Genomic DNA, 115,343 nt, shown 5'->3' with positions numbered 1-115,343 from the left:
GCGCTTTAGTAAGTGATCACCAGCGCGCTTTGCGCGATAATCCGGCGGTTTTCTGGATAGTTAGTTGGAATAAACGAGATATGAGCTTAGTGCAGCAATTGATTGATCAGGGCCAGATTACTGACCCGAACAGCGCCAAAGGCCGGTTATTGGTTGCTGCCGCACGCCTGTTTAAAAACAAAGGTTATGAGCGTACGACTGTACGTGACCTGGCGGCTGAGATTGGCATTCAGTCGGGTAGCCTGTTTCACCACTACAAATCAAAAGAAGCCATTCTTCAGGCAGTGATGGAAGAAACCATCACGCTGAACACCGCTTTGATGCAGGAAGCCCTGGCTCAGGCGGATAACCCGCGCGATAAAGTGCTGGCGCTGGTTCGTTGTGAGCTGCAGTCGATTCTGGGTGAAACCGGCGAAGCTATGAGTGTATTGGTGTATGAATGGCGCTCATTAAAACCGGATAGCCAAAAGCATATTCTGGCATTGCGCGATGCCTATGAGCAGCTGTGGCTGGATACCTTAGAAGAGGCTCGCAAAGCAGGTATGGTTCAGATCGACGCCTTTATTCTGCGACGTTTCTTAACCGGCGCATTAAGCTGGACCACCAACTGGTATAAACCGGATGGCGAAATGACGCTGGAGCAGTTGGCGGAATATGCGCTTAGCCTGGCGGTAAAATAGTAAATCTGGTGGTGAAATAGCCTCAGAGTTTTGCGATAACCGACGAAAACTCTTCAAAGTCATTCAGGTGGTTTTTAACAACAGAGACCACAATATCGAGGTTTAATGCCTGATAATCGTGCACCGCGATATTTCTCAGGCCAACCATCCGTTTCAGCTTTTCTGATAGTCCGGCAGAGATAACTCCGGCTTTTTCTATTAATTCAAAACTATCTCGCGCTGATTGTGGAATGCCCAGGCGTTGCTGGCGAATCAGTACATTGCTGATATCAATACTGGCTTCACAAGCGCGCTGCTGGTTGAGAATCACGGAATCCTGCTTGGTGAAGTTGGTACGGAACCCGGACTCATCGCCATCGAATTCTTCATGAATGCGCTGCAGGCAACGTTGAATCGTTGAAAGTTTGTTTAGAACAACGTCATCCATGCTTGGATTCCTGAGTTAATTGTTGTTTGAAGTCGGAGATAATTGCAGCACGGCTCTCCTGAAGATTGCCGTACATGCTGAAGCTTTGCATTTCAAAAGCTGTTGCTGTGTTTTTATCGCCTGAAATCAGTCTGCCCTGATCAATAATCTGCATGCGCAGAACCGGGGATGCTTGCCTAAGGTCGATCAGGTCGACATCTTTACCAAGCTTACCAGCCAGCTGCTGAGCCAACTCCCAGCGCTCGATATTGTTAAGATGTTCAGGAAGTAATACGGCCAGGTCGTAGTCGCTATCCTGCCTTACTTGTCCATTCGCATGAGAGCCAAACAGGTAAATCAGCTCGGCCTTTGGCAGGAGCTGGATGATGTAATCACAGAGCTGTTGTGTATCTGATTGAGGCGCTGTCATATTGAGCCGCGAATATTTAAGAATGATCTTATCTTAGCAATAACCAGGCGCTGGCTGAAATGGATGTTTAATCGTGCCTGGCTATCTATTTCTCTTCATCCCTTAACGTCAGAATCTCAAAACCTTCTTCCGTCACCAGAATGGTGTGCTCCCACTGAGCAGACAGCTTTTTATCTTTGGTGATTACCGTCCAGCCATCTTTTTTAGTTTTGGTCTTAAAGGTGCCCTGATTAATCATTGGCTCGATGGTGAAGGTCATTCCCGGTTTAAGTTCCAACCCTGTTCCCTTTCTGCCGTAATGCATCACCTGAGGTTCTTCGTGCATTTCCCGGCCAATGCCATGGCCGCAATAATCACGCACCACGCTATAGCCTTGTTTCTCTACATGGCTCTGGATGGCAAAACCAATATCACCCAAACGGGCGCCGGGTTTTACCTGCTGGATGCCAGCCATCATGGCTTCATAGGTTGTCTTAACCAGTTTGCGGGCAGCGGGTGAGGCGTCTGGCATCACGTACATTTTGCTGGAATCGGCGATAAAACCGTTCTTCTCCAGAGTTATATCGATATTGACGATATCGCTGCTTTTTAACGGATGAGTGGTGTTGGGCATGCCGTGACACACCACTTCATTTACGGAGCTGTTGAGTGTGTAGGGATAATCGTATTGGCCTTTGCTGGCCGGGCGGGCGTTTAGCTCCTGGGTAATAAAACGATCGACTTCGTCGTTGATCGCCATGGTTGTAATCCCCGGCTTTATAAAGTCATCAAGCATGGCAAAAACCCGAGCTAATAAGCGCCCGGAGTCGCGCATTAATTCGATTTCTTTTGCAGATTTGATCGTTACCTGATTGGCTTGCATGTCATTTTCTCCAAAGAGTCAGGCGAGCTGCCTCAGGTCGAACTTTTCAGTATCGAGGTTCTGGGACTTCAGCTGTTGCTGAATAATCTGCTGGAAGGTCAGATCCGGATTCAGTTCGGCCAGCATGCCCATCTTAATCCAGAACTCCGCCTGGGAATTAATGGAACGCGACATAACGGCGCTCGATTTGCGGACCTCTTCATGCAGTTCGTCAGAGATTTTCAGAATGCCCATAAAACACCAATAACAAGTAAATATACGAAACGTATATGAATCGTATATTTCTCTATCTGGGTTGGCAAGTGTGTCAGAGGCACCTGCTGATGTGGTGCTCTGGAGGTGAGGAAGGCTAGAGTAATAAGTTGTCTTTAATCGGAACGTAGTGACTGGCGGCACTGATTAGCGAATCCGCTGTTAATTGCTCCACGCCATACACTTCCACGTGTGTATCGAACTTGTGTTGCATACGTTGCACCAGAATACCGAAGTCACCGTCGCCGGAAGCTAATACTACAGAGTCAGCTTCTGGTGCGTATTCCATCGCATCTAACGTGATGCCGACATCCCAATCGCCTTTGGAGGTGCCATCAGCACGCTGAATATAGGGTTTGAGCTTTACCTGAAAGCCAATCGCCCGAAGAATATTCTGAAACTGTTTTTGTTTCTCGTCGCCCCGATCGACAGCGTAAGCGATGGCTTTAACCACTTCGCGCTGTGTTCCGTCCGCACTGTGAGTTGCCATTTTCCAAAACTGGTTATAGTCGAAGTTGCGGCCAAAGCCCTGGCGGCAGGTGTAATAAATGTTTTGCACGTCGACCAGAATAACGACTTTTTCGGTGGGCATAGTTTTTCTCTGAATAGGTAGAATGCTATCGGAATTCTTTCAGCCGCCGCGCCGAAGGGCCATCCCTGGCCCTGCCGCGCTACCGCAACATCCTGTTGCTGCTATTGAAAGAACACACGATAGCATTCCATCATCTAAGGGGTTTAACACTTAACTTTCGCGCGATTATTCACATCGCGGCTGGAGCGTATTAATTCATCTCCGGCAAAACTTAAATCCGCTTTGGCTACGCGATCATATAAAACAATATTTACCGTCGCTGCCAGATTCAAACAGCCAACTGTTGGTAGATAAACAACTTCATCAGCCTGATCGATAATGCCCTGACTGATGTTTCCATCTTCCGGGCCAAAAATATAATGGGCGTTTTCCGGGTGTTTGAAATCAGGTAAGCAGGTTGCACCTTCTACCAGTTCGACGCACACAATTCTGGCATCAGGGTCAGCACATTCAATTAGCGATTCCACGCCTTCGAGCAGAATTTTATCGCTCATATTACGGGTGTCAGTGCTGAATTTAGCCGCAATGTCGTAGCGCTTTCCGGTGTAATACACCTCGTCGGCCTGAAAGCAGCCAGCCGCTCGCATCACAGAGCCGACATTGGATGGGCTTTTCGGGTTGGTTAAACCGATGGTGATTTTAGCTTTGCTCATAATTAGCCTGGAAAATCTGATGGCAATAAAAAGCCCCGAAAGTTGAGACCGTCGGGGCTTGGTAATGGCAGGGCTGGAAAATTAACCCAGCTCTAAAATGCCATCCATTTCAACGCCAGCATCTTTCGGCAGTTGAGCAACACCAATAGCTGCGCGTGCCGGATATGGCTGTTCGAAATACTGAGCCATCACCTGGTTAACGGTCGCGAAGTTGCTCAGATCGGTCAGGAAGATATTCAGTTTAGCGATGTCCTGCAGTTTGCCGCCAGCGGCTTCACATACTGCTGTCAGGTTTTTAAATACCTGATGGATCTGCGCTTCAATATCACCATCAACCATTTCCATGGTGGCTGGTACCAGAGGAATCTGGCCAGACAGGTAAACGGTATTATTGACCTTTACTGCCTGTGAGTAAGTACCAATTGCTGCCGGAGCATTTTCGGTAGCGATAATTTCGCGAGCCATACATTAATCCTTATTTTTACTTCGTACGATTTTATTTACGCCATGAATATTGCGCAGGCGGCGAATAACACGAGCGAGGTGACGACGCCCCTGAACGCTGACTTTTAAGTGAGTAACACTCAGTCGTGCGTCGCGTTCTTCGACACTGATCTGTTCAACATTGGCGTCCGCCTGATTGATAGCAGATGCCAGCTCAACCACGATGCCACGACGATTTTCCAGGAACACTTTGAGGTCGACGGTGAATTCACTGTCGATGTCTTTATCCCAGGAAAGAATGACGCATTTTTCCTGATTATCGCGAAACTCTTCGACGTTTTTACAGGCTTCGGTATGCACCACCAGGCCGCGGCCTGAACTCGAATGACCAACAATGGCGTCACCCGGAATCGGGCTACAACACTTGGCAAAACTGACGATCAACCCTTCAGTACCACGAATGGCCAGTGGTGACTGTTCAAATGCATCAAGATCGATGTCGGTATCTTTATTCGCCACCAGTAACCGGCGTGCCAGAATTGGTGCCATGCGATTGCCTGCGCCAATTTCTTCGAGAATATCGTCGAATGTTTCTAATCCGGTTTCTTTCAGCACCAGGTCCACGTGTTGCTGATCGATATCGCTGATGGATTTACCCAGATCATTTAGCGCTTTATTTAATAAGCGCTCGCCCAGAGAAACGGATTCGCTGCGACGCTGGTTCTTCAGATAATTACGGATGTTCGAGCGTGCTTTGCCGGTAACAACAAAATTAAGCCAGGCCGGATTTGGACTGGAATTCGGCCCGGTGACAACCTGCACGGTCTGGCCGTTTTGCAGTTTGGCGCTTAACGGTGCCAGCTGGCGGTTAATACGGCAGGCAATACAGCGATTACCCACGTCGGTATGAACGGCATAAGCAAAATCGACGGCGGTTGCACCGGCCGGTAACTCGAGGATTTTGCCTTTCGGCGTGAATACGTAAATCTCTTCCGGAAACAGGTCGACTTTTACGTGTTCAACAAATTCGATTGGGCTACCGGCATTTTTTTGTAATTCAAGCAGGTTTTGAACCCACTGTCGCGCACGTTGCGTTCCGCTGGTCTGATCACTTTCCGATTTGTACAACCAGTGAGCGGCAATACCATGGTTAGCCATGGCTTCCATCTCTTCGGTGCGGATCTGAATTTCAATCGGTACACCAGCCATACCTATTAAAGTGGTGTGCAGCGATTGGTAGCCGTTGGTTTTCGGGATCGCGATATAGTCTTTAAAGCGGCCCGGAATAGGCTTGTACAGGGCATGCATGGCGCCGAGTATGCGGTAGCAGTCGTCAACTGAATCAGTAATGATGCGGAATCCATACACATCCATGATGTCAGCCAGTGACTTACGTTTTTCGCGCATCTTGTTGTAGATGCTAGACAGGTGTTTTTCCCGGCCAACCACTCGAGCCTGAATATTGGCTTCGGTCAACTTGCTGCGCACCGCTGAGGAAATGTTGTCGACCATTTCTGAACGGTGACCACGCGCGGCTTTTACAGCTTTGGCGATCAGTCCGGAGCGCATTGGGTATACGGCTTCGAAACACAGCTCTTCCATTTCTACACGAATGTCATTCAGGCCCAGGCGATTAGCAATCGGGACATAAATATCGAGACTCTCGCGAGCAATTCTGCGGCGTTTTTCCGGGCGTAATGACCCCAGGGTGCGCAGGTTATGAAGACGGTCAGCCAGTTTTACCAGAATGACGCGAATATCTTTCGCCATGGCCATCGCCATTTTCTGGAAATTTTCGGCTTGTTGCTCTTCTTTGCTTTCGAAATGGATGTTGGTCAGCTTGGAAACGCCATCCACCAGATCCGTTACTACATCACCAAATTGCTTGGCGAGTGCACTTTTTGGGATGCCAGTGTCTTCAATCACATCGTGCAACATGGCGGCCATCAGACTCTGATGGTCGAGGTTCATATCGGCGAGGATGTTAGCCACGGCTAACGGATGGATGATATAGGGTTCGCCACTGCGGCGACGCTGACCTTCGTGGGCTTGTTCTGCGTAGTAATAAGCGCGGCTTACTTGTTTGATCTGGCTGGGGCTCAGATACTGCGCAAGCCGCTCTTCTAAAGAATCAAGGGTGGGCACTGTTTGCCAGTTGCCTCTTAGTATTCTTCAGCGCGTTCAGCAGCTTCCTGAGCCGCCATGCTTTCTGGAGTTACCAGGTCTTCTGCGATTTCGCGCAGAGCCAGTACTGTTGGCTTGTCGTTTTCTTCTTCAACCAGTGGCTCAGCACCCTGAACGGCAATCTGACGAGCGCGTTTGGTTGCCAGCATTACCAGCTCAAAGCGGTTATCAACGTTGTTTAAGCAGTCTTCTACAGTTACGCGTGCCATTTGGATTCCTACAATTATGGATTCTGAAACTTCGAACCGGACATTTTAGTTAATTCCCGCCGTAAGGGAAGAGCCTGAGCGGGAATTTGAATGTTTTTTAAGCGCCAGAGGGCAATTTATGCACGTGGTGCCAGCAATGCTTCAAGCGTCTGCTGGTGATGCGCCTGTTGTGCACTCAGACGATGGCGGCGGGCAATAACAATCGCGCGCAGTTCTTCGAGGGCGTTTTCAAAGTCGTCGTTGACGATCAGGTAATCAAACTCAGCGTAATGACTCATCTCGCTTTGGGCATCGCGCATGCGGCGGGCAATGACTTCGTCGCTGTCCTGGCCGCGATTGCTGAGGCGTTTTTCCAGTTCTTCAATGGAAGGTGGCAGAATAAAGAGAGTAACAGCGTCAGGCATCAGGCGGCGAACCTGTTGCGCACCTTGCCAGTCGATTTCCAGAATAACATCGCGACCGGCTTCCAGCTCCTGTTCAACCCAGCGCTGTGAGGTGCCGTAGAAGTTATCGAAAACCTGAGCGTGTTCGAGAAACGCATTCTGCTCAATCAGCGCTTTAAACTCATCCTGACTGACGAAGTTGTAGTCTTTGCCGTTCTCTTCACCCGGACGTGGAGCGCGAGTGGTGTGGGAAACCGAAACACCAATGTACGAGGTGTTCTCCAGCAGTGCTTTTACCAGGCTGGTTTTACCCGCGCCAGAAGGTGCAGAAAAGATAAACAGAGTACCGGTAAAGCGGGATTGTTTTGCGTCGGTCATGGGAAGTTGCTGTGTCTGAGTTTGCTTCGAAGAACAAAGTATAACTGACAGTCCTTGTTCTGGGGGAGGTTTATACGGATGAGATATTAGCGCGCCATTATCTAGAGCTTTGTTGTGTGGGCGTCTATAACTAATGCTAAGTTCTTAATAACAAAGGAGCACAAGGTGCTCTCATTCACTCGTATTCTGCTAAGCCTGATTGTTGCGTTGTGGCTGCCGCTGGCCGCCGCCAAAGATTGCTCGCGCCTGATTGCCAGTGGCAATTCCGAGTATCCGCCGTATCTGTGGCGCGCCAGTGAAACCACCACTGAGATGCATGGTGCAATTCCCCGACTGATGGATTACGTGGCAAAACAGCTGAATATTGAGATTCAGGTGAAATACCTTGGCCCTTGGGGACGGGTGCAGGAAGAGGTGGCGGAAGGCAATATTGATCTGCTTTCCGGTGCGTTTTATACCGAAGCCAGAAGTTACCGCATGGACTACATTCAACCACCATTTCAGCGCACCCGCACATCGGTCTGGGTGCGTAAAAACCACCCCTTTAAGTTTGAGAACTGGTCAGATCTGGTGGGTAAATCCGGCGTGACTGTGATTAACAACAGCTTTGGTCAGAAGTTTGATGAGTACGCGGCTGCTCATCTGAATATTCATGAAGCCGGGCGTTTGGCGCAGGGGCTGCGAATGCTGCTGGGGGAACGGATCGATTACTTTCTTTATGAGGACCAGCCTGCCCGCGCGTATGCTGCTGAGCTCGGCCTGTTAGAGAGGATTGAGCCGTTAACGAATGCAGTCAGCAGTGAGGACTTATTTCTGACGGTATCCAAACGATCGGAATGTAACACCCCGGAGCTCAGAGCCAGATTGGCAAAAATATTAGAGCAGGCGCAGCAGCAAGGTGTTATGCAGCAGTTTCTGCAGCAAGCGTTGGAGCGCTGGCAGGCCAGAACTCCATACTGAGGGAATACCTGAATGCTGGTCGTTATGGAGGCTCAGGTTTACAGCCGACCTTTGCTGTAGCGCTCGCGGGCTTCCTGTTTCTTTCGCTCACTTTTTCTTAGCAACACGTAAAAGGCGCCAGAGCCGCCGTGATGCTTTTGTGCGGTATGAAACGCCTGAACATCGTCCAGATCTTCCAGCCAGTGCACCAGATAACTTTTAAGAATACCCGGGTCGTTAATGTTGCGGTCGCCTTTGCCGGGTAACACCAGAATGCAGCGGATATCATGATCCATACAATCGTGGATAAAGCGGAATAATTCACTGCGGGCTTGTTCTACTGTACGTCGGTGCAGGTCGAGCCGGGCTTCAATTTCGTATTTTCCCAGCCGCAGTTTGCGGAACACACCATCCTGAATGCCCGGGCGCTTAAAGCCCATGATGTCATGTGGACCAACGCGCTTTACTTCGCTGGTTTGCAGATGGTTTTTATCTTCTTTAGGGGCTTCGGTTTCCGCTGCCAATTTACGTGCAGCGGCGTTGGCCTTGCTGATATCGCCCTTGGCCAGGGCTACTTTTTCTTTCGCCTGTATCGGTTTTACTCCCTGCATTTCCTGCAGGAACAGGTCGTCTTCATTTAACTCGTTGTCGCTCATGCCGACTACTCAACTATCTGGTGCTCGCGATGGGCATTATATCCTGCCTGCCAGAAGGGTGTGACACTTCTTTGCGCTCTCGCACACAACTATAACTCTAGGGTCGTAATATAACTCGGGTCTTTAGTTAACACCTCGTGGAGACACGTGATGAAGAAAATGTTTATTCAGCCTCTGGCAACCTTTGCTGTAGGTGCCCTGATCAGCGTACAGGCGATGGCGTTTGGTGGCCATCAGCGCGGTATTGATTGGGAAGAAGAACTGGATCTGACGGAACAGCAGGAAGAGCAAATCGAAGCGATCGAAGATCGCTACCAGGACCAGTTCCATGAGATGAGGAAGGATAAAGGCCAGCGTCATGAGCGCCACCAGCAGGCCGCAGCGTTAATGAAACAAATGCGCCAGGAAATTCAGCAGGTACTGACCAAAGAGCAGCGTGCCCAGGCGCGTAACCTGATGACTGAGCGACGTCATAAAGCGATGGAAAAACGCCTGAAAAAACTGGCGCGTAAGCTGGATATGACTGACGAACAGAAATCTCAGTTAAAACAGACTCTGACGGCTCAGAAGCAACAATATCAGTGGCCAATGGATCAGGAGCAGCGACAGCAGGCACGTGCCACGTTTGACTCGGCGATGGCGGGTATTCTGACGTCAGAGCAGCAACAGCAGTGGCAGGCGATGAAAGCAAAATTCAAAAAGCGCTGGCACCACGATAAGCACCATCGTTATGACGAGGAATACCATAAAAACAGTTACGACGAGCATGAGCATCGTGGTGGCTTACGCAAGGGTTACCATAGCTGGTAATTCCGCATCCTGATTTCAGCACCCTGAAAATAAAAAATGCCCGGCAGGATCGCCGGGCATTTTTTATTATGATCAGGTTATTGTGATCAGATTATTCTGGTCTGCTTGCCAGAATCAGTTCTGAGAATGCTTCACCATAAAGTCTTTTACTTTCGGAGCGATGGATTCGCGGAATTTACGGCCGTTAAAAATACCGTAATGACCCACGCCTTTCGCTTCATAGTGCAGCTTTTTGCTTTTGGCGATACCACTGCAAAGCTCCTGAGCACAACCTGTCTGGCCTCGGCCGGTGATGTCGTCGAGCTCACCTTCAATCGTCATTAACGCCATATTCTTAATGGCCTTCAGATTGATCTTGTCGCCACGATATTCCATTTCTCCGCGAGGCAACTGATGCTCGAGAAATACCTTGCGAATGGTATCGAGGTAATAGTGAGCAGGCATATCCATCACGGCCAGGTATTCGTTGTAGAACTTCCGGTGCGCTTCTGCGCTATCGCCGTCACCCTTAATTAAATCGTTGAAGAATTTAAAATGTTTGCTGATGTGGTTGTCCATGTTCATCGACATAAACCCGGATAGCTGAATAAAGCCCGGATACACCAGTTGATCCTTACCTTTAAAACCCGGTGGGACCTTACAGATAACATTTTTCTCAAACCACTCAAGATCTTTACCGGAAGCATAATCGTTCACTTCGGTTGGACTGATGCGGGTATCGATCGGGCCACCCATCAGCGTCATCGTGGAAGGTAGATTCGGATTTTTATCGCCAGCCATCACACTGGCCGCTACCATCGCCGGCACACATGGCTGACACACCGCCAAAACATGGGTATCCGGGCCGAGCTTGTTAAGGAACTCGATCAGGTACTCGACGTAATCATCGAAGTGGAATTCCCCTTCGCTGGCGGGCACATCCCGGACATTTCGCCAATCGGTGATATATACCTCATGATCCGGCAGAAACTCCCGCACAGTGCCGCGCAACAATGTGGCAAAGTGGCCGGACATTGGCGCAATCATTAACACTTTTGGCTGTGGTTCCAGCTTACGGGTGCGACGGCGGAAGTGCAGCAGATTGCAGTAAGGCTTCTCCAGCACCACTTTGTATTCGATGCCAACTTCGCGGCCATCAATCTGGGTGGAATCCAGCTCCCACTCCGGTTCTTCGTAATAGTCGGTCAGGCGTTCAAACAGCTCCAGCGAGGCGCGAACGGTTTTATAAAACCAGGTGTAATTCAGAGGATTCCACGGCTGATAAAGGTACTGACGAGTCTGGCGCGCCATAACATGCATTGGCTGCATGGCATGCATGATCTGCGCATTTAAACGATAAAGCATGGCTACTCACCCCAAGGCTGGGTTGGTGTTGTTGTTATTGAGCTTAGCGTAGTGTCGGGTGCTTGCTGGCGTTCGACGCCAAATTACGACAAATGCCGCATTTGGCCCCTGTCCGTGGGGAATGTTGTTGGTTATTTGATCAACAGGCAAAACCTTAGCATGAGCCTGTAGCGGACACGAGGGGAAAAGCGGAACAAAATGTGGAATTCAGCCAAAAGACCCATCGGTCATTTGGCTGAGTTGTTGCGATTACGAACATGGCTGATGCTATGTTCGTATTTTTAGTCAGATTGCGCGCAGGAAGCCAAGCAGCAACGCTTGTTGTTCTGCTGACAGATTGTTGTAGGCGGAACGACTCGACGCCGCTTCGCCGCCATGCCAGCGAATTGCATCAGCAATGGTTTTTGCACGGCCGTCATGCAGAAAGCTCGATTGCCCCCGACCTTCAATAATGCCAATGCCCCACAGTGGTGGTGTCTTCCATTCATTCGCCATGGCATCGCCTTCACGAACGCCGTCACTGAGGTCATCACCCATATCGTGTAATAACAGATCGGTGTAGGCATAGATTGTCTGGTTGCTCAGTTGCGAGAACTTTGGGTGAGCACCAGTGACAAAGGTTGGTCGATGGCATTGGTCGCAACCCACTTGTTCGAACAGGTCTGCGCCCTGGTTAAAACGCTCCTGATTGGTGACCCGGCGCGCCGGAACAGCCAACAGCGTCAGAAACTCATTAATCGCAGTTAACGAAGCTTCGCTGACTTCCGGTGAGCCGCCACTCGGCTGATCGTCGCAGATGCTCTGACTGGCTGTACACGGCTCAGCCGGATTCAGTGGTGTGGTTAACCCCATATCCTGTTGCAGTGCTCCGGCACTTTGACCGCGCATGGTGCAATGCATAGCTTTCCAGCCGAACCGGCCAATGCAGTCTTTGCCTTCGCGGTTGAGGTGGTGAGCTTTGCCGGAGATACCGTTGTTGTCACTGTCTTGCGGGTCTGCACGCTGCAGTATTTGCTCATCTGGAACCAACTCCAGTAAGCCCACACCGGTTAACTGCGGCGACTGACGAGGACCTAAATTGATGCCAGGTGCCAGTGGCTTACCAGCCTGGGTAATCGCAAACCGAGGTTTTCCGGCTGTGTCTTGCCAGGTGACTGTGCCTTCCGGGTTCCCTACTGTCGCGCGGTTTTGCAGCTGACCGCCATAGTGTGGGTCGACGACACCGGCTTCATTGCCGAGCCGGAACAGCAGCCCAGCGCCAATTTCACCGCTGGGTAGCAGTGCTGCCGCGCGTCCAGCGACTAAGTGGCAGTTATCACATGCTCCGGATACAAACAGTGGACCGAGGCCATCGAGAAGTTCCCGAGAGCCCGGCGCCATGGTCCAGTCGGCAACAAACAGCTCACGGCCTTGGGCTACCTGAGGTAATACACTCAGATCAAGTCCGGGAATAAACTGCAGAAACTCCAGATCTTCTTTAAACTCGACCGTCGCTTGCCCGGCAACCGGACTCCATTGCCGGGGTTGAGAGGGGTCTGGTTTTGCGAAGTTGCTGCCAGTTGATTTCTGCTCACCGCCACAGGCGGTGAGCAATACGATTGCAAATATAGTTATTATTTTTTTCATTGTGCTGCTGGCAGGCTTACCAGAGTCGGAACGCGATAGCTCCAGCGGTCAATTGTACTGTCGCCACCGCCAAGAGAGCCTTGGAAACTCCAGCCCCAGGTAAATACATTACCGTCCTGACGCAGGCCAATGGTGTGCAGAGCGCCATTGCCAAGATCCACGACTTTGTCGAAGCCAAATACCGGAGAGCCCGGCTCTTTTACGTCGCCATCCTGTTCCACTCCAAGTGTCCCCAGCATGTTCTGGCCCCATGGATATACTTTGCCGTCCGCTCGTTCAGCAAAACTCTGGTTGCCATTTGCCCATACTGCGTGTGCATTTTTGAACCAGGGTAGTTTTTTCGGTGATGAAATATCTTTCGGCCAGTCAGGGTCTTCGTTATTGCGATCGTATTTACCCACCTGGCTGGAGAAGTTCAGGCCCCAACCATAAACCTCACCGTTGCGTGCTAATGCCAGTGCGTGTCCCTTGCCCAGAGCAACAGATTCAATTTTTACATCAAGCGGAATTTGTACCGGAGATGAATGAGGATCGCTGTCGATCGTACCTAGACCAAGCTGGCCATAGTTGTTTCGACCCCAGGACCACATCTGGCCATCAGCGTCTACAGCGATAGCAAAGGAGCCACCGGAAGCAATTTGTACGATATTTGCCAGGCCAGACAATTTGGTTGGCATATCGCGGTCATCGCTGGTGCCATCGCCCAGCTGGCCGTAACGGTTAGAACCAAATGTCGAAACGGTTCCGTCATTGTGCAGAATCATGGTCAGGTCATAACCACGGGTGACTGCAACTGCATCCGTTACAGATGTGATTTGAGTCGGAGCGTTTTTATCTTCTTCGTTCAGATCACTGGAATCTGCACTGCCAAGGCCAAGTTGACCGTACTTGCCGTAACCCCATGTCCATACCTGACCATTCGCTGTCATTGCTACAGAGGTGTTCTGGTCGTAGGTAACGGATACGAATTGCGTGTCACCCGGAATGAGTTTCGGCGCGGTAGGGTGCTGATCTTTGTTCAGGTCCTTGTATGGGTCTGACACAAAACCAAGACCATTCTGACCAAAGTTATTTCGACCCCAGGTGTAGGTTTTACCATCTTTAATGACGGCAGTGTGCGAATTGCCAGCGGCGACCTGCTTACCAAAATAGGTGATATAGGTTTTTACAGTGGTGTTGCCCGCGGCATCTGTTGCGGTCACTTTATAGCTGTTGCTACCTGGGTTAAGGGTCAGACGGGCAACAAAATTACCATTCTGGTCAAGGGTAGCCTCTACGTTCTCGTCTCCCATTGAAACCTGTACGCTGGCGAGCTTCTCATTGTCTTTGGCCATCCCTTTGATGCTGGCTACGCGCGTTTGAACGGCATGACCACCGGCAGGGAATACAGACGAGATTTCAGGTGGAGTTGTCTCTTTATCAATCGGTTGCGGTGCTGAAGAATTGTTGTTGGAATCTGAGCCACAGCCCACAAGTGCTGCGGCACTGAGTAAGGGAACTATATAAAGTTTCATTGGTGCACCTTAAATTATTGCGATGTTATCCCCGAACGGGGGGCGCGATAATTAACTAAATGATAATCAATAGCAATTGCAAGTAATTATACTTTTGTATGACTTTTGTGATCAGTTCTGATGAAAAAATGGCTCTTGAAGCCAACAAAGCTGTCCTCTCCGGGCAATCTGGCCGCAGGCCACAAAAGGTATGATTTTCAGCGTTAATAACAAAAATGATGAGAGTCCGATGAGCAGTCCTGATCGCAAAACCGCGGAGCTGAGCTTCTGCAATTTCGAAGAATTTTATCCTTACTTCCTGTCGGAGCACCGTAATCCGGTGTGCCGTATTTTCCATTACGCAGGTACGGCGCTTGGGCTATCGGTTCTTGGCTGGGCAATTCTCAGTGGCGGCCTGTTGTGGATTCTTGCGGTACCGCTGGTGAAGGTTGGTATGGATCTGTTGGGGCATATCTTTTTTGAGCGAAACAAGCCCGCCAGTTCGAACTTCCCGTTATGGAGTATTCGTGGTGATTTCACCATGCTGAAAGACTTTCTCAGTGGCCAGCTGGCGGCAAAATTATCCCGCAAGTAAGTTCTCACTCACCGCTGATGGCGTCTGTCTGAATGAATCCTGACTTGGATTATTATGTAGGTAGTTTTACTTAAGTAATTGCGACCTAGGTCGGATTTCCCTTACCGCTCCATGGCTTTCTAATACGCCGCTTATTACTCGGCAGACATAGAAATTCCGGAGCTCTCTTATGCAGCATCACAATATTTTTGAACTGGGTCTGGAAGCCAACCCGGCGAACTACACGCCATTAAGCCCGATCAGCTACCTGCAGCGTGCGGCGTTTGTGTATCCGGATCGGGTGGCACAGATTCATCAGGATACCCGTTATACCTGGGCTGAAACTTATGAGCGCTGTGTGCGCCTGGCGTCTGGCCTGAATGCCATGGGCATCAAATCCGGCGATACCGTGTCTTTTCTGTGTGCCAATGTGCCAGCACTGTTTGAAGCGCATTTTGGCGTGCCTATGTGTGGTGCGGTATTAAACGCGGTAAATACCCGTCTCGATGCCGAAGCCATCGCATTTATTCTGCAACATGCCGAAGCAAAAGTGCTGTTTGTGGATAAAGAGTTTTCTGAAGTGGCCAGCAAGGCCATTAAGATGATGGCGGTGAAGCCGACCATTATTGCTGTTGATGATCCGTATTTTGATCAGGGTGAGCTACTGGGTGAACAAACCTACGAGCAATTGCTGCAGCAGTCGGATGCTTCTTATGACTGGCAGTTGCCGGAAAATGAGTGGCAGGCGATCACTCTGAATTACACGTCCGGCACCACGGGTAATCCAAAAGGTGTGGTTTATCACCATCGCGGTGCTTATCTGAATGCCGCCAACAATATTGTTTCCTGGGATATGGGTACTCACCCGGTTTATTTATGGATTCTGCCGTTGTTCCACTGCAATGGCTGGTGTTTCCCATGGTCAATTGCAGCGGCTGCAGGTGTCAGTGTGTCGCTGCGTCATGTGCGCGCCGATGCGATTTATCATGAAATTAAAGAAAATAAAGTGACCCACTTCTGTGGTGCCCCGATTGTTCTGAATATGCTGAACAATGCCGATGCAGATATGAAGGCCGGCATTGAACATCAGGTTAATGCCATGGTGGCGGGTGCTGCGCCACCGGCCGCGGTGATTGAAGGTATGGAAAACATGGGGGTTAATGTCACCCATGTGTATGGCCTGACGGAAACGTATGGCCCATGTGTGGTTTCTGCCTGGAAAGAAGAGTGGGATGGTAAAGGCATCGCCGAGAAAGCGGCACTAAAAGCCCGCCAGGGTGTGAAGAGCCCAATGCAGGAAGACCTGATGATTGCTGACCCTGAAACCATGCAGCCGGTAGCAAAAGATGGCGAAACCATCGGTGAAATCTTTATTCGCGGCAATATCGTGATGAAAGGTTACCTGAAAAATCCATCTGCAACGGAAGAGTCTTTTACCGGTGACTGGTTCCATACCGGTGATTTAGCGGTGTGGCATGAAGATGGTTATGTCGAAATTAAAGACCGTTCAAAAGACATTATTATTTCTGGCGGTGAGAATATTTCGTCGATCGAAGTGGAAGATGTGCTTTATCGTCATCCTCAGGTTGAAGAAGCTGCGGTTGTTGCAAAGCCTGATGATAAATGGGGCGAGACGCCATGTGCTTTTATTAAATTAAAAGAAGGTGCAAAAACCACCGCGGAAGAAATCACCGCATTCTGTCGCGATAATATGGCGCACTTTAAAGCCCCACGTTATGTCGTCTTTGGTGATTTGCCAAAAACATCGACAGGTAAAATCCAGAAATTTATTCTGCGGGAACAATCAAAAGAGCTTTAATGTCAGGCTTCTTTGATGTTTGAATAATCAGGGAGAAACCTCAACGCGGTTTCTCCCTTTTTCTTTGGCGATATATAACAATTGATCGGCTTTCTTTAATGCCTGGTCAATGTTGTCATGTTGTTCCCAGCTTAATAATCCGCCGCTGAACGAGATGGCAATATCGTGAGGCGGACATTGAATGACCATTTGCTCGGTGTGCTGGCGAATACGTTCCAGCACCTGGCGAGCCTGATCAAGTGCGATATTATTCAGAAATAAAGCGAACTCTTCACCGCCCAGCCGGCCAATCATATCGCCCTCACGCAGATGCAGGCGTACCATGTTTACAAATTCGATCAGTGCCCGATCGCCACAGGCGTGGCCATAGGTATCATTTAGTTTTTTGAAATGGTCGAGGTCGAGCATTGCCAGACAATAGGGTTTATCGCCATTACTTTGTCTTACCTGTTGTGGAATAGCGTAAAAGGCGCGCCGGTTCAGGCAGCCGGTTAACGCATCGGTACTGGCTTGCTGGTGTAAACGTAATTCCTGTTCTTTGCGTGAAGAAATATCAATTAATGCAGCAAAGATACTTTCCTGTTCCTGAGTTTTTATTCGGGTCGCCGAGAACTGTGTCCAGAACGGTGTTCCATCAGTCGTTTGCATCTGGCATTCAACATCAAAAATATGCCCCTGATTATCGAGGACTTTCAGCACTGCTTCGCGGTCGGCTTTGTCCTTGTACAGTAATCCGGCTTTTAATGTTTCAACCTGATTGTCGGCGATGGCAAAACGATCAAGGAACAATTGGTTTGAGCGTAGGATATGACCATCCGGGCGGGTCATTACGTAAGGAATGGGTAGAGCATTTAAGATGGCTTCCAGGTCTTCATTCTTGTCGCGAATTTCTTCGGTACGCTGATTTACCTGCTGCTCCAGATAATGATTGGTTTTCTGCAATTCGTTAAAGTAATAACGGTTTTTCGCGTTGCTGCTGAATTGCAGGCTGAGTAGTTTGATAACCTGAAGCTTTTCTTCGGAAAAGTTAGCCTGTGCGCTACCACTTTCAAGATAAAGAATACCAACCAGCATTTGTTCACAATACACAGGCACTGAGAGAAGGCTGATATGGCTGGCGATCTGTAGCCCGATTTCAATACCGTACTGGCTGCGGTCAACGCTGTTATTAATAACAACCGACTGGCCTGTGTTGGCAACGTAATTAAAAATCTGCTCCGGGTAGCGTTGCGCAAACTTCTGATAAGGCTGAACCATCTGATAGTGGCAATAGACGTTTTCCTGGCAGAGTTCATCACTGAAGGTAACGAGTACGGCAACCTGAGCACCGGTAATTAAGGAACACTGCTGAACAAACTGCTCACTCAGTTGTTTCTGATCCAAAGCACCACTGATGTGTTGTAACGAACTGACCAGCTGCTGCCATTGTGAATGGCTGGATAATTGCGTTGTGTTATTACTGCGGAAATCCGCCAGAGTCGTTTCCAGTTGTCTGGCCTTTGCCAGAGCTCCCCAGCTGCTATAGATGCTTTGTGCCTGCTGAATATAGCTGGCACCGATGTGAGGCTGCTGCTGACGAACCCGAAATAAACCATAACGCTCGTACGCAATTCCCTGCAGTAAGGCAAACCCCGCTTGCTCAGCGTGTTCCAGTGCATCTTCATAATGCAGTATTGCCGCTTTAACGTTGTGCTCCAGAGCAGCCTGCTCAGCCTGAATTAAATAATAACCACAAGCAAAAGTCTGAGGATTAATATCGTGCCACTGCTGGTATTTTTGCCACGCGGTTTGTTGCCATTCTAACCAGTGTGATTCAGGAGTCGCACGAGTATCCAGCTGTATGGCGCTAATGGTTAACAGGTTTAACAGGGTATACATACCCTCATGGAAAATGCCTTCGTCGATATCATCCATTGCCAGGTTTTTATTCAGCGACACCGCCAGCGCCTGATCAAATCGATTAAATAAATACCCCTGCAATAAACGGCCAAGCAGGCGATCGTATTTACCACACATATAATGATGTTCATTAAAGTGCTGCAATGCCTGATCTTCATAACCTGGCTGGTGGTCGAGGTTATTCAGGTTATCTAATTGGCCTTGTAAAATCGCCAGTAAGTTAAGTTGCAACTGTGCTAAATACACTTGTGCAGGTTGTTTAATATCTTGGCAGGTGGCAATGATTGACTGCATATGTTGCTGCAGCTCATGCAGGTTGCGGCAGGTTAAAAACTCTGCGTAAAAACCAAAAATATAGGCGTGCACTCCCCAGTAATAGTCTCCCTGTTCCACGCATTGCTGATACGCACGTTTACGTACTGGATTACTTTCCTCCAGAGCTTGCTGCCAGGGCAGAATAAAGTTGCTGCGCATCATGGCCAGGCGGCCTTCAATCATCGGATTGGGAGGGTATTGGGCTGCAATCTGGTCTGAATGCTGCGCAGCAGAAAAGGCCGTGTCGTAGTCTTTTAAAACCTTGGTGCACAACAAGCCATACATCATAAATACATACGACGAATATTGGCTGTTGCCGTGCTCATGAGTCAGTCGTAACAGTGACAAAATGGTTAATGGAAATATCAGTGAACCTGAGTTGTAACAGCAGGGTTGCATCGCCATCAGGATATCCATAATCAGCAGTATTTTTCCCTGACTGATTTCCGGTAACTCAACCAGCTTTGCAAACGGTACTCGTGCCAGGTCTTGTTGTGCTTGTGCGACTGCGTTACCGACCTGCTCCATATCCGGTTGTGATGGTAGCGAAAACCCCAGCGTGGTTAATGCGTTTAAGCCCACTTCAATCGCGCGATTTAATTCGCCGTAACGGGTGTATTGGGTAATCAGGATATTACTGAAACAGGTCAGAGTATTCAGATCATCCGGACGGCGACGCAGCAAGGTTTCGACAATCGATCGTTGTTCCTCGGCTTCGTTATATTCGCCACTGAGATAGAGACACTCACACAACTCGATCGACGAGTGGAGTATGGTCGACGTCTTTAAGCGGCTGTTATCACAACAGCTGAACCCCTGGCGCAAATAGCTAACTGCCGTTTTATAAGCGGTTGCCTGCTTGGCCTGCTGCGCGGCTTCAAAATTCAGTTCTGCCAGCATCAGGCGTTGTTCGTTTGTCAGCAGAGATAACGCCTGATTGTAATGAGCGACCAATTCAAAAATATCGTCACTGTGTTGGCTGTTGTGATGCTGGTTGCTGTGATGTCGGTTGTTATGATGCAGATTAAGCGCCAGCTGCAGATGGCACTGTTGGCGTTGTTCATCATTCAGCAGACTGTATGCTGCTTGTTGCACTCGATCGTGCAGGAATTTTGCGTGTTGATTGCTCGCCTGATTGCAGTTCTGATTCTGCCATATAGGGCAAATTAATCCGGCATCAATCGCTTGCTGTAACGCGCTTTGTTGTTGTTTCAGTCCTGAAACGGCCTGTAATAAATCGAGTGAAAACGACGCACCAATACAGGATGCCAGTTGCAACAGTTGTTGTACTTCAGGTGCTAAGCGATCGATTTTTTTCAGCATCAAATCAACCACATTATCGCTGTATTGCTGTTGTTCTATATCTGCCAGCTGCCACTGCCATTGCTGTTTTTTGTGATCAAAACGCAGCAGATCGGACTGATATAAATCCTGTAAAAACTGACGAAAGAAGAACGGGTTACCAGCCGTTTTCTGATAGCAAATCTGTGCCAGTGGCTTAACTGCATCCGCAGTTTGTTGCAAGGTATCAATCAGAATGTGTTGCAGCGTTGTTTCAGTCAGTGGCGAGAGCTGCTGATGATAAATATGATCGCTGTTTTTTATATCGTTCAGCACCTGAGCAAAAGGGTGGCTGCTATCCACCTCATTATCCCGATAGGCACCAATTAGCAAACAATGTTTGCTCTGCCGGTCATGCAGAATTAAATCAATCAGTGCCAGGCTGGCGGCGTCTGCCCACTGCAGATCGTCGATAAAAATGGTCAGGGGTTTATTGAATAAACAGATTTCGCGAATAAACGTGAGGAAGGTTTGATTAAAGCGGTTTAACTGTTCATCAGGACCTAGTTGTGTCACTTCCGGTTGTGAACCCAGTAATAACTCCAGGTCGGGTAGCAGGTCGATAATGATCTGAGTATTCGGCGCCAGCGCCTGATTCAGACGCTGATGCCACTGTTGCGATTCAGCTTCGGCCAGCGATAACAAGTAATAGCTGAAACAGCGGAAAGCCTGAACAAAAGCGCTGTAAGGGATAGAGCGTTTGTACTGATCAAACTTGCCCTGAATAAATATGCCATTGGAACAGATGATTGGTGCCTGCAAAGACTGCACTAATGCGGTTTTACCAACCCCGGAGTAGCCCGCAATTAATATTCCCTGTGAGTGACCGGCGAAGCTGTTATCAAACGCCTGCAGCATTTGTTGTTGCTCTGCTTCACGGCCGTAAAGTTGCTGTGGGATTGTTAATTGCTCGGCGAGCTTCTGGTGCTGTGCTTGCTCCGGAATTCGATCGCTCTGACGTAACGCCTGTAAATCCAGTAATAAACCGGCACAGCTCTGGTAGCGATTCTCCGGCTCTTTAGCGGTAAGGGCCGAAATAATCTGGCAAACAGCCGGGTGTTTGGCCTCTTCCGTTGCCGGAATATCCAGCGATTTGGCGGCCTGGGCGTAAAACACCTGATCATTCTGTTTCAGCTCCTGAAACGGAACCCGTTGGAAAAACAGCCAGAACAAGACACAACCGAGGGCGTACAAATCGGTGCGGACATCGACGTTTTTTTCCTGGGGATAACATTGCTCCGGAGCGAGAAAGTGAGGGTCACAAAAACGTGGCCGGAAAGCCGTCAGGCCGCTGATCTGGCGCTGACAAAGGCGGGCATGGCTGAGGTCGATCATTTGCGCCTGACTGAGATCAAAAGCACATAACAGCACCGACGGACGCAGACCGAGGTGCAAAATATGCTGGCTGTGTAATTGTTGTAGTGCCTGGCTCAGGCAAATAGCGATATCCAGCTTTTCGTTCATGGTCAGCGCCTGGGTCGATAATTCGCTGAGCTGAAAATCAAGGCAGTTGAGGTAGTGAATCTGGCCAGCGCCGTTTAGGCGGGTGGTTGGCAACGGCAGTTCGCTGCCGGACTGGCACATCGACTGCTCGTGCTGAAAGCCGCTGTTGGCATCAAAGCTGGTTTGTCCGGGGAATGCCAGACGCTGCATTTCTCCCTGCGCCGGGCCAATATTGAGGCGCAGATAGGGGTCGCTGTAGGTTGCGTTATTACAAAGGATCATACTCCACCCACCCAGTCTGATCCCTTCAGTTTAGAAGCTATTCGTTATTGCGCCCGAGGTTAGTATGGCGGGTTACTCGGGCAGAATAGCGGGTGGGTCTGGCTCAATCGGCTTTATGCAGATGTACGTCCTGCTGTGGATAAGGAATGCTGATGCCTTCATGATCAAAGGTCAGTTTGATGGTTTCCAGCAGATCCCAGTGAACGGCCCAATAATCTGCGCTCTTCACCCACGGGCGCACGGCAAAATTAACACTGGAGTCCGCCAGCTCTGCCACCGCAATAACCGGTTCAGGCTCGGCCAGAATACGGCTGTCCTGTTGCAGAATTTGCTGCAGCACTTCACGCGCTTTTTTAATGTCATCGTCGTAACCAATGCCAATGGTCAGATCAATACGACGGGTGGCTTTGGCGGAGTAGTTGGTAATCACACCGCCGTAAATTCCGGAGTTGGGCACAATGATTTCGCGGTTATCACCAGTGCGGAACTGGGTGCTGAATACGCTGATTTTTTCCACCACACCGGCGACGCCGCCAGCTTCAACAAAGTCTCCGATGCGGAAAGGTTTGAATAAGATCAGCATAACGCCGGCGGCAAAGTTGGAGAGTGAATCTTTTAACGCCAGACCGACGGCTAAACCGGCAGCACCCAATAATGCCATCAGTGATGTGGTATCAATGCCCAGCTGCTCGAGTGCGATCAGAGCAACCACAAAACTGAGCAGTACCGAGGCAATGCTGGTGATAAATTCCACCAGTGCTTCATCCAGTTTGCGGCTCGACATAATGGCGGCGATCAGTTTCACCACACGTTTAACCAGCCAGCGGCCAATCACATAAATGGCCAAGGCAATAATCAGGTTTGTTGCCAGCGGTAATGCCATTTGCAACAGCGCATCGCTGTCGAGATTTTGCAGATAGTCTTTCATTACGGATTCCATCAGGTTGAGTGCTGAATGGGTATCCAGCAGAAATCAGATTGATGGCGGCATGGTAGCTGAAGAAGGGCGGGGGGAAATACGGCCAGCAGCGGCGATGTTGTAAAACCTGTTTTACAAGTTAACTGTTCTGCACGCTGCTGCTGATGCCGGGCTTCAGCCTTTTGGCGTGAACTTGCGGTGTTCGAAGACCGGCATGTCCTGACGCAGTTGTTGCGTCTGCTGTTTGTCGATGGCGGCAATTGCCAGCCCTGGCTGTTCTTCCAGTTCGGTTAAGACACTGCCCCAGGGATCGATGATCTGAGAATGGCCCCAGGTCTGGCGCCGCTGGGGTTGATCAGGGGCGTCGTGCCAACCACATTGGTTGGCGGCAATCACGTAACACTGCTGTTCGATCGCACGGGCACGCAGCAGGCTTTGCCAATGGGCTTCGCCGGTTTTGTGGGTAAACGCAGCAGGCAGGGTAAATATCTCAGCTCCCTGAGCACGCATTTGCATAAACAGTTGCGGGAAGCGCAGGTCATAACAAATCGCCAGACCCACTTTGCCTACTGGTGTATCCACCACAACCACCTGATCTCCGGGAGCAAAGTGATCGGACTCACGATAGCTGCCCTGAGCATCCGCCACATCCACATCAAACAGATGAATCTTGTTGTAGCGAGCCTGCAGCTCACCCTGGTTATCAAACACCAGGCAGGCGGAGCTGACCCGCGGATCACCATTCGGGCTAGACTGTGGATAGGCACCGGCAATCAGCCATAAATTATAGGTTTTTCCCCAGCTGGCAATGCGCTGGTACAAGGCTTCATCATCGGCAATGGCGCGGTATTGTTTTCCATCTAATGTGGCAAACATTTCCGGAATCAGCGCCAGCTGCACACCTTGTTGCTGAGCGTCGGCCAGCAGTGCTTCCACCTGAGTCAGGTTGGCATCAACATCGTCGCGGCTGTTTATTTGTATGGCGGCTACTTTGGGGAGGGAATCAGTCATCATCAAGGCCAAAAATACTGAGAATACGGTCTTTAAAACTGCGGGTTTCTTTTCCTTCGACCTCGTTATTAAACGCCTGGTCGATTTTTAAATCCGGCTCTTCCCAGCTGCCTTTGACCGTATAACTGGCACTGGTGAAGCGTTCCAGTTCGTCACCGACCAGCTTTTCCGAGACATAAATAGCGGCAGCAACCGGTGGAGCTAAGCCCGCCAGAACCGCTACCATGGGCAGGGTGCCGGTAACCGGGAAGGTGACCGCCAGCTTCATATCCATTTCGTGAGTCATCAGGTTGGTATTACCCGACATCAGGAACTTACCGCCAGGGCCATCAACTAAAAGTGGCTCGGTTAAGGTCAGCACACCGTTATCAATTCTGGCTTTGGCTTTCATCACATCAAACGCCAGACCGGATTGATACAGATCGGAGAAGTCGAGCTGTAAGCGACGGCTGATGGAATTAAAGTTTAATGCACCAAATGCTTTTAATGCGTCGGTGCCTTCGGCATTTAAGGTACCTTTTTCCAGACGCAGGCTGGTCAGGCCGTTGAGGGTTTCGAGATTAAATTTCAGCGGTGACCCCTGCCAGTTTAATTTGACCGCTGACTTCATCTTGTTGGCATCAATAATGTCTTTCTGGCGGAAGGCACGTAACACTTTGCCGATGTTTTTAGAGCGAACCTGCAGAGTATCCAGATGAGTGGTGTGTAATTCGCCTTGTTTACGCCAGTACACATCACCGTCGATATTCATGCCTTTCATATTACTTTCGTGCAGCGTGATATGCATGCCATCGGCCGCCGGGCGTGAGCTCACCTGCCAGCTGCCGAGGTTACGGCTACCGAGGTAGAACTCTTTCAGCTGCATATCCATGGCCGGGAAATCACGCGGGTCCAGAGCCTGTAGCGGATCGGGTTGCTCAGTATCGCTTTCGCTATCACTCTCGGAGCTGTCGTCATCACTGACTGGCATATGAATGTAATCCAGCTGCATGTCGATTGGCTGATCATCGGCTTTCAGCGTAATCAGGCCTTTGGTGAGGTCGCTGGTCAGATTAAAGCGCCATTCATTCCATTGCTGATTGGCGTCGATGGTGACTGGCCCCATCGGTACCCCCCAGGAGTCAACCGAAGCGATCTGCAGCTCAATTTTACGCAGAGGGTTATGGCTGGCAGGGCTTTGGTCTGTGTTGCTGGTGGTTGCTTCCGCGACCTCAGAAGCCGCATTTTCGGCGTTATCCGCAGCGTCCTGGTTGGCAATGACACTGCGCAGATGTTGCCAGGCTGCCCACCATTCGTCCGCTTTTAACTCGCTGTCGATATTGCCGCGGACTACAACGCCTTTATCACTCGGCAAAAACGGATCGGTGCCACCGAGGTATACCTGGCCACGGTCGAGACCGTCTTCATCCAATGCCAGTGCGGCTTTTAACAACCCGTCGTAGTTCATATTGATGCGGGTTTCATTACCCGGAACAATTTTCAGACTCAGCGGCCGGCGTTGTTCTGCGGTTTTACCCACCGGATTGGGCAGGTCGATGGCAGAGCCAATCATGTCGGTATTCAGATTAAATTCGACGCCGCCATGTTGCTTCGACTTCATCGACAGCGCCGCTTTGTAGTTCAGTTCGCCACTCAAAGGGTCGAGCAGGAACAACGGCAGCCATTGTTTAAACGGCTGCCATTGAGCACCACCGTCGGCCAGCAACATCATGTTGAAGCCGCCTGGGTAAGGATCGGATTCTATGCCAGCCTGAAACTCACCACCAAATACCGAACCGCTGATCTGATTGGCGGTAATGCCGTGCTGGCTGTTGAAATTCAGCGTGCCATTCAGCTGTTCCAGTTGCAGCTTCAGTTCACCCAGGTAGAGGTCGGTGTTGCTGAAGTGGGCATCCAGATTAATATCGGGTTCACTGCCTTCTTCACCCAATGGCATCTCCAGCACCATACTGACATCCAGGCCACCTTTAGCCTGCCATTGATCGAATGCCCCCTGTACCACTTGTTGCAGCGGTGTTTCGGTAAAGTAGCGCAGGCCCTGCTGTGCTTCGCCGGTTAAACGACCGGCAACATGAAGATGGGTGGTGTCGCCTTCGGGACGCAGTTTTATCCGCGCCGAGCGTGGTACAAACTGGCCGCCCAATGTCTTACCGCTATCGACCCAAACATCCAGATCCGGCGCGTTCATCATCAGGCGGGCATTTAAGTCAGTCACCGCAGGCCAGTCCTGCAGGTATTTCAGTTCGCCATCCGCCACATCCAGATATAGCTGAATGCTGTTGCTGCTTTCCGGTCGGTCTTCACCCAGACGACCGTTAAGCACAAACACGCCGTTATTAAAATTGCCGCCAAGAATGCTGTCGTTAATCCAGTTACGGATCGACTCGTCCAGCAGGTCCGGTACCAGATCCTGTTTCATTGAGCTTGGGGCTGATTTAAAGTTCACCAGAATGCTGGTATTGGCTTCGATATCGCTGTCGCTGGCCGGAATCCGCAGACCAACATTGGCACTGAGTGGTACGCCTTTCAGCTCGGCTTTGAGGTCACTGACCTGCAGACGGTACTGGTCGGGCTGAATCTGCCAGTAGAACGCGCCACTGGTTTGAGTCAGTTGCCATTGTTCGTCGTAAACGTCTTTCAGATAGATCCCAAAGGCATCATCGTTCAGCGTCAGTTTGCCTGCGTAAGGGTTCAGGCTCAGCTGACCACTGAGATTGCTGAATGCTGGAATACCGATGTAGCTGTCGCTGCTGGCTTCTTCGATATCCGTGCTGATATTCAGCTGCAGCTTGCGGGTATCGGTTGGTGGTATCAGAGAAACCCGCAGGTTGTTGGCATGGCCTGCCAGATTCAGGTTGGTAACGTATTTCAGGTATTGCTCTGGCAGCAACGCATGATCGGTGATCATGTTGGCGGTGCTGGCCAGGTTGATGCGCGGTACACCCAGTTGCCAGCCTTTGTGATCGTCCAGATTAATGGCACTGACGGTCATTTGTTGCAGCGGTAAGGCCTGTTCAAACTCAGGTACGATGCGCATATGCCAGTCGTCTTCACTGCGCTGAGCACGCATGCTGATGCTGCCGTTGGATAACACCAGTGGTTGTTGTGGGGTGTTGAGGCGTAATGAGGGAACTGAAAGGTTGGCGTAGAGGCTGCTCAGGCCGCCGTCCTGTAACGTTGCCCAGCCCTGAATGCCGGCGGTGAATTCCTGCAGCTGATAGTTTTCGGCGAGGTTATTCGGAACCCAGCGCATCCAGTCCTGATTGTCGACCGACAGATACAGTTCGCCGCTCTGATCTTTCCATGGCCACAGCTGTCCCTGTATTCGACCTTTCACCTGAATCTCAGCCAGCTCGCTCAGGCCCCAGGCTACTGTGCCTTCTAATGCGTGACTGTCGGCACGGTTGCGCCACTCCAGTTGCGATATCTCCAGCTGGTCGTCGTACTCGTCGCTTTCACTGGTGATCCGCCAGTCGCGGAAGATGATGGATTGTTGCAATTCCAGCAGGGTCAGCCATAGCGGGCGTTCGGAGCTGTCCTGGGGTTCGTCTGGTGTATCACTGGGGTCATCATTGCTGTTTTCCGGATCAAGCGGAGACAGGTCAATTTGCCAGCCTTCGGCCAGAACAAAGCGATTGTCCGGCAGCTCTTTAATATGGCCACGAACGTCTGAGATTTCGATACGTTTAAAAACAGGTAGCTGATAAAAGGCGCTGGCTGACACGTCCAGTTCGGCTTCGACCTGGCCAATACGTAAGCCACTTTGCTGTTCGCCGAGAATGATATTCTGCAGTCGCACGACTGGCGCCAGAATGTGCCAGTCACCCTGCAGATCGCCGATGTGTACCGGTTGTCCCAGTGCGGCTGAAATCTGCTGCTCGATATCCGGGCGCAGTGTTTCAACCAGAGGAATCAGCTGGCGACCCAGGCTGGCGTAGAGCGCCAGGGACACGGCGGCAACAACCAGCGTGATCCATATTTGAGTCCAGAGTTGAGAAAGCCAGCGCACAAAATTGCCTTTGAATAATCAGTGACAACGATTATTGCAGAACAATATCGTATTGATCCTGAGTATACAGGCTTTCCACCTGCAATTTGATCGCTTTGCCAATAAAGGCCTCGAGGTCTGCCAGACCGTCGGAGTCTTCATCCAGCAGGCGATCAACCACTTGCTGACTGGCCAGAACCAGATAGGTACCGGCTTCATAAGCACGTTCTTCACGCAGAATTTCACGGAAGATTTCATAACAAATGGTTTCAGCGGTTTTGACCGAGCCGCGGCCATCACAGGCAGAGCAGGGTTCCATCAGCATATGTTCCAGGCTTTCGCGGGTACGCTTACGCGTCATTTCCACCAGGCCAAGTTCAGAAACCCCACTGATTTTGGTTTTGGCGTGATCTTTTTCCAGTACCTTTTCCAGCATCCGCAGTACCTGGCGCTGGTGCTCGGTGTCGACCATGTCGATAAAGTCGAGGATGATAATGCCACCGAGATTACGTAACCGTACCTGGCGGCCAATGGCGGTGGCTGCTTCCAGATTGGTTTTAAAGATGGTTTCTTCGAGATTACGACGACCAACAAAACCACCGGTATTAACGTCGATGGTGGTCATCGCTTCGGTCTGATCGATGACCAGGTAGCCGCCGGACTTCAGCGTCACTTTGCGCTCGAGGGCACGCTGAATTTCATCTTCAACACTGTACAGTTCAAAGATAGGGCGCGGGCCTGGGTAGTACTCCAGCTTCTCTTCAATCTCCGGCATATATTGCTCGGTGAAGGTGGCCATTTTCTGCGAGGTTTCGCGTGAGTCGATCAGAATTTTGTCGATTTCCGGACGAACGAAGTCGCGTAACGAACGTTGTGAAAGCGGCAGCTCATCATAAATCTGAGCCGGTGGATTAAATTCTTTAATACGCTCTTCCAGCTTGCGCCACAAACGGCGCAGGTAACGAGTGTCGGCCAGAATCTCGTCTTCACCAACGCCGTCAGCTGCGGTACGCAGGATAAAACCGGCTTCGCCGGTCAGGCCTTCTTCTTCCATGCATTTGTTGACCAGCACCTTCAGACGATCACGTTCTTCATCATCTTCGATTCGCTGGGAAACCCCCACATGGTCAGCTCCCGGCATATACACCAGGTAACGCGAAGGGATGGCCAATTGTGTCGTCAGGCGGGCGCCCTTGGTACCAATCGGATCTTTGGTAACCTGCACCACCAATGACTGGCCCTGATGAACCAACTGATTGATGGGCGTATTGCTGTCGCCATTACCGATTTCAGCCGCGTGGATAAATGCCGCACGCTCCAGGCCAATATCAACAAACGCCGCCTGCATGCCGGGCAATACCCGCACGACCTTGCCTTTGTAAATATTGCCAACGATGCCACGATGGTTGGCACGTTCGATAACGATTTCCTGCAATACACCATTTTCGACCACAGCCACCCGGGTTTCGGTTGGTGTGACGTTCATCAGAATTTCTGCGTTCATGGATTAACCCTGCTGATCTCCGGACCAGACCTCAATATTAAAATCTTTTAACAGGGCGGCGGTTTCCGTTAACGGTAACCCCACCACATTGCTGTAACTGCCGCTGATCTTATCGACCAGAATCGCACCTTTGCCCTGAATGCCATATGAACCAGCTTTATCCATGGGTTCTCCGGTGGCGATATAGGCGTCGATTTCAGCGTCGCTGAGCGGACGAAAACAGACATCGGTTGCCACGCTGATGATGCGCTGTTGGTGTTGGCTGACCACCGCCACTGCGGTAAATACCTGATGTGAGTTGCCGGATAAACGCTGCAACATTCGTTTGGCATCGGCGGTGTTTTTTGGCTTGGTCAGAATTTCATCGTTGATAATGACGCTGGTATCAGAGCCGAGAACCACAGCGTTTTGGGTGTTGTTGTCATGACTACTGGCATTGATCGCAGCCAGCGAAGTGGCGGCTTTTTCCTGCGCCAGACGTTCGACATACGCTTTGGCGCCTTCGCCGGGTTGGGGTGTTTCATCAATATCAACCGGTGCCAGCTCAAACTGAACACCAATCTGGGTTAATAATTCACGTCGGCGAGGGGAGGCCGATGCCAGATAAAACATATCCTTTCCTTATTGCTGGCGGGTTTTGCGCATGGCGATAGATACCAGAGCATAGACCCATGGCCACATCAATGCTGAGGTAAATGCCGGCGTCCAGATATCGATTGGCCGCGACTCATCAGTCAGCGCAGACAGCGCCCAGAAACTCAGAACCTGCTGCAAGGTCACCAACAGAAAGACCACTGCCATCTGCTGGGCAAAATTGAAAATCGAAATCCGCTTATACAGGCGTTGCAACAAATAGATATGCACTGTGAGGGTCAGTACGTGCAGTCCGAGGAAGGAGCCTTTCTCGGCGTCGAGCATCAGCCCCAGCGGAATCGCCAGCCACAGGCCAAACAGATTAGGCGCACGCAGCACCAGAATGGTCACTGCCAGTACCAGCCAGGCCGGTTGGAGCCAGGATAAGATATCCGGCATCGGCATGTGCTCGAGAACAAATGCAAAAAATAAGGTTGTGGCAATCACCAGCAGTTGTCGAATATTCATAACAGGCTCTTATTTCTTATTCCACAAAGCTTCCGGTGGCACCTGGCCCGACCCTTGTTGGAAAACCAGCAGCAGGTGACGACTGCGATCCAGATGGGCGCTGGGTTGGGCAGTGACCGTAGCAAACGATTTACCTGAGATGTTTTCGACCGAGGTGACGGTGGCCACCGGATACCCCTTCGGATAACGGCCACCAAGGCCGGAGCTGACCAGCAGATCACCGACTTCAATGTCTGCGGTGTTGGGGACATAAATCAGTTCCAGTACATCGAGACTGCCGGTGCCGGCGGCGATTGCACGTACGCCATTACGATTCACCTGAACCGGGATCGCGTGGTTCGGGTCGGCAATCATCAATACCCGGCTGCTGCGCGGTAACACATCAATGACCTGGCCTAACAAGCCAAAGGCATCCAGTACTGGCTGGCCAATAAATACGCCGTCTTCAACACCTTTATCAATCAGGATTTGCTGGGAAAAAGGATCGGGGTCGACGGCGGTTAAGGATGTAACCAGTACGCGGTCATCAACTTGTTCCGAAGCCGACAACAACTCACGCAGTTCGATATTTTCTGCTTCCAGCGACGCCAGTCGCTGTGCCTTGGTTTCCAGAATCAGATTTCGGGCGGTGAGTTTTTTGTTTTGATTGAGTAATTCCTGATGGGTAGCGGCTGATTCACCAAACCAGTTCGCCATGGTGGCCGGAATCGCTGCCACTTTTTGTGCTGGCAGAATCAGATAACCATTGACCTGGCGTACCGGCTGGAGCCAGGGCGCGTGGCTGTCGAGCCAGATCAGCGCCATGGCAAGCACAACAATCAAGGCAACCTTTTGCCCTTGTTGTTGGGGAATCTGAAACTGAGATTTGATAATAATTTCCTTACCGTCAGCGATGACCAGAACGACGAATGAAGCTGACGCTGCTAAATGTAAAGACCTTACTATACCGACTCACTGATAGGCTGTTAACTGTCATTATGCGAAGTGTTTACGCCTTTGAGCAATTCCTGATAGCCCGCACGGAAATCGGGGTATTTAAAGCGGTAACCACTGTCGAGCAAGCGACGATTATTGCAACGTTTACTGCCGGCAAAACGACCCATGCTGAGGTCGGTTAATTCCACATCCAATTGCTGCGCCAGCCACTGAGTTACGTCATGCAAACTGACGGGTAAACAATCGCTGGCGAGATACAGGGCATCGAGGCTTTTGCCTGCCAGTTTTGCCTGAATTAAATGCGCCAGAACGCCAGCACAATCGTCACGGTGAATGCGGTTGCTGTAGCTCAGCGGTTCTTGCGGTGCGCCTTTGCCGCTGCGGACATTTTCCAGTAAGCGATTGCGGCCCGGGCCATAAATCCCGGAAAAACGAACGACAGACGAGGGAGTGCTGTGATTCGTCAGCAATTGTTCGGCTTCGAGCATTAGCGCGCCACTGAAACGTTTGGGTTCTGTGCTGGAGGTCTCATCGACCCAGCTGTGATCGGCCTGATGATAAACGCCAGTGCTGGAAGTGAAGAATATGTGTTGTGGCGCCTGTGGCCAGTGTGCGATGGCGGCCAGCGTATTGTTTAAGCCATCAATGTAGGCGCTGCGGTAACCGGCTTCGTCGTGTTGTGTGGCGGCGGCGCTGTAGATCACAAAATCCGCAGGCTGTTGTTTGATGATTTCGATAAATGTATTGGCGTCGGTAAAGTCGGCGCTGATGCGGGTAAAAGATTCAGGTAACTGATCACCATTGCGGCGCACGCCAATGATTTCGATGTCCTGATTGCAATCGTTCAGCAGCTGCTTGCCACATTCGCTGCCGACGTCACCACAACCAATAATTAATACCTTAATCGTCATTATATTTCCCTCAATGTGGTGTTGAACCTGAACGCCAGATACAAAAAAGCGGAGCATAAAAGCTCCGCCTTTTTAAGCAATCGACTGTACGTTTATTTACGCCAGCGATCAGAAACTGACATTGAGGATTAATCCATCGCTGCCATTTCCAGCTGTTGTTCGCTGGCCGTTTCGAGGAATTTACCGCCACCACGAGCCACACAGGTCAGTGGATCTTCTGCGACCAATACCGGTAAGCCGGTTTCTTCGCTCAGCAGTTTGTCCAGATCACGTAACAGGGCACCACCACCGGTTAATACCATGCCACGCTCGGCAACGTCGGAAGCCAGTTCTGGCGGAGATTGCTCCAGTGCCCCTTTAACCGCCTGAACGATGGCAGCCAGCGACTCTTGCAGCGCTTCGAGAATTTCATTGGAGTTCAGGGTGAAGCTGCGTGGAATACCTTCTGCCAAGTTACGGCCGCGTACGTCAATTTCGCGCACTTCGCCGCCTGGGTAAGCGGTACCGATTTCCTGTTTGATACGCTCAGCCGTCGCTTCACCAATCAGGCTGCCGTAGTTGCGGCGGATGTAAGCTACGATAGCTTCGTCGAAACGGTCACCACCGACTTTAACGGATTCTGCGTAAACCACGCCGCTCAGAGAGATAATGGCGATTTCTGTGGTACCACCACCGATATCAACAACCATCGAGCCGCGTGCTTCATCTACCGGCAGGCCAGCACCGATGGCTGCAGCCATTGGTTCGTAAATCAGGTAAGCGCGGGAAGCACCGGCACCCATTACCGAATCAATAATGGCACGACGTTCTACTTTGGTCGCTTGATAAGGAACACACACAACAACGCGTGGGCTTGGTGGCAGGAAGCTGCTTTCGTGAACTTTTTTGATGAAGTATTGCAGCATTTTTTCAGTGACTTCGAAGTCTGCAATGACGCCGTCTTTCATTGGGCGAATGGCCTGAATGTTACCCGGCGTACGGCCCAGCATGCGTTTTGCTTCAGCACCAACGGCTGCAACGCTCTTGGCGTGGCCTTGCATGCGAATCGCTACTACTGATGGCTCATTCAGTACGATTCCCTGATCACGCATGTAAATCAGCGTGTTGGCGGTCCCCAGGTCGATCGACAGATCGCTGGAAAACATGCTTCTTAACTTCTTAAACATCCAAAATTTCCCTGCACTAATCCCCAACTCGGGGCGGGTAAAAAAATTGAAGTAACTCTAGCAACGGTGGGGATTTAGAGCAAGGGCGCAGAGTTATTTAGAGCAAGAGGGATTTGTGCTAGGCTTCTCCGCTTTCTTTTATGTAGCTCTGTTGTTGTTTTTTTGAGCAAGACTCCTTAACCGGGCTGCAAATTTTCATCATCTAATTTACTGGAGTACCCGTATGGCTCTGGATCAGGATCAGATACGTGATATCGCTGCGTTATCGCGTTTGCAAATCGATGATACGCAAGTCAGCGAATATCAGAAAAACCTGAGCAATATTCTCGATTTGGTAGACCAGTTAGCTGCCGTCGATACCTCTGCCGTTGAACCAATGGCTCACCCTCTGGATGCAGTACAGCGTCTGCGTGCGGACGTTGTGACTGAAACCAACGAACGTGAGCGTTTCCAGAAAGTGGCACCACAAGTGGCTGAAGGCCATTACATCGTGCCAAAAGTGGTTGAATGATCAGCAAAGGAATATTGAGATATGCATAACAAAACGATTGCTGAGATTTCCCGCGAGTTAGCGGCTGGTGAATATTCCAGTGTTGAAATCACTCAGGATTTATTAGGCCGTATTAAAGATAAAGACGGCGACTACAACAGCTTTATTACCGTCACTGAAGAACAGGCACTGGCTCAGGCAAAAGCCGCCGACGAACGTCGCGCTGCGGGTAACGCCGAAGCCTGGACCGGTGTACCGATGGCTCATAAAGATATTTTCTGTACCGAAGGTGTGTTAACCACCTGTGCATCGAAAATGCTGAGCAACTTTGAAGCGCCATACGATTCCACTGTTGCCGACAACTTTAATAAAGCCGGTGCAGTGTGTTTGGGTAAAACCAACATGGATGAATTCGCTATGGGTTCATCCAACGAAAGCTCGTATTACGGTGCGGTGAAAAACCCGTGGGATACCGATCGTGTTCCAGGTGGTTCTTCCGGTGGCTCGGCGGCGGCGGTTGCTGCACGTCTGGTTCCAGGTGCTACGGCAACCGATACCGGTGGTTCGATTCGTCAGCCTGCGGCCCTATGTGGTATTACCGGTCTGAAACCAACTTACGGTCGTGTTTCCCGTTACGGCATGATCGCGTTTGCTTCCAGTCTGGATCAGGCCGGTACCATGACCCGTACTGCTGAAGACTCGGCGATGATGATGAACGTAATGGCGAGCTTTGATAACAAAGACTCGACCTGTGTTGATCATGAAATTCCGGATTACACCGCGACGCTGAATAATTCGTTGGAAGGTATGACGGTTGGTCTGCCAACTGAATATTTCCGCGATGATTTATCGCCGGAAATGCAGCAGCAAGTAATGAACGCCATTAAAGAATACGAAAACCAGGGTGTGAAGGTGAAAGAGATTTCTTTGCCAAATACCCACCTGGCGGTTCCAGCGTATTACATCGTTGCTCCGGCAGAATGTTCGGCCAACCTGTCTCGTATGGACGGTGTTCGTTTTGGTTACCGTTGTGAAGATCCAAAAGATATTAACGATCTGTACGTTCGCTCCCGTGGCGAAGGTTTTGGTGACGAAGTTAAACGCCGCATCATGGTCGGTACTTATGCGCTGTCTGCGGGTTTCTACGATGCTTACTACAAAAAAGCACAACAGGTTCGTCGTTTAATTAAAAACGACTTTGTTGAAGCCTTTAAAGACGTCGACATGATCATGAGCCCGGTAACACCAACACCAGCATTTAAAGCCGGTGAAAAAGGTGATGATCCGGTGGCTATGTACCTGGAAGATATTTTCACCATCGCACTGAACCTGGCGGGTCTGCCGGGTATGTCTGTGCCATGTGGTGAAGTGGCTGTTGAAGGTGGAAAGAGCTTACCGGTTGGCCTGCAGTTAATTGGTAATTATTTCGACGAAGCACGTCTGTTAAATGCTGGCCATAAATTCCAGCAAGCAACCGACTGGCATTTAAAAACACCGGCTGGCATTTAAGGGGGCTGCATCATGGAATGGGAAGTTGTAATCGGCCTTGAGATTCACGCTCAGCTGTCGACTAAATCCAAAATTTTCTCGGGCTCCAGTACCGCTTACGGTGCTGAAGCCAACACCCAGGCTAACGCTGTTGATCTGGGTTTACCGGGTGTTTTACCGGTATTTAACGAAGAAGCACTGCGTATGGCGGTGAAATTCGGTTTAGCGATTGATGCGGAAATTGGTAAAAAATCCGTGTTTGATCGTAAAAACTATTTCTACCCGGATTCGCCAAAAGGTTATCAGACCACTCAGCTGCATCACCCAATCGTAGGCATGGGTCATATCGATATTGAGCTGGATGACGGCGAGACGCGCCGCATTAATGTAACCCGTGCCCACCTGGAAGAAGATGCCGGTAAATCGGTACACGAAGGTTTCGACGGATTTTCTGGTATCGATTTAAACCGTGCCGGTACACCGTTAATCGAAATTGTTTCTGAGCCGGAATTACGTTCCGCCAAAGAAGCCGCTGCGTATTTCCGTAAGATGCACAGCATCGTGACCTACTTAGGCGTGTGTGACGGTGATCTGTCCCAGGGCTCTATGCGTTGTGACTGTAACGTTTCTCTGCGTCCGAAAGGCCAGGAAGAATTCGGTACCCGTACTGAAATTAAAAACGTGAACTCTTTCCGTAACGTTGAGCGTGCGATTGAAGTAGAAATCGAACGTCAGATGGATGTACTGGAAGACGGCGGTGTGATCGTTCAGGAAACGCGCCTGTACGATGCGGATAAAAACGAAACCCGTTCTATGCGCTCGAAAGAAGTGGCGAACGACTACCGTTATTTCCCGTGCCCGGATCTATTGCCAGTTATTATCGACGATAACTACATCGAAGCCGTTCGCGAAACACTGCCGGAGTTACCGGATGCCAAGCGTGCGCGTTTTGTTAAAGATCATGGCTTAAGCGCAACTGACGCAGCTGTGATTGCGTCTAACCGCGACTTAGCTCACTACTTCGAAGACGCGGCGAAAATTGCTAACGATTACAAACTGGCGGCCAACTGGGTGCAGGCAGATGTATCAGCTGCTCTGAACCGTCTGGAAATCGATGTCACTGAATTAGCAGTTAATGCCGAACAGTTAGGTCGTATTCTGGTGCTGATTAAAGACAACACCCTGAATAACGGTGGCGCGAAAGAAGTCTTTAATGCACTGCTGGAAGGCAAAGGTGATGATGTTGATGGTTTAGTGGATTCATTAGGTCTGAAACAGGTATCTGATACTGGCGCTATCGAAGCGATCGTTGAGCAGGTATTAGCGGATAACGCTAAGCTGGTGGAAACCTACCTGGCCACACCGGAAGAAAAACGTGGCAAAGCGATGGGGCCATTTATTGGTGCCACTCGTAAAGCAGCGAAAGGTGTTAACCCGCAGGTTGTAATGGAAGTTCTGAAGAAGAAGCTTTCTGAGCTGGGTTGATTATTAAGGGGCTTCGGCCCCTTTTTTGATTTTTTTGAAATGGACTTTACTGCATGACTTCCCGTCATTTAGCTTGGTTTTTTCCTGCTGTTTTTCTATTGCCCCACGCTGTACTTTTTGCTGGGTTCTTCGAGGACTATCAAGAAAACTTCTTTGGTGTGTCAAGCCTTAAAGATGCGCTAGAGGTTACGTACTACATTGTCACTGTCTATGCCGCATTTTATGCGGTGATGTCATATCAAGAGTGGAAAGAATCTCATCAAAGCTTATGGGACAAAGAGTTTTTACAGTCAATATCAGAAGAGATTAAAAGTCTTGGTGATATATCCTTAAAATTATTATTTTCAGTACATGATTTAGAAATCTACGTTACAAACTGTAAGTCGTCGACTATAAGTGGTGAAGAATTTCAGGACATGCCTGAGTTAGACCTGGATAAATTCAGTTGTTTGGCATCTATTGATTTAGTTGGACAGAGTAAGTTCAACTCCGTATCTATCCATTTTCGAAAAAAACTACAGGCTGTTGAAGAAACAGCGATGAAGGCAAATAGGGAATTGAATGATGCTTATAAATTTTTGAAGGATAATGACCTTCACAATACTGAAAATTTGGAACTGGTTGCTACAAAGCTTCAGTGTGCTTTTGATTCTGCTGCCGCATTCAACTCGGCATTAGTTGCTATTCGTGACTATGACGTAATTTATAAGAGATAGATATCGAGTCGTTATGGGACTGTTTCCAGAAGAAAACCTGAACTCACACTTTTTCTCACGCCACGATGCCAACGAGTTATTAGGCAGTGCCTCACTGCATGGTTTCTATCTGGATGAACAAGACTGGCCGAGTGCTGAGCACTACTTCCAGGCGATGCAGTTTGATAACCCAGCTTTCCAGGAAAAAATCCGCAACGCTAAAACTGCAGAAGATGCGATTAAAATGACCAGGTGGCGTTTCTGGCAGCGCCGTAAAGACTGGAAACAACGCCGTCAGGTGTTAATGACCCGCGCCATGTACACCAAGTGCAAGGCTCACCCGGAAGTCGCTGCCGCTTTGCTAAACAGTGGTGATCAAACCCTGGTGGAAAACAACAGTTACGATTACTTCTGGGGCTGTGGTCGCGACCGCCGTGGAGAAAACCAGTTCGGAAAGATCCTGATGAATATTCGCGAGAAGTTACGTCAGGAAGCCAGCGAGTAATCGTCGCAATCGGCGCCAATACACATCTAAACCTTTCCCATCATTTACTCACCAACCCTGACCCAATCTGAAAACCAGATCCGTATTCTGATATCTGTTTAAAACGTAAAACAGGTAACCACAATGGATATCAAAGGTCTGGTGAATATGTTCCTCAGCTCCGCAACGGATTTAGCCCAGCAGGGCAAACAGGGCGCTGAGAATGCTCTGAATATCCCGGCGGAAGGTCAGGCACGCAGCGATACGTTATCGACACTGGGCAAAGGTGCTTTGGGTGGCGGTGCATTAGGTTTGCTGCTGGGCTCCAAGAGTGGCCGTAAGCTGGGGAAAACTGCGTTGCAGGTGGGTGGTACCGCGGCGTTGGCTGCGGTGGCTTATAAGACCTATCAGAAGTGGCAAAGCAGCAAAACAGAACCTGCAGCTGACACATCACAGCCTCAGGCGGCAATCAAACATCAATCACAACCTGCACTTGCGTCGACGACACATTCCGATCTTCAGGATCGGGAAAGTTTATTACTGTTATCAGCCATGATTGCCGCTGCCAAGGCAGACGGCCATATCGATGATGCAGAGCAAAACCGGATTCAGTCAGCGGTACAGTCTATGGGTGCAACAATCGAGGTTAATCAGTTTGTCGAACAGGAGCTGAGTAAACCGCTCGATCCGGCAGAAGTGGCAGCTCAGGTAAGTACACCGGAAGAAGCGGCAGAGGTGTACCTCGCTTCGGCAATTATGATTGATGAGCAGAACTTTATGGAGAAGGCATATCTGCAGGAATTAGCCAAACAGCTTGGTTTAGCCCGGGAGCTGGTTGAAGAGCTGGAAGCACAGATACGCAATCATTGAACGATGGTACGTAAAGATTGCGTCAAGCCTTGGTCGGTTGGTATTATGCCGCCTCTCAATTAAACCGACCATTTAAGGTAATACATTATGAAAGGGATTTTAGTGGGTATCTCGCTGTGTGCGTTAGCCCTTCCTGCTGTTTCAGAAACCCAATTCGCCAGTGGCTTATACCTGGAAAGTGTAACGATTGAAGATGAGCCGGCAACGGCTTCCCGCATCGGTACCAGCTTAATTTCTCTGGGACTGTCAGGTGAAGCAGCCTGGTCCTTAGATGGTGCGTCTCAGATTGCTCTGGGTGGTGGTTTTGGTTTGACCGGCGGTGATGACGAAGATTCGGATGAAGTGCGTGTGCGCAATACAACAACCGGAAAAGTCGAAACCAAAAAAGAAAGTGTTTCTGGCTTATCGCTGTTTGCCGATATTAATTACCGTTATGCTTTCCATGAATCCGTTCGTGCTGTTGCTGGTGCCGGTGTGGTGAAGTATTCACTGGATCGTACTGTTGCCAACTGTTCAGACTGTCCGAACGAAGATATAGAACTGGATGTCGGTACTTACCTTAAGTTTGGTGCAATCTTTGGCAAAAATAAGGGAGCAGAAGTTCAGTTCCGTTATTTCCTGGCGGATGATTTTGCTTCTGCAATCCACGCAACCTGGCGCTGGTAAGCAATTACTGAACTGTATAAAAACGGGTGCATACAGGCACCCGTTTTTATTTATCAGCTATAAAGGGTTTTCGCCGCTTGCTGATGTTTTGCCATCAGTGCTTCGATATCACCTTCTAACCACTCTTTATTTTTCACTTTCCATTCGCCATTAATCATTACCGCATCGGCTTGTGATGCGCCGCATAAAACCAGCGCGGCTAATGGGTCATGAGCACCGCTGAATCTTGGTTCATCCAGTTTAAATAAAGCGAAATCTGCTTTTTTGCCAACCGCCAGTTCGCCGATATTTTGCCTGCGTAATACAGATGCTGAACCCTTGGTTGCCAGCGTGAGCGCATCAAAGTGGGTAAATTCATCGGCTTCATAACGCAGGCGCTGAATTAGTAAGGCCTGACGCATTTCCTGCATTAAATTGCTGTGATCATTGGATGCGCTGCCATCAACGCCTAAGCCGACCGGAGCGCCAGCCTGAACTAATTCTCGCACACGGCAAATACCAGACGCTAAAACCATATTGGAAGACGGGCAATGACAAATGCCGGTGCCTGCTTTGCCCAATCGCTGAATCTCTTCATCGTTAAAATGAATCCCATGTGCCAGCCAGGTGCGATTATTCAGCCAACCGACGGACTCAAGATAATCCAGTGGGCGTAAGCCGAACATCTTCAGACAGAAATCATTTTCGTCTTCGGTTTCGGCTAAATGAGTGTGCAAACCAACGTTGTATTTTTCAGCCAATACTGCGCTGGCTTTCATAATGTCCTGAGTGACCGAAAACGGTGAACAGGGCGCCAGAGCAATTTCGACTAGAGAATTTTCATCTTGCTGATGCCAGTGTTTTATCAGACTCTCACTGTCATCGAGGATTTGTTGTTCGGTTTGAACCACGGTTTCCGGTGGTAAGCCTCCATCCTTCTGGCTCAGTGTCATTGAGCCGCGGGTAAACGTGGCACGCATACCTAATTTCAGGGCGACTTCTGCTTGCTGATCAATGGCCTGCTCCATTCCGTGTGGAAACAGATAATGGTGATCTGCTGCCGTAGTACAGCCGGACAACATCAGTTCCACCATTGCTAACTCAGTTGCCGTGGCGTGTGCTTCCGGTGTGAGCTTTGCCCAGATCGGATACAGAGTTTGAAGCCAGGGAAATAGCTTTTTATTTAATGCGGGTGGACAGGCGCGAGTCAGCGTCTGGTAAAAATGATGATGGGTATTAATTAAACCCGGCAGTAATACATGCTCTCTGGCATCAAATATCTGATGAATTTCAGATATCGGTTGCTGACCTTCGGCGACCATTTCAATAATCTGATCACCACAAATTACAACACCGTTCGTAGCATCACTGTTATTGGCGGTAAAACAAGCCAGTGGCTGTTTTATCCACAGGTTTCGACCTGTAGTGCTTGATTCAGCTGCGCTCGTCGACATAACAATTCCTCTTGAAAAAGAGTGGGAAGTGACGAGATCTGGTGATGTTCTGACAGAAACAGAAGAGATACATAGCGCAGATAGTCACTCCCGGGATTAAGGGATCAGAAGCCTGAAAAAATGGCTTCTGAGTTAGGGCAGTGACTTGCGTGTTAATCTGCTGAAGAGAATGCTAACAAGAGATCGGGAAATAAAAAAGCCGCAATTGGTTAACAATTGCGGCTTTTATTTTTAGCGTTTTTAAAGCGAGATAGCTGGCAGTTACACCAGGCTGTTTACTGCTTCAACAACGGCATCAGTAGTAATGCCAAACTCTTTAAACAGTTCGCCAGCTGGTGCAGATTCACCGAAAGTTTCCATTCCAATGATCTTGCCTTGCAGGCCAACAAACTTGTACCAGAAGTCTTTGTGCAGTGCTTCAACCGCTACGCGAGCAGTCACAGCAGCTGGCAGTACAGATTCGATATAAGCGGCGTCTTGTTTGCAGAACACTTCAGCAGATGGCATAGAAACAACACGAACTTGCTTACCAGACAGCTGCTCAGCCGCTTCCATCGCCAGTTTCACTTCAGAACCGGTGGCGATAATGATGGCATCCGGAGTGCCTTCGCAATCACGCAGGATGTAGCCACCTTTCGCGATGTTGTTTACCTGCTCAGCAGTACGTTGCTGATGTTGCAGACCCTGACGAGAGAAGATCAGCGCACTTGGGCCGTCGGCACGTTCAACGGCAGACTTCCAGCACGTTGCCGATTCAACGGTGTCACATGGACGCCAGGTTTCCAGGTTCGGGGTGTTACGCAGGTTAGCCACTTGCTCAACTGGTTGGTGAGTCGGGCCGTCTTCACCCAGACCGATAGAATCGTGGGTGTAAACAAAGATGGAGCGTTGCTTCATCAGTGCTGCCATACGTACGGCGTTACGAGCGTATTCCATAAACATCAGGAAGGTTGCACCGTAAGGAACAAAACCTTTGTGCAGCGCAATACCGTTCATCATGGCGCTCATGCCAAATTCACGTACACCGTAGAACAGGTAGTTACCGGAAGCATCGGTTTCGCTTACGCCTTGTGCGTCTTTCCACAGAGTCAGGTTAGAGCCAGCCAGGTCAGCAGAACCGCCCAGGAATTCCGGCAGTAATGGACCGAATGCGTTCAGGGTGTTCTGAGAGGCTTTACGGGAAGCCACTTCTTCACCTTTCGCCTGACATTCTTCAATGTAAGCCTGCGCTTTTGCAGAGAAGTCAGCAGGTAAGTCACCGGCCATACGACGCTTATATTCCGCCGCCAGTTCCGGGTAAGCCGCTTGGTAAGCTGCGAACTTGTCGTTCCAGCTTTGCTCAGCTGCGGCGCCTTTTTCTTTGGCGCTCCAGCCCTGGTAAACGTTTTCAGGGATTTCGAAGGAACCGTGGTTCCAGCCTAAACGCTCACGGGTTAATGCAATTTCATCGTCACCCAGCGGTGCGCCGTGACAGTCTTCTTTGCCTTCTTTGTTCGGCGAACCAAAACCAATGATGGTTTTGCAGCAGATCAGGGTTGGTTGCTCGGTGTTCGCACGGGCAGTTTCGATCGCTTGTTTGATCTCTTCTGGGTCATGACCGTTAACACGTGGGATAACCTGCCAGCCGTAAGATTCGAAACGCTTAACCGTGTCGTCAGTGAACCAGCCTTCAACTTCACCATCAATGGAGATGCCGTTGTCGTCGTAGAACGCAACCAGTTTGCCTAAGCCCAGAGTACCTGCCAAAGAACACGCTTCGTGGGAGATACCTTCCATCATGCAGCCATCACCCAGGAATACGTAGGTGTGGTGGTCAACGATGTCGTGGCCGTCGCGGTTGAACTGAGCCGCCAGAACTTTTTCAGCGGTCGCCATACCAACGCCGTTAGCGATGCCCTGACCCAGAGGGCCGGTAGTGGTTTCGATACCTGGCGCGTAACCGTATTCAGGGTGACCCGGAGTTTTCGAGTGCAGCTGACGGAAGTTTTTGATGTCGTCGATGCTCAGATCGTAACCGGCTAAATGAAGCAGGGAGTAGATCAGCATAGAGCCGTGACCGTTCGACAGAATAAAGCGGTCGCGGTCAGCCCAATCCGGGTTTTCCGGGTTGTGCTTCAGGTAGTCGTTCCATAACACTTCGGCGATGTCGGCCATGCCCATTGGGGCACCAGGGTGGCCTGATTTAGCTTTCTGAACGGCGTCCATGCTCAATGCACGGATGGCATTGGCCAGTTCGGAACGAGAGGTCATGTACGACTCCTAAAGTGATGGTAAACAATGCATTGTAGTCTGGCTGAATGGGCGGTTTTTGCCCGTGATTCATATCACTGATATCAGTCAGTTCCCGAGCAAAATCTGATCAGTCTTTTGTCTCAGGTCGAAAAGGGCGCCATTGTCGCTCAGATTGGCATTTGCAGCAAACCGGATTTGGTTTATTTCCGGGCTAATTGGAGCGGAAGTCAGGCAGGTAATGTCTATACTGGCCTTATGACCGCAATGGACAAGGATTGGCAATGACCTCAAGACACCTGATGGCACTGGCTGCGTTACTGATAATGTTTGCAACTCACTGGTTATTGCCCGACTTCGGCTGGCTGCCGCTGGTAAGCGCAGTGATCGCGGTAGCGCTGTTATGGCAGGGCGCTAACGGCAATCAGGAACCACCTGGCTTGGTCAGTCATGATGTTGAACCCGAAATCAGTGCCTCTGACAACCGGGTACAGATTACTCAGGTTGATGAGCTGGTCGCCAAGGTGCAGAACAACGCACAAAACGTTAATGCATGCTCCGCGCAGCGTCTCGATTATGCTCAGCAGATGGTGCGGTTAACCGAAGAGTTGTCTGCGGATGCTGGCCAGATTGCCGAACAAACCCGCGCCTGTCATGCCGTGATGGATGAACTGGCGGCCAGTATTCGCGATAACGATCCCAAAATTAAGCGCTTGTGTATGCAGTTGAATAATGCGGTTGACTGGTCTGGTCAGCAACAGGTTCGGCTTCAGAGCTTTGATCAGCAATTCCAGGAAATTCATGAAATGGCGCAAACCATTCGTGGCATTTCTGAGCAAACCAATCTGTTGGCGTTAAATGCTGCGATTGAAGCAGCCCGTGCCGGAGAGGCTGGCCGTGGTTTTGCGGTGGTGGCCGATGAGGTGAAAAATCTTGCGGCACATGCAGGCCAGCAGGCCGAGAAAATCAATGAGCTGTTAAACGGCTTAACCGATACCGAGCAGGAGTTTCTGAAAAGCTCGCGGGAATTTCGTGAGCAAATGGAGCAAACACTGGCGGATATGAATGAAAGTGAAGCCGCCAGTGAAAATATGTCAGTGAATGCCGAAGCGGCATTGCACCAGGTTGAAGGCATGCTGGCTAATATGATTCGCCAGACCGAAGCGCAAACACTGAATGCACAGGAGATTGCCAAAGATCTCGGTAAGCTCGAGGAAGATGCGCTGGCTTCTCAGCATGGCTCTGCTGAAAACATGCAATTGTCGGCCGATATCCGCCAGCAGCTGGCTGAATTGAGTAGCTGATCAGCATCAACGAATGCTCACGGTTGTCTCTGATGTGTGTTTGTAATACTGTATACCATCACTAAGAATGTTTTAACGGTAAGAGTGCGCTGGTCACTTAGCATTTAAACTTAGCTTCGTTTTGGAGAAAGGTATGGTTCGGCAGTCGACAATCGGGTTCTTGTTACTCCTCATGATGGCAGCCCCTGCCGCAGCGAAGGACAAGCTGCATCTTTTTACCGATCATTACCCGCCATACACCATGACCCTGACAGGTCAGCCATTCGCTCATAATGCAGAAGAAATCAGCGGTATATGTACCGATATGGTTAAAGCTGCGATGACGAAAGTTCCCTATGACATTCAAATGCGAGTGCGTAACTGGCAGTACGGAATTAACCGCGTTAAACGTAAATCAGGCCACGGCATTTTTTGCACTGCTCGAACGGAAGAACGCGATGCCTGGTTCTCATGGGTTGGTCCGCTGACCAGCATGGGCTGGTCACTGTTCGCCCATCCTGATTCTGATATCAAGCTGAAAACGCTTGAAGATGCTAAGAAGTACAAAATAGGCGGGTATAAGTCTGACGTGATGACCGAGTACCTTGTTGAACGTGGCTACAATGTTTCGGTCATCAATGACGGTTTGCAGAATCCGTTACGTCTGCAAAGAGGGCTGATCGATTTGTGGGTTTCCGACGAGCTTCATGCGCCTTATGTTGCCTCAGACACGGTGGATATGATTCCCCGCAAAGTGCTGACTTTTAATAGCTCGCCATTGTATCTGGCATTTAATAAAGAAACGGATGAAGCTGTTGTTGATGCCTTTAATGAAGCGGTTGCTGAGCTGATTAAAGATGGCGCCTTCAGTGATATTGAACGCTCTTACGGACGTTGATCAGCTACTGCCAGTTAAAATGGCGTGAGTTACTGACTGCATATCCAGAGTCAGCCGCGGTTAAGTTCATACATCGCCATATTCACCGCAGTGGCAAGATTCAGCGATTCAATTGCGCCATTGCCGGTGATTGTAAATGGCGCCACATCAAACTCGCTTAATGCGTCTTGCGGAACACCACGGGCTTCATTACCGAACAGGTAACAATCAAACTGACTGAAAGACGGTTCGCTCAGCGCTGCACCGTGCATATCCAATGTCGCAATGCGTGGGTAACGTTGTTGCAGCTGCTCCAGAGTGACGTCTTGCTCAATATCAACATGGAAGATTGCCCCCATGCTGGAACGCACTACTTTAGGGTTAAACGGATCGACACTGCCCGGGCTGAGAATACACTTATAGCCGCCAAACCAACCTAACGTGCGTAAAATCGTCCCCAGATTTCCCGGATCCTGTACTTCGTATAAATAGATCGATTTGCTGGTTGATTGCACGTCTTTTTCATCGTCGGACAAAGGAAACGGAACAACCGCAATAATGCCTTGTGGCGACTTGGTGTCTGAAATGGCGGCCATTTTTTTGCTGCTGATCAGCGTCTTTTTGAAACGAGTCGGCCACTCCTGATAATTCTCAGTGACCAGAATTTCGCAATGATCGAGCGACGTTTTTTCCAGCTCCAGAATCAGGTGCTCGCCTTCCACCAGGTAATGACCGAACTGGGTGCGATACTTTTTCTGATGCAGTTTTTTGATGTCGTCGAGTTTCATGGAAGCAGCTGTCTGGTTGCGAGCCAGTCATTGTACCTCGCGTTAGCGTCTGTCCAAAGCCCATAAAAAAGCCGGAGCAGATGCTCCGGCTTAAGGCGGCTGAGCCGCAACCACTAAAATCGCTAACGGAACCATAGGAGAGTGTGCGTTAGCCAGGCCACTATAATTGCCTGGCTCGGAGTGTCCTACCCTAATATCAAGGGGGGAATCGTTAAGCAGGTACTGATCTTGTGTTGCTTTTTTTGCCTAAAGAGACAATTAAAGTGGAGTGAATTCAATAATAATGATACTCATGCATCCTCAAACTTATCCCTAAAACAGAGGGGGAGGGGACAAATGGAAATGGTACAAAGCAGGAACGCTTTTATGCTCAAGAATCAGGCGTTGATTGAACTTTTGTTCTCCGCCAATCAGAGTATTAATGGCTGGCAAACGTTCTTGCAGGCGTTTGTCGCAGAGTTTCAGCTGAATTCCTGCCATCTTTACGCCTATCACAGCGAAACCATGGATATCCGTTTTCAGGAGTGGGCTGGGGTTAAACCCAATGAAGAGTTTTACCAATCTTATGTGGAAGAATTCATCCATATAGACCCTCTGCAGCTGGCACTGGATTTCTGGCCCGAACAGCGATTTTATTCCACCAGTCTGCACAAACCCGTTGATCAGAGAAAATACGACCGATTTTTTAAATATTGGTGTACTCCTCAGGGAATGATTGCCGGTTCTGCCTGTGCAATCTCCCGTAATAAGCAATGGACGTTTGCTATCAACCATACCCGAAACAATGCTGCTGGGCATTACACCGAAGAAGATATTGGCCGTATGGATGCCTTAGCGCCGTATCTGAAAAAAGCGCTGGATTTGAGGGTGAAAATTGCTGAGCAGGAGAAAAACTCGGTCAGATTAAAACAGGTCATGGACCGCATGCCTTTACCGGTTGCATTATTTAATGAGTTTGGGGAGCTGATCACGGTTAACGCAGCAATGCAGAATAATCTGATAGATCAGCAGTTGTTTTCTTTTGATAAAAACAATCAGCTCGATTTTGGTGAGCCTCAGCGTAACCAGGATATGTACGTTAATATCACTGAGCGGGTTTGTGCCACTAAGGGTTTAAGTCTGGTGTATCAACCAGACGATGTATTGTTACCGGTTAATGATCAGCAGTCCTATTACCTGCATGCAGAAGAAGTTCTGCAACACGATGAAGAGTCGCTGGAATGTTTTGTGGGAGTGATGGTGTATGCCATTTCAAATTTCAACCACCAATTACCTCGTGCGGAAGTATTGCAGCAAATGTTTGGTTTTACCGCTGCCGAGTGTGACTGTTGTCTGGCACTGTGCAGTGGCATGCCGCTGAAACATATTGCGGATGAATATCGTAAAAGCCTGCATACCGTTAAGGAGCAGCTTTCTAATTGTTATCAGAAAGCCGCTGTAAAAGGTCAGCTTGAGCTGGTTAATCTGATCCGGGCCATGCCAGTCGCCTAATTTACTGCTGGCTGTGGCCCGGTGCTGTTGTTCTTGTTGCTATGCGGATCGCGCTTGTATTTGCCCAGTGCCAACAAGAGTGGAATTAAAATCAGTGTAATCGGTGTCGCGAACAACTCTCCAAACACCAATGAGACAGCTGCTGGTTTTAAATATTGCGCCTGTTCCGATGTTTCCATTAATAAAGGCAATAAACCACAAACTGTTGTAACGGTTGTCAGAAAAATAGCTCGCAAGCGGCTTCGGCCGGCATCGATTAACGCATCTTTTACCGACATTCCCTGTTCGTGGTAGTTCTGATTGAAGCGTGTCATTAAAACCAGAGAGTCGTTAATGACCACACCTGTCATCGCCATCATGCCAAACAGCGATAAGATACTGACTGGCAGTCCCATCAGGCCATGGCCATAAATTGCACCAGCATAGCCAAAGGGAATAACCGACATAATAATAAAAGGTTGATAGTAAGACTTCAGTGGCACGGCCAGCAAAACGTAAATCAGTAATAAGGTCAGAATCATGGCCTTTTTGAAACCACCTTTTACTTCGCTGATTTCTTCAAATTCACCTGCGGCTTTAATTTTTACTCCGGGATATTGGCGTTCAAGCTGCGGAATAATGTCTTTCTTCAGTTCAGCTAACACCTCTTCCGGCGCTGCCACATCCCGGTTCTGACGCCAATAAATACTGACGACTCCTTCGCGGTTACGTCGATACAGTACCTGAGCTTCACGGGTGAACTGAATGTCTGCAATTTCTCCCAGCGATACATATTTATTTTCACCAACCTGTACGGGAGTTGCATGTAGCTGTTCCTGAGTGCGTCGCAGATTTTCTGGTAAGCGTAATTGAATTCGGGTTTCTTCACCCTTATATAGCAGGCGCTGCACTTCCAGATTACCGAATGCACCGCCAACGATCAGTGCCAGATCAGCTTGTGTGAGTCCCAGTTGCCGACCTTGCTGGTTGATAGTTAAGCGCAACTGCCGCTGACCACCCTGACTGTCGTCATACACATCGTTAACACCGGTTTGCTGTTCTAACAAAGGTTTTAATTGTTGTGCTACCCGGCGAGACAGTTCCCGGTCGCGGGAGGTGATGGATAATACGGTGCCGCCAGCGGGCTCATCCGCTGCGGTGAATTTACTTGAATAAGCACCTTCGATAACACCGGCGTTGGATTGCCAGCGTTTTAACAGCTCATTGGCCGGTATGGTTGATAATGCTTCTGTTGTCAGCTCTGCTACTACTTCAATGGATTCGGCGGCCTCGGTGTATACAAAGGCGCGCTCAATCGCGGAAGAGGATAAATCAAAATCCTGCTGCAATGACTCGTCAGTCACTTTTAATGCTCGTTCTAATTGAGCGCTGCCTTTTATCGCCAGTGGTGCCGGAGCATCCAGGTTCATGGTGACTTTTACCTGGGCGAAACGGCCAGGAATTTCCGGGAAAAATGCAGCTTTAATGGTGCCGTGACTCCATAAACCGTAGGCCAATACCATAAAGCTGACGAACAACATCAGTACTGCCGTTTTGTTATGCAACGAAAAGCGCAGAGCTGGCAGATAATACTTATCACCAAAATGGTCGAGTGCACCAAGGCATGCCATTCTTGCCCGATTAATAATTCGGCTTAATTTATTGTCTTTGCCCTCTCTGGAATGGGCGAGGTGTGCGGGTAGAATAAATTTACTTTCCACCAGAGAGAAAATCAGCGCGAGAATAACAATGGCGGAAAACCCGGCCAATACCTGCGCCAGTTCATTTTTAATCCACAGCATGGGAGAAAAAGCGGCGATGGTTGTCAGCACACCAAAAACAGTTGCGGTGGCAACAGCCTCCACGCCACTGCGTGCAGCATCTCGCGGATTAGCGATTTTCCCTCTGGCGGTATGAATGCTTTCACCAACGACCACTGCATCATCAACTAATACCCCCAAAACCAGAATCATGCCGAACAAGGTGATGTCATTAATGGTGTAATTCAATGGCCCCATTAACCACAGAGCACCGGCCAGAGACACGGGAATACCAACTGCCACCCAAAACGCCAGTTTGATATTCAGGAACAGCCCGAGCAACAGCAAAACAATTAATAACCCCTGCCATGCGTTGTTACCTAAACGGTTAAGCTGATCTTTAATATAGGGGGCCATATCCGCCATGGCGTCGAGCTCGACGTTTGCAGGCAGCGCTGGCTTAACCTGTTTAAAGACCTGCTGAATCGCCTCACTGACGTGTAACAGGTTATCCTTACGGCTGGTGGACACCAGAATCGCAGCTGCAGGTTTGCCCTGATAACGAACAACCGAATCTTCCTGATTAAAACCACGTTTAATCTCTGCAATATCTTTTAAATAAACCGTGCCTTCCTGGGTGTTAATAACCGGTAAATTGCGCAGTTTGAGTAACGTATCGGCGGTCATATCGCTGCGCAGCACCAGTGTCCCCTGTGCGGTTTTCAGTTCACCACTGCGATATTCCAGTGACCACTGCTTAATACGCTGATTTAAGCCACTGATATTAAGATTATATTGACGTAATTTTTCCGGGTCCGGCTCAATAGTTAACAGTTGGCGGGAGTCGGCCAGATTGGTTACCTGAGAAATTTCCGGGTGCGCTTTTAATGCCTGAACGGTGCGAATTGCAGACTGCTTTAACGTGTTGCTATCAACATCACCATAGACCACCACGTATGCTGCCAGATTAGTGAATTCATCACGCACGACCTGTGGTCGTTCTGCTGCCAGTGGAAAGCCCTGAATAACATTCACTTTATTACGAATATCATCTAGTAAGCGGCTCAGATCAGTATCGGTCGTTTTTTTAACGGTAACGCTGGATAAGCCAGGCTGAGATATCGAGGTAATCTTTTCAATGCCGGGGATGGAGCTGATGGCATCTTCAACTCGTTGGGTAATACTCTCGTCGACCTGAGCAGCGGTGCCACCTGGATAAACCACATTAATATTAATCCGGCTCGGTGGAATCTGAGGGAAGCTTTCCACCCGAATAGTACCAATCGACAAAATACCTCCGGCGAGGATCATTACCATCAGTAAGTTGGCAGCAACCGGGTTATCGATAAACCAATTGGTTAACCACTTCATTGCACCGCCTCCACTGAGGTTGGTTGTGGCATAACCTGTTGGCCATTTATCATTGAGCCCAGAGGGTAGAGTACAACCTGGCGCGGTTGCTGTGGTTGTTGTTTAAAGCGCACAACCACCTGCTCAACACTTTGAGCCAGCAGTTCAACTTCTTCCTGCTGTAACAGGTTTTGTGCGTTTACACTCCAGATATTGCCGTCTTCAGTCAGTACCGACGCCGGTGCAACAAATACCTGTTGTTGTTCATTGCCGTTAAAGGTCAGGTCAACCTGGGTGTCCGGTAATAGTGGCAGTTGCTGTTGTTGCGGCTGATACGGTGAATCAACTTTAACAATCAGGCTGCGTTGACGTGTGCTTTTTTCCCGTACCGGGCTGATGTAACGCACTTTGCCCTGCCATTGTTCACCGTTATTGGTGGCGACTGAAACTGCGTTGCCATTGCTGAGCTGCGGTAATTGCGCCCAATCGCTCTCTGGCATTTCAACTTTGATATCGATTGAGTCGCTGGCCGCAATCACAAACGTTTCACTGCTTGTTGGCAGCCACTGACCCGGTGTAACCAGGCGTTGCAGAATAATCGCTGCGAAAGGCGCGTGAATTTCTGTGTCTTTTAATCTTTGCTGGGCATTTTTTAATTCACTAGTGGCTGCTTTAACATCGGCCTGTGCCGATGCCACTTGTGGTTCATAGCGCGCATAAGGTGTTCGCAGCTTGCCACCCGAGCGCTGAGCGACCGTTTGTTCGTGCAGCGTTTTTTCCAGGTTTAATTGCGCATTGGCCAGGCGACTGCGGGCGCTGTCGAGTTGTGCCTGATACTGGCTGTCCTGAATTTTTAATAATAACTGACCATCGTTTACCAATACGCCTGGTTCAAGGCGGGCAGACAATTCACTGATACGGCCATCCACCGCAGCCACTAATCGGGTTGGCCAGCGTGCCTGCGTAATACCACTGGCGTTGACCTGAACCTGGTAATTTTGTGGTTGTAATGGCACGACGGAAACCGGCAGCAGAATAGTTTCTTTTTGAACTTTGGTTTCCGGTTCGGGCACCATTAACACCAGCCAGGCCAGCACCAGAATAAAAATCAGAATCGACGAATAAAGCCATTTGCGGCTGGCTGGTGCTGCAGACATAGTGATGATTCTCCTGCTGTTGGAGTGATGAATATCAAAGCGATGTGGTCAGTTCAGGTTGTTAGTTTAGGCGTTGAGCCTGAACCTTAACTGAAGCCGTTCAGGCGCTGGCTGATCTCTTTCAGGCGTGACAAGGTTTGTAACGCCATCGGTAATGCAATGGCTGCTTCGGCGTATTCCCATGAATAGCTGATGATGGAAAACAGCTTGCCGGGTGTGGTGTCTTCCATCGATGCACACAGCCACAAATTGAAAATAATAAAGCCACCAATCATGGTGAAAATCAGGCCGTAAAGAATGGCGTCGCTGTCAGATAAGCGGATTTCATGCTGACGCAGCGCCCGCAAGTGAGAAACCAGTCCCCCCGGAGATTTGCCGTTGAGGATATTTACCTGACGTTCTACCTGGCTGTTGAGTGCGCTGTTTAAACGGAAAAATCGCGAATGAAAACAGGCATAAAGTGCGATCATGCTGACCAGTAAAATACCTGCGGACATGGCCAGGCGAGCATCAAAAAATGCCAGGATAATTAACGAGACAACCAGCTGAATAACTGCTGTAAATAGTTCAGGCACATCATTTTCGAGAAAGTCGACCAGTTCGCGTGCCATATCCAGACGTGCACTGCGAACAGAGACTTCTTCGTTGTGATGGCGTTTATCAACTTCGGCACCGAGGCGTACCCTGATCGAACCATAGGCACGGGTGTCGTAAACTCTGCGTCCGACGGAAATCAGAATCAGCGCAAAAAACACCACGGCAAGATTCAGTAATTCGTCGTATTTCTGCTGCAATAAACCGTCGATAGCAAATCCAATTAATAACGGAATTAAAGCCAGTAACGCATTTTCAATCACAACTAATAGCCAGGTAATACCGATCTGACGTGGGAAGTGGCGTAATAACAGCAATAACCCGATAGGGCCGGACAATACCCGTGACGACATAAAAACTGCTCCTGCGATAAAGGTCAGCAGTTATCAGAATAAGGGAATTTAATGACGCTGACGTGTCCATAATTGGGGTATTTTTGCGGGTATAAAATGCAACAGTCTTTCTTGCACCCGTGTTTGTATTTTTCAGGCAGAAAACAGCTGCTTGGAGGACGGTTTATTTCTGATGTTGTTGCAGAGCCCAGTCGATATGCTGGCGGACCAGTTCGGTGGAAGTTGATCTGGCTTTTTCTAAGGCATCAACCACTTCCAGGCTGGTTGGTGCATTGCCCAGGGCCACGGCGATGTTACGTTGCCAGTTCTCAAAGCCGGTGCGACGGATTGGCATGCCTTCGGTACGTTTCAGGAAGGTGGCTTCATCCCAGGCAAATAGTTCCAGCAAGGTGGCTTTGTCCAACTGGTGGCGAGGTGAGAAATCCTGTTCGGCAGTGGTTTTGCTGAAGCGATTCCAGGGGCAACCAATCTGGCAATCGTCACAGCCAAAAATGCGGTTGCCAATGCCTTTGCGCAACTCCATGGGAATCGGGCCGTCGAGTTCAATGGTCAGATAAGAAATGCACTTACGTGCGTCGAGTACGTGTGGGCCAACAAACGCCTGAGTCGGGCAGATATCCAGACAAGAGGTACAACGACCACAATGCTCTTTCTGGTAGCTGTCGTCCGTTGGTAGTGGCAAATCGGTCAGGATTTCTCCGAGGAAAAAATACGAGCCGGCTTTGCGATTAATCAGCATGGTGTTTTTGCCAATCCAGCCCAGCCCGGCTTTATTGGCCAATGCCCGTTCCAGTAACGGCGCACTGTCGACAAAAGCGCGATAGCTTATGTCCTGCTGTTGGTTCACAGCTTCAATCGCCTGCTGAATCTTTTTACCCAACTGTGTCAGGCGCTTGCGAATTAGCTTGTGATAGTCACGGCCGAGTGCATAACGGGAAATGTAGGCATTGTTTTTGTTCTGCAGCTGACTGGTCAGTTCAATCTCCGGAGCGAGATAATCCATCCGCAGACTGATCACGCGGATGCTGCCGGGTTGCAGCTCGTCCGGACGCGAGCGCATGTTGCCATGATCAGCCATATAGCCCATCTCACCGTGGTAGCCCTGTTGTAACCACTGCTGCAAACGTTGCTCGTGCTCGCCGAGATCGACATCGGTAATCCCAAGCTGCTGAAAGCCCAGTTCCTGAGCCCATTGCTCGATCTGCTCACGCAGGTTTGAAGCAACAGTAAAATGGGGTAAATCTGAGGTCATGGGCAGGACTTGAAAGGTACTTGTCGATATAATTCCGGCAAATTTACCACATTGAAGGCTAAGCAGGGATGAACCGACCTTACTCAGCAAAAGATCATTTACCCGGCGAACTTTACAGCGCCGCTCAGGTAAGGGAGCTGGATGCTCTGGCGATCGCTCAGATTCATCAGGAAAGCGGCGATGACGGCGGCTTTGAGCTGATGTCCCGCGCTGCTGAAGCAGCGTTTGCCTGCATGCTGGAGCGCTGGCCGGAGGAAGGGTCGGTCTGTGTCTTTGCCGGGCCGGGCAATAATGGTGGTGATGCCTATGTGCTGGCAGCACTGGCCTGTCATCACGGTCTGGATGTTGTGTTTTATACCTTGGGCGATCACAGCCAGATGTCAGCGACGGCCAGTAAAGCGCGCGAGATGGCGCTGGAAGCAGGTGTTGAGCCGCAGGCTTTCCGCGACGAGCTGGTGTACGAAGGCAGTGTCATTATTGATGGTCTTTTAGGAACTGGCCTGAACAAAGCAGTCGAGGGTGAGTATGCCCAGGCGATTGCTGCCATGAATGCTCATCTGGCGGATGTGTTATCCCTCGATTTACCATCAGGCCTGAATGCAGATTCCGGCCAGATCATGGGCAGTGCGGTTGAAGCCAGCCTGACGGTGACTTTTATTGGTGTGAAGCAGGGCCTGCTAACTTCCGATGGCCCGGATGTCTCTGGTGAAGTGGCGTTTGCTTCTCTGGCAATAGACCCTCTGATTTACCATCAGGAACCGGCGAACTGTGAACGCATCAGTTGGGATCGGTTGGAGCGTCTGGGGCAGCGCTTGTCAGCCCGTCGTGGTAACTCACACAAAGGCGAGTTTGGTCATGTCATGGTGGTGGGTGGTGATCACGGTATGGGTGGCGCTGTTGCGATGGCGGTTGAAGCCGCCGGTCGTTGTGGTTCCGGGCTAATCCGTTGTGCCACCCGCAGCGAACACGTGACTCCAATACTGGTGCGTCGTCCGGAAGCCATGGTACGTGCGGTTGAGTCCGGACTGGAGCTACAACCGCTGCTAGAAAAAAGCACGGTAATTGCCTGTGGCCCGGGTCTGGGTCAGAGCAGCTGGTCTGAACTTTTGCTGCAGCAGGTATTACATGCGGAATCGCCCATGGTGCTGGATGCGGATGGTCTGAATCTGCTGGCATCACCGGGCTGGAAGCGCAGCTTTGCCGAGCGTGATGTGATTATTACCCCGCATCCGGGTGAAGCTGCACGGTTACTGGGTACCAGTATTGAGCAGGTGCAGGCGGATCGTTTTACCGCCGCCCGCCAGCTGGCTCAGGATTATGACGCGATTGTGGTGTTGAAAGGCCAGGGAACGCTGATCGCAACACCAGAGGGCAAAGTTGCCCTGTGCACAGACGGCAACCCTGGTATGGCCTGTGGTGGTATGGGGGATGTATTAACCGGCGTAATTGCTGCTTTGCTGGCCCAGGGAATGTCGACCTGGCAGGCGGCTCGTTACGGTGTGTGTATTCATAGTGGCGCGGCTGATCTGGCTGCGGCAGCGAATGGTCAGCGTGGTTTGCTGGCCACTGATTTAATGCCTTATTTAAGAGAGTTAATGAACTGATGTGTTCCGATGAGAAGAATCATTCCTCTGCCATTGAGTTAACCGGCGAGCCGGAAATGCTGGCTTATGCCGCCAGGGTGGCAGAGTTTTTAAGGCAGCAGCAATTAACCGATGCTGGCCTGGTGATTTTTCTCGAAGGCACATTAGGCGCAGGTAAAACCACGTTCTCCCGCGGTCTGGTGCAGGGTTTAGGCCATCAGGGGGCGGTAAAAAGCCCGACCTACACTCTGGTCGAAGATTACGCTCTGGAGGGTGTGAAAGTCTGTCACTTTGATTTGTATCGCCTGGCTGATCCGGAAGAACTCGAATTTATGGGAATTCGCGATTATCTCAGCGATGGGGCATTATGCCTGATCGAATGGGCCGATAAGGGGCGGGGCATTTTACCCGCCGCTGATCTGGTATTGAGCATTGATGATCTGGGTGAGAGTCGCCGGTTAACCTGGCAGCCAGACTCTGACCGGGCACAAAGCTGGGCCGCTGAACTGAATTCGCTGTGACGGCAACACACCTTAGTTAACGAAGTTATGATGGTACGTCTGTTTTTCATTTTGACGATGATGATGTCAGCCCTGACTCAGGCTGATGTCAAAGACGTGCGTGTCTGGCAATCTCCGGACAAAACCCGTCTGGTATTTGATCTGACGGAACCTTCCGAACATAAAATCTTTACCCTGAGTAATCCGGATCGGGTTGTAATTGATCTGATGGCGGCCAAAAGTCTGAAAAACGTCGCAGAAATTGACGTTAAGGGCACCAACGTCAAAGCCATTCGTACCGGCAAGCGCAATAAAAAAGACCTGCGTATTGTGCTGGATGTCAGTCAGGCGTTGTCACCAAAAAGTTTCCCGTTAAAACCCAATAAAAAATACCCGTTTCATCGACTGGTTGTAGACCTGGAAAATAAGCAGGCGATTAAAGCGGTTGCTGCTCCGGTCAAACACATCAAACAAAGCGGTTCGTCTAAACGCAATATTATTATTGCGATTGATGCCGGCCACGGTGGTGAAGATCCGGGAGCTATTGGCCCGGGCCGAATTTATGAAAAACGCATCGTTCTGGCGATTGCCAGGCAGCTGGAAAAATTACTGAAAAAAGAACCGGGCTTTCAGCCATTTATGGTGCGTACCGGCGATTATTATATTGGTTTGCGTGAACGTACCGCGAAAGCACGAAAAGCCAATGCGGACTTCTTTGTATCGATTCACGCAGACGCTTTTAAACATCCAAGTGCCCACGGTTCATCGGTGTTTGTTTTATCGGAACGTGGTGCAACCAGTGAGGCCGCTCGCTGGCTGGCGGATAAAGAAAATGAGTCGGATTTAATTGGTGGCGTCAGCCTGGAAGATAAAGAAGATCATCTGGCGATGACTTTGCTGGATTTATCGATGACGGCCAAACGTAATTCCAGTGTGCAAATTGGTGCCGGTATTCTCAAGCAGATGGGCAAAGTATCGCGCTTGCATAAAAAGCAAGTAGAAGAGGCTGCGTTTGTAGTGCTTAAAGCGCCGGATATGCCCGCCTTATTAGTGGAAACCGGTTTTATTTCTAACCCGGGTGAAGCAAAAAAACTGGCTGGCCGCAGCTACCAGAAAAAAATGGCCAAGGCGATTTTCAGCGGTATTAGATCCTATTTTAAAAGCCATCCGCCGCGTGGCACCCTGCTGGCATCTTCTCATGGTAAAAGCAGCGCGGTTGATAACTGGCAATCTGTCTCTGGCAAGAATTACACAAAACCCGGCCACCGTACTTATGTGGTCCGTCGTGGCGATACCTTATCGGCGATCGCGGTAAAAAACCGTGTGGCTATGTCGAGAATTCGCCGCCTGAATAAATTAAAGTCTGACAACGTCTGGGTCGGACAAAAACTGAAGATCCCAACTTCATGACATCCCGTATTCATTTATTATCGCCACGCCTGGCGAACCAGATCGCCGCCGGTGAGGTGGTTGAGCGCCCGGCGAATATCGTAAAAGAGTTGGTGGAAAATTCACTCGATGCGGGTGCCGATCGTATTGAAATCGACGCCGAGCAAGGTGGCGTCAAGTTATTGCGTATTCGCGATAACGGCCATGGCATCAGTAAAGATGATTTGCCACTGGCACTGAGTCGTCACGCTACCAGTAAAATTATTACTCTCGATGATCTGGAAGCTGTGGGTAGTTTGGGTTTCCGTGGTGAAGCCCTGGCCAGTATCAGTTCGGTGACCCGCCTGACGTTAAGCTCGCGGGAAAAAGACGCGGAAGAAGCCTGGCAGGTGACGGCTGAAGGTCGCGATATGGTCGCCAGTGTGTCGCCGTCAGCGCACCCGGTGGGCACTACCATTGAAGTGCGTGATCTGTTCTTTAATACTCCGGCACGACGTAAATTTTTACGTACCGAAAAGACTGAGTTCTCCCATCTGGAGGAAACGGTTAAGCGCCTGGCATTAAGTCGTTACGATGTTGGGTTTACCTTGCGCCATAACGGTAAGGTGATTCACTCGTTACGTCCGGCAACCCGACCGATCGATCGCGAAAAGCGGGTCGCGCAATTATTAAATCCAACCTTTATGGATAGTGCAGTTCATATTGAACGCGAAGCGGCTGGGCTGACTTTGCAGGGCTGGGTTGGGCTGCCAACCTTCTCGCGCTCTCAGGCCGATATGCAATATTTCTTTGTGAATGGCCGGGTGGTACGCGACAAGCTGGTGGTGCATGCCATTAAACAAGCTTATCGCGATGTGTTGTATCACGGTCGCCAGCCGGCATTTGTTCTGTACCTATGGTTGGATCCTAAGTTGGTTGATGTGAACGTGCATCCAACTAAACACGAAGTACGTTTCCGTGATGGTCGTCTGGTACACGATTACTTATTCCGTACGTTACACAAAGCGCTGGCGGATGTGCGCCCGGATGCACAGCTGCCGCCAGGTGGTCGCCTGGACGATGGCGTACAAACAAGTCAGAGCTTAACGCAACAAAATGCTCCGGCCAGTGGCGTGGAAGCCGGTGAGTTCAGCGAACAGACCCGGTTAAACTGGCAAGCGGCGCCAGCACAAACCGCGGGTCTCCAGAGTAATAACTATCAGGCGCTTCAGAGCGCAAGTCAGGCCAATCAAGGTGTCAGTCAGAATGCAGTCGCTGAACAGCTGCAGGCTTATCAGGCGATGTCGCAACCATTGGCTGGAGCGGTTAATAACCCCGAGCAAATGAATAACTTTGCGCCACAGCCATTACCGGAATCTGATGGTGAAGATATGCCGCCGCTGGGTTTTGCTATTGCCCAGCTGCACGGTATTTACATCCTGGCGCAGAACGCCATGGGGATGGTGGTGGTGGATATGCACGCCGCCCATGAGCGAATCACCTATGAGCGCTTAAAAGTGGCTCTCGACGAACAGGGTGTGCAAAGCCAGCCGTTATTGGTACCGGAAACCCTGGCCGTCAGCGAACGTGAAGCGGATGCCGCTGAGCAGCACGCCGAAGAGTTTCGCCATTTGGGTGTGGAGATTGCCCGGGCAGGTCCGGAGAGCATTTTAATTCGCCAGATTCCGGTGTTGTTGCAGCAGGCCAATGTCGCTCAGTTAATTACCGATATGTTGTCGGATTTGATGGAGCACGGCAGTTCTGATCGGATTCTGGCATTCCGCAATGAAGTGTTATCGACCATGGCTTGTCATGGTTCCGTGCGCGCGAATCGCAAATTAACCCTGCCGGAAATGAATGCTTTATTACGAGATATGGAAGCGACTGAACGCAGTGGCCAGTGTAATCATGGTCGTCCGACCTGGACGCAAATGACTATGCCTGAGTTAGACAAGTTATTCCTGAGAGGCAGATGATGAGCGACAACCGAAACACACTGCCTCCGGCGATTTTTTTAATGGGGCCAACCGCCTCTGGTAAAACTGCCCTGGCACTGGAGTTAGTGGAAAAGTATCCATGCGAAATTATCAGCGTTGATTCAGCGCTGGTGTACAAAGGCATGGATATTGGCACCGCTAAGCCAGATGCTGAGATGCTGAAGCGGGCGCCGCACCGTTTAATCGACTTGATTGATCCGGCTGAAAGTTACTCTGCGGCAAACTTCCGCGAAGATGCATTGCGCGAAATGGCGGAAATTACTGCTGCCGGAAAGGTGCCACTGCTGGTGGGCGGCACCATGATGTATTTTAAATTTCTGCGCGACGGTGCTGCTGAGCTGCCTAAAGCAGACGCTGCCGTACGTGAAAAATTAGTCGCTGAAGCCGAACAGTTTGGCTGGCCACATATGCACAATAAGCTGGCGGAGATTGATCCTGAATCGGCGGCGCGACTTAAGCCGATGGACTCTCAGCGGATCGAGCGCGCGCTGGAGGTGTATGAAATCTCCGGTAAAACCATGAGTCAGTTCTGGGCTGAGCAGCAGAGCCAGCCGTTGCCCTACCATGTGGTGAGCCTGGCGGTATGTCCACCGGAACGTAAACAGTTGCATGAACGCATTGCTATTCGCTTTAAGCAGATGCTGCGCGAAGGTTTTATCGATGAGATGCGAACTTTGTTTCAGCGAGAGGATCTCAATCCCTCATTACCATCGATTCGCGCTGTAGGTTATCGCCAGGCCTGGGATTATCTGGAAGGTAATTGTACCTACGAGGAAATGGAGGAGAGGGGCATAATTGCGACCCGTCAGCTGGCAAAACGTCAGATCACCTGGTTGCGTAGTTGGCCCGATTTGCACTGGTTGGACACAAATGATCCAAAACTTCTGCAAAGTGCCTTGAAAATCCTTGAAGCGAACGCCATATTTAGCGCATCGTCCTGATTTATCTGCTTACATTATAACTAAGCCCGATGTCAGAGCGGTATGGGGCATTTTTTTATTCGGTCGTCCCCACATTGGACGACACCTTCAATTTCAAGGAGACAACCATGTCAAAAGGGCACTCTTTACAAGACCCTTATCTGAACCAACTGCGCAAAGAGCGTATCCCGGTTTCCATTTTCCTGGTAAACGGAATTAAGCTGCAGGGCCAGATTGAATCATTTGACCAGTTTGTAATTTTGCTGAAAAACACCGTAAGTCAGATGGTGTATAAGCATGCGATTTCTACTGTTGTGCCATCTCGTAACGTTCGTCTGGCGCCAGCCGACAGCGGTGCTGAAGCGGCGGAAGAGTAAGTTCTTTTCTTTATGCCGGGAGCTCTCCCGGCATAATCCCTTTCCGAATTTTTATCAGAGGCTTAGCTGACTTTGTTCTTTGAACGGCCAACTAATAATTCAGGCCAGAAACAGGGTGGCGAAACCGCAATACTGGTTCATATCGATTTTCCCGAAGGCCTGAACCGCGAAGACCTGAACGAGTTTCGTGAACTGGTGATTTCTGCCGGTGCTGATCCCCTTGAGCTGGTAACAGCCAAACGTACCACGCCCGATCCCAAAACCTTTATTGGATTGGGTAAAGTTGAAGAGATTCGCGACATGTTGAATCTGCACGACTGCCAGCTGGTGATGTTTAACCACGCTTTATCTCCCAGCCAGGAACGTAACCTGGAAAAAGCACTGGAGTGTCGGGTAATCGACCGGACAGGCCTGATTCTCGATATCTTCGCTCAACGTGCTCGTACCCACGAAGGTAAGTTGCAGGTTGAGCTGGCCCAGCTGCAGCATCAGTCGACCCGGCTGGTACGTGGCTGGACTCACCTGGAGCGACAGCAGGGCGGTATTGGTTCCCGTGGTGCTGGTGAATCCCAGTTAGAAACTGACCGTCGTTTGGTACGTAACCGGGTCAGCCAGATTCATAAGCGGCTGGAGAAAGTCCGGGCTCAGCGTAACCAGGGGCGTCGTGCGCGTCAGCGCTCATCGATTCCAACGGTTGCCATCGTTGGCTATACCAACGCGGGCAAATCCACCTTGTTTAATGCGTTAACCACGTCAGAGGTGTATGCCGCAGACCAGTTATTCGCCACGCTGGACCCCACGCTGCGTCGTCATAATGTTGATGACATTGGTGAAGTGGTGCTGGCGGATACCGTTGGATTCATTCGCCATCTGCCACACAAACTGGTGGAGGCTTTCCGGGCAACCCTGCAGGAAGCCGCTGAAGCCGATTTACTGATGCATGTGATTGATTGCGCCGCCGAAGAACGTGACTCCAATATCGAGCAGGTTGAGCTGGTACTGGCTGAAATTGAAGCCGACGAAGTGCCTCAGTTGCGGGTGTATAACAAGATTGATTTGTTAGAGCATGGTGAAGCCCGTATCGATCGTGATGATCAGGGCACTCCGGTGGCTGTGTGGTTATCCGCACGTGAGCGTGACGGTTTCGAATTACTCAATAAAGCGATAGCGGAATTACTTGGCGACGATTTATTTGCCGAAGAAATTCGTCTCAACCCTGCAGAAGCCAAGCTGCGCGCTATTCTGTATGACATGGGCGCTATTCGTGAAGAAGCTTATGCGGATAACGGCGATATGTTGTTACAAATCCGTATGCAACGTCAGGATTTTCGCCGTGCAATTGCTAAAGCAGGCATTGCTGAACAGCGATTCCTGCCTCAGGAAAAAGGGCCCTGGCAATAGTCATCAGAGCGATGTGTTGTACTGATGGAATAATCTGTTTGGATTGACAGTCTTTGACCGATGGAGACTGTCTATCGTGCCTAAAACGTATATCATTGGCGGGCGCTGGAAAGCGCTTGATGAATTGTCTGCCTGACTGGAGAGACTTATGGCCTGGAATGAGCCTGGCGGGAATGGCCCCAAAGATCCATGGGGTAATAACGATCGTGGTGGTCGCGATAATAACAACCGCGGCAATAACAATCGTGGTGGCAATCAGCCGCCCGATCTGGACGAAGCATTAAAGCAACTGCTGGACAAGCTGAATGGCATGTTTGGTGGTGGCGGTAACAACAACCGCAACAGCAACAATCAGGGCAGCGGCGCTGGTGGTATGTTTGGTATTGCGGCGGCCGTACTGGTGGTGATGTTAGGCTTTAACGCCGTATACACCCTGGACGAACAGGAACGTGGTGTTGTTTTACGTTTAGGTGAATACCTCAAAACCGAACAGCCAGGTCTGCGTTTCAAGATCCCTCTGATCGACAAAGTGATTCCGGTTAACACCACCAAGGTGCGTGAAGCGGAAATCAAAGAACGTATGCTGACGGAAGACGAAAACATCGTCGAAGTTGAGCTGAACGCTCAGTACCGTGTGGTTGATCCGGTATCGTTTGCGCTGCGTGTTGAAGCGCCGGAACGTACTTTATTGTCTGCCGCCGAGAGTGCGCTGCGTCATGAAGTGGGTTCTACCGAAATGGACCCGATCCTGACCACAGGCCGTGCCGAACTGGCTGAAAAAGTTCAGCTACGTCTGCAGGATTACTTAGAGCGTTACCAGACTGGTATGGTTCTGACCAACGTGAACATCAAAGATGCCCGCCCACCGGCTCAGGTAAAGGCTGCATTCGATGACGTTCAGAAAGCCAAACAAGATAAAGAACGTTTTATCAACGAATCGGAAGCTTATGCTAATTCGATTGTCCCTGAAGCACGTGGTCGTGCTCAGCGCCAGCTGGAAGAAGCATCTGCTTATAAAGAACGTATTATCGCGCGTGCAGAAGGTGAAGCGGCTCGTTTCGATAACCTGTACAGCGAATACAAGAAAGCGCCTAAGGTAACCCGCGAGCGTCTCTATATTGAGTCGATCACTGAGGTTTATAACAACGCCAGCAAAGTGATGGTGGATGTTGATGGCGGCAATAACATGATGTATCTGCCACTGGATCAGATCATCAAAAACATGCCGGCACAAAACAAAACCAACGCTATTTCTGACAACGATATTTCACGTCTGACGGATCGTGTACTGAATGAAGTACGTGCTCGCCAGAATTCTTCTTCATCATCTCGTCGTGGGGAGGGCCGCTAATGTCTCCTAAAGCTATGTTAGCCGTCATCGTTCTGGGTATTGGTGCATTAGTTGCGAGCCAGGGCCTGTACGTGGTGAATGAAACCGAGCGTGCCATTAAGCTGCAGTTCGGTGAGATTGTGGATGCCGATATCCAGCCAGGTCTGCATTGGAAGAGCCCACTGATTCAGAACGTAAAGCGCTTTGACGCACGTGTTCTGACGCTGGATACCAATCCATCGCGTTTCCTGACGGCCGGTAAAAAATACGTCATCGTGGATTCCTTTGCTAAGTGGCGCATCAAAGATGTACGTGCTTACTACAAGGCGACTTCCGGCGATCGTTTCCAGGCATCGAATCTGTTAGCAAACCTGGTAAACAAAGGTCTGCGTGACGAAATTGCTGCCCGCTCCCTGCACGAAGTAGTGTCCGGTGAACGTGATGAGCTGATGACGAAACTGACCGCAACGCTGAACACCGAAACTCAGGATGATCTGGGTATCGAAGTTCTGGACGTACGTGTGAAGGCGGTTGATCTGCCGGATGACCTGAGTAACTCGGTGTATAACCGTATGTCTGCCGAGCGTGAGCGTGAAGCACGTGAGCATCGTTCCCAGGGTAAAGAGCTGGCGGAAGGTATCGAAGCAGACGCTGATCGTCAGAAGACGGTTATTGAAGCGGAAGCATACCGTGATGCAGAACGCACCAAAGGTGAAGGTGATGCGGAAGCGGCTAAGATCTATGCCAAAGCGTATAACAAAGATCCAGAGTTTTATGCATTCACCCGTAGCCTGAAGGCCTATGAAGAGACCTTTAAGCAAAACGACGTGATTATGCTGAAACCAGACAGCGACTTCTTCCGTTATATGAAGGATGCCAAAGGCAAATAAGCCCTGACTTCCTGAGTAATTTAAACGCCGGAATTCTTTATGAGTTCCGGCGTTTTTGTTTCCGCTCCTGCCATTTGCCCGGCTAGAACCTGAAGTTATATGCAGCGCAGGTATTCTTACCAATTGACACAAGGCACACAGATTCAAAGGAATTGCGCCTAAATTATGTTCATTGCCTTATGGCTTTGATAGAATCCTGCAACCGGGCCACACGCCCGGTTTTTTTGTGCGGTTAAAAAGGTAAACAGCAGTGCAAGTGGACTTCTGGCGGGAAATCGCCATCGCTGTTTGCCTGGTATTTATCCTCGAAGGGGCGTTACCGTTTTTATACCCCGCCCGCTGGCGAGCGCTGGTACAACAGCTTGCTGAAGTGGATGACCACACGATGCGAATGACCGGTCTGTTCAGCATGTTGCTGGGACTGGGGCTTCTCTATCTGATCAATTGATAAGGCTGAATCATGACACGCGCTGACCGTTGGCTATTGCCGGATGGTATTGATGAAGTGTTGCCGCCTCAGGCGCGGCAAATCGAGGTATTACGTCGCCATTTGCTCGATTTGCTGGATCATTGGGGCTATGACTTTGTGATTCCGCCGGCGCTGGAATATCTGGATTCTCTGTTAACCGGTACCGGTAAAGATCTGGACCTGCGCACCTTTAAAGTGACCGACCAGTTGTCCGGTCGCATGATGGGCCTGAGTGCTGATACTACGCCTCAGGTTGCCCGTATTGATGCTCATAGCCTGGCACCGGAAGGTGTTAGCCGTCTGAGCTACTGCCGTACTGTATTTCATGCAAAGGCGCCGTCTTTGCTGGCAAACCGTACTCCTACTCAGATTGGTGCTGAGTTATACGGTGAAGCGGGTGTGGCAGCAGACGTTGAAATCATCAGCTTAATGGTCGATATGATTGAAAAAGCTGGTATCAAAGATATTCACCTGGATCTGGGCCACGTGGGTGTATTCCGCGCGCTGGCGGATAAAGCCGGTATCAGTGGTGAGCAACAAAACGAATTATTTGATCTGCTGAAGCTGAAATGTGCTTCAGATCTGGATGCCTGGGCTGATCGTGAAATCAAAGACGCCAAGCTGTGTGAAGCCTTTAAACTGCTGACCCGCTTACAGGGCGACCGTAAACTGCTGGACGAATCCATTGCTCGTCTGGCAGAGCTGGTGCCGGAAACCTCGGCCGAGTTACAGCATATTCAGCGTGTGACTGATCAGCTGGCGATGCGTTTCCCGAATACGCCATTCTATTTTGACTTAACCGAGCTGCGTGGTTACGACTACCACACAGGTCTGGTGTTTGCCGCTTATGTTCCGGGTTATGGTGATGCGGTAGCCCAGGGTGGTCGTTACGACGAAACCGGTGCGGTATTCGGACGTGCTCGTCCGGCGACCGGCTTCAGCGCTGACTTAAAAGTGCTGGCACGTTTTGGCGCACAGCCCGTGGCGAAGAAACAAACCGTTGTTGCCCCAAGCAGCGACGATCCACAACTGTGGGAAAAGATTCAGCAATTGCGCGAGCAGGGTGTTCGTGTGCTGGTACAGCTGAACGCAGAAACGATCCCGGCGGATCAGACTCTGCAATGTCAGGACGGTCAGTGGCAACTGGTCGACGCCTGAGAGAATTCATTTTTTTAATTGAAAACAGGCCGAGTTGATTCAATCAATAAGGCCCTAACAGAGTGATAGATACCGAGATGGGCAAAAGCGTTGTTGTTCTGGGCACCCAATGGGGTGACGAAGGTAAAGGTAAAATTGTTGATCTGCTGACTGAAAAAGCAACTGCGGTTGTGCGTTTTCAGGGCGGTCATAATGCGGGTCATACCCTGGTGATCGACGGTGTTAAAACCGCGTTACACCTGATCCCGTCTGGCATCCTGCGCGATAACGTGCGCTGCATCATCGGTAACGGTGTGGTGCTGGCACCGGACGCGCTGTTAAAAGAAGTACGTTCTCTGGAAGAGCGTGGCGTACCGGTTATGGAGCGTCTGCGTATTTCCCATGCTTGCCCACTGATTTTGCCTTACCACGTTGCTCTGGATCAGGCACGTGAGATCAAGCGCGGTAACGCTAAGATCGGTACTACCGGTCGTGGTATTGGCCCGGCTTACGAAGATAAAGTATCTCGTCGTGGCCTGCGTGTTGGCGATATGTTCCAGCCGGAATTCGCTGATAAGCTGAAAGAAGTGATGGAGTTCCACAACTTCTCGCTGAAAAACTACTACGGCGTTGACGAAGTCAGCTACGAAGACACGCTGGCGTCCTGCAAAGAGTGGGCTGAGCAAATCAAAGATATCGTGGTTGATGCGGTGGATATGGTTCACACCATCCGCGAGCAGGGCGGCGACATCATGTTCGAAGGCGCTCAGGGCACTCTGTTAGATATCGATCACGGTACTTACCCGTTCGTAACTTCTTCCAACACCACTGCTGGTGGTGTTGCTTGTGGTTCCGGTGTCGGTCCTCTGTATCTGGATCAGATCATGGGTATTACCAAGGCTTACACCACCCGTGTTGGTTCTGGTCCGTTCCCAACTGAATTGTTCGACGAAGTCGGTGAACACCTGGCGACTGTAGGCCACGAGAAAGGTACTACTACTGGTCGTTCCCGTCGTTGTGGTTGGTTCGATGCGGCACTGGTTAAGCACGCTATTCGTGTTAACTCAGTTAACGCTATCTGCCTGACCAAGCTGGATGTACTGGATGGTCTGGAAACCGTTAAGGTGTGTGTTGGTTACCAGGACGAAAACGGTAATCGCATGAACGTTCCGGCCAGCGCTGATCAGTTCGACAAAATCACCCCGGTATACGAAGAGCTGCCAGGTTGGAGCGAAAGCACTGTGGGTGCACAGAAGCTGGAAGATCTGCCGGAAAACGCCAAGGCTTATATCCGCTTTGTTGAAAAAGCGATTGAAGCGCCAATCGATATTATTTCTACCGGTCCAGACCGTGTACAGACTATCGTGCTGCGTCATAGCTTTGAGCTGTAACAACAAGGAACTACCTGCGTTGTCATAGCGGTGTTAAAAGTTAGCTGCAAAATGCTCATTTATTATTTATAAACTGCGCTTTTTCGCTAACTTTTGCCTTGCTCTGACTACCTCGCTGACGTTCCTTGAGAAAGCAAAAAACCGCCAGCAGGCGGTTTTTTTATGTCTGACTTTTAAAGAATTTATTATGTCTGATTCTCCATCCCGTACCGATTCCCGCACGGTCGAGACCAACCAGCAAGGTTTGCATGAACGGCTGGAAGAGGTAGTAAAGAAGCACCTGCAAGGGCCGTTTCGTAAGCCCTTTCATGATGCGACGGTAGACGCTTTTTATCGTGTAAAAGAAGCCTGGCAGGCCGATGGCCGACCACTGATTTTAGACTCCTGCTGTGGTGTCGGTGAAAGCACGGTGAATCTTGCCGAACGTCATCCGGATGCGTTTATTCTCGGACTGGATAAATCCGGTTGTCGGATTGAAAAACACGACAGCTATCGCCGCACAGCGGATAACTATTTATTGGCTCGCGTTGATTTAAATGACTTCTGGCGTTTAGCCGTTGCCGATGGTTGGCAGCCAACACATCACTATATTCTTTATCCCAATCCCTGGCCAAAGGCGACCCACTTTAAACGTCGTTGGCACGGTGCACCGGTGTTCCCGTATTTATTGATGTTGGGTGGCCAGCTGCAAATGCGCTCTAATTTTCCACTGTATTTACAGGAATTTCAGCGTGCGCTGGAGGTTGCCGGATTAGCTGGAGAATTTTCTTCGCTAACGTTTAATGGCGCTGATGGTGATGGCAAAGATCTTACGCCATTCGAGCGAAAATACCGTTTAAGTGGTCAGCCGTTGTATCACCTGGATGCCGATTTATCAGGTTTCGATTTGTCCTGGCGTGACCAGCTCATATTGCCTGAATAAACCGTCAGGCGCTGATGCTGTTACGGCCACGCTCTTTGGATTTATACAGTTGCGCATCTGCGCGTGAGAACATGCTGTCCTGAGTATCACCCGGTTGCAGTTCGGAAATACCAATACTTAGGGTCGGCGGGTTACCCGTTACCGGGTGTTCGATCGGGAATTGTTGTAGCTGCAGTTGCAGGCGTCGCGCCAGTTCAGCGGCTTCCTCGGCATTGGTTTCCGGACAAATAATACAGAATTCATCGCCACCCCAGCGGCCAATCACATCGGATGGTCGTGAGTTGGTCACCAGCAGATCGGCAATGACACGGATAATATTGTCGCCAGCCTGGTGGCCAAGGATGTCATTAATCGGTTTAAAGTGATCAATGTCTATCAGGATTAATGACATGTTGTGTTGATAGCGCAGGCTGCGTTCAATCTCATTACAGAAACGGCGATCGATACCCGAACGGTTACGGGTACCTGTCAGATGGTCTGTTTCTGAGCGTTGTTTTAATTCCAGTTCTTCTTTGCGTGAGCGGATAACGGCGATGGTATGTGCGTCCTTTTTATCCGGGAACGATGCTACTTCAATATCCAGCGGCAGGATCTCGCCATTTTTATGGGTGCCTTGAAAATGCTCACTGCCACAGCCGGAAAAAGACAACGGTTCAGTTTGTTCACCTCGGCCAACAATATCGTGATCCACCAGATCGCGTATCACTTTGCGTTTGATTTCATCTTCGCTGTAACCAAAAATTTCGCTGACCTTTGGGTTCACCCGAATGATTTTTCCGCTGCTGTCGACGACCAGTAAGCCGTCAGGAATGACTGAAAACAACGTCTCAAGATTGTTTCTGGCGGAGGTGGTGCGCACCACCAGATAACTGCTGTACAGCGTAAAAATAATCAGTGCCGGAATACCCAGCCAGGTCAGAATCTGTACCCGATTTTGAGCCGTATCCAGCAGATCATCAGTTTGCTGTTTGATCTTGTGATAGTTGTTCTCGAGACGCATGTTGAGGGTTGCCAGCGCCATCGCTGCGGAACTGTCATCAACGCGGACGCGCGCATCAAGCTCACTGATACTCAGTCTGGCGACCTGTGCGTGATTGATATCCTGCAGTTTCAGTTTGTAGTTTCCTATAACACTGGCCAGGCCATTCAGGGCGTGCATTTCTTCCTGATGAATCGGTAACTTCAGGTACTGGCGTAACAATTCCTGAGTATCGGCCATCGATTGTTGAGCCTGTACCAGATAGTTGGCATCTCGACGGATTACGTAGTTTTTAAAGTGATGGATAAACCCGGTGTAGCCAAGCGAAGCACGGATCTGGCTGATCAGGTGAAATTTATGCTGGGTCTGGTCGCTGTAGTTATGCCATTCATTGTTGAGGTTTTCGATGGCACGTGTGGTCGACAGGCTGAGGTTAACCAGAATCAGAAAGGTAACAATAAAGAGGATAAATATGACCCGGACATGGGCATGGGATTTGTGTTGATGATTGATGGTCTGGAGAGCAGGCATCATGTTATCCGGATCGGTCCATGAGATTTTTGATTAATTAGTCATTATTTTAGACCAATCCTCATCTGAAGCTAATAATAAAATTTTCAATATCGATGATTTAGTGAATGCTTATGCTCGGCAAGCACTGGTATCTGTCATACCCCGCAATTTGTGTCGTGCCGGGAAATGATGATTTAATTGTCAGTTAAAGGTTACTGTCGCACTGGCAGATACCAGTTTGCCGACAGGCGGCAATTGAGTGCTTTTGCCGTTGTTATTGTGTACGGCACGGTTTCGCTGTACCCGCTTGCGAGTCTGCTGCTGAACCTGCAATAGATTATCGTAATAGGCGTGGTGCATAAGTTTCTCCTGAGCCTGAGTGAGCAATAACATCTCCATGATAGGCATCATCATAAAGGCGCTGGCTGAACAGAATCTGAATCACGGGATTGGCGTCCTGAATAAAGGATTCAGCGGAAGTTCAGATAAATGGGTTATCATGCACATACTTCAATATCGGGACTGGTGATGCTCAGAGCCTGTCAAACCCTGTTAATGTTCATTTGCTGTTGCAAGCGCAGTTTAACCATTGCGCTGATGCTGGCTGTTGCGCCAACGGCCGTGGCCGACAACAACACTGATGGCAAATGGGTTGAAGAGCCGGTTATTAAAACTGAGTGGCTGGAGCAGGTTGTTACACCGGTCAGCCGTTGGATGGAGCAACGTATCCAGGGCAGCCAGCATAGCGCCCCCGTTGTTCATGAAGCCCCCGAAGTTGCCACCTTACCTACCCATGTAATCTCTCCCACCGAAGCGGCGCGTCTGCTGACCTTATTATTCCCGGGCGAGGTTCTGCGAATTCAGTTACTGGATACTCAGCCTACGGCTTACAGCATTAAGTTGCTGTCGGAGCAGGGCTCTATTTCGAGTTTTTATATGGATGCTGCTGACGGAACGTTGCTTGAAGATCGTCCACCGTTAGCACCCGCGCAGCCGCAAACCGACAAGGAGACAAGCGATGAAAATTCTGATCGTTGAGGATGACCAGCTGCTGCGCCAGCAGCTGGTGCAACAGCTGGAACAGAATGGCTTTAACTGCCAGCAGGCCGCCGATGGTATGGAAGGATATTTTCACGCCAGCGAATACCCATTTGATATGGCTGTTATCGATCTGGGTCTGCCGAAAATTGATGGCATTGAATTAATTCGCCGCTTGCGTACCGACGGTTGTAAGTTTCCGATTCTGATTTTAACGGCACGAAATGGCTGGAAATCGCGGGTCGAAGGGCTGGATGCCGGTGCAGATGATTATATGGAAAAGCCGTTCCATATTGAGGAACTGGCGGCTCGCTGCCGGGCGTTGTTACGCCGTACCACAGGTAACAGTAATACCTTAGAGGCTGGCCCTCTGGAGCTGGATCTGACCACTCAGCAAGTTACTCTGAATAACGAGCTGATGGATCTGACGGCGTTCGAATACAAGATTCTCGAATACATGATGCGTCGCAGCGGTGAAGTGATATCTAAAACGGTATTAACCGATTATTTGTACGATCAGGATTTTGAGCGTGACAGTAATGTGATCGAAGTGCTGGTTGGCCGGTTACGGAAAAAACTCGCAGGTGATAATGGCTTTGCGCCGATTGTTACCTTGCGTGGTCGTGGTTATCAGTTCCAGAAACAAGGCTGAAGCACGATATGCTCAACTCATTAATCGGACGACTGATGGCGTTTTCGACGTTGACGTTGATCGTATTAATGACGGGCCTGGGGTTTTTATTGCAGCATTCGTTTTACAGTTCGCAGCTGAATGCCATGCAGGAACGATTAAAACTGCACAGCTATTCGATTTTATCGGTCGCGGATTATCACAGCAGTCAGCTGTATTTACCGGTATTTTTGCAGGAGCGCCGCTTTAATAAGCCGGAATCGGGATTGTACGCACAGGTGGTAAAGTCGGACGCTACTATGGTCTGGTCGTCATTATCGGCACGGCCATTATCACTGGCCAGCAACAGTTGGGCGGACCAGGGGCAATGGATTTATTCCACCGTTGCCCGGGCGGATGATCAGTATTTTATGGCCCGCTTTGGAGTCAGTTGGTCTGAATCGGGAAAAACCGGCCCGGTTTATAACATCGTGCTGCTGGAGAGTATGTCGGACCTGTATTTACAGGTTGAGCTTTATCAGCAAAAGCTGGCAATTCTGTTACTGAGTTTGTCGGGTTTTATTTTGTTAATGCAGTTTTTAATTCTGCGCTGGGGTCTGAAGCCATTACGTCAGGTAAGCACCGATCTGGAAGAGATTCAGCAAGGGCAAAAATCGGAATTGGCCGGAGATTATCCGCGAGAGTTAAAACCGCTGACATCAAATCTGAATCGTTTGATTCATACCGAGCAAGGGCAGCGTGAGCGTTACCGCAACACACTGGCGGATTTATCTCACAGTTTAAAAACTCCGCTGACGGTGATGTCCGGGATTATCAGTGAACAACAGCAGCGTGAGAAAACAGCCGAGTTAAATGAGCTCAGTTATCAGATTGATAAAATGAATTCGACCATCGGTTATCAGCTGCAACGCGCGGTACAGGGGTCTTCTGGTTTAAGTATTCAGAAAATAGACGTGTTGCCGTTATTACAATCGGTTTGCTCGGCGATGGACAAAGTGTATGCCCACAAAGGTATGGCTATTCATCTCGATGTGGCGCAACAAGCCATCTTCAGTGGTGACGAAAACGACTTGCTGGAGGTGTTAGGTAATCTGATTGATAACGCCTGCAAATACGGTCATCAAACGGTTGAAGTTGCGGTGAGCAGTGAGGCGCAACAACTGATTATTGCAGTATCCGACGATGGTCGGGGGATACCGGAAGAACAGCGGAATCTGGTATTGCAGCGTGGTCGCCGATTAGATACTGTGGAAGCCGGCCAGGGCCTGGGACTGGCATTAGTTAAGGAAATTCTTGATAGCTATCAGGCTGGACTTATTATCGAACAATCATCCTTAGGAGGGGCCTGCTTCAGAATAACGTTCCCACAATAGTGATCTGGGCAGGTAAGGATATATGACAAAAAACAATATAAAAATGCTGAGTGCGCTGTTGATGTTGTGTTTTCTCACAGCGTGTTCCAGTGTCACGATGCGGCCATACGGTGGCGAAAAAATTACCACTAAACCCACTTATCAGAGCAGTAAAGATTACTACTGGTGGGGGCTGCGCAATAAATACCAGATCAATACAACTGAGATTTGTCAGGGCCGCCGGGTTATGCAAATGCAGTCGGTCAGCACTTTATCTGACTGGATTTTTCAAACCCTGACTATCGGGATTTATTTCCCTCGTACTGCCAAAGTCTGGTGTGAGGAAAGACCGTGATGCTAGTAAATAAAAAAACACTGAAGGCGGGTTTAGCCGTTGTAGTTGTATCTGTTTCGGTGCTCTCGGGCTGTGCCAGTATGACTTTCACTCAGGATGTTCCGGATCGGCCGCTGAAACGAGAAAAAGTACAACATTGGCATCACACCATTATCAATGGCATGGTTGAGGTCAGCGAGCCTGCTAACCTTTACCGGGATTGTCGTGGCAAGCCATGGAAGTCTGCTGAAGTGGAGTTCCGCTTAAAAAATGGTCTGGTTGGTGGTGTGGCTAATGCAGCCATTGATTCGGTTATTTTTTCCTCGGCATTTTTGGCTTTCTACTCTCCGTGGAATGTCGAAATTCAGTGTACGAAATAAATTAAATTCCGTGCCTCTCCCTTCCTTTTTCAACTAAAAAATCAATTAAGGCTCTGACTCTCAGGGCCTTTTGACTGTTCTGCACAAAATACACATACAGGCCGGAATACGGCTGCCAGTGTTTTTCTAATACCGGTTTTACAATGCCATCATCCAGCTGTTGCTGAATCATGGGAGTAATAATCCGGCCAATACCAATGCCTTTTTCGGCCGCATCGACCATGGCGTCGGTATCGTTAACGATCAGGCCTATCGGCATTTGTACGGTAATGGTCTGGCCATTTTCCTGCAGCATTAAGGGAGCCAATTGATTAGAGGCAATAAAGCGATATTGCACCAGTTTATGGGCTTGTAAATCGGCCGGTGATCTTGGTGTGCCGTATTGCTCAAGGTAGGCATCCGAAGCAAATAACGCTTCGTGCATCGGTACCGTCAACTGACGTGCCACCATGCCCGGCTCTACCCGATTGCCAAAACGGATACCCGCATCATGACCTTCTTCAAGAATATTCACCGCTTTATCTGAAATAGAAATCTCCAGCTGAATATCGGGATAACGCTGGCAGAACTCGGCATAGACGGGTTTCAGAAAAAACTGAAACACAAACCTCGGCAGGGTAATACTGACCCGGCCCGACGGTTGTTCGTTCATATCACGGATACTTTCAACGGCGTAATCCAACGTATTAATCGCGCCGCTGGTGCGCTGATGCAATAGCTGCCCAGCTTCGGTTAATTCTATCCGGCGTGTGGAGCGGGTAAACAGCGGTAGGCCAACCTCGGCTTCCAGTAGCTTCAGTGCCTGGCTGACCGATGGCGGTGCCATCTCCAGTTTGCGTGCGGCCCCACGAATACTGCCCTCGCGCACAATACTCTGAAAGATGGTGAGTTGATTAAAGGTGGCGCCTTTCATAACCGATTCCTGCCATTCAGGCTGTAACTGATTGATCTGAATTGAATTTACCATTGTTAGGTATTGGCTAACAATCCAGTAGGGTTTGATGGTCTAAAACTTACTCATGCTCAGGCATAGACTGCAGTTATCAAATCAAAACGCAGAGACATGCAGAGGTTGTTATGAGTAAGGTTGGTTCTAAGGTATTGGTAATTTCAGGTCATCCAAATCTGGAGCAATCCCATACCAACACGGTGATTCTTGAGCAACTCAGCTCTGGCCTTGAGCAAGTTGAGATCCGTCGCCTGGACGCCTTGTATCCGGACTACAACATTAATATCGAAGCTGAGCAGCAAGCGCTGATCGAAGCTCAGGTGGTGGTGCTGCAGTTCCCGTTCTACTGGTACTCAATGCCAGCACTGATGAAAAAGTGGATGGATGATGTCTTCGCTTTCAACTTTGCTTTTGGTGCTGAAGGCGACAAGTTAAAAGGCAAGGATCTGTTCCTGTCATTTACTGTAGGTGGTCCACAAGAGTCTTACGATCCGCTGGGCTACAACCACTTCAATATTGAGCAGTTTATTCGTCCACTGCAGCAAACCGCTTACCTGGCCGGTATGAATTACCGTAAGCCGGTTTACACCCACGGCATGGTGTATATCCCGGGTGTGTATAACAAGCTGGAGGATGTGCAGGCACGTGCGGTTGACCATGCAAACCGCCTGATCAGCGAGATCAAAACCATTCAGGATTCGGCGGAAGAAAAAATCCGCCAGTTTGTTGCGGACTGGTTCGAACAGTTTGACCAACTACCGGAGGGTGACGAGTTCTTCACCCAGCGTTTAGCGCCGGATGTGAACTGGAATATGCCGGAAGGAAAATTCAAAGGCCATCAGGGCTTCAGCGCCTGGTATGAAATAGCCCGCCGCACCTTTAAACCGGGTTGTGATCATCAGGTTGAGCAAATCGAAGTGTCACAAACCGAAGACGGTTATCAGACCGAATTACGCATTCGCTTATTGGCGGAGACATTCCCTGAGTCGCCATTTAACGGTGAAGCCATCAACTTGCTGGTGAACGAAACCTGGCAGGTAACGCTGGACGAACACGGTGCCGTGACGATTCACGATTATCAGGTTCAACCGGTTTAATTTTTCCCAATAAAAATACTCAAAAAACTCAGGAGCAAAGTATGAAAACGTTAACTCTGAAAACCTCTGTTGGTGAATTAGCTGCCAATCTGTATCTGCCTGGTGGTGAACAAAAAGAGGGTGAACAAAATAATCTGCCTTTGGCGATTATTACCGGTGCCTGGACCACGGTAAAAGAACAGATGCCAACGACTTATGCACAAGCATTATCTGAACGTGGCTTTGCTGCTTTGGTATTCGATTTTCGCGGCTGGGGACAGTCGGCTGATGGCGTGAAATTCCTGGAAGATCCGGCGCGTAAAACCGACGACATTCGTGCCGTTATTGATGCGGTCTCAGCGTTAGAGGAAATTGATGCCTCACGTATTTACGGCATGGGTGTATGTGCTTCCGCGGGTTATATGCTGGATGCGGTTAACCAGAATGACAAAGTAAAAGCGGCCGCAGTCGTTGCTCCATGGTTACATGACCGCGAATTGGCTAATGCCATTTATGGCGGTGAAGACAGTGTTAACGGTCTGATTAAAGCGGGTGAAGAAGCCGCAGCAGCCGATGAGGCCGTTTTGATTGAAGCTGCCAGTACCACTAACGAAAACTCGCTGATGTTCCAGGCGCCTTATTACACTGAAGCTGGTCGTGGTCTGATTCCGGAGTACGACAACCAGTTTAACGTCGCCTCCTGGAAGCCATGGCTGACTTACAACGCGCACACCCACGCCGCAGAGCAGGATAAGCCCGTGTTAATGGTTGCTTCTGAAGCGATGGCATTGCCAGCAGGAGCCAAACAATATCTGCAGGCGGCTGGTGAAAACGTAACAGCCGAATGGCTGGCGGACGTTACTCAATTCGATTTTTATGACGTGGCGGAGCACGTGAGCAAAGCTGCCGACCTGGTTGCTCAACACTTTAACGCCAATTAAATCCCATAGCCGATGATTGAAGCGCTTTTGCTTCAATCATCTCAGCGGAAGCAATCATCGTAAGAGAATTCGTCATGAAAAAATTATTAGTCGCATTAACCATGGGAGTGTTAGCCATGACCACTCAGGCAGAAACACCGGATTTCAACCAGCAACAAATTAAGCTGCAATTACAGAGTATGGGCACACTGGCTGACCAGAACGCGTTCGAATATCTGGGCCGTATTTTCAGCGATGAAGTGCTGGTGGATTACACCTCCGCATTTGGTGGTGAACCAGCCACGGTACCTCGCGTTGAGCTGATGAAATCCTGGGCTGGCCTGTTACCCGGTTTTGATCTAACCCGCCACGATTTGAGCAATATGCAGGTGATGGTGAAAGGTAATAGCGCCACGGCGACTGCAGACATTACCGCAAACCATTATTTAATCGATCCGAAAACCGGCGAACAGGGCTTCTGGCAAATCAGTGGCAGTTATCACTACCAGCTGGAAAAGGGTGAGAACGGCTGGACCATTAAATCACTGACCTTGGTTGCCGGCCCGGAAAAGGGCAGTCGTGATGTGTTAGCGAAAGCGGGTGAATTAGCGAAAGCTCGTCTGACTGACAAAGAAAGTCAGAAAATTTCACTGAAATAAACGGAGAAGAATCATGAACAACGCATTTAAAGTTATCGCATCAGCCTCTGTATTTCTGTTATTGGCAGCATGTTCAACCACACAGAGTATGAATCAATCAGCTGCAAACGATGCGGTTGAAATTAATCAGGCTGAGTTGTGGCCTAAGCCTGCAAACCCGGTGGCTGCCGGCTCTGAAAACAGCGCCGCATTAAAAGTGGTTCAGGGCTTCTTTGGCGCTTATGGTAAAGGCGATATGGAAGGGTTGAAGTCGTTCGTTGCAGAGGACGTTGAGTGGCATATCCCTGGCCAGCACAAGCTGGCGGGCACTAAGCGCGGTATTAAAGAATTTACCGATTTCTTTGCTCAATTAGGGGCTGCGGGTTTTAACGCCGAAGTAATGATTCTGGCGGCTAACGATACTTATGTCATTGATGCGCATCGTGGCTGGAGCACCAAAGGCGATGACAATATCGATATTAACTGGGTGTTGCTGTATCAGATCGAAGACGGAAAGATTAAACGGGTACAGAACTTCTCTGGCGATTTATATAAATCGGATAAATTCTTCGATACCTTTTTTCAGTAAATCTTTCTCATAAGTCCTTCCAGGAAGCCTTTCCTGTGAGTTTTTGAATGGATACCTGAAGGCTGGTTTAGCTGCTGTTAACAGTCGCTGAACCAGTCTTTTACCTGTTGCATCAAGTGAACACTACGCGCGGGTAATTGCCGTTGTTTTTTACTGATTATATGGCGTGGTTGGTTAACAGTTCTCTTCGCCTGATAAATCTGCAGTTTGTTTTTCTCGGGGAAGGCATCCACGGCTGAACGGGGTAATACGGTAAATCCCATCATTTGAGAAACCGGTAATAAAATCTGGCTGAGCTGATTGATATAACCACGCTTGGGCAAAGAGTCGGGGGAGATGGACTGTAAATCCGCTTCGCCACAACCGGAAAAATACAGGGATAAATAGTGATAAGCGTCGGGGTGATCAATCAGCCCCAGTTGTTGCAACGTCGTAAGGTTTAATGGCTGTTTTTCGTTGTTAGCCGGCAGCAATAAACACAGCTCTTCAGCTGCCAGTGCATCGGCCTGGTAACGATGATCGCTGTTGAAATGGGTGACGATGCCAAAGTCGATGCTGGCATCAAGAATACCATTGAGGATGCTGTGGTTAGGCGCGACCTCAAGATGAATATTCAGTTGTGGGTGTTGCTGCTGAATCGTCAGCAATTGTGGGTACAGAGTTAGTGCCTGGCTGCCGGAGCAGGCACAGACAATATCGCCACGATACGGATCATCTGCCTGCAGGCTGCTCAGCAGTTGTTGTTCCTGTTGCTGCAGCTGCAGCGCGTAACGATAAACCGCCTCGCCCTGATGGGTCAGCTCCAGTGAGCGATCACGGCGGTCAAGCAGCTGACAATCACAGGCTTGCTCAAGCTTGCGGATATGCTGACTGACGCCAGGCTGGGTCATAAACAGCTGTTTGGCGGTCTCGGTAAAGTTGCGGGTTTCGACTACTGAACGAAAGGTGCTTAACCACAGTGGATTCAGGCTGCTGTGCTGCATTGGGCTTCTCCCGGTGGGCGGCATGAGAGAAGTATGAGGCATAACAAAACGTTATCAAGTTGAGAATAAATGATAATTTCCTGTTTGATCCTGGTCGGCCTATCTTGGAGTCATCAACAGACATGATGGTGAGGTGCCCAATGACTCAACAAACTGCCCCAACGTATCCACGCTCCTTCTCCCATATCGGTATTTCGGTACCGGATCTGGAAGCCGCGGTGAAGTTCTACACTGAAGTTCTGGGTTGGTATCTGATTATGGAGCCAACAGAAATTACCGAAGATGATTCTGCCATTGGCGAAATGTGCACCGACGTATTTGGCGCTGGCTGGAAACGTTTCCGTATTGCGCATTTATCCACGGGGGATCGTATTGGTGTTGAATTATTCCAGTTCGATAATCAGGAAAACCCTGAAGACAACTTTGAATATTGGAAAACCGGTATTTTCCATTTCTGTGTACAGGATCCGGATGTCGAAGGCCTGGCCGAAAAAATTGTCGCCGCTGGTGGTAAAAAACGCATGAAAGCACCTCGCTATTATTATCCGGGTGAGAAGCCGTATCGTATGATTTATATGGAAGATCCGTTTGGCAATATTCTCGAAATCTACAGCCATAGCTACGAGCTGCACTACGCCGCCGGTGCTTACAACTGATTCGTTATTTTGGCTTTGATTATAAATTTGGTTTGATTTGGTTTTAATTGGATAGAGGAAACCGTTATGAAATATTTAATGATATTAGCCTTGTTATTAAGTCAGCTCACTCAAGCAGACAATAACCCTCAACAAGAATTACCGGAATTACATCAGGCAGTGATCTCCGGCAACCTGAATCAGGTAAAGAAACTGGTGGAGCAGGGAGCGGATATTAATCAGTTGGATCGGCTGATGGGGAACAGCCCTCTGCATATTGCCGCGCAGACCGACCATGCCGATATCGTTCAATATTTATTGGATAACGGTGCCTTTATTAATTTGCGCACACCGCGTTCCGGTATGACACCATTACATGTGGCTGCCTGGTATTCCAAGGCCGACAATATCAAGGTGTTATTTAATGACCCTGAACTGAATATCGAATTAACCACTCCGGCGGGTGCCAAGGCCGAACATATGGTGGGCGGCTGGGATCGTAACATTGAGCCTCATGAGAAAAAGCTCTATGACTCTCTGGCGGCGTTATTCCAGCAAAAACGTCAGCAGCAACAAGCCGTATTAGCTGAGCAGAAAATCCTGAATACCATTGATGATCAGTCTCTGACGGAAGCGCAAAAAGTAATCCGCATTCGTCAATTACTGAAAGCTGGCCAGGATGTGAATCAACGTCGCCCTGTGTATTCCAACCGGAACGACTGGCACACCCCGTTAGTGGTGGCAGCACGTGATGGTTATCCACAAGTGGTGAAACTGTTGTTGGATAACGGCGCTGACCAGACCATTCCGGGTTATCCGATGAATGCCATCGCCTTTCATAAAGCCGCTTATATGGGCCATCCGGAAATTGTGAAAATGTTGGTGGCGGATAAAAACGCCAGTAAGGTGATTAATGCCCGTGGCCCAAATAACGGTTATACACCGCTGCATGATGCGATCTGGCATGGCAGTGTGGAGGCCGCGCAGGTGTTTATTGATGCCGGTGCTGCAACGGACCAGGAAAACTTTGAGCAGGAAACTCCAAAGCAGCTGGCACAGCGCTATGGTTATCAGAAGATTGTGAAGGCGCTGCCCTGAGCGCCGAAACAGCACAGTCGCCGGGAAAACTGACCTAACGAGCCAATGTGTATATGACTGGCCCATAAATTTGACTATTATTACTGGGTCACTAGTCTTTCTAGTCCCTTCTACCCGGCGCCTGGCAACGTTTCATGCTACATCTTTGGTTTTCATTAGCCGTCATTCTTTTTCTGGGATGTTCTTCATCCCAGGCCATGACGTTGAGCGAAAACAGACACGCTGACCCGGTTGCACTGGAGCTGACTTACTTTTCTACGTTCAGTGAACGTGCGGCCATCGAAGAAGCGCTCGATTATGTGCTTCCCTGGCAGGTGCCGGATAAAACCCCGCCGAACTTTGGCTTCAGCAGAAAATCGTTCTGGTTGAAGGCATCCATTAATAACGACTTCAGTGTTTCGCAGAGACGACTACTGACGGTTGATTACCCGCTGCTTGATCATCTGGAAGTCTTTTTAATACAAGACCGAAACATCATTAAACATGCGGTGATGGGTGACCGTATGCCGTTCCATGTTCGGGAAGTGAATAACCGCCGTTTTGTTGTACCGGTGGATATTCCGGCGGATGGTGAAGTGCAGGTTTATTTCTTTCTCAGAACCAGCAGTGCTGCGTTACTCCCGGCATTTTTATGGCAGGAACAGGATTTTTACCAGCATGAAGTAGAACTGTCTCTCGGCTTCGGACTGTATTTTGGCTTCATTATTGTGATGATTGCCTACAACCTGTTTCTGTATTTTTCCATTCGTGATGTCAGCTACCTTTATTACATTCTGTACGTTGGAGCATTCTGTGTTTTCCAGGCGTCACTCACGGGCCTGTCTTATCAGTTTCTTTGGCCTGATAGCCCAAACTGGAATGACCTGAGCATCCCCTTTACGGTGCTGCTGACGAATGCCACCGCGTTATTGTTTGCGATCCGTTTTCTCGATCTAAAACAAAATACACCACTGTTGTATCGCTTTGTATTAGTCGATCTGGTGCTCTGCAGCGCGTTATTATTCGCATGCTTCTGGGTCAGTTACGCCTCCATTATTGCTATTGCTGCAAGCTTTACCATTGTGAACAGTCTGGCGATGTTTGCTGGCAGCGCTTATTTACTTAAGCGTGGAGTACGCCATGCGCGCTTCTTCTTACTGGGGTGGACGGCATTCCTGCTGGGTTGCCTGGTGCTGTCTTTAATGGTGCTGGGCATTCTGCCGATTAACTTTATTACTGAACACGGCGCCAAAATCGGTTCTGCGATGGAAGTGGTGTTATTGTCTTTCGCTCTGGCCGATCGGATTAACTCTGAACGGAAAGCTAAGTTTGCTGCCGAAAAACAAACCTACCTGGAAAAAGAAAAAACCGCTTCGGCACAGGCAGCAACCAAAGCCAAAGATGAATTTCTGTCGACCATGAGCCATGAGATCCGCACACCTATGAACGGTGTGATTGGCATGTTGCAGTTGTTGCGCGATACCAACCTGGATCATAAACAAAAAGAATTATTACAGGTTATGGATGGTTCAGCACAAACGCTGGTGGCCATTATCAATGACGTTCTCGACTTTTCAAAAATACAGTCCGGCAAGATGCCAATTGAGCATATTCCGTTTGATCTGCAGCGCTTATTAAACGGCGTGGCCGAGCTGTATCAGATGACTCTGAAGCTGAAAGAAGATATCCGTTTCGAGCTTGTTGTCGATGCCAATGTACCGCTCTGGGTAGCCGGAGATCCAACCCGGTTACGACAAATTCTTACCAACTTTATTAATAATGCGGTGAAATTTACCGAGCGTGGAAAAATTATTCTGCACGTGAGCCAGCAACGGAATCAGACCGTGTTTCGGGTTACGGACACCGGGGTTGGACTCAGTGAGCAAGAGCAGCAGGGGTTGTTTCAGCAGTTCAGCCAATCCGGTGCCGAGGTTAGCCGAAAATACGGTGGTACAGGCCTGGGGCTGAGTATTTGTAAAATGCTCAGTGAGCTGATGAATGGTGATGTAGGTGTTTCCAGTCGAACTGGCCAGGGTTCAACCTTCTGGTGTTCCTTGCCGCTGGAAGCGACGGTGCCTGAAACAAGGTTAAAACCTGAGACTGAGCATTGCTCCGGAGAAGTGGGTCAGTTATCGGTGCTGGTGGCTGAAGATAATTCGGTGAACCGTCTGGTGGCAGAAAAAATGCTGGCGAAACTTGGTGTTAAACCGGACTTCGCTGAAAACGGTCAGCAGGCTGTCGAGAATCACCAGGGCAAACAATACGACCTGATTTTAATGGATTGTCAGATGCCAGTGCTGGATGGCTACCAGGCGTGTGAGAAGATTCGCGAATGGGAAAGTAAGCATCAGCTTGATCCGGTTGTGATTGTTGCTTTGACTGCCAATGCCAGCAAAGAAGATAAAAAGCTGGCACTGCAATCCGGCATGAATCTCCATTTGTCCAAACCACTGCTATTGGAATCGCTGGAAGAAACCTTGATTCAGGCTTTGGATAGCCGTCGCTAAAATCACTTTTTTATTCAGGACTTTTCGTCGTACGCCTGACGAGCCTGTTTAATATCTTCGTGATGCTGATCAGCCCAGGACACCAGCTGGTACAGAGGCTTAACAATATCGCGGCCCATGTCGGTTAATTCATACTCTACCCGTGCCGGTACTTCCGGATACACGGTTCTCAGCACATAACCTTCGCGTTCCAGATCTCTCAGGGTTTGCGTCAGCATTCGCTGGGAGATCCCCACAATGCGCGACTTTAGTGAGTTAAAGCGGTCTGGCCCGTCCACCAGAGCAAACAGAATCAACAACGACCATTTATCGCCGATCTGCGCAATCACGTTGCGGATCGGGCAGTCCTCATTATTGTGAAACATACGTCGTTCGCTTGGGGCGGCTGCAGTCATCACTGTTACTCCATTCTTTCGTTTGTCTGGGCAGGTTACCAAAAGGTGCCTAGCGCAGTTTTCGGTGCCTAATTGTGCTTAATCATACCCAAGGTTATTATTAATTACCATGGTATGCATAAGTAACCTACTTAAGACAAATAGTAAAAAACAGCTCGAAAACAACAAACTTTCAGGAGTTTATTATGTGGAAATTAATTACCTCGTTCATGTTGGTTGTAGCGGCCGCCTCGGCTCAGGCAAAGGACACCATTCAGATTGATCTGGCAGCGCTGCAGAAGGCCAGCTGGAGCGAGCAGGAACAGCAGAACGCCGAAGTGATTACTGACTTTGTGCAGAATCTGATGAACAACCACAACTTCGATTATGTGTTAGAGCGCTACAACGACAGTGCCTACACTCAGCACAATCGCAACCTGCCGGATAAAGTCACCGGGCTAGTAGGCTTTCTGCAGGAGTTTGTTGAGGACTACCCTGAATACAGCTACGACGTAAAACACATTTATGTGGATGGCGATTATGTGATTTTCCATTCCCACGCGACGTTAAATAAAGACGATCGTGGTAACGATCAAAAGGGCATGAATATTATTGATACCTGGCGCTTAGAAAATGGCCGTATCGTTGAGCACTGGGATTCGATTCAGGCGCTGGATGGTTTTATGCGTTTTTATTCGCTGATCAGTGGCGGCAACATTCATAATGATAATGGAGTGTTCTAGGTCGGAAAAATTAAAAACCGCTTCAAATTGAAGCGGTTTTTAATTCTGTTAACGGCTATTTCGCCGCTACCACAATGTCGCCACTGGTGCTGTTATCGACCAGATCGACAAAGTACTGGGCAACGTCAGCGGCAGGCATACCTGGTTCAGAACCCATCCCCATGGCTTCCATGGTTTCTTTAATCCAGCCGGGAGAAACGGCATTAATACGGATATTTTCCAGCTCCAGTGCTGAGGCCTTGATGGCACCTTCAACGGCGATATTCACCGTAGTTACCATGGAGCTGCCCGGAAATGGGTACTGAGCCAGTACTCCCGTGGTTAAAACAATAGCACCGCCGTTTTTAACAAACTTATTGCCATAACGAACGGTATTAATCTGACCCATCATCTTGTTGTTGATGGCAAACTGCCAGTCGCTGTCAGCGGTTTCAGCCAGTGGTTTCAGATGCGCGACACCGGCGGTGCAGATGATGGCATCCACTTCCCCCACTTTGTTAAACAACGCTTGCAGCGATTCAACATTGGAAATATCCACCGGATTTTCTGCGTGGTTAAAGGATGCTGAAATGACTTCGGCTTCGCCCTGATATTTTTCTGCGATGGCTTTACCCAGCAGACCGGTTGCACCGATTAATAGAATCTTTTTCATAAGAATTCGCCTCTTGAACTGATGAAGCTCGCTGGCGATACAGGCCATACCGAGCGCTTAAGTAACAATATAGAGGGGACTTTGCTATCGTTGAAATGGATAGTTTCGATTCGGTATATTGATCTAATGAATATAAATACCCTCGATCTGAATTTGCTAAAGGTGTTTGATGCGCTCTATCTGGAGCGCAACGTCAGCCGTGCCGGTGAGCGTATTGGTATTGCCCAGTCGTCCATGAGTAATGCGCTGAATCGGTTGCGTGATCAGTTTGATGATCCGCTGTTTCAGCGTACCCCCAAGGGCATGGAGCCAACCGCACGCGCAGAGGAACTGGCGCCGCAGGTACAACTGGTATTAATGAACGTCAGTCAGATGTTGGCACCGCAGCAATTTGACCCGGCTCAGGCGGATGAGCGCATTAGTATCGCAGCGCCGGATTTGGTGGTGATGACACTGGCGCCTGAGTTAATGCAACAACTGGCACGTCAGGCGCCGGGTATTCAGCTCAATTTTGTTCCGGTGGAAAAACAGCAGGTATTTAACCGGTTGGATGATGGCAGCCTGAAGCTGGCGATTGGTACGTTCGCTAATGTTCCGGCCCACCTGAGAAGAAAATCATTCTCGCAGGAACAGTTTGTTTGTATTGCCCGCAATCATCATAAAGACATCAAACAACGCCTGACGCTGAATTTATATTGCCGTTTGCCGCATATATTAATGACGTTAAATGCTGATCAGGTCGGGGTGATTGATGCTGAGTTGAAGAAGCTCGGCAAGCAGCGTCATATTGCCATGACTTGTGCCCAGTTTTCTCCGATTGCTGAAATTGTCGCCAACAGCAACCTGATCGCTACGGTACCCAATTCATTAGCCAGCGTTGCTGAGCGCGCTGGTTGTTGCGTTTACCCATTGCCGTTTGAGGTGGAGCGCTGGGAAATGGAGTTGATCAGCAGTCAGAAGTTTTACAGTGATCCGCTGGGGAAGTTTATTGCGGATCTTATTTTGCAATGCCAGAAAAACGCCTGATTGTTCAGGCGTTATTAAAATCAGCTGTTTTATTCAGCTGATTTTATGGCAAAGCCAGAGTGTTTTTTATGACAGTGTCGGGCTGATTTTACGGCAGCGTCGGGTAGTCGGTGTAACCCACCGAGCCGGGCGTATAAAAGGTATCCGGATCTGCCTGATTTAATTCTGCGTTTTGCTGAAAACGTTCAACCAAATCCGGGTTGGCGATAAAAGGAACACCAAAAGCAACAGCGTCAGCTTGTTGATTGGCAATCGTGGCGTCGGCCTCTTCACGGCTATAACCCATATTGGTGATTAAATTACCGTTATAATCTGCCCGCGCCGGAGTAACCACATCGCCGGTTTGTACACCAAAGAAGTCGGCACGCATCAGATGCCAGTAAGCCAGATTAAAGCGATTAAATTGTTTCGCCAGGTACTCCGTCATACCAACCGGATCACTGTCTTTCATGCTGTTAAAACTGTTTAACGGTGAGGTACGAACACCCACGCGGCCGTTGCCCCAAACATCCACCGCGGCTTCAATCACCTCCAGTAATAATCGTGCGCGATTTTCCAGTGGGCCACCATAGTTTCCGCTACGTTGGTTGCTGCCGTCGCGCAGAAAACTATCCAGTAAATAACCATTGGCACCATGCACTTCAATACCATCAAAGCCTGCTTCTTTGGCGTTTTCTGCCGCTTTGCGGAAGCCTGCAACAATGGCCGGAATTTCGTCGTCGCGCAGTGCACGTGGCACGGTATAGGGTTTTTTACCTTCAGGTGTGTGCACTTCGTCGTCAATGGCAATTGCGCTTGGCGCTACAGGTTCAATGCCGTTATTCAGGTCTGGATGACAGGCGCGACCACCGTGCCAGATTTGCAGCACAATGCGACCGCCTTTGGCATGCACCGCATCGGTCACTTTTTTCCAGCCTGCGATTTGTTCGGCGGAATGAATACCTGGCTCGTTAATAAACGCCGAACCGTTTTCCATCGCCATGGTGGCTTCTGCAATTAATAAACCGGCACTGGCACGCTGGGCATAATATTCAGCGATAAGCTCACCTGCGACGTGGCCTTCTTCGGCACGGCTGCGGGTGAGTGGCGCCATAATAATGCGGTTCGGCAGTTCGATATCACCCAGAGTAATTGGAGTGAATAACGACTGAGAAGAGGTTTGAGTGTTGGACATGGGTTGTTCCTGAAACTGATCTCGTTGTGTTTTTATTAATGTAGGAACGAGCAGGAGCAACAACAAGAGTGGGCAGTTGCAACTATCTATCACGCTCAGCGCAACAATATTCGGTTTACTGACGGAACTTCATTTTTTACTGCAGAGGGGTTCTGCGCCTGAGAAAAAAGCTCCCCCGTGTGAGAGAGTCACGGGAGAGCAAAGGAGGGAATCGTCAGAATTGGAAACCGGCACTGATGTACACTTCGTCTTTACCTTTTTCCTGATCAAAACCGTGGGCATAACCCAGGCGTAGCGGAATTGGCATGGCATACATCACAACCAGTTCCGTGCTGAATTCGACGCCGGCAGAGGTCAGGTATTTCGCCTCATTACCTTCGCGCCAGGCAGCACCGTGGTCAACAAAAACGTTAGCGCCCATATTGCCCAGACCAAGCGGGAAAATATCCCAGTTGCGTTCAATTGCGCCTAATGTGGTGCGCCATTCCAGAGTATTAACATTTACCCGGGTACCGGTTTGTACGTTGTCGCTGTAACCTCTTAAAGCCCAGCGATCACGACCGAATAAGGTGTCGCTGGCCTGCAGAATATTACCGCCGAGACCAAATAATTTGGGTTTGTCGAAGCCATAAGCGTTCGAGGTATTAAACGCCAGAACCTGAGTGCCGGGCAGGTCGATATAACTGTTCCAGTTAACGTTAATCACTTCGCCATGGTAATCACTGTCGATCACATCATTCGTTTCCCAAACTAATGATGCACGCTGGCCCCAGCTGATACCGGGTGCATTCAGAAATCCTTCGGCATTGGAGAAATCGAGGCGAGCACCAAACAAACCTTCTTTTCTGGCTTCGTGATATTGCACGTATTTTTTATCGCTGCTTTTTCCTTTAACGTCTTTTTCGGTTTCGCTGTGTACCCCGAAACTGAATTGAAGTTTATTTTCGAAGGCATTAAACAGATTAATACGGGCGACTTCGACGCTGTCCGATTCACGAATCTGCAGGCGCTGCTGGTTACCGATATTACGCTCGGTATACGTGTGTTCACGCTCCAGAGTGAATTGCCATTTGTTGTCGTAAAAATACTGCAAGACACCACTGCTGACGCCGTTCTGAGTATCGTGGGCCAGCGTGGCGATATAGCTGTGGCGCAGCAGTGCGTCTTTACCGTCGACCGATGCACCAATCAGAGTGGCGTTATCATCACTGCCAAAAATCGGCATCCAGCGGGTAGGAGCCAGAGTAGCAAACGGGCTGTAGTCCCGAATTTCGCTGTGGCTGACCTGAGTACTGTAAGGGTCCGGATAATTGTATTGTCCTTCGGTTGCACTCAGAGCAAATTCGTCAACGACACGCAGGTTTTCAAGCTCGCTGTGTTCATAACCATTGGCGTTGTAGTTCTGTAAGAATACTTTGCCGCCAACCAGTTGTGGTGCCAGTGCGCCACCCATCAGATTTGTTAATTGCTTCACCTGTTTGCTGGTTAAATCCAGGGTGTAAAGGTTGTAGGTTTCACCATAGTCCGCCGCATAAATCAGGGTGTTGTTATCGACGAACTGCGGCCCGGTTTCGATTGCTTTGCTGTTGGTAATCTGCTGCCAGCTGGCGGATTTAATATCGAATATTTCGATATTCCAGCCCTGATTTTTACGCTTAACGGTTGCCACAATACGCTGGCCATCAGCGGATAAAGAATATTCCCCCAGTACATCATCAAGTGAACCGCGCCATAAGGTACGTAGTGGTTTGCCATCGGCTGTTAATAAATCCAGCTGGCTGATGCCGTCTTGTAAACGTTTGGCCAATAATCGTTTGGGCTGATTGGATTCTGCCGGCACCCAGCGAGCATCACGATAACGCTGATCTTGGGTAATGCGTTGTTCTTCACCATCGACCAGCTGATAAATATCGGCCCAGGCGCGGCCATCAGCACGGTGACTTAAGCGGGTATAAATCAGTTTACCGTCAGGACTGACGTCGATGTTTGTGGCGTCCTGAATTTCAGCCAGAGTCTGGCGCTCACCCAGTTCATTCACTCTCACAATACGCTGACGGTCTTCGCCATTACGATACAGGTAATAATAGTTTTTACCGTCACTGGCGCTGGCATCCAGTGAATAACCTTCATTGCTGATGGACGCTAAACGAGTGAGTGGTAATAATTTAATTTCATCAATTTGTGGCTGGAACTTTTTAACCAGCCAGCTACGGAAATCAGCCCATAAATGTTCATAGTTTTTGCCAAAGACTTTACGTGCATCCGGGTTCAGGAAGAAAAAGTTAAACGGCACCAGATTACGTGAATATAAAGCCAGATATTCACGCAGTTTTTCTTCACCATAAGTATCCGTCAGAAACTGATAATAATAAGCGCCATACAGGTAGTGTTTGCCCATTGGCCAGTCACGCAGAGTGATAGCCACTTGGTCGAGGCCATCAATACCGTTCAGTACTTCCATACGCATTTGCATATCGTAGCCTTTACTCTGGCCACGACCGAGGCCCAGCTCATGATTGGTTTCGGTGTAAACCGCTAACCCCTCAATTAAAAAGCCAGGCTGATAGGCATGTGGAAAAGTTACAGTATGACGCCCTAACACGTTACGTACCGCAGCCGGTAAACCACGTGCCATATCGATGTGAATCACATGGGTTAATTCGTGGGTAATTAATAAATTCAACCAGTCATCGTAGGCTTCTAATGTGGTGCCGCCATCTGGTGGGCTGAGGAATAACCGCATCTGGTTCCAGGGTTCAACGTGAGCCCAGCCATTGGATAGATCAAAATCGTCGGTTAAAACCACCTGCACTTTGTCTTTGGGTGTCCAGCCCAGTCGTTTGGTAAGAATTGGCCATTGAGTTTCGGAAACGGTAGCCGCTCGTTGCGCCATTTCCTTATGTTGTTCGAGGAAGTTAAACACGAAGTGTTCAGTTTCGAAGGTTTTCCATTCGTCACCTGGCAGTACCCAGGCAACGGCGCCTTCGTTGCTGGCATAGGTGTAAGAAGGCAGGGCTGCCAGGGTAAAACCACCAACCACGGCGGCCAGTACGGATGCAGATAATAACTTGGGAATAAATAATTTGTTCGACATGATGAAACCTCGGGGGGAACAGATTCCGCTGATTTTTCATCAGTCTACTGAGGTGCTGGTTAACCCTGACTTAACTGTTTCAGATAAAACCGTTCAGCTTAGGTTTAGGTTCAGTCGCTATGGATGTTTTCCCAGTAAAGCGGTTCGGAAAATAACTGCTGGAAAAAATCGATAAACGCGCGGGACTTTTTTGGCAAAAACTCGCGTTGTGGAAATAACAGCCACAGATCTTTGTGGGGCATATCGTATTGCGGAAATAACTCCACCAACTCACCGCGACGAATATATTCACCGGCAATAAAGGTCGGTAAGCGCGCCACCCCCAGGCCCTGTAATACCGCTTCTGCCAGGGCATTGCTGTTATTAATGCGATAACCGCCGGATACCTTAATTTCCAGGCTTTCCTGGTTATCCGATGACGCTTTTGAATGAAACTGCCAGCGGTCGCTGTTGCTGGAATAGCTGTAGGTCAGACAATTAAATTCCGTCAGCGTTGTGGGGCTGGTGAGTTTTTCCTGATGTTGCTGATAAAACGCCGGAGAAACACATACGCAGCTGTTCAGCCGTGCCAGGCGTTTCGCAATCAGGCGCGAGTCGGGCAGGTCTCCGGCACGAATCGCCAGATCAAACCCTTCTTCAATCAGGTTGTGGTGTTGATCATCCATCACCACATCCAGCTCGATAGCGGGATATTGCGCCATAAATGCCGGCAGGTGAGGAGTAATGTGGTGCTGGCCAAAACTCATAGGAATTTGCACCTTGAGTAAGCCAACGGGTTCCCCCTGTAACTCCTCTACCGCTTCCCGGGCTTGCAGCGCCGAACGGTTTGCCTGGCGGGCGTAATGATAAAACTGCTCACCGGCTTCGGTCAGGCTGAGCTTACGGGTACTGCGGTGAAACAGGCGGGCGCCGAGTTGTTCTTCCAGCTGAGTAATACGTTTACTGACCGCCGACTTAGACACACCAAGGTGCTGCGCTGCGGCAGAGAAGCCCTGATGTTCGGCAACCGCCACAAATACAGGTATCGCGTTAAAAATATCCATCGTCGCCCAGGTAAAGCCTTTTGGGTTGAGAAAAACTCAACTTAGAGTTTGCCGGATGCTGGATTGTTGATCAATGTTCTGAGCGATACAGTGATCGTATTCCCTTTACCGGAGGCCCGATGATGATCCGACTTGAACACGCCAACCTGGTGGTACAACAGATTCAGCCCACCCTGAACTTTTTAAAAGTGGCTTTTCCGCACTGGCACGTACGTGGCGAAGGCGATATGACCTGGAAGCGTGGTGCGCTGGAAGTTGAGCGCCACTGGCTGCACTTTGGTAACGACGATTATTACCTGACGCTGAACAGCAACGCCGACGCGCCGATGCGTGATTTAAATGGCAATCAGGCCGGGCTGGCCCATCTGGGGTTTGTTGTCGACGACCTGGATGCGCTGGAGCAGCGTCTCGCTGAGGCCGGTTTCGTTCCAGCCATTGTTGGCCAGCCCCATCCATACCGGAAAACTCTGTATTACAACGAACCCGGCGGGGCTCAGTTCGAATTTATGCAATATCTGAGTGAGGAGCCACAACAACGGAATTTGTATGGCGGTGAGCAGGGCACTTTTAAACGCAATTGAACTGCAGTTGAGCAATCCATATTAAATAGTATCTGAGGTGAATTTAATGAACGATTCAGTAGCAGGAAAAATCGTACGCGACTTATATCACGCCGTTGACCGTAAAGATGTGGAATACCTGGCACAAAACCTGAGCGATAACATTCGCTTTCGCATCGGTAATAACCCGGCAGCAACGGATAAAGACGAAATTCTCGACGCTAATAAAAGCTTCTTTAACAGTATTCAATCCATGAGTCATACGCTGAGTAATATTATTCAGCAGGATGATCAAATCGCCTGTTATGGCCGGGTTGATTACGTACGGTTAGATGGCAGTCAGCATTCGGCGTATTTCTCCACGTTTTTGCGGATGGAGCAGAATAAAATCTCTGATTATTTAGTATTTGCCGATATTTCCGGCTTATTCTGACTGCTGGGCCAGCGCATCCAGTAATAGCCTCAGGGCCTGGGGCATTTGTTTTCTTGAGTGGTACACGCCATAAATCGTTAACGTGGTAGGTTGGAATTGCGGCAGAATTTCAACCAGTTCACCACGTTCAAGATACGGTTGTGCATCGGCTTTGGGTTGATAGGTGATGCCCATATCACGTACCGCTGCTTTTAATAAAATCATACTGTCACCGGAAATCAGATCCCCGCCAACGGCCTGGGAATGTTGTTCCCCCTGATACTGAAAGCGCCAGATATTGTGGCGATCAAAATGGGAATAAATCAGGCACTGATGTTGTTGCAGTTCGGCCAGCGTTGCCGGTGTGCCATGTTGTTTCAGGTAACCCGGTGAAGCACATAATACCGACGGGCATTCGCCCAGTTTTCTCGCAATCAGGTTCGGATCAAGCTCTGCGGCGATTCGGATTGCCAGATCAACCCGCTGTTCTACCAGATCAACCGTGGCGTTATTAATCTGCAGTTCCAGGCTGACTTGTGGATAACGCTGGCGGTATTGCGGCAACACCGCCAGCAGAATATGTTCGGCCGCGTAATGAGCACAGCTGATGCGCAGGTGACCACGCACCGCAAGGCCCGGGGTTTGTTCTGACAACGGAATTTCATCAGCAAGCCGCAACAGCTCCCGACATTGCTCCAATACCTGTTCTCCGGCATCGGTCAGACTCAGACGTCGGGTGGAGCGGTGTAGCAGCCGGGCATTGGCCCATTGCTCAAATTCATTAAGGTAGCGGGTGACTTTGGAGCGCGACATATCCAGCTTCTCTGCAGCGGCAATCATGCTGCCCTGATCAATAATCTCAACAAACACTCTGGCGGCGGTGATGCGATCCATAGGGTGCCTCAATGGAGGAAAAATGGGTTATTCGTCCGGATATTAAAACAAATATGGTCGAATTATTGGGTTTTTCGAGCGTTATCTGAAATTTATAGTGTGGTTGTTATTTAATCAACCCGGGTGTTCTCTGAAGTGGAGCACTTCTTTCGGAGGATCGGCGATGAAACTTTTCTCACGTATTGCAGCCAGTGCGGCGCTGGTGGCTGGCCTGGCAGCCTGCTCAGTATTACAACCAGCTGACGAAGCACCGGCAGACCTGGATTTTCAGATCTATAACCCACAGGCACAATCTGTGTTCCCGGTAACGTCAACGTTAATTACCGGATCAAACGAAGCCATTCTGTTTGATGCTCAGTTCCAGAAGAATGATGCCCAGCAGCTGGTGAATATGGTGCTGGCTAGTGGCAAGCAATTAACCACCATTTATATCAGTCAGGCTGATCCGGATTATTACTTTGGCCTGGATGTATTAACCGCCGCTTTCCCGGATGCCCGTGTTGTTGCGACAGCGGCAACTGTGGATAAGATCAAAAAGTCGATGAAAGGCAAAAAAGCTTACTGGGGTCCGATTCTGAAGGACAATGCTCCGCAAAAGCTGGTTCTGCCAGAGGTGCTGGAAGGTGATAGCCTGATGCTGGATGGTGAGCGTATCGATATCGTCGGAATTTCAGGACATGACCCACTGCATACGTTTGCCTGGGTACCGTCGGAAAAACCGTTCTGGGTGGTGTGATTCTGATGGAAAACATGCACATCTGGATGGCTGATGCACAGAGCACTGAAGAACGTCAGGCATTAATCAAAACCCTCGATAACATTGCAGCACTTCAGCCTGAGCGTGTGATTGCCGGTCACATATTGGGTAAAGCTCAGGCGAATACCAGTGTGATTGATTTTAATAAACGTTATATCCAGAGCTTTGAACAAGCCAATTCGGAAACCAGCACGGCTGACGAATTAATTCAGAAAATGAAACAGGCTTATCCAGAGTTACATGAGGTCGGTACGCTGGAGTTCAGTGCTAAAGTAGTGAAAGGCGATATTAAGTGGCCACAATAAATTCTTCAGATTATTGATAACGAGTTTAGTATGAAAATTGATACCCAGGCACAAGCCCAGCTGTTTACCGAGGCACACAGCTTTAATCACTTCAGTGATAAAGCCGTCAGCGAAGAAACCATTCGTGAATTATATGAGCTGATGAAGTGGGCACCGACGTCGATGAATACACAACCAGCGCGTTATGTATTTATTCACAGCGACGAAGGTAAAGAAAAACTGATTCCGGCATTGCTCGACAGTAATGCTGAAAAAACCCGCAAAGCACCGTTAACGGTAATTATTGCCTACGATACTGAGTTTTATCAGCACTTAGGTGAGCAGTTCCCGGCGTACGATGCGGCGCCTATGTTCCGTGCTAATAACGAATTAGCGGAATCTACCGCGTTTCGTAACAGCTCGTTACAAGGTGCTTATCTGATGATGGCTGCCCGCGCGCTGGGTCTGGATTGTGGTCCGATGAGTGGTTTTGATCCTGAAGCCGTGAATCAGCAATTCTTCGCTGACGGTCAGTACAAGGTGAACTTTATTGTGAACCTGGGTTACGGCGCAGAGCAGGGGTATCACCCGCGTGGCCCTCGTCTGGCGTTTGATCAGGCAGCAGAAATCATCTGATCAGATCCTGACAGTAATGGCCGCAAATCTGCGGCCATTCGTTTTTCCTGACCTTCCTCAATACTCTTGTTACCGAGTGTATCGCCACGCTTTGGTGTTATTTCGCTCAACAGTTGAAGTCGCTATACTCCCGCCCGTTACTGATTAATAAGGAAAGTGCGGGTATGACTGATAACGCAACGGACAAAACGGATAACGAGCCGGAAAAAAAAGGCATTGTCGCCCGACTTCTTCTGATTTTAACCGCACCTTTACGAATGTTGTTCCGGGTATTACTGGGTTCGGTTAACTGGAGCGCGCCAACCTGGCTGAAATGGTCCAATAAATTCCGCCGTTCCAGGCCGTTGGCTTTCTATTTTCTGCTGGTTGCTGCCTTTGCTGGTTATCAGCATCAGTACTTCTACGAGCTGTACCATAAGCTCTGGCCACAGCCGCTTTCGGTGTATGCCGAAGTCTCAGTTCCCGGATTACCTGGTCGGCATCACGGCGCCACACCCAAAAAACTGCGGTTAGATTTTCGTTTTGACAAACGCAGCCTCAGCCAGCGTAAAGACAAAACCAGCTGGTACCCGTCTGCTGCACCACTGAAAAATATCGGTGAACAGGTTACCCGTGGTATTCGTATGTTTCCGGAAAAAGCCGGTGTCTGGCGCTGGGATAATCAGAACACGCTGATTTTTACTCCGAAACAGCACTGGCCTGCGGGGCAGGAATATGAAATTACGTTAGCACCGGAGCTGATCCAGAAAGACCTGCAGCTGGCCAAAACGGAATACAGTTTTGAGACCCGTAAGTTCACTGCCAAAATTAAAGATATGGAACTGTATAACGATCCATTGGATCGTTCGGTGAAAAACCTGGTCGCCACTGTATCCTTTTCCCATCCGGTGCAACAACAGGCGCTTAATGAATTAATCAGCCTGCAGGAAAAACACGACGGTGTCACCGCTGGCCGTCGTTTTAACTTTGATGTGACCTTTAGCGACAATGGTTACGATGCTTATATCAAGTCAGCACCGATTAAATTACCGCAGCAAGAAGCGTATGTATTTCTGACCGTCAGTGATGACGTTGCTAACGCAGCAAAAACTACCACGCTGGGCAAAGACGTTAAACGTAAGATGCTGCTGCCGGACACGTCGAGCTTTATGAAGGTGCGTGATGCCCGCAGCCAGATTGTACGTAATAAAGACAATGATCCTGAGCAGGTCATCACCGTTTCGCTGACCGACCATGTGTCTGAAGATGAATTTAAGCAACGTTTGAATCTTTACATGTTGCCGCGTCACCGTTCGGTGGGTTATATCCGTAAGAACGGTTATAGCAATGCCCGTAAAATTCGTTATGAGCTGATCCCTAACGCCGAGCCAACAGCGGATGTTTATAACCTGCGTATCGATGAAGCAGGGCGGAAATATCTCTACCTGCGTGTTGAAAAAGGCCTGAAGTCGGTCAGTGGTTTTGCCATGACCAAGGCCTATGAAGACGTCCTGTCGACGCCTGATTATCCAAAAGAACTGGATATTGCCGGTGAAGGCAGCTTGTTGTCATTAGCCGGTGATAAGGCTCTGAGCTTCAGTGCGCGCGGGATTAATGAAATTCGCGTCAGTATTTATCGTCTGTTAGATGACCAGCTGAATCACTTTGTCACTCAGACTTATGGTGACATCGATGAGTTGAAATTCAGTAACTACAACTTCAACAAATATAATCTGACCCGCTCCTTTCAGAAACGCCTGTTTCTTTCTGGCAATTCGCCGAAAAAAGTAAAATATGCATCCTTGTCATTAGCGCAGTATCTGAAAAGTCAGAACGCGGGTATTTTTATTATCGAAGCCGAAGGTTATCAGAAAGATCGTGATTACAGCGTTATAAAAGACAAACGTATTGTGATGGTGACGGACCTCGGCATCATGTTGAAAAAAGCTGCCGACGGCCAGCAGTTTGTTTATGTGCAATCGGTTAAAACCGGTAAACCTGTTGCTGGTGCCAGAGTAAAACTGCTGGGTCGTAATGGTATCCCGGTATTTTCAGCGACGACAAATACACAGGGCTGGGTCGCGTTCGCCAGTGCCGATCGTTATCGTAATGAGCGTGAGCCGGTTGCTTATCTGGTGAGTTATGGCAACGACAGTTCCTATCTGCCCTACAACCGCCATCAGCGCCGAATTGATTTTTCCGGTTTTGATATCGACGGTGAATACGGTGGAAATAACAGCGGTAAAAATCTGAAAGGTTTCCTGTTCTCAGATCGGGGTATTTATCGTCCGGGTGAAACCGTCAGCCTGGGTGTGATGGTTCGACAGGAAAATATGCAGGTAAAAGCCGGTATTCCACTGGAGCTGAGTATTCATGATCCTAAGGGCAATGTGGTATTAAAAGAGAGAATGGCGGTTCCGGAAAACGGCTTGTTTGATCTGGAAATGCCAACCACCGCTGCGACGCCAACCGGTGACTATGAGGCACATTTATACCGGGTTAATAAACGTGGCTACACCAGCGTACATTTAGGACAAACCAACTTCTCGGTGGAAGAATTTCAGCCGGACAGTATGAAGATTCGTACCGAACTGGTGCCGGGCGTCAGTAAAGGCTGGTATAGCCTGGCGCAGGCTGAAGTAGCAGCGGCGACTGACCTGAAGGCCGATTTAAAGACTGGTTTGAAGGCAAAGGTACAACTGAAAAATCTGTTCGGTACACCGGCACAAAACCGCCGGGTTGAAGCAGCGATTGAACTGAAGCCCGTGACTTTCGCTTTCCGGGAATTCAGTGACTATCGCTTTACCGATCCATTACGCCATAACAAAGCCCGTAATGGTCGACTGAATCAAACCTTGCCTGGCGCTCAATCCGATAATGAGGGCATGGCTGAGTTTGATATTTCACTGCAGCAATTTGATAAAGGTACTTACCGTTTAACCTTCTATGGCGAAGGTTATGAGCCTGGTGGTGGTCGCAGTGTCACTGCCCAAAGTGAAATGCTGGTCTCGCCATTAAGTCTTCTGGTCGGGCATAAAGCAGATGGTCAGTTAAAATATCTGAAAAAAGATCAGCAACGCCATGTACATTTTATTGCGTTAAATCCGCAGCTGGAAAAACAGGCCATGAAAGGGCTGAAGCTGGTTCGTATTAAGAAACAACCCATTTCGTCACTGGTTCGTCAGGAAAACGGTTTATACGCCTATCAGACTGTGATCCGTGATGTTGAAATGTCATCCGATGATTTTGAATTTGATAGCAACGGCGGCCAATACGCATTGGACACTTCTGAGCCCGGTGATTATCAGCTGTCGCTGTATTCCGCTGACGATGAATTATTATCGCGCTTTAAATACAACGTAGCAGGCAGTGCTAATTTAGCTGGTCGCTTGGAGAAAAATGCCGAGCTGTCGATTCGTCTGAATAAAAACGATTACAAGGCCGGAGAAGAAATCGAGGTCAATATTATTGCTCCTTATACCGGCTCTGGTCTGATCAGTATCGAAAGTAATACCGTGCACGCACAGAAGTGGTTTACTTCCACTACCAACAGCTCGGTACAAACCATACGCGTTCCACCGGGTCTGGAAGGTAATGCGTATGTGAATGTGGCTTTTGTTCGCTCTCTGGATTCACAGGAAATTTTTACCAGTCCGCTGAGTTATGCCGTTGTGCCGTTTAATATTGATCGCAGCAGCCGGGTAATGGATATCAAACTGGAGGCACCAGAGCGAGTAGAGCCGGGCCAGAAGGTGGCTATTAATTACAGCTCCGATAAACCGGGCAATATTATTGTGTTTGCGGTTGATGAAGGCATTTTGCAGGTAGCTGATTACCAGCAGCCTAAACCGCTGAATCACTTTATGAAGAAAAAAGCGTTGCAGGTCAGCAGCTTCCAGATTCTCGACATGATTTTGCCGGAATACAGTGTGTTCCGTAATCTTGCCGGTGTGGGTGGTGGTTCGCCAATGGCGGATGATCTACTAGGTGCCAACCTTAATCCATTTGCCCGGACGCTTGATAAACCTGCGGTGTTCTGGTCCGGAGTAATGGGGGTCGATAATAAAACCCGCAGTGCTGAATTTATTGTGCCGGATTCGTTCAGTGGCAACCTGAAAATAATGGCCGTTGCAGCTAATGAATCGTCGTTGGGTATTGCCCAGCAATATACGCTGGTGCGTGGTTCGTTTGTATTATCACCGAACGTACTCACCGTGGCTGCACCGGGGGATGAATTTGATGTCACGCTGGGAGTCGCCAATCTTGTTCCGGGTGTGGCGGATAAAGGTAAGGTGCAGGTGTCGCTGCAGTTATCCGATAACCTGGCGCTGGCCGCTAATCATTCGCAAGAAACGGGTTTAACACAAAAAGCGGGGTTAACAACGGAGCTGAACATTGCCGAAGGCAACGAAGGCCGTACCGATTTCCGCATTAAAGCGCTGAATAACCCTGGCGAAGGACGACTGGTATTTACCGCTCAATACATCGATGAACAGGGAGTGCCGGGCAGAAAAACCAGCCGCGTGGCAACGTTGAGTGTCAGACCGGCGCAAACCTTCCGTACCCGGGTTGCTTCCGGATTTGATGACAGTGGTAACGCCGAAACTAAGTTACCCTTTGCCCTCTACCCGGACTTTGCTTCGCAGAGCATTTCTGCGTCATCCAGCCCGATGGTTATGGCAGGAGGTCTGAGCCAGTTCCTGGATAATTATCCGCATGGTTGTACCGAACAGATTGTCAGCCGGGTATTCCCATGGCTGGGTCTGGCGGCATCACAAACGGATGCGGCGATGCAACAGAAAACCCGTGATCATGTTAAGCGCGTAATTGGCACTTTATATTCACGCCAGACCAGCGAAGGCGGGTTTAATATGTGGCCGGGTTATTACGGCAGCCATTTTGCCAGCCTGTACGCGACTCACTTCTTGCTGGATGCTAAAGCGTATGGTTACGCGGTGGAAAAGGAACTGATCAGTTCTACTGTGGAATACCTGCGTCGTATTGCCCGGCAGCAGGCTAATGGTCGTGTGGCACAACGCCACCGCGCCATGGCAATTTATCTGCTGGCACGGGCACAGGAAATTCCAACCAATTATCTGATTGATCTGCACGACACGCTGAAATCACAGGGTGAAAGCTGGCAAAAAGATATTATGGCCATGTATATGGCGGCCACTTATCAGTTGCTGAAAAAGCACGATGAGGCGGCTGCGATGGTAGAGCAGTTTGGCTTTGACAATAAAGTGGAAGAGCCAACCGACTTCCAGTCGGACCTGACGGTTAACGCCCAATACGTGTATCTGGTATCGGCACACTTCCCGAAAATTCAGCAGCAGCTGGATGTGGAAAATACCATTATGCCGTTATTACAGCCGTTGATGCGTGGTCGCTTTAATACCATCAGTGCATCGTATACCACCATGGCGTTACAGGCTTACAGTCGCCAGAATCGCGCGCGTTACGGTGATGAAACTGCAGACACGTTCCGTTTTGTGGTGAAGGATAAAGATGGTAAGGAAATTCAGCTGGATAATCTGGCGTTATCGTCGACGGTAATTTTCCCAACTGCAAATATTCCGCTGAATCAGAACACGCCAGTATCTGACGAGATTTTAATTCGTGGTGAAAATCCGGTGTTTTATCAGGCCAGCCAGTCTGGCTTCCCGGCGGTAATGCCGGCTGCTGAAAACAGTAATCTGGAAGTGGTGCATCAACTGTTGAATAAAGACGGTAAAGAAATTACCACGCTGAGACAGGGTGAAGAAGCTGTGGTGCGTTTGCGCATTCGCACCCTTAACGGCAGACAGGTTGATAACATTGCTGTGATTGATTTACTGCCGGGTGGTTTCGAAGTGATTCGTGAATCGGTGCCTCGTCAGAGCAATCACTGGAACAGCGATTATGTCGATGTTCGTGAAGACCGGGTGATTTTCTATGGTGGATTCGGTTCATCCGTTACCGAACTTGAATACCGCATTAAAGCGACTGCAGCGGGTGAATTTATTGCACCGCCAGCTTATGCCGAATCTATGTACGATCCGGATATCTGGTCACAATCGGCAGCAGCAACAATCACCGTAGTAAACGATGAATAATTGGCGGGGTTAAATCCGTGAAACGTTTTTTACGGGTGACCTTGGTAGGCAGCTTGTCGGTTGCCATGCTGTTATGGCTGGCGGCCGTTTTGTTGCCAAAACCGACGCTGTTTGCCTGGCAAAGCTGGTCAACGGCTTATTACGATCAAAACGATGAACTGCTACGACTGACGCTGGCAGACGATGATCGCTATCGTCTGCCGCTGACGCTGGAAGAAATCAGTCCACAGATTCGTCAGGTCACCACCCTTTATGAAGATCAGTATTTTGATCATCACTTTGGCGTTAACCTGATTGCGTTATGGCGGGCATTTATTACCACTTACGTCAGCAATGAACGACGTGTTGGTGGTTCAACCATCACCATGCAGGTTGCCCGCCATGCTTTCCGGATTGAGTCCCGCACCATCGTCGGAAAAATTCAGCAGATCTTTGCAGCCTTATGGATTGAATTACATTACAGCAAGGCTGAAATTCTTGCGGCATATCTGAATTCAGTTTCTTACGGTGGCAATATCGAAGGCATTGGTGCTGCCAGTCTGATTTATTTTCATAAACATGCACGAGATCTGAATCTGGCTGAAGCCATGGCCTTGGCGGTGGTGCCACAAAACCCGGTTAAACGTAATCCGCAGACGATCAGCGGTTATCAGAATATGTTGCGGGCGCGCGATATTCTTTATCAGCGCTGGCTGACCGATGTGCCTGAAACAGCAGAGCAATTAGGGTTGGTAAAACTGTGGATGTCGTTACCCTTGCAGATATACCGCAGCGCAGATCTGCCGTTTCTGGCGCCACATTTTGCTCGTTATCTTAATCAGCGTTATCGCTATTTAAGCGGTAATATCAAAACCACATTAACTCTGTCGCACCAGCAATTACTGGAGAAACACATTCGTGCCTGGGTCGAATCCCGGCATGATGTGGGTATTCACAATGCGGGTGCTGTTCTGGTGAATAACCACAACCACAATATTGAAGCCTGGGTGGGGTCGGCGGATTTTAATAATCACGACATCAGTGGCCAGGTTGATATTGTTACCGCCAAACGTTCACCGGGTTCGACTCTGAAACCTTTTGTTTATGGCCTGGCGATGGATCAGGGGAAAATACATCCACTGACGTTGCTGAAAGACGTTCCGCAGCGCTATGGCGCGTATACGCCGGAGAACTACGACAAACAATTTGCCGGACCACTGACGGCTACTGATGCATTAATTACCAGCCGTAATGTACCGGCGGTATCGCTGGCGACTCAGCTAACCAGCCCTGGATTTTATTCATGGTTGCAGCAAGCCGGTATTTCACCACTCAAAGCTGAAAAACATTATGGCATGTCGCTGGTATTGGGTGGGTTGGATGTCAGCATGCTTGAGCTGGCGCAGTTGTATACGATGTTGTCGTCGGCAGGAAAACTACAACCGTTAAATACCGTGTTTGATTCTGAAATTAATGCCAACGAAATGAAGTCAGTCCAGCAGCAGTTATTAACTCCGGAAAGTGCCTGGCTGGTACTGAATATGTTGCAACAAAACCCGGCGCCCGGGCACAACCTGGCGCAACAAATGGTTGTTCGCAATCGTGCAAAAATTGGCTGGAAAACCGGTACTTCATACGCTTTTCGTGATGCCTGGGCTGCTGGAGCCAATGATGATTACACCCTGATTGTCTGGGTGGGGAATTTTGATGGCAAAGGCAACCCGAACTTTATTGGCCGCTCCGCAGCCGGACCATTATTTTTTAATATTATGCGTGCTTTATCGCCGCTTCCGGATTCAGAAAAACGGAATCACAGCGCTGACCTGAATGTGCAGCAGGTGAATATCTGTGAACCAACAGGCAAGCTGCCGGAAAAATATTGTCCGAGGCAGAAAGCGGGCTGGTTTATTCCCGGCGTATCACCCATTGCCACATCGGATATATTCCGGGCAATCCCTTTTGATATCCGTACGGGTAAACGTGCCTGCTATCACACTCAGGGTAAAACCCGGTTAGAGGTATATGAATTCTGGCCGTCGGATATTCGTCAGATATTTTCCATGGCGGGGATTCAGCGACGTCAGCCTCCGGCGGCTCCGGCTGAATGTGCATTAACCTCGGCGTATAACGGTGTTGCTCCACAAATCACCTCGCCGGTGGCAGGGCTGGAATATCAGTTGCAGCTGAATAACCGTGGCGATCAGGCGATTCCTTTGCAGGTCACACTGGATGCCGATGCCTCCCACGCTTATTGGTTTGCGGATAATGAATTTATTGGCAAAAGCAGCAGTAACGAAACTTTGTTCTGGCATGCCCGTCCGGGTCAGTATCGTTTAACCGTGACGGATGACCGTGGGCTCAGTGATGAGCAACCCCTCTCGGTGCGGGCACTGCAATAGTCGGCCCGCTCCGTTGTGGATGGTGGTTACGAGGCTTTCAGTTCCATCACTAACTCCAGCGCTTTTAAGCGTTTGCCTTCGTCATAAATATCATTGGTAAACATCAGCTCCTGTATCGGCAGTTGTTCCACCATCACTTCCAGTTTCGATTTTACGGCTGCCGGGCCACCACTGACCGACAGTCCTAAAAAGGCTTCAACCTGCAGTTGTTCCATCGGGCTCCAGATACCTTTCATGGATTCGACCGGTGGCGGTAAATACAGCACCTGGCCTTTCATCAACGACAGCACCCGTTGCTGCGAACTGGTGCCGAGGTAAGCGGCTTCATCGTCTGTTTCAGCCAACATCAGTGGCAAACATAAAATGGCGTAGGGTTTTTCCAGCTGTGCCGATGGCTGGAAATTCTGCTGATAAAGCGCCAGTGCTTCGCGCGCCAGCTTAGGAGCAAAATGTCCGGCAAAGGCATAAGGTAATCCACGTTGTGCTGCCAGCTGAGCGCTGAATAAACTCGATCCCAGCAGCCAGATATCCACCTGACTGTTAGCACCGGGATACGCCTGTACGCGTTTATCACCAGCATCCGGACCTAATAAGGTTTGCAGTTCGCTGACTTCATCGGGAAAGTTTTCCGCACGCATATCGTCGCGACGTAATGCGCGGCTGGTAATCGGGTCAGTACCTGGCGCACGGCCCAAGCCTAAATCGATCCGACCGGGGAATAAACAGTCCAGCGTACCAAACTGTTCCGCTACAACTAACGGCGGGTGATTGGGCAACATAATGCCGCCGGAACCTACCCGGATGTTTTCAGTTTGGGCGGCCACCTGACCAATTAATACCGAAGTGGCGCTACTGGCGATGCCCGCCATATTGTGGTGTTCGGCTAACCAGAAACGCTGGAAGCCTAACTGGTCGGCATGTTTGGCGTAACGCAACATACGTTGCAGTGTGTCACCAACGGAACTGCCGGTCGGTACCGATGCAAGATCCAGCAGAGAAAAAGGAATATCAGACAGGGTGGCCATAACGCATTACCAGAAATTTTACCCGCTCAGAATGGCATATCCTTGCGGCGCCATCATCCCTGTTTTCTGGTAAAGATTGTTGCGTTCAATCGTGCAGTTTTTTTGGGTTGTTTTACTCCGTTGTTTTATCGGAGCGTTTTATTGGGCAGAAAAGATATTCTCCTGTAATAAATAATCGATCACCGCCCGGGTGCGCTGTGGTACCTGACGCCGTGATGGATACACCAGAGAAAATACCAGTGTTTCACTGCCGATCGACGGCATCAGTTGCAGTAACTGGCCGGAGGCAATTTCTTCTCGCACAGTGGTCGGTAATAACGCACCAATGCCTAAACCGGCAACCACCATTTGTTGCATCATCAGTGGCGAATTACAGCGATAACAATAATCCGGCTGAATATTAATGTGTTTGCCGTGTTGGCGCAGTCCAATTACATGCTGGTGGTTGAGATCAAAGCTGACCCAGCGATGCTGATCCAGCTCAGCCAGGGTTTTTGGTGAACCGTATTGATTGAGATAGGCCGGACTGGCGAATAGCGCAAATTGTTCTTCATGCATGACCCGGGCAATCACCGAATCGTCTTTGGGTAAACCGATGCGGATCGCCAGATCGATTTGCTCACCGATTAAATCCAGCCGACTGTCATCGAGAATCAGATCCAGCTTGATATGTGGGTAACGCTGACGAAAGTCATCCAGCACCGGCAAGATGTATTTATGGGCAATATCGTGATTCATGGTAATCGCCACCCGGCCGCTGGGCAGCTGCGGAGTGATGATGGCTTCAATACCGTTAAGAATATCCGGCAGCTGGCGCGCCTGTTCATACACCTGCTGACCTTCGCTGGTAATGGTCAGCTGACGGGTAGAGCGCTGTAATAAGCGTACACCTAGGTCCTGTTCCAGCTGTGCCACCTGCTCGCTGATACGTGAGCGGCTGCTGTTGAGCTTACGTGCTGCGGCGGCAAAACTGCCACACTCAACCACGCTGGCGAAGATGGCTAACAAGCGCAGATGGGAAAAATCAATTGTACTCAAAGTCCGAACTCCGTATTCGGTATTGATCGTCTTATGGTGACGATGAGTGTGGCGCATACTGCTTGCGAATTCCAGATAAACACACTCCGAGGAGAGTTATTATGATTGCGATTACAGGTGCCAACGGCCAACTGGGTCAATTAGTGATTAACAGCCTGCTGCAGAAAACCGCAGCCGCTGACATCGTTGCGCTGGTGCGCAACCCGGACAATGCTCAGGCATTAAAAGATCTGGGTGTGGAAGTGCGCAAAGCCGACTACAACCAGCCAGAGACCTTAACCAGCGCGTTAGCGGGTGTTCACAAACTACTGTTGATTTCCGGCAGTGAAGTGGGTCAGCGGGTGCCACAACATACTGCAGTGATTGAAGCCGCAAAAGCGGCAGATGTAGAGCTGTTCGCTTACACCAGCATTCTCAAAGCAGATACCAACCCGATGATTCTGGCGCAGGAACATAAGGTGACTGAAGAGTTGATTCAGCAGTCCGGTTTACCGGCGGTGATTCTGCGTAATGGCTGGTACAGCGAGAATTACACCCAGAGTCTGCCGGTGGTATTAGAAACCGGTGTTGTTGCCGATGCTGCCGCTGACGGCCGTTTCTCAACCGCATCCCGTAAAGATTATGCCGAAGCCGCGGCGGTGGTATTAACCTCCAGCGAAAACCACGCGGGCAAAACCTACGAGCTGGCCGGTGATCAGAGCTTTACGCTGAGCGACTATGCCGCAGAGATTTCCCGCCAGAGCGGTAAACATATTCAATACAGCAATATGGCGCAGCAGGATTTCGCTGAGCTGTTGGTGCAGGTGGGTCTGCCAGAGGGCTTTGCCGCAGCACTGGCTGATTCCGGTGTGCAGGCGAGCAAGGGCTGGCTGGAAGATAACTCGGGTACGCTGGGGCGGTTAATTGGTCGTCCTACCGAAACTCTGGCTGAAGCCGTGGCGGCAGCACTTTAATCAGATCCCCTGAGTGCTTAACAGCGCCGAGGTTAACAGCGACCCGGCAGCGGGATAGATCAGGCGGAAGCGGGTTTCTGCCTGATCTTTTTGTTCATACAGCCAGTTCAGTACCAGCGCTGCTGGTAATAATAACCACAGATGTTGCCACTGAATCACCACAACACAGGCGATGGTCATCATCAGGTAAGCCGCCAGACTGCGGACGATTGCAGCGTTTGTCATCATTCTCTCCTGGAGAACGGAAGATTGCCCCGCAGGTTAAGAAAGTTATATGTCAGCATTATTGCAACCGGCTGTTTGTCAGCAATGGCTGAATCCCCCCTTGTTACCAGCGGGTAATAGCGCTACAAAGTCGCCTTTTTCCGAAGTATCACCATGTCTGCGTTAAAAGCTGCCGATCAACATGTGTTGCGCCTGATTTATCAGCTGCCGTTTCGTAAAACTCTGTTTATTCGTTTTCTGATATTTATTGGCGATGGCCCGGCCTGGATGCTGGTGTTATTGCTGCTGGCCATGATTGGTTGGGGTTTTAATCAAATGCTGATCTTCACCACCGCCAATCTGATGATGCTGGGGTTAACGATTGGCAACTTCAGTTTTGTTCCGTTTAAAAAACACGTGCCACGACGACGTCCTTACGCTAATCCGGAATTACAGCAGCGACTGGGCATTACCATTGTTAATCGCGATCCGGATCATGGCTCAAAAGAGCGCGAAAGCTTTCCATCAGGCCACGTTACCTGGACAACGATTTGCGTCACAATTTTATGTGCCCAGCTTGGCACTCCGGCGATATTCCTTCTGGCCTGGTTAATTCCGGCGATGGTATTGCTGCGACCTTATCTGGGAGTACATTACCCCAGCGATGTGATTGGTGGTTTGGTTCTGGGTGGCCTGGTTGCCACGGTTACTATGTTGTTTGATGAATCTGTGGCGGAATTAAGCCAGATGATTTATCAGGCTGGTTGGCCTGTGCGTCTGGCTTATTGGTTGTTTATTGCAGGCTTTTTGCTGGTGGGATTTAAATCCTGGTTAAAAAGGGTTTAGTCCTTTGCTGCAAAACAGGCGACACACTGCGCCTGAATAAATTGTGTGGTAGTGATCTGATGGTTTTCCGGAATTACCTGATCCACTAAGGATTTAATCATTCCCAGATAGGCGACATAAACCTGGCTGGCTTGTTGCCTTGCAGGTTTGGGTTTATAACCGGCTCGTTTAAATATTTCACAGAGCAGGTCTAAGCGGCGTTCAATTGCACGCTGATAAAACGGTTTGATTTCATCTTTATCCGGCTGTCCGGCGACTGCCAGAAATACACCTTTGTTGGTGTCATCATCAATTAACAGAGTCAGCAACTGCTCGAACAGTGGCTGTGGCTCCAGCTCTGCTTTCAGAAAATCTTGCTGATACTCCAGCTCAATATTCTCCCAGAACACCAGCAAATCATTGATCAACTGCTGTCGGTTACTGAAATGCCAGTAAAAGCTACCTTTGGTCACCCCCAGGCTTTTTGCTAATGGCTCTACTGCAACAGCCGCGAGTCCTTGCTTAGATAGTACCTGTAACGCGTGGTCCAGCCAGTCGTTAGCGGTGAGTTGTTTCGCTGATTTCTTCATATGGCCATTGTATCCATACGGTGGCGTATTGACAAAGATGTTTTCCATACGGTAGCGTATGGCTATCTTAATGTTAACGGAAAGGATGCCTTATGTACCCGCCAGCCTATCCTCATGACCCGATAACTCAGCTTTATCCCGGGGTGTATTTATTACATGGCAGCATTCGTATGGGGCCGGGTATGCGCCTTAACCGTAATATGCTGATTCTGCAGCAGGACGATGACATTACCCTGATCAACCCGGTGCGGATGAATGACGCAGAGTTGTTGCGGCTTGAATCAATGGGAACGGTCAAACGCATTATTCGCTTAGGCGACTTCCATGGCTTGGACGACCGCTTTTATCTGGATCGTTATCAGTGTGAATTCTGGTGTCAGGATGGACAAAGCAGTTATCCACTCCCTGAAGCAAGTGTGGTGATTGATAAAAATACTTCCGGGCCTGTCAGAGATTCACAGTTTTTTATTTTCCACACGGCTTTGTACCCGGAAGCAGCCCTGTTGTTAAAACAACATAAATTATTAATCACAACCGATGCGGTGCAGTTTTACGCGGGCTGGAGTTACACCTCAACATTCACTAAGTTTGCATTTAAGCTGCTTGGCTTTAAGCAAGGTATGAATATCGGGCCTCCTTGGTTAAAGCGGGTAACTCCCAAAGGTGAATCATTAAAAAATGATTTTAATGAGTTACTGGAGCTGGATTTCAATGCCTTAATTGCGGCGCACGGCAGCTTGATTGGCACAGATGCAAAACGGTTATTACAACAGGAAGTTAAACAAAAACTGGGCTAACAAAAGCTGATGCAGGTTGCTTGACTGTGGACAGTCAAACAACCTGTAACGTAAGAGCCAGGGTCACGATCAGAACCAAGACCAAGACCAAGACCAGAATCAGGACCAGTAATAAGCTACTTAATAAACCGCTGAATCGCCTGGTAAGCATTGTCCTGAAAGCGTTGGTTATTAATATCTGCAAACAATACGCCTTGCTCACCCAGTGGGCCGGTCAGGCCTTTTTTACTGGCGTAGAAACCACCACTTTTAAATTCGTTGTTAAATAAACCATCGACATAACGCTTCGCGCCGACTTCCACTTTATGCACTTTACCCAGCAGTAACATCAGCCGCATCATGCCTTTCATAACATACTGCTTCAGCGGTGACAGGGTGTTAAAACCTTCGGTGCCTGTGGTGGCGCCAGGACTCATGGTGATAAAACGAATCTGTGGATGCTGGCGTGCCATCGCAGACATCCACAGAGCCCCCATGTATTTAATCGGACCGTAGGGCACGGTGGCATCGTTGGTTTTACCGTAGAATTCACCATTGCAGATTGATGCAAACTCCTCGACAGAAGAGGTCTTCAGGTCAGGGCGTTTCATGCCCATTTCTTTGACGCCACGGGCCGCTTCTGAGCCAGCGTATAAGGCGACCTGAGTGAGCTTATTAGCCTTGATCAGTTCTTCAGTCAGCAATGTATGGCCTAACAGATTGACGGCAAAAATCTGAGTAACACCATCCTGGTTCAGCTGATTAAATTGTTTACCGCCTGTACCTCCGGCATTCATGATCAGTGCATCCACACTGTTTGGCAGTTGTTTAACGGCGTTTCTTACTGAGTCCAGGTCTGAGACATCCAGCAGCAGAATCTCGAATATCTGTTTACCTGTTAGTTGCTCCAGTTCGGCTTTTGCCAGCTGGGCTTTTTCTGCATTACGACAGCTAAGATAAATTTTGTTAATTCCCGGTTTGCTGGCCAGTTGGCGCGCCGACTCTTTACCCAGACCTGCGTTGGCACCTGTGATTAATACGGACTGAATCATAATAAAACCTTTAATTTATCGTGTGGCTGATTTGTGGTTTCAGAATAATCACAGGGTGATTTGGTTTTTTGATATTTTTTGCTGTATTGAGACGAGACTAGTGGAAAGAAGGAGGAGAGAAAGAATGGGAAGAGAAAGAAGCTGAAACAAAAAAAGCCTGATTTAACCAGGCTTTTTTTAGTATCAGAAATGGGGGACTGAACTGTTTATTTACGGGTAACCGGAATATTCAGATAAATCTTATTATTCGGGTCAGCATCGTTAAACCCAGCCGGCAACAATTCAAAGTCTGGCTTGTCGGCGTATTGGTAATCACTTTTTGGCAACCAGCTGCCCCAGATATAGCGCAAGGTATCTTCCAGTCGGGCAATTGGGCCTGTGTGGGTAAAGCGGGCATAGGTCTGGGCGTCCAGTTCGCGGGTAATCAGGCCGTCAGGTACATCATCAAAGTTTTCCACCTGTGCCGAGCAGATATACACAAACCGCGTATTGTCATCGTCTTCTTCATAGCATTCGTAAATACCGAAGAAATCGCTGCCGACCCGGTTTGGAATGCTGTCGCGGTAAGGGCGAAAGGCCGACCATAATTTCGGCAGACTCAGATCGCCATCGTCATATTGAGTCGCGATGCCGACAATTTTTATGGCTGGTTGCTCAACAATCTCCGGTTCCATGGTGATGCCGTGCTGCAGGAAGTCCATATCGTCTTCACTGAAAGGCTTTTTGTACAGCAGGCGAAACGGCTCATTTATTTTGCGGTATTGCGCCGGAGTCATATTAAACAGGGCTTTAAATGCCCGGGTAAAAGCTTCCTGTGAATCAAACTGACAGTCGATCGCCAGCTCCAGAATGCCAACGTCTTCGGTTAATAATCGTTTGGCTGCCAGCGTCAGTCGCCGTTTGCGCAAATATTCTTTGGGAGTATCGCCAACCAATGCCTTAAACACCCTGCTGTAGTGGTAGGTAGAATAGTGAGAAGCAGCGGCAATTTCATGAACACTGATTTTGTCGTACAGGTGTTGCTCGATGTATTCGATACTTTTAAAAAAGCGCTGCATCTTATTGTTCTCGTTTAATTATGGGGCTCGACATTAAGCGACGGATGTCTGCTGCGGGTTTGCTGTTTGTGGCTGAGAAACTTCCGGCAGAGATTTTTCTGCGTAATCTTTCAAACCTTGTAGCAGTTTGCCAAATGCCAGCGGGAATACCAGTCGCAGCAGTGGATAAAACGGATACGCGAACAGCTTGAGCTGAGGTGAAGCGATCCAGATAACTTCTGATTTGCCGTCACCGACGGAACGCACCGACATCTGCACATGATTTTGTTTGATTGGCACAATGGCCGGGTTGTTGACCGGCAGAACATCAAAACTCAGGCTGCGCTGTGCTTCACTGAAATGGGTGATGATCTCTTTCACTTTGGCGCCATTCGGATCATCGCTCAGATCGCACATCCGGCCAGCCATCGGCGCACCGGTATCACTCTGGCCCGGGTTAATGGCAACGGAATTCGGAATAGGTCCCATCCACAGATGCGCTTTATCGAACTGATGAGCAACCAGCTGCCATACCTGATCGGCTGGTTTATTGATGATGACGTTTTTGCGGATTTTCATAATAACTCCCGTGCCTGACGGCGTGTTTTGTTGTGATGGAGTTACTGTAAAAAATGATGGTGATTGGTTTTTGATATTTTTTGCTGTGTTGCACTGAAACAGCAGAAAGCCCTGATCAGGCTGAATGTACTTAATCGGGCAGGATGTAGTTAATCAGCTGCCGGTATCGTTACTGGCTGCTTATGATATTTTTTCAGCAGCTGTTGATAGGCCTGGGTTTGTTTAAACTTTTTCATTGCCGCAGCAAATCGTTCTGCCTGCTGATGTTGCTCCGGCGATTTACCAAACCCGAGGTAATTGGGGCGGCTGGAAAGAGGCGTGGGTAGCAGAATCAGATCTTTAAAACCGTCGGCGTGTTTTAACTCCTGATATTCCGCCATGCTTAACACAGCCATATCGATACGGCAGTTGCTCAGCAGCGCCAGCATCTGATCAACCCGGCTGATCACCAGTTTCTCCACCTGATCGCTGGTATCAAAGGTTTCGCCATAGCTGTAACCGCGCTGTACACCAATAATGGCACCTTTCAGTTCGGTAAAATCGCCCTGGTAATGTCTGGCGTAAAAGTTGTCTTTATTTGCCAGCAGATAATGCACGCTGTGGCTGATGATGTTGCCGGGCAGAAAGTCGACGTAATGGCTGCGTTCGGAGTTCTTCGAGATATAGGTGATGGCATCGGCTTTGCCATAGCGGATCATCTTCAGTGCGCGCGACCAGGGAACGCTCTGAAACTCCACCGGCTGGTTGATTTGTGCCGCCACCGCGTTAATCAGCTCAATATGAAAGCCGCTCAGTTGTCCATCCACGACAACTTCGTCCGGCGGATAGTCTTCATTACCACGCACTATCAACAGGCTGTTGTCGTCGGCATGGCTGAAAGAAGCCATCAGAGCGGCAATAAACAACGCCTTTGCGGTTAACAGGCAGACGAATCTGTGCATAAAGTAGTAATCGAACTGGTCAAAACCTTAAGTTTAGACGGATATCGGTTTCAGGTCTGGTATTGGCTGAAAATGACACTGAATCACGAAAACTAAGGGAGATGAAGGAAGAGATCAGTGAATCAGAAGCTCAGATTCAGCCCAAGATAACTGCTGCTTTCACCTTCGCGCCACTGCCAGCCGGTTTCCAGGTACTTGAGCCAGGTAATGCCGGCCTGCACTGAGCGATGGCCAGACAGATTGATCGTGCCGCCAACAAAGGCGCTGGAATAACTGCCGGGTAGCGGCAGCACCCAGTCGAGGCTGAGGTCGGTTTTAGCGTAATCATCCGGCAGTGATGATTTCCCCAGCGACGGGCTGTAGCTGAGGTAACTGCGCCAGAACAGGTCCGGGTCTTCATTGTGATAACCCGCACGGAAGCCATCCTGCTGGCGTAACGAGTGATTAAACCCCTGAACAAAATAAAACGCTTCCACCGGCAGGCTGAGGCAGAGGCACAGCAGGAACAGGGATGCTGGTTTAGTGCTGGTCATAACGATGCAGATAATCCATTAGCTGAGAAAAAGTTTCCGGGCTGAAACAGCGAATCCGGTTGGCTTCGAGCAACTCCACTGTCACACCCATGCCTGCAATCAGAGTACCGTTAAACTCGCCGTTGTAAATCTGTTGTGAGCCACAGGAAGGTGAACGCGCCGCCATCAGAGCAGCAACTACATGGTGTTGCTGCGCCAGTGCCAGTGTCTTTTCGGCACCCTGATAAAAGGCATCGCTGACGTCGTCACCGTCGCAGGTAATTACCCGGCCATCACGGATTTCAGCCGCCGGGCGTGGCGTTGGTAAACCGCCGGCGACTTCCGGGCAGGCAGCCACAATACGGCCCTGTTGTTGCCACTGTTGCAGCTGTTGCTGGAAGGCTTGCACCTTGCTGTCGTTGGCTTTGCCGTCATAACGTACCGGCTGCCCTAACAGGCAGGCGCTGACCAGAATTTTCCAGCTCATTGTTTCTGCGCCAGAAAATGAACATAACGGCCAAGACGGCGATAAGGTTCCAGCAGACCAAACTCAAGATCGCTTTGATTCACTTTATCCTGACCGATACGCTCGCGGATTTTCTGATGCATATGGTCGTGTACACAACGGATACCACGCCAGCGTTTCAGCTCAAAGCCCAGTTGTTCCAGGTGGTGCTGTATCTGATCCGGATCCAGCGGGTGTTGCGGCGCATTACCGGATTCGCGCAGATGCTGATTGGCAGAAGCGGGAGCATGGGTACGGCCGTTCATCAGCTGGCGCCATTGATGGCCATGCAGGTTATAAAACATCAGCGATAACCAGCCACCCGGTTTGACCCGGTCGGCCAGCAATTGCAGCGCTGCAAACGGCTGCTCCAGCCATTCCAGTACCGCATGATTTAAAACCACATCGTATTGCTGCGGGAATGCTTCGGCGCATTGCTGCAGGCCACAGTGTTTGCTGATCAGCGGTAACTGTTCTGCAGCAAACTGATCACGCGCCAGTGCCAGCATTTCTTCGGAAATATCACACAGGCTGACGTGGGCCTGCTGTTGCGCCAGATACAGGCTGAACTGCCCCTGGCCACCACCAATATCCAGTACCTGACGATTTGGCAGATCAATATTCAGGTCGGAGAAATCCTGACGTAACGCTGCCAGGCGCAGCTGGCCTCTAGGAGTCGCGTAAATGGTGCGGCTGAAGCGCTGTGCCAGATCATCAAAATTACGATCTTGTTGTAATTCATTACTGGCAGGTGGTGCCTGATATTTTGCCATGGTGGCCGGATCTTTTTTGCTCATAAACGCCATTGTACCAGAGGGCATTCGGCAAAAAGCGCCAGGGTAATGCCATCAATGTGTCTTTACTGAAGTGATATAACACAAAGTTAAACAAATTTACGCGCGAATCATTAGGGAGCTGCTAGACTCAAGGCTATCTTTCGCCCAAAGGAATTCGTCAGTTTATGAGCGAAGCGCTTTCATCGCAGCCTTCTGACAAGCAACAAGCTGATAATAAACGCCCGCACGGTAACCAGTGTCCGGCCGGTGACAATTGTGCTTATTATGAGGAAGTGATCAGCTTACGAACCGAAGTCATCACTGATCCGCTTACCCGGCTCTACAACGTTCGCTACTTTCGTCAGGCTCTGGAACAGGAGCTGGAACGCACCCGCCGTACGCTGATTTCCAGCGCCATTATGATGATCGACCTCGATCACTTTAAGCAGATTAACGACACCCACGGCCATGAAGTCGGCAACCTGGTGTTAAAACAAACCGCCCGTCTGATTCGTGATACCACCCGCAAGCTGGATATTCAGTGTCGTTACGGCGGCGAAGAATTTGTGGTGATTTTACCCACCACCGAATTGATGCTGGCGGCCCATGTGGCAGAACGTCTGCGTGAAAGTATTGAATCAACGCCGGTATTCCTTGCCGACGATAACTACATCAGCGTTACAGCCAGTATTGGCCTGGCTCTGCACAGCGCTGATGCTCCCCTGACGGCAACGGAATTAATTAACACCGCTGATGAACAGCTGTACCGGGCGAAGGAACAGGGTCGTAATCAGGTGTGTTATCCACGGGTGGAAGTTCCGGATACTCAGGTTTCCGGCGACGAGAAAGACGCACTTGGTTCTATGTTTGGTGGTCACGAAGACGCTGAAAGCTCAGGTGACGATGACTCCCAGGCCTGGGCAGAAAGCGAAATGATTAACGCCGGATTTTCCGGTGTCGACACCGATGATCATGAGGATGATTTTATTGGTGATGATGATGGCGAGCAGTGGATGCAATAACTGACGGTAGAGATGTTATGCGGTATCTGACAGTCCTGATTGCACTACTGAGTCTGGCGACCGCCAGCGCAGCACAGCCGAAACCGATGCAGATCTGCACACTCGAGCACTGGCCACCTTTTGTTGATCAGAGTGTGTTAAAAAGCGGTTTTGCCGTACAGGTGGTCGATGAAGCACTGCAGCTGGCCGGTATCTCGTTTCAGCGCAACTACGTGCCCTGGGCGCGGGCGATGGAAGAAACCCGCAG

Annotated in this window: 106 protein-coding genes (1 of these 106 only partly in view); 54 read left to right on the top strand and 52 right to left on the bottom strand. The window is 49.6% G+C overall.

Going from position 1 to position 115,343, the window contains the following annotated elements; all coding sequences use genetic code 11:
* Positions 1-80 precede the first annotated feature (80 nt).
* Positions 81-680, top strand: coding sequence for a TetR/AcrR family transcriptional regulator (locus ACOQOZ_RS12110; RefSeq protein ID WP_420588425.1), 600 nt, complete (start codon positions 81-83; stop codon positions 678-680).
* Between the two features lie 22 nt (positions 681-702).
* On the opposite strand, the gene hepT is transcribed toward ACOQOZ_RS12110, so the two are convergent.
* The 10 genes from hepT to gmk form a co-directional block, all read right to left on the bottom strand.
* Positions 703-1,107, bottom strand: coding sequence for a type VII toxin-antitoxin system HepT family RNase toxin (gene hepT, locus ACOQOZ_RS12105; RefSeq protein ID WP_420588424.1), 405 nt, complete (start codon positions 1,105-1,107; stop codon positions 703-705).
* Positions 1,100-1,516, bottom strand: a complete 417-nt coding sequence (gene mntA, locus ACOQOZ_RS12100) for a type VII toxin-antitoxin system MntA family adenylyltransferase antitoxin (protein ID WP_420588423.1) — start codon at positions 1,514-1,516, stop codon at positions 1,100-1,102. The genes hepT and mntA overlap by 8 nt, the downstream gene beginning before the upstream one ends.
* Before the next feature lie 85 nt (positions 1,517-1,601).
* Entirely contained in the window at positions 1,602-2,378 is a 777-nt protein-coding gene (map, locus tag ACOQOZ_RS12095) for a type I methionyl aminopeptidase (RefSeq protein WP_420588422.1), read from the bottom strand.
* Between the two features lie 18 nt (positions 2,379-2,396).
* Positions 2,397-2,612, bottom strand: a complete 216-nt coding sequence (locus ACOQOZ_RS12090) for a ParD-like family protein (RefSeq protein WP_420588421.1) — start codon at positions 2,610-2,612, stop codon at positions 2,397-2,399.
* A gap of 115 nt (positions 2,613-2,727) precedes the next feature.
* Positions 2,728-3,222, bottom strand: coding sequence for an NYN domain-containing protein (locus tag ACOQOZ_RS12085; RefSeq protein ID WP_420588420.1), 495 nt, complete (start codon positions 3,220-3,222; stop codon positions 2,728-2,730).
* A 143-nt stretch (positions 3,223-3,365) separates the two neighbouring features.
* Positions 3,366-3,875 carry an RNA methyltransferase gene (locus ACOQOZ_RS12080; RefSeq protein ID WP_420588419.1) on the bottom strand — a complete coding sequence of 170 codons (510 nt, stop codon included), beginning with the start codon at positions 3,873-3,875 and terminating at the stop codon, positions 3,366-3,368.
* A gap of 81 nt (positions 3,876-3,956) precedes the next feature.
* A complete protein-coding gene (locus tag ACOQOZ_RS12075) occupies positions 3,957-4,340 on the bottom strand; it encodes a RidA family protein (RefSeq protein ID WP_419812158.1) in 384 nt (127 codons plus the stop codon).
* Positions 4,341-4,343: 3 nt separating this feature from the next.
* Positions 4,344-6,464 carry a bifunctional GTP diphosphokinase/guanosine-3',5'-bis pyrophosphate 3'-pyrophosphohydrolase gene (spoT, locus tag ACOQOZ_RS12070; protein WP_420588418.1) on the bottom strand — a complete coding sequence of 707 codons (2,121 nt, stop codon included), beginning with the start codon at positions 6,462-6,464 and terminating at the stop codon, positions 4,344-4,346.
* Between the two features lie 17 nt (positions 6,465-6,481).
* Positions 6,482-6,712, bottom strand: coding sequence for a DNA-directed RNA polymerase subunit omega (gene rpoZ, locus ACOQOZ_RS12065; protein ID WP_068655991.1), 231 nt, complete (start codon positions 6,710-6,712; stop codon positions 6,482-6,484).
* Positions 6,713-6,828: 116 nt separating this feature from the next.
* Entirely contained in the window at positions 6,829-7,473 is a 645-nt protein-coding gene (gene gmk / locus ACOQOZ_RS12060; RefSeq protein WP_420588417.1) for a guanylate kinase, read from the bottom strand.
* Positions 7,474-7,638: 165 nt separating this feature from the next.
* Here gmk and ACOQOZ_RS12055 point away from each other — a divergent pair, with 165 nt between their 5' ends.
* The gene (locus tag ACOQOZ_RS12055; RefSeq protein WP_420588416.1) at positions 7,639-8,433 is read left to right on the top strand and encodes a transporter substrate-binding domain-containing protein; all 795 of its coding nucleotides are present in this window, start codon (positions 7,639-7,641) and stop codon (positions 8,431-8,433) included.
* Positions 8,434-8,471: 38 nt separating this feature from the next.
* Here the strand turns inward: ACOQOZ_RS12055 and smrA are convergent, their stop codons facing one another.
* Entirely contained in the window at positions 8,472-9,068 is a 597-nt protein-coding gene (gene smrA / locus ACOQOZ_RS12050; RefSeq protein WP_420588415.1) for a DNA endonuclease SmrA, read from the bottom strand.
* A gap of 150 nt (positions 9,069-9,218) precedes the next feature.
* On the opposite strand from smrA, the gene ACOQOZ_RS12045 reads away from it, so the two are divergent.
* Complete coding sequence (locus ACOQOZ_RS12045; protein ID WP_420588414.1) at positions 9,219-9,878, top strand: hypothetical protein; 660 nt, start codon at positions 9,219-9,221, stop codon at positions 9,876-9,878.
* A 114-nt stretch (positions 9,879-9,992) separates the two neighbouring features.
* On the opposite strand, the gene ACOQOZ_RS12040 is transcribed toward ACOQOZ_RS12045, so the two are convergent.
* The 3 genes from ACOQOZ_RS12040 to ACOQOZ_RS12030 form a co-directional block, all read right to left on the bottom strand.
* Entirely contained in the window at positions 9,993-11,222 is a 1,230-nt protein-coding gene (locus ACOQOZ_RS12040; protein ID WP_420588413.1) for a polyhydroxyalkanoate depolymerase, read from the bottom strand.
* A gap of 285 nt (positions 11,223-11,507) precedes the next feature.
* Positions 11,508-12,848: a di-heme oxidoredictase family protein gene (locus tag ACOQOZ_RS12035; protein WP_420588412.1), complete on the bottom strand. Its 1,341-nt coding sequence runs from the start codon at positions 12,846-12,848 to the stop codon at positions 11,508-11,510.
* Positions 12,845-14,362 carry a hypothetical protein gene (locus tag ACOQOZ_RS12030; protein WP_420588411.1) on the bottom strand — a complete coding sequence of 506 codons (1,518 nt, stop codon included), beginning with the start codon at positions 14,360-14,362 and terminating at the stop codon, positions 12,845-12,847. The genes ACOQOZ_RS12035 and ACOQOZ_RS12030 overlap by 4 nt, the downstream gene beginning before the upstream one ends.
* Positions 14,363-14,591: 229 nt before the next feature.
* On the opposite strand from ACOQOZ_RS12030, the gene ACOQOZ_RS12025 reads away from it, so the two are divergent.
* Together ACOQOZ_RS12025 and ACOQOZ_RS12020 are read left to right on the top strand one after the other, a co-directional pair.
* Positions 14,592-14,936 (top strand): Mpo1-like protein, encoded by a 345-nt coding sequence (locus tag ACOQOZ_RS12025; RefSeq protein ID WP_420588410.1) that lies wholly within the window; start codon positions 14,592-14,594, stop codon positions 14,934-14,936.
* 169 nt (positions 14,937-15,105) lie between these two features.
* Complete coding sequence (locus tag ACOQOZ_RS12020; protein WP_420588409.1) at positions 15,106-16,734, top strand: acyl-CoA synthetase; 1,629 nt, start codon at positions 15,106-15,108, stop codon at positions 16,732-16,734.
* Positions 16,735-16,761: 27 nt separating this feature from the next.
* Here ACOQOZ_RS12020 and ACOQOZ_RS12015 read toward each other — a convergent pair whose 3' ends face one another.
* The 10 genes from ACOQOZ_RS12015 to ACOQOZ_RS11970 all read right to left on the bottom strand — a co-directional run bounded on the left by ACOQOZ_RS12015 (position 16,762) and on the right by ACOQOZ_RS11970 (position 33,550).
* On the bottom strand, positions 16,762-22,014 hold the full coding sequence (locus tag ACOQOZ_RS12015) for a diguanylate cyclase (protein ID WP_420588408.1): 5,253 nt from the start codon (positions 22,012-22,014) through the stop codon (positions 16,762-16,764).
* Between the two features lie 103 nt (positions 22,015-22,117).
* The gene (locus tag ACOQOZ_RS12010; protein WP_420588407.1) at positions 22,118-22,942 is read right to left on the bottom strand and encodes a mechanosensitive ion channel family protein; all 825 of its coding nucleotides are present in this window, start codon (positions 22,940-22,942) and stop codon (positions 22,118-22,120) included.
* A gap of 165 nt (positions 22,943-23,107) precedes the next feature.
* Positions 23,108-23,947, bottom strand: a complete 840-nt coding sequence (locus ACOQOZ_RS12005; protein WP_420588406.1) for a carbon-nitrogen hydrolase family protein — start codon at positions 23,945-23,947, stop codon at positions 23,108-23,110.
* Positions 23,937-27,953: a YhdP family protein gene (locus ACOQOZ_RS12000; protein WP_420588405.1), complete on the bottom strand. Its 4,017-nt coding sequence runs from the start codon at positions 27,951-27,953 to the stop codon at positions 23,937-23,939. The genes ACOQOZ_RS12005 and ACOQOZ_RS12000 overlap by 11 nt, the downstream gene beginning before the upstream one ends.
* 31 nt (positions 27,954-27,984) lie before the next feature.
* Positions 27,985-29,436 (bottom strand): ribonuclease G, encoded by a 1,452-nt coding sequence (gene rng / locus ACOQOZ_RS11995; RefSeq protein ID WP_420588404.1) that lies wholly within the window; start codon positions 29,434-29,436, stop codon positions 27,985-27,987.
* A gap of 3 nt (positions 29,437-29,439) precedes the next feature.
* The gene (locus ACOQOZ_RS11990) at positions 29,440-30,048 is read right to left on the bottom strand and encodes a Maf family protein (RefSeq protein ID WP_420588403.1); all 609 of its coding nucleotides are present in this window, start codon (positions 30,046-30,048) and stop codon (positions 29,440-29,442) included.
* 9 nt (positions 30,049-30,057) lie between these two features.
* A complete protein-coding gene (mreD, locus tag ACOQOZ_RS11985) occupies positions 30,058-30,537 on the bottom strand; it encodes a rod shape-determining protein MreD (RefSeq protein ID WP_420588402.1) in 480 nt (159 codons plus the stop codon).
* A gap of 9 nt (positions 30,538-30,546) precedes the next feature.
* Complete coding sequence (gene mreC, locus ACOQOZ_RS11980) at positions 30,547-31,359, bottom strand: rod shape-determining protein MreC (RefSeq protein WP_420588401.1); 813 nt, start codon at positions 31,357-31,359, stop codon at positions 30,547-30,549.
* A 143-nt stretch (positions 31,360-31,502) separates the two neighbouring features.
* A complete protein-coding gene (locus tag ACOQOZ_RS11975) occupies positions 31,503-32,384 on the bottom strand; it encodes an SDR family oxidoreductase (protein WP_420588400.1) in 882 nt (293 codons plus the stop codon).
* A 128-nt stretch (positions 32,385-32,512) separates the two neighbouring features.
* Positions 32,513-33,550 (bottom strand): rod shape-determining protein, encoded by a 1,038-nt coding sequence (locus ACOQOZ_RS11970; RefSeq protein WP_068659810.1) that lies wholly within the window; start codon positions 33,548-33,550, stop codon positions 32,513-32,515.
* 223 nt (positions 33,551-33,773) lie between these two features.
* Here ACOQOZ_RS11970 and gatC point away from each other — a divergent pair, with 223 nt between their 5' ends.
* The 7 genes from gatC (at position 33,774) to ACOQOZ_RS11935 (ending at position 39,728) form a co-directional block, all read left to right on the top strand.
* Positions 33,774-34,061 (top strand): Asp-tRNA(Asn)/Glu-tRNA(Gln) amidotransferase subunit GatC, encoded by a 288-nt coding sequence (gene gatC / locus ACOQOZ_RS11965; protein ID WP_068659808.1) that lies wholly within the window; start codon positions 33,774-33,776, stop codon positions 34,059-34,061.
* 21 nt (positions 34,062-34,082) lie between these two features.
* Positions 34,083-35,549: an Asp-tRNA(Asn)/Glu-tRNA(Gln) amidotransferase subunit GatA gene (gene gatA / locus ACOQOZ_RS11960; protein WP_420588399.1), complete on the top strand. Its 1,467-nt coding sequence runs from the start codon at positions 34,083-34,085 to the stop codon at positions 35,547-35,549.
* 12 nt (positions 35,550-35,561) lie between these two features.
* Complete coding sequence (gatB, locus tag ACOQOZ_RS11955) at positions 35,562-37,013, top strand: Asp-tRNA(Asn)/Glu-tRNA(Gln) amidotransferase subunit GatB (RefSeq protein ID WP_420588398.1); 1,452 nt, start codon at positions 35,562-35,564, stop codon at positions 37,011-37,013.
* Between the two features lie 53 nt (positions 37,014-37,066).
* Complete coding sequence (locus tag ACOQOZ_RS11950) at positions 37,067-37,729, top strand: hypothetical protein (RefSeq protein ID WP_420588397.1); 663 nt, start codon at positions 37,067-37,069, stop codon at positions 37,727-37,729.
* Positions 37,730-37,742: 13 nt separating this feature from the next.
* Positions 37,743-38,213 carry an NADAR family protein gene (locus ACOQOZ_RS11945; RefSeq protein ID WP_420588396.1) on the top strand — a complete coding sequence of 157 codons (471 nt, stop codon included), beginning with the start codon at positions 37,743-37,745 and terminating at the stop codon, positions 38,211-38,213.
* A 123-nt stretch (positions 38,214-38,336) separates the two neighbouring features.
* Positions 38,337-39,062 carry a tellurite resistance TerB family protein gene (locus ACOQOZ_RS11940; protein ID WP_420588395.1) on the top strand — a complete coding sequence of 242 codons (726 nt, stop codon included), beginning with the start codon at positions 38,337-38,339 and terminating at the stop codon, positions 39,060-39,062.
* Positions 39,063-39,149: 87 nt separating this feature from the next.
* Positions 39,150-39,728, top strand: coding sequence for a hypothetical protein (locus ACOQOZ_RS11935; protein WP_420588394.1), 579 nt, complete (start codon positions 39,150-39,152; stop codon positions 39,726-39,728).
* 53 nt (positions 39,729-39,781) lie between these two features.
* On the opposite strand, the gene ACOQOZ_RS11930 is transcribed toward ACOQOZ_RS11935, so the two are convergent.
* Positions 39,782-41,161, bottom strand: coding sequence for an 8-oxoguanine deaminase (locus ACOQOZ_RS11930; RefSeq protein ID WP_420588393.1), 1,380 nt, complete (start codon positions 41,159-41,161; stop codon positions 39,782-39,784).
* Positions 41,162-41,422: 261 nt separating this feature from the next.
* On the bottom strand, positions 41,423-43,411 hold the full coding sequence (tkt, locus tag ACOQOZ_RS11925; RefSeq protein ID WP_420588392.1) for a transketolase: 1,989 nt from the start codon (positions 43,409-43,411) through the stop codon (positions 41,423-41,425).
* A gap of 263 nt (positions 43,412-43,674) precedes the next feature.
* Here tkt and ACOQOZ_RS11920 point away from each other — a divergent pair, with 263 nt between their 5' ends.
* Together ACOQOZ_RS11920 and ACOQOZ_RS11915 are read left to right on the top strand one after the other, a co-directional pair.
* Positions 43,675-44,694: a methyl-accepting chemotaxis protein gene (locus ACOQOZ_RS11920; protein ID WP_420588391.1), complete on the top strand. Its 1,020-nt coding sequence runs from the start codon at positions 43,675-43,677 to the stop codon at positions 44,692-44,694.
* Positions 44,695-44,866: 172 nt separating this feature from the next.
* Positions 44,867-45,571 carry a substrate-binding periplasmic protein gene (locus ACOQOZ_RS11915; protein ID WP_420588390.1) on the top strand — a complete coding sequence of 235 codons (705 nt, stop codon included), beginning with the start codon at positions 44,867-44,869 and terminating at the stop codon, positions 45,569-45,571.
* 50 nt (positions 45,572-45,621) lie between these two features.
* On the opposite strand, the gene ACOQOZ_RS11910 is transcribed toward ACOQOZ_RS11915, so the two are convergent.
* The gene (locus tag ACOQOZ_RS11910) at positions 45,622-46,338 is read right to left on the bottom strand and encodes a TrmH family RNA methyltransferase (RefSeq protein WP_420588389.1); all 717 of its coding nucleotides are present in this window, start codon (positions 46,336-46,338) and stop codon (positions 45,622-45,624) included.
* A gap of 366 nt (positions 46,339-46,704) precedes the next feature.
* On the opposite strand from ACOQOZ_RS11910, the gene ACOQOZ_RS11905 reads away from it, so the two are divergent.
* The gene (locus tag ACOQOZ_RS11905; protein ID WP_420588388.1) at positions 46,705-47,829 is read left to right on the top strand and encodes a helix-turn-helix transcriptional regulator; all 1,125 of its coding nucleotides are present in this window, start codon (positions 46,705-46,707) and stop codon (positions 47,827-47,829) included.
* Here ACOQOZ_RS11905 and ACOQOZ_RS11900 read toward each other — a convergent pair.
* From ACOQOZ_RS11900 to queG, 4 genes are all read right to left on the bottom strand, one after another.
* Positions 47,826-50,939 (bottom strand): efflux RND transporter permease subunit, encoded by a 3,114-nt coding sequence (locus tag ACOQOZ_RS11900; protein WP_420588387.1) that lies wholly within the window; start codon positions 50,937-50,939, stop codon positions 47,826-47,828. The genes ACOQOZ_RS11905 and ACOQOZ_RS11900 overlap by 4 nt on opposite strands.
* Complete coding sequence (locus ACOQOZ_RS11895) at positions 50,936-52,075, bottom strand: efflux RND transporter periplasmic adaptor subunit (protein WP_420588386.1); 1,140 nt, start codon at positions 52,073-52,075, stop codon at positions 50,936-50,938. The genes ACOQOZ_RS11900 and ACOQOZ_RS11895 overlap by 4 nt, the downstream gene beginning before the upstream one ends.
* A gap of 86 nt (positions 52,076-52,161) precedes the next feature.
* Complete coding sequence (locus tag ACOQOZ_RS11890; RefSeq protein WP_420588385.1) at positions 52,162-53,022, bottom strand: ABC transporter six-transmembrane domain-containing protein; 861 nt, start codon at positions 53,020-53,022, stop codon at positions 52,162-52,164.
* A gap of 163 nt (positions 53,023-53,185) precedes the next feature.
* Positions 53,186-54,274 carry a tRNA epoxyqueuosine(34) reductase QueG gene (gene queG, locus ACOQOZ_RS11885; protein ID WP_420588384.1) on the bottom strand — a complete coding sequence of 363 codons (1,089 nt, stop codon included), beginning with the start codon at positions 54,272-54,274 and terminating at the stop codon, positions 53,186-53,188.
* Positions 54,275-54,342: 68 nt separating this feature from the next.
* Between queG and ACOQOZ_RS11880 the strand changes: the two genes are divergently transcribed.
* The 13 genes from ACOQOZ_RS11880 to trmB all read left to right on the top strand — a co-directional run bounded on the left by ACOQOZ_RS11880 (position 54,343) and on the right by trmB (position 68,559).
* Positions 54,343-55,878: an NAD(P)H-hydrate dehydratase gene (locus tag ACOQOZ_RS11880; protein WP_420588383.1), complete on the top strand. Its 1,536-nt coding sequence runs from the start codon at positions 54,343-54,345 to the stop codon at positions 55,876-55,878.
* Positions 55,878-56,378 (top strand): tRNA (adenosine(37)-N6)-threonylcarbamoyltransferase complex ATPase subunit type 1 TsaE, encoded by a 501-nt coding sequence (tsaE, locus tag ACOQOZ_RS11875; RefSeq protein WP_420588382.1) that lies wholly within the window; start codon positions 55,878-55,880, stop codon positions 56,376-56,378. Before ACOQOZ_RS11880 ends, tsaE begins: the two co-directional genes overlap by 1 nt.
* A gap of 27 nt (positions 56,379-56,405) precedes the next feature.
* The gene (locus ACOQOZ_RS11870; protein WP_420588381.1) at positions 56,406-57,767 is read left to right on the top strand and encodes an N-acetylmuramoyl-L-alanine amidase; all 1,362 of its coding nucleotides are present in this window, start codon (positions 56,406-56,408) and stop codon (positions 57,765-57,767) included.
* On the top strand, positions 57,764-59,701 hold the full coding sequence (mutL, locus tag ACOQOZ_RS11865) for a DNA mismatch repair endonuclease MutL (protein ID WP_420588380.1): 1,938 nt from the start codon (positions 57,764-57,766) through the stop codon (positions 59,699-59,701). The genes ACOQOZ_RS11870 and mutL overlap by 4 nt, the downstream gene beginning before the upstream one ends.
* Positions 59,698-60,663, top strand: coding sequence for a tRNA (adenosine(37)-N6)-dimethylallyltransferase MiaA (gene miaA / locus ACOQOZ_RS11860; protein WP_420588379.1), 966 nt, complete (start codon positions 59,698-59,700; stop codon positions 60,661-60,663). The genes mutL and miaA overlap by 4 nt, the downstream gene beginning before the upstream one ends.
* 107 nt (positions 60,664-60,770) lie before the next feature.
* Positions 60,771-61,019, top strand: a complete 249-nt coding sequence (gene hfq / locus ACOQOZ_RS11855) for an RNA chaperone Hfq (RefSeq protein WP_420588378.1) — start codon at positions 60,771-60,773, stop codon at positions 61,017-61,019.
* 72 nt (positions 61,020-61,091) lie between these two features.
* Complete coding sequence (hflX, locus tag ACOQOZ_RS11850) at positions 61,092-62,420, top strand: ribosome rescue GTPase HflX (RefSeq protein ID WP_420588377.1); 1,329 nt, start codon at positions 61,092-61,094, stop codon at positions 62,418-62,420.
* 148 nt (positions 62,421-62,568) lie between these two features.
* The gene (gene hflK / locus ACOQOZ_RS11845; RefSeq protein ID WP_420588376.1) at positions 62,569-63,771 is read left to right on the top strand and encodes an FtsH protease activity modulator HflK; all 1,203 of its coding nucleotides are present in this window, start codon (positions 62,569-62,571) and stop codon (positions 63,769-63,771) included.
* Positions 63,771-64,640: a protease modulator HflC gene (gene hflC, locus ACOQOZ_RS11840; RefSeq protein WP_420588375.1), complete on the top strand. Its 870-nt coding sequence runs from the start codon at positions 63,771-63,773 to the stop codon at positions 64,638-64,640. The genes hflK and hflC overlap by 1 nt, the downstream gene beginning before the upstream one ends.
* A gap of 250 nt (positions 64,641-64,890) precedes the next feature.
* Positions 64,891-65,088: a DUF2065 domain-containing protein gene (locus tag ACOQOZ_RS11835; protein ID WP_420588374.1), complete on the top strand. Its 198-nt coding sequence runs from the start codon at positions 64,891-64,893 to the stop codon at positions 65,086-65,088.
* A 12-nt stretch (positions 65,089-65,100) separates the two neighbouring features.
* Positions 65,101-66,267, top strand: coding sequence for an ATP phosphoribosyltransferase regulatory subunit (locus ACOQOZ_RS11830; protein WP_420588373.1), 1,167 nt, complete (start codon positions 65,101-65,103; stop codon positions 66,265-66,267).
* 77 nt (positions 66,268-66,344) lie between these two features.
* On the top strand, positions 66,345-67,637 hold the full coding sequence (locus tag ACOQOZ_RS11825) for an adenylosuccinate synthase (RefSeq protein WP_420592415.1): 1,293 nt from the start codon (positions 66,345-66,347) through the stop codon (positions 67,635-67,637).
* Between the two features lie 187 nt (positions 67,638-67,824).
* Positions 67,825-68,559: a tRNA (guanine(46)-N(7))-methyltransferase TrmB gene (gene trmB, locus ACOQOZ_RS11820; RefSeq protein ID WP_420588372.1), complete on the top strand. Its 735-nt coding sequence runs from the start codon at positions 67,825-67,827 to the stop codon at positions 68,557-68,559.
* A gap of 4 nt (positions 68,560-68,563) precedes the next feature.
* Here trmB and ACOQOZ_RS11815 read toward each other — a convergent pair whose 3' ends face one another.
* Together ACOQOZ_RS11815 and ACOQOZ_RS11810 are read right to left on the bottom strand one after the other, a co-directional pair.
* The gene (locus ACOQOZ_RS11815; protein WP_420588371.1) at positions 68,564-70,072 is read right to left on the bottom strand and encodes a diguanylate cyclase; all 1,509 of its coding nucleotides are present in this window, start codon (positions 70,070-70,072) and stop codon (positions 68,564-68,566) included.
* A gap of 180 nt (positions 70,073-70,252) precedes the next feature.
* The gene (locus tag ACOQOZ_RS11810; protein ID WP_420588370.1) at positions 70,253-70,465 is read right to left on the bottom strand and encodes a hypothetical protein; all 213 of its coding nucleotides are present in this window, start codon (positions 70,463-70,465) and stop codon (positions 70,253-70,255) included.
* Positions 70,466-70,579: 114 nt separating this feature from the next.
* Between ACOQOZ_RS11810 and ACOQOZ_RS11805 the strand changes: the two genes are divergently transcribed.
* From ACOQOZ_RS11805 to ACOQOZ_RS11785, 5 genes are read left to right on the top strand one after another with little or no spacing between them, the layout of a single operon-like run.
* A complete protein-coding gene (locus ACOQOZ_RS11805) occupies positions 70,580-71,089 on the top strand; it encodes a PepSY domain-containing protein (protein WP_420588369.1) in 510 nt (169 codons plus the stop codon).
* The gene (locus ACOQOZ_RS11800; protein ID WP_420588368.1) at positions 71,070-71,741 is read left to right on the top strand and encodes a response regulator; all 672 of its coding nucleotides are present in this window, start codon (positions 71,070-71,072) and stop codon (positions 71,739-71,741) included. Before ACOQOZ_RS11805 ends, ACOQOZ_RS11800 begins: the two co-directional genes overlap by 20 nt.
* An 8-nt stretch (positions 71,742-71,749) precedes the next feature.
* The gene (locus ACOQOZ_RS11795) at positions 71,750-73,093 is read left to right on the top strand and encodes an ATP-binding protein (protein WP_420588367.1); all 1,344 of its coding nucleotides are present in this window, start codon (positions 71,750-71,752) and stop codon (positions 73,091-73,093) included.
* Between the two features lie 22 nt (positions 73,094-73,115).
* Positions 73,116-73,427: a Bor family protein gene (locus ACOQOZ_RS11790; RefSeq protein WP_420588366.1), complete on the top strand. Its 312-nt coding sequence runs from the start codon at positions 73,116-73,118 to the stop codon at positions 73,425-73,427.
* Entirely contained in the window at positions 73,424-73,786 is a 363-nt protein-coding gene (locus ACOQOZ_RS11785) for a hypothetical protein (protein WP_420588365.1), read from the top strand. The genes ACOQOZ_RS11790 and ACOQOZ_RS11785 overlap by 4 nt, the downstream gene beginning before the upstream one ends.
* 1 nt (position 73,787) lies before the next feature.
* On the opposite strand, the gene ACOQOZ_RS11780 is transcribed toward ACOQOZ_RS11785, so the two are convergent.
* On the bottom strand, positions 73,788-74,699 hold the full coding sequence (locus ACOQOZ_RS11780) for a LysR family transcriptional regulator (RefSeq protein ID WP_420588364.1): 912 nt from the start codon (positions 74,697-74,699) through the stop codon (positions 73,788-73,790).
* A gap of 164 nt (positions 74,700-74,863) precedes the next feature.
* Here ACOQOZ_RS11780 and ACOQOZ_RS11775 point away from each other — a divergent pair, with 164 nt between their 5' ends.
* From ACOQOZ_RS11775 to ACOQOZ_RS11760, 4 genes are all read left to right on the top strand, one after another.
* Positions 74,864-75,832: an NAD(P)H-dependent oxidoreductase gene (locus ACOQOZ_RS11775; RefSeq protein ID WP_420588363.1), complete on the top strand. Its 969-nt coding sequence runs from the start codon at positions 74,864-74,866 to the stop codon at positions 75,830-75,832.
* A gap of 41 nt (positions 75,833-75,873) precedes the next feature.
* The gene (locus ACOQOZ_RS11770; protein WP_420588362.1) at positions 75,874-76,752 is read left to right on the top strand and encodes an alpha/beta hydrolase; all 879 of its coding nucleotides are present in this window, start codon (positions 75,874-75,876) and stop codon (positions 76,750-76,752) included.
* Between the two features lie 74 nt (positions 76,753-76,826).
* Positions 76,827-77,390, top strand: a complete 564-nt coding sequence (locus ACOQOZ_RS11765; protein ID WP_420588361.1) for a nuclear transport factor 2 family protein — start codon at positions 76,827-76,829, stop codon at positions 77,388-77,390.
* Between the two features lie 13 nt (positions 77,391-77,403).
* Positions 77,404-77,958: a nuclear transport factor 2 family protein gene (locus ACOQOZ_RS11760; RefSeq protein ID WP_420588360.1), complete on the top strand. Its 555-nt coding sequence runs from the start codon at positions 77,404-77,406 to the stop codon at positions 77,956-77,958.
* A 77-nt stretch (positions 77,959-78,035) separates the two neighbouring features.
* Here the strand turns inward: ACOQOZ_RS11760 and ACOQOZ_RS11755 are convergent, their stop codons facing one another.
* Positions 78,036-78,941 (bottom strand): LysR family transcriptional regulator, encoded by a 906-nt coding sequence (locus tag ACOQOZ_RS11755; RefSeq protein ID WP_420588359.1) that lies wholly within the window; start codon positions 78,939-78,941, stop codon positions 78,036-78,038.
* Positions 78,942-79,081: 140 nt separating this feature from the next.
* Here ACOQOZ_RS11755 and ACOQOZ_RS11750 point away from each other — a divergent pair, with 140 nt between their 5' ends.
* From ACOQOZ_RS11750 to ACOQOZ_RS11740, 3 genes are all read left to right on the top strand, one after another.
* Positions 79,082-79,597 carry a lactoylglutathione lyase family protein gene (locus ACOQOZ_RS11750; RefSeq protein ID WP_420588358.1) on the top strand — a complete coding sequence of 172 codons (516 nt, stop codon included), beginning with the start codon at positions 79,082-79,084 and terminating at the stop codon, positions 79,595-79,597.
* 66 nt (positions 79,598-79,663) lie between these two features.
* Entirely contained in the window at positions 79,664-80,674 is a 1,011-nt protein-coding gene (locus ACOQOZ_RS11745; protein WP_420588357.1) for an ankyrin repeat domain-containing protein, read from the top strand.
* A 203-nt stretch (positions 80,675-80,877) separates the two neighbouring features.
* Entirely contained in the window at positions 80,878-83,160 is a 2,283-nt protein-coding gene (locus tag ACOQOZ_RS11740; protein ID WP_420588356.1) for a 7TM diverse intracellular signaling domain-containing protein, read from the top strand.
* Positions 83,161-83,174: 14 nt separating this feature from the next.
* On the opposite strand, the gene ACOQOZ_RS11735 is transcribed toward ACOQOZ_RS11740, so the two are convergent.
* On the bottom strand, positions 83,175-83,555 hold the full coding sequence (locus ACOQOZ_RS11735; RefSeq protein WP_420588355.1) for a winged helix-turn-helix transcriptional regulator: 381 nt from the start codon (positions 83,553-83,555) through the stop codon (positions 83,175-83,177).
* Positions 83,556-83,740: 185 nt separating this feature from the next.
* Here ACOQOZ_RS11735 and ACOQOZ_RS11730 point away from each other — a divergent pair, with 185 nt between their 5' ends.
* Entirely contained in the window at positions 83,741-84,277 is a 537-nt protein-coding gene (locus tag ACOQOZ_RS11730) for a nuclear transport factor 2 family protein (RefSeq protein WP_420588354.1), read from the top strand.
* 55 nt (positions 84,278-84,332) lie between these two features.
* Here ACOQOZ_RS11730 and ACOQOZ_RS11725 read toward each other — a convergent pair whose 3' ends face one another.
* Positions 84,333-84,929 (bottom strand): short chain dehydrogenase, encoded by a 597-nt coding sequence (locus tag ACOQOZ_RS11725; protein ID WP_420588353.1) that lies wholly within the window; start codon positions 84,927-84,929, stop codon positions 84,333-84,335.
* A gap of 126 nt (positions 84,930-85,055) precedes the next feature.
* Between ACOQOZ_RS11725 and ACOQOZ_RS11720 the strand changes: the two genes are divergently transcribed.
* A complete protein-coding gene (locus ACOQOZ_RS11720) occupies positions 85,056-85,955 on the top strand; it encodes a LysR family transcriptional regulator (RefSeq protein ID WP_420588352.1) in 900 nt (299 codons plus the stop codon).
* A gap of 88 nt (positions 85,956-86,043) precedes the next feature.
* Here the strand turns inward: ACOQOZ_RS11720 and ACOQOZ_RS11715 are convergent, their stop codons facing one another.
* The 3 genes from ACOQOZ_RS11715 to ACOQOZ_RS11705 all read right to left on the bottom strand — a co-directional run bounded on the left by ACOQOZ_RS11715 (position 86,044) and on the right by ACOQOZ_RS11705 (position 91,266).
* Complete coding sequence (locus tag ACOQOZ_RS11715) at positions 86,044-87,129, bottom strand: alkene reductase (protein WP_420588351.1); 1,086 nt, start codon at positions 87,127-87,129, stop codon at positions 86,044-86,046.
* Between the two features lie 214 nt (positions 87,130-87,343).
* Positions 87,344-90,223 (bottom strand): hypothetical protein, encoded by a 2,880-nt coding sequence (locus tag ACOQOZ_RS11710; RefSeq protein WP_420588350.1) that lies wholly within the window; start codon positions 90,221-90,223, stop codon positions 87,344-87,346.
* A 110-nt stretch (positions 90,224-90,333) separates the two neighbouring features.
* Positions 90,334-91,266 (bottom strand): LysR family transcriptional regulator, encoded by a 933-nt coding sequence (locus ACOQOZ_RS11705; RefSeq protein ID WP_420588349.1) that lies wholly within the window; start codon positions 91,264-91,266, stop codon positions 90,334-90,336.
* A gap of 119 nt (positions 91,267-91,385) precedes the next feature.
* Here ACOQOZ_RS11705 and ACOQOZ_RS11700 point away from each other — a divergent pair, with 119 nt between their 5' ends.
* Both ACOQOZ_RS11700 and ACOQOZ_RS11695 read left to right on the top strand, forming a co-directional pair.
* Positions 91,386-91,847 carry a VOC family protein gene (locus ACOQOZ_RS11700; RefSeq protein WP_420588348.1) on the top strand — a complete coding sequence of 154 codons (462 nt, stop codon included), beginning with the start codon at positions 91,386-91,388 and terminating at the stop codon, positions 91,845-91,847.
* Positions 91,848-91,893: 46 nt separating this feature from the next.
* A complete protein-coding gene (locus ACOQOZ_RS11695) occupies positions 91,894-92,259 on the top strand; it encodes a nuclear transport factor 2 family protein (protein WP_420588347.1) in 366 nt (121 codons plus the stop codon).
* On the opposite strand, the gene ACOQOZ_RS11690 is transcribed toward ACOQOZ_RS11695, so the two are convergent.
* Positions 92,251-93,132 (bottom strand): LysR family transcriptional regulator, encoded by an 882-nt coding sequence (locus ACOQOZ_RS11690; protein ID WP_420588346.1) that lies wholly within the window; start codon positions 93,130-93,132, stop codon positions 92,251-92,253. The genes ACOQOZ_RS11695 and ACOQOZ_RS11690 overlap by 9 nt on opposite strands.
* Positions 93,133-93,295: 163 nt before the next feature.
* On the opposite strand from ACOQOZ_RS11690, the gene ACOQOZ_RS11685 reads away from it, so the two are divergent.
* The 5 genes from ACOQOZ_RS11685 (at position 93,296) to pbpC (ending at position 103,261) form a co-directional block, all read left to right on the top strand.
* Positions 93,296-93,868 (top strand): hypothetical protein, encoded by a 573-nt coding sequence (locus ACOQOZ_RS11685; protein ID WP_420588345.1) that lies wholly within the window; start codon positions 93,296-93,298, stop codon positions 93,866-93,868.
* Positions 93,869-93,873: 5 nt separating this feature from the next.
* Positions 93,874-94,194, top strand: coding sequence for a hypothetical protein (locus tag ACOQOZ_RS11680; protein ID WP_420588344.1), 321 nt, complete (start codon positions 93,874-93,876; stop codon positions 94,192-94,194).
* 30 nt (positions 94,195-94,224) lie between these two features.
* Entirely contained in the window at positions 94,225-94,809 is a 585-nt protein-coding gene (locus ACOQOZ_RS11675) for a malonic semialdehyde reductase (RefSeq protein ID WP_420588343.1), read from the top strand.
* A 164-nt stretch (positions 94,810-94,973) separates the two neighbouring features.
* Positions 94,974-100,883, top strand: a complete 5,910-nt coding sequence (locus tag ACOQOZ_RS11670) for an alpha-2-macroglobulin family protein (protein WP_420588342.1) — start codon at positions 94,974-94,976, stop codon at positions 100,881-100,883.
* Positions 100,884-100,900: 17 nt separating this feature from the next.
* Positions 100,901-103,261 carry a penicillin-binding protein 1C gene (pbpC, locus tag ACOQOZ_RS11665; protein WP_420588341.1) on the top strand — a complete coding sequence of 787 codons (2,361 nt, stop codon included), beginning with the start codon at positions 100,901-100,903 and terminating at the stop codon, positions 103,259-103,261.
* 26 nt (positions 103,262-103,287) lie between these two features.
* Here pbpC and ACOQOZ_RS11660 read toward each other — a convergent pair whose 3' ends face one another.
* Together ACOQOZ_RS11660 and ACOQOZ_RS11655 are read right to left on the bottom strand one after the other, a co-directional pair.
* Positions 103,288-104,286, bottom strand: coding sequence for an LLM class flavin-dependent oxidoreductase (locus tag ACOQOZ_RS11660; protein WP_420588340.1), 999 nt, complete (start codon positions 104,284-104,286; stop codon positions 103,288-103,290).
* Between the two features lie 138 nt (positions 104,287-104,424).
* Positions 104,425-105,324, bottom strand: coding sequence for a LysR family transcriptional regulator (locus ACOQOZ_RS11655; RefSeq protein ID WP_420588339.1), 900 nt, complete (start codon positions 105,322-105,324; stop codon positions 104,425-104,427).
* A 101-nt stretch (positions 105,325-105,425) separates the two neighbouring features.
* Between ACOQOZ_RS11655 and ACOQOZ_RS11650 the strand changes: the two genes are divergently transcribed.
* Positions 105,426-106,277, top strand: coding sequence for an SDR family oxidoreductase (locus ACOQOZ_RS11650; RefSeq protein WP_420588338.1), 852 nt, complete (start codon positions 105,426-105,428; stop codon positions 106,275-106,277).
* Here ACOQOZ_RS11650 and ACOQOZ_RS11645 read toward each other — a convergent pair whose 3' ends face one another.
* Positions 106,278-106,505 (bottom strand): hypothetical protein, encoded by a 228-nt coding sequence (locus ACOQOZ_RS11645; RefSeq protein ID WP_420588337.1) that lies wholly within the window; start codon positions 106,503-106,505, stop codon positions 106,278-106,280.
* A gap of 150 nt (positions 106,506-106,655) precedes the next feature.
* Here ACOQOZ_RS11645 and ACOQOZ_RS11640 point away from each other — a divergent pair, with 150 nt between their 5' ends.
* Positions 106,656-107,327, top strand: a complete 672-nt coding sequence (locus ACOQOZ_RS11640) for a phosphatase PAP2 family protein (protein WP_420588336.1) — start codon at positions 106,656-106,658, stop codon at positions 107,325-107,327.
* Here ACOQOZ_RS11640 and ACOQOZ_RS11635 read toward each other — a convergent pair.
* The gene (locus tag ACOQOZ_RS11635; RefSeq protein ID WP_420588335.1) at positions 107,324-107,944 is read right to left on the bottom strand and encodes a TetR/AcrR family transcriptional regulator; all 621 of its coding nucleotides are present in this window, start codon (positions 107,942-107,944) and stop codon (positions 107,324-107,326) included. The genes ACOQOZ_RS11640 and ACOQOZ_RS11635 overlap by 4 nt on opposite strands.
* Positions 107,945-107,988: 44 nt before the next feature.
* On the opposite strand from ACOQOZ_RS11635, the gene ACOQOZ_RS11630 reads away from it, so the two are divergent.
* Positions 107,989-108,693, top strand: a complete 705-nt coding sequence (locus tag ACOQOZ_RS11630; protein WP_420588334.1) for a hypothetical protein — start codon at positions 107,989-107,991, stop codon at positions 108,691-108,693.
* Positions 108,694-108,809: 116 nt separating this feature from the next.
* Here the strand turns inward: ACOQOZ_RS11630 and ACOQOZ_RS11625 are convergent, their stop codons facing one another.
* The 7 genes from ACOQOZ_RS11625 to ACOQOZ_RS11595 form a co-directional block, all read right to left on the bottom strand.
* Positions 108,810-109,724, bottom strand: coding sequence for an SDR family NAD(P)-dependent oxidoreductase (locus ACOQOZ_RS11625; protein ID WP_420588333.1), 915 nt, complete (start codon positions 109,722-109,724; stop codon positions 108,810-108,812).
* A gap of 206 nt (positions 109,725-109,930) precedes the next feature.
* Positions 109,931-110,782: an AraC family transcriptional regulator gene (locus ACOQOZ_RS11620; RefSeq protein ID WP_420588332.1), complete on the bottom strand. Its 852-nt coding sequence runs from the start codon at positions 110,780-110,782 to the stop codon at positions 109,931-109,933.
* A gap of 33 nt (positions 110,783-110,815) precedes the next feature.
* Entirely contained in the window at positions 110,816-111,340 is a 525-nt protein-coding gene (locus ACOQOZ_RS11615) for an SRPBCC family protein (RefSeq protein ID WP_420588331.1), read from the bottom strand.
* Between the two features lie 149 nt (positions 111,341-111,489).
* Entirely contained in the window at positions 111,490-112,281 is a 792-nt protein-coding gene (locus tag ACOQOZ_RS11610; RefSeq protein ID WP_420588330.1) for a substrate-binding periplasmic protein, read from the bottom strand.
* 122 nt (positions 112,282-112,403) lie between these two features.
* Positions 112,404-112,814, bottom strand: coding sequence for a hypothetical protein (locus tag ACOQOZ_RS11605; RefSeq protein ID WP_420588329.1), 411 nt, complete (start codon positions 112,812-112,814; stop codon positions 112,404-112,406).
* Positions 112,801-113,280, bottom strand: a complete 480-nt coding sequence (locus ACOQOZ_RS11600; protein ID WP_420588328.1) for a DUF523 domain-containing protein — start codon at positions 113,278-113,280, stop codon at positions 112,801-112,803. The genes ACOQOZ_RS11605 and ACOQOZ_RS11600 overlap by 14 nt, the downstream gene beginning before the upstream one ends.
* Positions 113,277-114,119, bottom strand: a complete 843-nt coding sequence (locus ACOQOZ_RS11595; protein ID WP_420588327.1) for a methyltransferase domain-containing protein — start codon at positions 114,117-114,119, stop codon at positions 113,277-113,279. The genes ACOQOZ_RS11600 and ACOQOZ_RS11595 overlap by 4 nt, the downstream gene beginning before the upstream one ends.
* A gap of 140 nt (positions 114,120-114,259) precedes the next feature.
* Here ACOQOZ_RS11595 and ACOQOZ_RS11590 point away from each other — a divergent pair, with 140 nt between their 5' ends.
* Together ACOQOZ_RS11590 and ACOQOZ_RS11585 are read left to right on the top strand one after the other, a co-directional pair.
* Entirely contained in the window at positions 114,260-115,096 is an 837-nt protein-coding gene (locus tag ACOQOZ_RS11590; RefSeq protein WP_420588326.1) for a diguanylate cyclase, read from the top strand.
* Between the two features lie 17 nt (positions 115,097-115,113).
* A protein-coding gene (locus tag ACOQOZ_RS11585) for a substrate-binding periplasmic protein (protein WP_420588325.1) crosses the window boundary here: on the top strand, positions 115,114-115,343 show its start. It continues 526 nt past the right edge of the window; only the first 230 of its 756 coding nucleotides appear in the window; the start codon lies at positions 115,114-115,116; the stop codon falls past the right edge of the window.

Source organism: Bacterioplanoides sp. (assembly GCF_965219715.1).
Taxonomy (GTDB): Bacteria; Pseudomonadota; Gammaproteobacteria; order Pseudomonadales; family Oceanobacteraceae; genus Bacterioplanoides.
This window is presented reverse-complemented; position numbering and strand designations above follow the sequence as displayed.

Coding starts and splice junctions, on each gene's coding strand:
- ACOQOZ_RS12110 (WP_420588425.1), top strand. CDS start 81: ATGAGCTTAGTGCAGCAATTGATTGATCAGGGCCAGATTACTGACCCG.
- hepT (WP_420588424.1), bottom strand. CDS start 1,107: ATGGATGACGTTGTTCTAAACAAACTTTCAACGATTCAACGTTGCCTG.
- mntA (WP_420588423.1), bottom strand. CDS start 1,516: ATGACAGCGCCTCAATCAGATACACAACAGCTCTGTGATTACATCATC.
- map (WP_420588422.1), bottom strand. CDS start 2,378: ATGCAAGCCAATCAGGTAACGATCAAATCTGCAAAAGAAATCGAATTA.
- ACOQOZ_RS12090 (WP_420588421.1), bottom strand. CDS start 2,612: ATGGGCATTCTGAAAATCTCTGACGAACTGCATGAAGAGGTCCGCAAA.
- ACOQOZ_RS12085 (WP_420588420.1), bottom strand. CDS start 3,222: ATGCCCACCGAAAAAGTCGTTATTCTGGTCGACGTGCAAAACATTTAT.
- ACOQOZ_RS12080 (WP_420588419.1), bottom strand. CDS start 3,875: ATGAGCAAAGCTAAAATCACCATCGGTTTAACCAACCCGAAAAGCCCA.
- ACOQOZ_RS12075 (WP_419812158.1), bottom strand. CDS start 4,340: ATGGCTCGCGAAATTATCGCTACCGAAAATGCTCCGGCAGCAATTGGT.
- rpoZ (WP_068655991.1), bottom strand. CDS start 6,712: ATGGCACGCGTAACTGTAGAAGACTGCTTAAACAACGTTGATAACCGC.
- gmk (WP_420588417.1), bottom strand. CDS start 7,473: ATGACCGACGCAAAACAATCCCGCTTTACCGGTACTCTGTTTATCTTT.
- smrA (WP_420588415.1), bottom strand. CDS start 9,068: ATGAGCGACAACGAGTTAAATGAAGACGACCTGTTCCTGCAGGAAATG.
- ACOQOZ_RS12045 (WP_420588414.1), top strand. CDS start 9,219: ATGAAGAAAATGTTTATTCAGCCTCTGGCAACCTTTGCTGTAGGTGCC.
- ACOQOZ_RS12040 (WP_420588413.1), bottom strand. CDS start 11,222: ATGCTTTATCGTTTAAATGCGCAGATCATGCATGCCATGCAGCCAATG.
- ACOQOZ_RS12035 (WP_420588412.1), bottom strand. CDS start 12,848: ATGAAAAAAATAATAACTATATTTGCAATCGTATTGCTCACCGCCTGT.
- ACOQOZ_RS12030 (WP_420588411.1), bottom strand. CDS start 14,362: ATGAAACTTTATATAGTTCCCTTACTCAGTGCCGCAGCACTTGTGGGC.
- ACOQOZ_RS12025 (WP_420588410.1), top strand. CDS start 14,592: ATGAGCAGTCCTGATCGCAAAACCGCGGAGCTGAGCTTCTGCAATTTC.
- ACOQOZ_RS12020 (WP_420588409.1), top strand. CDS start 15,106: ATGCAGCATCACAATATTTTTGAACTGGGTCTGGAAGCCAACCCGGCG.
- ACOQOZ_RS12015 (WP_420588408.1), bottom strand. CDS start 22,014: ATGATCCTTTGTAATAACGCAACCTACAGCGACCCCTATCTGCGCCTC.
- ACOQOZ_RS12010 (WP_420588407.1), bottom strand. CDS start 22,942: ATGAAAGACTATCTGCAAAATCTCGACAGCGATGCGCTGTTGCAAATG.
- ACOQOZ_RS12005 (WP_420588406.1), bottom strand. CDS start 23,947: ATGATGACTGATTCCCTCCCCAAAGTAGCCGCCATACAAATAAACAGC.
- rng (WP_420588404.1), bottom strand. CDS start 29,436: ATGAACGCAGAAATTCTGATGAACGTCACACCAACCGAAACCCGGGTG.
- ACOQOZ_RS11990 (WP_420588403.1), bottom strand. CDS start 30,048: ATGTTTTATCTGGCATCGGCCTCCCCTCGCCGACGTGAATTATTAACC.
- mreD (WP_420588402.1), bottom strand. CDS start 30,537: ATGAATATTCGACAACTGCTGGTGATTGCCACAACCTTATTTTTTGCA.
- ACOQOZ_RS11975 (WP_420588400.1), bottom strand. CDS start 32,384: ATGACGATTAAGGTATTAATTATTGGTTGTGGTGACGTCGGCAGCGAA.
- ACOQOZ_RS11970 (WP_068659810.1), bottom strand. CDS start 33,550: ATGTTTAAGAAGTTAAGAAGCATGTTTTCCAGCGATCTGTCGATCGAC.
- gatC (WP_068659808.1), top strand. CDS start 33,774: ATGGCTCTGGATCAGGATCAGATACGTGATATCGCTGCGTTATCGCGT.
- gatA (WP_420588399.1), top strand. CDS start 34,083: ATGCATAACAAAACGATTGCTGAGATTTCCCGCGAGTTAGCGGCTGGT.
- gatB (WP_420588398.1), top strand. CDS start 35,562: ATGGAATGGGAAGTTGTAATCGGCCTTGAGATTCACGCTCAGCTGTCG.
- ACOQOZ_RS11950 (WP_420588397.1), top strand. CDS start 37,067: ATGACTTCCCGTCATTTAGCTTGGTTTTTTCCTGCTGTTTTTCTATTG.
- ACOQOZ_RS11945 (WP_420588396.1), top strand. CDS start 37,743: ATGGGACTGTTTCCAGAAGAAAACCTGAACTCACACTTTTTCTCACGC.
- ACOQOZ_RS11940 (WP_420588395.1), top strand. CDS start 38,337: ATGGATATCAAAGGTCTGGTGAATATGTTCCTCAGCTCCGCAACGGAT.
- ACOQOZ_RS11935 (WP_420588394.1), top strand. CDS start 39,150: ATGAAAGGGATTTTAGTGGGTATCTCGCTGTGTGCGTTAGCCCTTCCT.
- ACOQOZ_RS11930 (WP_420588393.1), bottom strand. CDS start 41,161: ATGTCGACGAGCGCAGCTGAATCAAGCACTACAGGTCGAAACCTGTGG.
- tkt (WP_420588392.1), bottom strand. CDS start 43,411: ATGACCTCTCGTTCCGAACTGGCCAATGCCATCCGTGCATTGAGCATG.
- ACOQOZ_RS11920 (WP_420588391.1), top strand. CDS start 43,675: ATGACCTCAAGACACCTGATGGCACTGGCTGCGTTACTGATAATGTTT.
- ACOQOZ_RS11915 (WP_420588390.1), top strand. CDS start 44,867: ATGATGGCAGCCCCTGCCGCAGCGAAGGACAAGCTGCATCTTTTTACC.
- ACOQOZ_RS11910 (WP_420588389.1), bottom strand. CDS start 46,338: ATGAAACTCGACGACATCAAAAAACTGCATCAGAAAAAGTATCGCACC.
- ACOQOZ_RS11905 (WP_420588388.1), top strand. CDS start 46,705: ATGCTCAAGAATCAGGCGTTGATTGAACTTTTGTTCTCCGCCAATCAG.
- ACOQOZ_RS11900 (WP_420588387.1), bottom strand. CDS start 50,939: ATGAAGTGGTTAACCAATTGGTTTATCGATAACCCGGTTGCTGCCAAC.
- ACOQOZ_RS11895 (WP_420588386.1), bottom strand. CDS start 52,075: ATGTCTGCAGCACCAGCCAGCCGCAAATGGCTTTATTCGTCGATTCTG.
- ACOQOZ_RS11890 (WP_420588385.1), bottom strand. CDS start 53,022: ATGTCGTCACGGGTATTGTCCGGCCCTATCGGGTTATTGCTGTTATTA.
- queG (WP_420588384.1), bottom strand. CDS start 54,274: ATGACCTCAGATTTACCCCATTTTACTGTTGCTTCAAACCTGCGTGAG.
- ACOQOZ_RS11880 (WP_420588383.1), top strand. CDS start 54,343: ATGAACCGACCTTACTCAGCAAAAGATCATTTACCCGGCGAACTTTAC.
- tsaE (WP_420588382.1), top strand. CDS start 55,878: ATGTGTTCCGATGAGAAGAATCATTCCTCTGCCATTGAGTTAACCGGC.
- ACOQOZ_RS11870 (WP_420588381.1), top strand. CDS start 56,406: ATGATGGTACGTCTGTTTTTCATTTTGACGATGATGATGTCAGCCCTG.
- mutL (WP_420588380.1), top strand. CDS start 57,764: ATGACATCCCGTATTCATTTATTATCGCCACGCCTGGCGAACCAGATC.
- miaA (WP_420588379.1), top strand. CDS start 59,698: ATGATGAGCGACAACCGAAACACACTGCCTCCGGCGATTTTTTTAATG.
- hfq (WP_420588378.1), top strand. CDS start 60,771: ATGTCAAAAGGGCACTCTTTACAAGACCCTTATCTGAACCAACTGCGC.
- hflK (WP_420588376.1), top strand. CDS start 62,569: ATGGCCTGGAATGAGCCTGGCGGGAATGGCCCCAAAGATCCATGGGGT.
- hflC (WP_420588375.1), top strand. CDS start 63,771: ATGTCTCCTAAAGCTATGTTAGCCGTCATCGTTCTGGGTATTGGTGCA.
- ACOQOZ_RS11830 (WP_420588373.1), top strand. CDS start 65,101: ATGACACGCGCTGACCGTTGGCTATTGCCGGATGGTATTGATGAAGTG.
- ACOQOZ_RS11825 (WP_420592415.1), top strand. CDS start 66,345: ATGGGCAAAAGCGTTGTTGTTCTGGGCACCCAATGGGGTGACGAAGGT.
- trmB (WP_420588372.1), top strand. CDS start 67,825: ATGTCTGATTCTCCATCCCGTACCGATTCCCGCACGGTCGAGACCAAC.
- ACOQOZ_RS11815 (WP_420588371.1), bottom strand. CDS start 70,072: ATGATGCCTGCTCTCCAGACCATCAATCATCAACACAAATCCCATGCC.
- ACOQOZ_RS11810 (WP_420588370.1), bottom strand. CDS start 70,465: ATGATGATGCCTATCATGGAGATGTTATTGCTCACTCAGGCTCAGGAG.
- ACOQOZ_RS11805 (WP_420588369.1), top strand. CDS start 70,580: ATGCTCAGAGCCTGTCAAACCCTGTTAATGTTCATTTGCTGTTGCAAG.
- ACOQOZ_RS11800 (WP_420588368.1), top strand. CDS start 71,070: ATGAAAATTCTGATCGTTGAGGATGACCAGCTGCTGCGCCAGCAGCTG.
- ACOQOZ_RS11795 (WP_420588367.1), top strand. CDS start 71,750: ATGCTCAACTCATTAATCGGACGACTGATGGCGTTTTCGACGTTGACG.
- ACOQOZ_RS11790 (WP_420588366.1), top strand. CDS start 73,116: ATGACAAAAAACAATATAAAAATGCTGAGTGCGCTGTTGATGTTGTGT.
- ACOQOZ_RS11780 (WP_420588364.1), bottom strand. CDS start 74,699: ATGAAAGGCGCCACCTTTAATCAACTCACCATCTTTCAGAGTATTGTG.
- ACOQOZ_RS11775 (WP_420588363.1), top strand. CDS start 74,864: ATGAGTAAGGTTGGTTCTAAGGTATTGGTAATTTCAGGTCATCCAAAT.
- ACOQOZ_RS11770 (WP_420588362.1), top strand. CDS start 75,874: ATGAAAACGTTAACTCTGAAAACCTCTGTTGGTGAATTAGCTGCCAAT.
- ACOQOZ_RS11765 (WP_420588361.1), top strand. CDS start 76,827: ATGAAAAAATTATTAGTCGCATTAACCATGGGAGTGTTAGCCATGACC.
- ACOQOZ_RS11760 (WP_420588360.1), top strand. CDS start 77,404: ATGAACAACGCATTTAAAGTTATCGCATCAGCCTCTGTATTTCTGTTA.
- ACOQOZ_RS11755 (WP_420588359.1), bottom strand. CDS start 78,941: ATGCAGCACAGCAGCCTGAATCCACTGTGGTTAAGCACCTTTCGTTCA.
- ACOQOZ_RS11750 (WP_420588358.1), top strand. CDS start 79,082: ATGACTCAACAAACTGCCCCAACGTATCCACGCTCCTTCTCCCATATC.
- ACOQOZ_RS11745 (WP_420588357.1), top strand. CDS start 79,664: ATGAAATATTTAATGATATTAGCCTTGTTATTAAGTCAGCTCACTCAA.
- ACOQOZ_RS11735 (WP_420588355.1), bottom strand. CDS start 83,555: ATGACTGCAGCCGCCCCAAGCGAACGACGTATGTTTCACAATAATGAG.
- ACOQOZ_RS11730 (WP_420588354.1), top strand. CDS start 83,741: ATGTGGAAATTAATTACCTCGTTCATGTTGGTTGTAGCGGCCGCCTCG.
- ACOQOZ_RS11725 (WP_420588353.1), bottom strand. CDS start 84,929: ATGAAAAAGATTCTATTAATCGGTGCAACCGGTCTGCTGGGTAAAGCC.
- ACOQOZ_RS11720 (WP_420588352.1), top strand. CDS start 85,056: ATGAATATAAATACCCTCGATCTGAATTTGCTAAAGGTGTTTGATGCG.
- ACOQOZ_RS11715 (WP_420588351.1), bottom strand. CDS start 87,129: ATGTCCAACACTCAAACCTCTTCTCAGTCGTTATTCACTCCAATTACT.
- ACOQOZ_RS11710 (WP_420588350.1), bottom strand. CDS start 90,223: ATGTCGAACAAATTATTTATTCCCAAGTTATTATCTGCATCCGTACTG.
- ACOQOZ_RS11705 (WP_420588349.1), bottom strand. CDS start 91,266: ATGGATATTTTTAACGCGATACCTGTATTTGTGGCGGTTGCCGAACAT.
- ACOQOZ_RS11700 (WP_420588348.1), top strand. CDS start 91,386: ATGATGATCCGACTTGAACACGCCAACCTGGTGGTACAACAGATTCAG.
- ACOQOZ_RS11695 (WP_420588347.1), top strand. CDS start 91,894: ATGAACGATTCAGTAGCAGGAAAAATCGTACGCGACTTATATCACGCC.
- ACOQOZ_RS11690 (WP_420588346.1), bottom strand. CDS start 93,132: ATGGATCGCATCACCGCCGCCAGAGTGTTTGTTGAGATTATTGATCAG.
- ACOQOZ_RS11685 (WP_420588345.1), top strand. CDS start 93,296: ATGAAACTTTTCTCACGTATTGCAGCCAGTGCGGCGCTGGTGGCTGGC.
- ACOQOZ_RS11680 (WP_420588344.1), top strand. CDS start 93,874: ATGGAAAACATGCACATCTGGATGGCTGATGCACAGAGCACTGAAGAA.
- ACOQOZ_RS11675 (WP_420588343.1), top strand. CDS start 94,225: ATGAAAATTGATACCCAGGCACAAGCCCAGCTGTTTACCGAGGCACAC.
- ACOQOZ_RS11670 (WP_420588342.1), top strand. CDS start 94,974: ATGACTGATAACGCAACGGACAAAACGGATAACGAGCCGGAAAAAAAA.
- ACOQOZ_RS11660 (WP_420588340.1), bottom strand. CDS start 104,286: ATGGCCACCCTGTCTGATATTCCTTTTTCTCTGCTGGATCTTGCATCG.
- ACOQOZ_RS11650 (WP_420588338.1), top strand. CDS start 105,426: ATGATTGCGATTACAGGTGCCAACGGCCAACTGGGTCAATTAGTGATT.
- ACOQOZ_RS11645 (WP_420588337.1), bottom strand. CDS start 106,505: ATGATGACAAACGCTGCAATCGTCCGCAGTCTGGCGGCTTACCTGATG.
- ACOQOZ_RS11640 (WP_420588336.1), top strand. CDS start 106,656: ATGTCTGCGTTAAAAGCTGCCGATCAACATGTGTTGCGCCTGATTTAT.
- ACOQOZ_RS11635 (WP_420588335.1), bottom strand. CDS start 107,944: ATGGAAAACATCTTTGTCAATACGCCACCGTATGGATACAATGGCCAT.
- ACOQOZ_RS11630 (WP_420588334.1), top strand. CDS start 107,989: ATGTACCCGCCAGCCTATCCTCATGACCCGATAACTCAGCTTTATCCC.
- ACOQOZ_RS11625 (WP_420588333.1), bottom strand. CDS start 109,724: ATGATTCAGTCCGTATTAATCACAGGTGCCAACGCAGGTCTGGGTAAA.
- ACOQOZ_RS11620 (WP_420588332.1), bottom strand. CDS start 110,782: ATGCAGCGCTTTTTTAAAAGTATCGAATACATCGAGCAACACCTGTAC.
- ACOQOZ_RS11615 (WP_420588331.1), bottom strand. CDS start 111,340: ATGAAAATCCGCAAAAACGTCATCATCAATAAACCAGCCGATCAGGTA.
- ACOQOZ_RS11610 (WP_420588330.1), bottom strand. CDS start 112,281: ATGCACAGATTCGTCTGCCTGTTAACCGCAAAGGCGTTGTTTATTGCC.
- ACOQOZ_RS11605 (WP_420588329.1), bottom strand. CDS start 112,814: ATGACCAGCACTAAACCAGCATCCCTGTTCCTGCTGTGCCTCTGCCTC.
- ACOQOZ_RS11600 (WP_420588328.1), bottom strand. CDS start 113,280: ATGAGCTGGAAAATTCTGGTCAGCGCCTGCCTGTTAGGGCAGCCGGTA.
- ACOQOZ_RS11595 (WP_420588327.1), bottom strand. CDS start 114,119: ATGCCCTCTGGTACAATGGCGTTTATGAGCAAAAAAGATCCGGCCACC.
- ACOQOZ_RS11590 (WP_420588326.1), top strand. CDS start 114,260: ATGAGCGAAGCGCTTTCATCGCAGCCTTCTGACAAGCAACAAGCTGAT.